This is a genomic window from Flavobacterium sp. CECT 9288, assembly GCF_918731615.1.
GTDB lineage: Bacteria > Bacteroidota > Bacteroidia > Flavobacteriales > Flavobacteriaceae > Flavobacterium.
Genome location: NZ_OU957226.1, coordinates 3258600 through 3373942, shown reverse-complemented (window position 1 = coordinate 3373942; position 115343 = coordinate 3258600). Strand labels below are relative to the sequence as shown.

Genomic DNA, 115343 nt, shown 5'->3' with positions numbered 1-115343 from the left:
TCGATACATAATTTAGTTCTGTTTTCAAGCGAAATGTAATATGTTTGAGCATCCTCTAAACAATCAATATTTAACGTAGCATTTTGTTCGTTATAAAAACCTTGATTATCCGTGATCCACCAATCTTCCATTGCAAATTGTAAAATATGACTTTTGCCTGATTTGTCTAAATAAAATGATCTGAGCAATCCTTTTACAACAAAATGAACGTAAGGAACCGAGTTTCCTTGTTGCAGAATATATTGGTGTTTTTTGTACTTTCCTATTGAAAAATAAGAAAGTACCACTTGAAACTCAGCATCCGTTAATGGTACAATTTTATCGATTTGATTTTTTAAAATTTCTTGCATCTGGATGTTTCTTACTGTTTAGGTAAAAATACACTTAAAATAGTTTATTTAAATAGCAGCAGCGAAACATAGCACAAATATTAGGAAATAAAGTCTGCTATTTTTACTAAACAAGGTTTTGATTTACAAGTAGCAGTTTTTTAATTTTAATTAATAATTTATTCAATCATTACGGTAAAATTTACTTTATGATAATTAAAATTTTTACAATAAATGCAAGCTATAAGCTGTTATTTCAAGAGATACGCTATAGATATCACTTATTTATTTTAAAATTTTTAACGTTGATTTTTTAAATATTCGTCCCATCATCACTTTTAATCTCATTCCTTTTTCTCTAATTTTACATTTTTGAAAAGCAAATATGAAATTAGAACTTAAAGAACTGACTACTAAACAGGAAATGCTAGCTAACATTGATGTGATGCGTTTTTTGTACCCAACATTTACCCTAGAAAAATACGATGCGTATCTCACCGAGATGATTCCGCACAACTACAGGCAAATAGCAGTCTATGAAGATGGTGTTTGTGTGGGAACTTCGGGATTGTGGTCTGGGACAAAATTGTGGTCTGGTAAATATTTAGAAATTGACAATTTTATTGTACATCCAGATCATCGTTCAAAAGGAATAGGTAAAATAATGACTGATTATGTAGATGCAGTAGCCAGAGAAACAGGCTGTAACATGATTGTACTTGATGCATTTACGGGTAATTTTACAGCACATCGGTTTTATTACAATCAAGGATACGCGCCTAAAGGCTTTCATTTTTTAAAAATTATTAACGAAGATGGTTTAAGCTAAAACGCATTGGTATGAAAACAAGCTTTGTAAATATCCTATTTATAATGTTCGTATGTAGTTTTATCTCTTGTGGAACAAATCCAGATTTTCAATCGCACTTTCCTCAACAAATAAGGAAAACATTTGTCCAAAAAAACACTTTTTTTATAGAGTTTGATCAACCATTGTCAGCAAACTTACAACTCATTTCAGTTCATTATAACAAGCAACACGCAGCTTTGCAAAGTGCTTCACAGTTATCGTTCACAGGAATCTTGAAAGCTACTGCAGCACCCACTGATTTTATTTTGGACGTAGATCCAGCCAAAGAATATGGCAATAAAGCACCCGCAATACACCAACCCCAATTTAAGCTAGAACCTAACCAAGCCGTTTTAGAATATAAATTAAATCACAAAACGTATTTTTACAAAATACAAAATGTGGTGATCCAGCAATAGCTTAAATAAGAACCGTTTTAGAAATGCTATACATCAAGCGGGTGGTAGACCAAAACAAAACCCTACCGCAAGCAATTTCAGCAAAGAATTTCTTATTTTTGTCGCTTTAATTTTAATACACATACCATTTTGGGATTATATAAAAGTCTTTTTAAACAAACAGCTATTTACGGTCTAGCCACGGTTATTCCCAGGATGTTTAGTTTTTTTTTAGTACCCTTGTACACAAAATACCTACCTGTAGAAGAGTTTGGTAAAGTGTCTATGATTTTTGCTTGGCTTATTATTTTTAATGTTGTTTTGTCCTATGGTATGGAAACCGCTTTTTTAGGTTTTACAATAAAGAGAATGATAAAAAATCAGTTTTAGAAACTGCCTCAGTATCTATCTTTTGGACCTCCTTATCTTTTTTATTTTTAGCGCTACTGTTTCGCAATAAATTAGCCCTTTGGTCAAATATAGATGTTCAATACATCACCTATACTATTTGGGTTCTTGTACTAGATGCGCTAGTAATCATTCCCTTTTCTAAGTTAAGAGTACAACAAAAACCGTTGCAGTACGCCGTTATAAAAATAGGAAACGTTACAGTGTATCTTTTGCTCAATTTGTTCTTCTTGATTTATTTGCCTTACTTGGCAGAGTCAAATCCAGGTCATTTTTTTAGTACATTATACCAAGAAGAGTATCAAATAGGCTATATTTTTGTGTCAAATATTGTAGCAAGTTTGCTCACATTTGTGGTATTGTCACCTGATTATTTAAAACTAAAATGGCATTTTGATTACCAGCTTTGGAAACGCATGATGCAATACGGAATGCCTATTATGGTAGCCGGACTCGCATTTGCCATCAACGATCAGTTTGACAAAATTTTATTGGGAGAACTATTGCCAGCAAACATTGCCGATGCAGAAGTAGGAGTATATTCCGCTTGTTATAAACTCGGTTTGTTTATGGTCTTGTACCGTACTGCCTACACTTTAGGTATCGAACCTTTCTTTTTTAGCCATTCTGATAGTAAAGATGCACCACAAACCTATGCCACAATAACCAAATATTTTGTCATTTTTGGGTCGTTCATATTACTCTCCGTTATCGTTTTTGCCGATGTTTTAAAACTAATTATGATTCAGGACGAGTCTTATTGGGAAGCCATGAAAGTAGTGCCCTTAATTATTTTGGCTAATTTTTTCTTAGGCATTTACACCAACCTTTCCGTATGGTACAAACTCATTGATAAAACGTATGTAGGCGCTTACATCTCAATCGTAGGAGCCATCATCACACTAGCGCTCAATTGCCTGCTAATCCCAACCATGAGTTATTACGGATCGGCCATAGCCACCATAGCCGCTTATGGTAGCATGATGACCATCTCTTACTATTTCGGAAACAAATATTACCCCATACCGTATGACAGCCGTAAAATTTTTATGTATCTCATAATTTCAATCGGATTTTCAGCGATTTCATTTTACGGATTCCGGGAGAATTATTTCGTAGGAATCCCGTTATTGCTGGTGTTCCTTTATTTTATATACCACAACGAAAAAGAATTATTAACCCAAATACTTAAACGTAAAGCCAAGTAGTATCAAATTTTCTAGGAGCTTATCGCGCCCTTCGTTTCAAGCTTTTTCCTAAAATTGTTTTTTTCTACGGCTCAAAAGGAGCTTCTTGCAGTCGCTCTTTTCACCCTCGAAAAAAATACAATTTTATAAAAAAAGGCTTTCCACTTCGGTCACGGCTAAAAAAGCGTACTTCCTAAAAAAGACAATCTGATCCTGAAAACTAGCTCAAACAAATACATTATGAATATCAACATCATCAACAAATCACAACACGACTTGCCTAGCTATGAAACCATCGCCTCGGCAGGAATGGATTTACGAGCCAATATAACCGACCCAATTACCTTAAAGCCACTAGAACGAACCATCGTAAAAACAGGTCTTTTTATAGAACTACCTATTGGTTACGAAGCACAAGTAAGACCACGTAGCGGACTAGCCGCAAAAAATGGCGTAACCGTACTAAACGCACCCGGAACTGTAGATGCGGATTATCGTGGAGAAATTGGAGTAATTTTAGTAAATTTATCCAATGAAGATTTTACCATTCAAAACGGGGAACGCATAGCGCAATTAGTTATCGCAAAGCACGAACGCGCCGAGTGGACTGTAGTTCAGGAACTGACAGAAACTTCAAGAGGTGAAGGCGGTTTTGGTAGTACGGGAGTAAAATAAAGCCCCCTTACCCCCGAAGGGGGAATTGATAATTACAAATAGAAACAATATAAATTTAAATCCTACTCACCCCTAGTAGTAGTTAGGGGGTTCATATGAAAATAATCGTTCCTATGGCGGGTCGTGGATCACGCCTTCGCCCACATACATTAACCATTCCTAAACCATTAATTCCTGTTGCGGGCAAACCTATCGTACATCGATTAGTTGAAGATATCGCAGGAGTTTTAAATCAAGATATTGACGAAGTAGCTTTTATCATTCATGAAAGTTTTGGTCAAAAAGTGGAAGAAGAACTTTTGGCCATAGCCCAAAAACTAGGTGCCAAAGGAACCATTTATTACCAAAACGAAGCCTTAGGAACTGGTCACGCCATTATGTGTGCTAAAGACTCCTTGAGCGGACCAGCGGTAATTGCTTATGCAGATACTTTAATTCGTGCCGATTTTGACTTAGACAAAGAGGCTGATAGTGTAATTTGGGTAAAACAAGTAGATCAACCAGAAGCTTTTGGTGTGGTAAAATTAAATGCCAACAATGAAATCGTTGAGTTGGTTGAAAAACCATCCACTTTTGTTTCAGACTTAGCGGTTATCGGGATTTACTATTTCAAAGATATCGCAGTACTTAAAAACGAATTGCAGTTGGTACTGGATAATAATATCATACACGGAGGCGAATACCAAATCAACGACGGAATCAAACAAATGATGGCCAAAGGCATGAAATTTGTCCCTGGTAAAGTTGAGGAGTGGATGGATTGCGGTAACAAAAACGTGACTGTAGAAACCAATTCTAGAATGTTAGGATTTTTACATAATGATGGTGAATCCTTAGTTGATGAAAGTGTAAAACTAGAAAACGCAACTATTATACCACCATGTTATATTGGTAAAAACGTTGTGTTAGTTAATGCTACTGTTGGTCCAAATGTTTCTCTTGGTGACGGTTGTCATGTGGTAAATAGTACGGTAAAAAACAGTTTAGTACAAACGCATTCGCATATCAAAAATGCAGTTTTAGACAATGCCATGATTGGGAATCATGCTAGTTTTGACGGGAATTTTACCAGCATCAGTATTGGGGATTACTCCGTTTTAGAGTAAAAAAGTTCAATTCATTGTAGATGGTAAGAATAAAAAATGTCCTTTTTTTCAACATATAAGTCATGTAAGCTTTAGTTTCAATTGTGATAGCCTAATATGACTTATATGTTTCAAAAGAACTCGTAAAACAGTTTTTTTAACCGTTAAGAGATATAATAAAATTAAGCTTTTTGAGAATAAATTTCGGAAATCTTAAATGACCTTATGTGTCTTATATGGTTATAAGAATAATTAGCTAAAGATGTTTACTATTTTTGAAGTATAAATTTTAGAAAACTTAAATGCCTTATATGTTTCACAAGAACTCTTAAAACAGTTTTTTAAACCATTAAGAGATTTTAGAAAATTAAGTTTTTTCATAAATTATAAGCTTTATGAGAATAAATTTTAAATAACTTATATGACCTTATGTGTCTTATATGGTTATAAAAATAATTAGCTAAAGATGTTTACTATTTTTGAAGTATAAATTTTAGAAAACTTAAATGCCTTATATGTTTCACAAGAACTCTTAAAACAGTTTTTTAAACCATTAAGAGATTTTAGAAAATTAAGTTTTTTCATAAATTATAAGCTTTATGAGAATAAATTTTAAATAACTTATATGACCTTATGTGTCTTATATGGTTATAAGAATAATTAGCTAAAGATGTTTACTATTTTTGAAGTATAAATTTTAGAAAACTTAAATGCCTTATATGTTTCACAAGAACTCTTAAAACAGTTTTTTAAACCATTAAGAGATTTTAGAAAATTAAGTTTTTTCATAAATTATAAGCTTTATGAGAATAAATTTTAAATAACTTATATGACCTTATGTGTCTTATATGGTTATAAAAATAATTAGCTAAAGATGTTTACTATTTTTGAAATATAAATTTTAGAAAACTTAAATGCCTTATATGTTTCACAAGAACTCTTAAAACAGTTTTTTAAACCATTAAGAGATTTTAGAAAATTAAGTTTTTTCATAAATTATAAGCTTTATGAGAATAAATTTTAAATAACTTATATGACCTTATGTGTCTTATATGGTTATAAAAATAATTAGCTAAAGATGTTTACTATTTTTGAAGTATAAATTTTAGAAAACTTAAATGCCTTATATGTTTCACAAGAACTCTTAAAACAGTTTTTTAAACCATTAAGAGATTTTAGAAAATTAAGTTTTTTCATAAATTATAAGCTTTATGAGAATAAATTTTAAATAACTTATATGACCTTATGTGTCTTATATGGTTATAAAAATAATTAGCTAAAGATGTTTACTATTTTTGAAGTATAAATTTTAGAAAACTTAAATGCCTTATATGTTTCACAAGAACTCTTAAAACAGTTTTTTAAACCATTAAGAGATTTTAGAAAATTAAGTTTTTTCATAAATTATAAGCTTTATGAGAATAAATTTTAAATAACTTATATGACCTTATGTGTCTTATATGGTTATAAAAATAATTAGCTAAAGATGTTTACTATTTTTGAAGTATAAATTTTAGAAAACTTAAATGCCTTATATGTTTCACAAGAACTCTTAAAACAGTTTTTTAAACCATTAAGAGATTTTAGAAAATTAAGTTTTTTCATTAATTATAAGCTTTATGAGAATAAATTTTAAATAACTTATATGACCTTATGTGTCTTATATGGTTATAAAAATAATTAGCTAAAGATGTTTGCAAACCTTTAGAAAACTTAGATGTTAAAATAAATATACGGCAAGGATATTAGTATTTGTAATTGGTGTTAAACAACAAAGATTCAGTATTAAAAAAAACAGCATGAAAAAGAGCGCTTTTTTATTTTTATTATTGGTTTTGCAATGCAATTCAGCTTTGCTATGCGCACAAACAGAACCCGAAGAAATCAAGCTTGATACAGATCAATTTCAAGAACTTTTTTATGAATCTTTGCTTCAAAAAGGGATTGAGAATTATGACAAAGCTATCGTTGCTTTAGAAAAAGCTGATAAATTTAAACCTAATGATGCAACCGTTTATTTTGAGCTGGGCAAAAATTATTTAGCCTTAAAAGACTATCAAAGTGCCTATACCTCATTTGAAACGGCTACCAAGCTTGATCCTAAAAACAGATGGTATTGGATAGGGATGTATGATGTAAGTTATGAAACTAAAAACTTTACTCAAGGCATAACAATAATTAATAAATTGATAGAATTTGACCCTAAATATAAAGAAGATTTAACGTCACTTTATATGGGTACCAATCAATTTGAAAAAGCATTGGCACTGATTCAAGAACTTAATGAAACAGTAGGAAAAACAGATAGAAGAGAATTGTACAAAAGCCAGATCTTGGCACAAGGAAAATATCAAAATCTAGAAATTAATAATCTAGAAGAACAAATTGTCAAATATCCGCAGCAGGAATCAAATTATATTAGCCTAATCTTTTTGTATACCAAGAACAATGAAGATGCAAAAGCATTTGAAATTGTAAAAAAGTTAGAAAAAGCAATTCCAAATTCAGAGTGGGCTCAAGTCAGTTTGTTTAAAACATACCTTGACGGCAATGATGCTCAAAAAGCCATTAAGGCAATGAATGTGGTTCTAGCAAGTTCTAAAATTGACTCAAAAATCAAGCATAGAATCTTAAATGAATTTTTAATTTTCACACAAGAAAATCCACAGTACGCTCCTGATTTAGAAAAAGCAGTCGCCACGTTTAATAATGATACGAGTGTGGATGTAAACAAAGAAATTGGTAAATTTTTTCAAAACAAAAAGCAGTGGGATAAGGCGGTATTGTATTATGAAAAATCAGCTCAAAGAGGATTGGGTGATGTCCTTGAGACTAATTTACTTTTGTTTCAGTCGTACGTGGAGCAGAAAAATTTTAGTAGCCTTGCACCTAAAGCCGAATCTTTGATAGAAACCTATCCGTCACAAGCACAATTTTATTTTTACGCCGGCTTAGCATACAACCAGTTGAAACAATTCAAGAAAGCAAAGGACTATTTAGAAATGGGCATGGATTATGTAGTAGAAAATAAGGAATTAGAAATTAACTTTAATTTACAACTAGGTGAGGCCTTTAATGGTCTGGGTGATTTTAAGAAAAAGGATTTATTTTTCTCAAAAGCCAATCAATTACTAAAAGAAAAAAAATAATGAAAAAAGGAATATATTTGGTTTTACTGGCGCTTGTAATGGTTTCTTGTAAATCAAAGGCCGTTGCAGTAGCCACAGTAAAGGAGCCGCTTGCTGAGACAAATGTAATGACGGCCAAAAAAATTATTGAAAACCATTACAACAACAAAACCGATTTTTCAACCCTGTACATCAAGTCTAGTGCTAGGTATAGTGACGACAAACAAACTCAAAATGTAACTGCCGAAATTAGAATTAAGAAAGACGAGCAAATTTTAGTAAGCATTCGTTTTTTAGGAATCACTATGGCCAAAGCCTTGATAACTCCTACTACAGTCAGTTATTATGAGAAAATAAACAACAGTTATTTTGAAGGTGATTTTAGCAGCTTAAGCCAATGGTTAGGAACTGATTTAGATTATTCTAAAATTCAAAACCTGTTATTAGGTCAGGCGCTTGATGACTTGAGAAAAGGCAAATACACTGAAACAATTTTGGATCAAAGCTATAGATTAGATGCTGTAACAAATGAAAACACACAAAAATCATTTTTCTTAGACAGCAATCAGTTTTTAATTCAAAAACAAGAAATTACGCAACCTAAAGAAGAGCGTATGATAAAAGTAGCCTATTTAGGAAACAAAGAGTATGACAATATGAAACTGCCTACAGCCTTACTGATCAATACTTTTCAGAAAAAAGGAAGTACAGAAATCAATTTAGAATACAATTCGGTTTCCTTTAATGAGGAACTTTCTTTTCCATATAGTGTACCAAATGGGTACAAAAGAATTTTAATTAAGTAAATTAGCAAAAATATTTTTTATCTCATGCCAAAATATATCCTAAGCCTAATTTGTATTTGTATGTCTTCATTGTTGTGGAGTCAAGAATCACAGCAAGAAAAATTAGAACAACGCAAAGCTCAAATTCAAAAAGAAATAAAAGAAAACGAAAAGTTATTACAAACCGTAAAGAAAAAAGAAAAATCTGCGGTAAATGTAGTAGTGATTCAGAGTACGAAAATTAAGCTCAAGGAGAAACTAATTAATACCACCGAAAAGCAAACTAAATTGCTTAAAAATGACATGTATATTAATCAAGTTCAGATTAATAAGCTTAAAAAAGAACTTAAAATCCTAAAAGAGGATTACGCTAAAATGATTGTCAAATCCTACAAAAGTCGTTCTTCTGAAAGCAGAGCCATGTTTTTACTATCATCTGAAAATTTTCTTCAAGCGTATAAAAGAGCGCAATATATGAAGCAGTATACAGGCTATAGAAAAATGCAAGGGGAAGAAATAAAAACAAAAACCGATAAACTAGCAGACTACAATCAGAAATTAGACATTCAAAAAACGGCCAAACAAAAGTTGATTGCCGAGAATGAAAAGGAACGTTTGTCTCTTGAAAAAGAAAAGCAAGAGCAACTCAAGTTATTGAATTCTATTAAAAAAGACAAAAATAAGATTGCCCAAGAAATAAAAAAACGTCAACAAGAGTACAGAACTATTGACAGGCAAATCAATAGGTTAATTAGAGAAGCCATTGCCGAGGCCAACAGAAAAGCAGCCCTAGAAAAAGCAAAAGCTAATCCTAGTGCTCCAGTATCTAAAGCGGCTGTATCATCATCAAAAATTGAGTTGACCCCAGAGGCCAAATTAATTGCTGATAATTTTAGGTCCAATAGAGGGAGACTTCCTTATCCTGTTGAGAAAGGGTTCATATCACTAGGATATGGAAATCAAACGCATCCTATGTTCAATACCATAACGATTCACAATAGCGGAGTTGAAATTACAACTGATAAAGGAGCAAATGCGAGAGCTGTTTTTGGTGGAGAAGTAACAAGTGTTATTGTAATATCTCCAGTTAATAAAGCTGTTATGATACAACACGGAGATTATTTTACGGTGTACCAAAATTTAAGTTCCGTTTCTGTGAGTAAAGGGGATAAAGTAAGTATCAAGCAAAGCATAGGTAGGGTACGTACTAATGGGGAAACGGGAAAAACCATAATTAAATTCTTAATCCTTCAGAACACAACTTATAATAATCCTGAAGGTTGGCTTTCAGCAAGATAAATTATTTTTTAAATTTTATAGAAAACACTATTGAAATCCTAGGAATTTAATAGTGTTTTTTTGTTACCGTTAATTGCTCGTAACTATTTTTGGTAAGTTTGAATTTTGCATGGTAGGTTTGTGATTTTTGTTTAACTTTGTACAGAAAATATTAAACAAACAAAGGTGTTGAAATTTATTTTGGTACCCCAAATAATAAGACACAACCTTCAATAATAGTAATTTGAAGAGTTGAAAAGTATAAAAAACATGGAAAATAAGAAACCAGATAACGTTGTTTACAATCAAGAAAAAGGATTCAATGCTAATGTATTGCCGTATGCTACAAATGTAGGTGCGCCAGCAATACGTGTGGATGATGTAGTTTCCTGGAAAAGTAGAGGTATTGATAATGTAAACAAAGAGCTCGGTAATAAGTTTAACGAACTCAAATTACAGTATGAAAAGTTAATGCAAGAGTATGAGTGGAATGAATTGGTGTATAGTGCTAAATTTTCCTTTGAACCTGTGATAGGTGAAATTTATCATTTATACAGAGATGCCGAAGGAGTGAATTTCCTGTCCTTAATAGGTCCTAATGAGTGGAACAAAGAGCACATAGGTAGTTTTAAGCTCAATAGCGACAAGAAATGGATTGTGTTGCATGATGCAAGCTCTAGTTTGTTTTAATGCTGTAGGGTTATCGTTTTGGGGTTTTGACTTAGGGTGGAAAATCAAAGTACAAAAGGGGATTTAATACTAAAGTTTAAATGAAAAACTCCTGTTGAATTTTATGCCTCAGCCAGCCTAAAGAATAACATTTTTGGCTGTTATATATTTTTCATTGTTTGGTGTATTCTGTCAATTTGGTTTAAATGTCTAATGACATGATTAATAAAAAACTGAAAAGTGTCACCCAATTTTAGTCTGATTAAACCTGAAATTGAAGTCTGAATTTTAATTTTGTTTAAACTCACATTTCTTGATTGATTTAGTAAGTCCAAAAAATTGATTTGCTGATTTATAAATTCGTCAATTACCGTTTTGTCAAGGTTTGCATTTAATGGATTTTTGTCCTTAAATGTTTTCATTTTATTCAATTTTTCTTTTGGCAACATACTTTTCGAAAAGTAGTTTCCTAAAATTCCACTGCTAAATTCAATATCAGCTTTAGTGGTTGAATTTTCTATTTTACTTTGTATTTGAGGAAGATAAAAGTCTCCATATAAGTTCAAATGTTCTAAACACTCCAAAATGCTCCACGAAATTTCATTTTCTTTCCATGTTAATGTATTCAAATCAGAGGATTTGAGTTCTTCTGCATGGTTTATAATTTGTCTCGTCTGTTCTTGAAGTGTTTGTATTAATTTCTCTGATTGCATAATTTTAAATTTTATGCAAAGTTTTAAAATGTATTAACCATAAATCTTGATTGAAGTCAACATTTTTTTAGTCTTGATAAAGTTTCGGCACTCATTCTTAAATAATTTGCAATATGTCTGTTTGGAATTTCTTGAAAAAGTTGTGGGCTTCTTTTTAAAACTCTTTCATATCGTTCTTTTGGCGAATTTGTCAAAATGTCAATTTCTCGTTCCATTTGTTGAACTACTAAATTTTCTAAAATTTTTGTCCACAGATTTTTATTATTTTCTTTTTCTAAAAATAAGTCAATTTGTTGTTTGGTTACGACTTTTAAAACAGTTTTTTTAATTGCCTGAATATATAAGTCAGAAGGTTTTCCAGTCAAAAAAGAATCTAGCGAAACTATTAAATTTTCTTTGTAACCAAATCTAATAGTTTGTTCCTCATAATCATCTAAAACAAAAACTCTCAGACTTCCGCTTTCGATATAATACAAATTAGTGTCAATGCTCCCTTTTACTTTCAGAAACTCATTTCTGTCGATTGTAATTTCTTTGTCTGAAAGTTTAATTATTTCTTTCATTTTCTGTCTGGGCGTGAGTTTCGATATGCTTGAGGCCTACTAATGGATTATTAAAACATTTCACCCACCAAAAGAAGTGATTGAAATTTTAAATTTTGGTTCCTTTTTTTTGTTTCGACTTTAAAGAAATACAAACTATTAAACCGATTAAAAAAGAGTTTTTAAAATACTCAAACACGGTCTATTTAAAAGTTATTATAAGCCGTTAATTTTAATCAAAACTATTATAATATATAAATTGTCTACATTGCTGTAAAGTCCTTTTAAAAGCCCTCCTACGCCGGGGCGGACTCGAACCAATTCCTAAAACTATTATAAAACAAAAAAGCCACTCAATTTCTTGAATGGCTTTTTAAAAGCTCCCCCTCTTGGGCTCGAACCAAGGACCCTCTGATTAACAGTCAGATGCTCTAACCAACTGAGCTAAGGAGGAAACTGTATATTTTTATTTTTTTAAAGAACGTCTTATTTATTTGCTTTTGAGTAACTCTGTTTGTTTGTCTAAGCGGTTGCAAAGATAGGCTAACATTTGGTTTCTGCAAATAAAATTCAAACTTTTTTTTATTTTTTTTACTTGCCTACAATTGCTTTGTAAATGTCGTTTCCGTTTGCAAATAGTAATAGTGTTATAAGTAAAACAAAACCAACTAATTGTGCGTTCTCTAGGAATTTATCGCTAGGTTTTTTACCTGAAATAATTTCGTATAATAAAAACATCACATGACCACCATCTAGTGCTGGAATAGGCAAAAGGTTCATTACACCAAGCATTATTGATAATAAAGCCGTAATGGTCCAGAACATTTCCCAACTCCAAGTTTTTGGAAAAATATCAAATATAGCTTTGAAACCACCTACTTGTTTGTAAGCTTTAGTTTCTGGATTAAAAATCATTTTTAATTGTTTTCCGTATCCTACTAATTGATCTTTTCCTCTAGTTATACCCACAGGAATTGATTCTAATAGCCCAAATTCTTGTTTGCTTACTTTGTAGTACCCCAGTTTTTCTAAAGAATCCATTCCCAATCTTCCAATACCTATTCCTAGTTTTCCTTCAGAATTGATTTGAATAGGTAATTTAATTTCTTTTTCGTCTCTTAGGATTAAAGCTGTTACGGTTTTGTTTTTATTATTTTCAAAAACTGTTTTGGCTTGATCATAGTACTTGGTAGTTTGCCCATTTACAGAAACAATAATGTCTTTTGGCATTAAAGCAGTATTTTTAGAACCTTCAGAAATAGGTCCTACCACAAATGGCATTCTAATATCAAGTAAACTTTTTTTCTCAACTTTTGATAATTGGTCAACAAAATCATTTGGCATATTGATAGTTTGTTCTGTTGTGTCCCTTTTTATGATGACTTCTTTTGCCATGATTACTTTCATGGTAAGATCATTGTCAAATTTTATAATTTTTTCACCATCAACAGATACAATGTGGTCTCCAGTTTTAAAACCTACTTTTTGCATGGTTTTATTTTCTACAAGTAAACCGTCTTTCAAGTCTTCATTAGCAATATAAGTATCACCGTAAGCAAATGCCATACCTATATATATTATGAAAGCCAAAATGAAATTTACAGTAACACCACCTAGCATAATGATTAATCGTTGCCAAGCTGGTTTAGATCGAAATTCCCATGGTTGAGGTGGCAAAGCCATTTGTTCTTTGTCCATACTCTCATCAATCATTCCAGAAATTTTCACATAGCCACCAAGGGGCAACCAACCGATACCATATTCGGTTTCGCCAATTTTCTTTTTGATAAGGGAATATTTTACATCAAAAAATAAGTAGAATTTTTCGACTCTAGTTTTAAATAATTTTGCAGGTATAAAATGTCCTAACTCGTGAAGTACAATAAGTAAGGATAAGCTCAATAAGAATTGAGAAAGCTTGATAAATAAATCCATTTTTTAATTTTGATTCTTAATATGATGCACAAAAATAGGGTTTTCTGTTTGTATATTTTACAATAATTGTTCCAGAGCAATTTAAAAGTTTGTTAATTATGTTAATTTGAAATAGAACTTTGAATGCTGAATCTTAACTTTACTTTCTTAAATCCCATTATTTAGGATTTATATCACTTTAAAACACGTATAATGTCGTCAAAATTATTTTCTCCTATTACCATAAAAAGCATCACGCTAAAAAATAGAATTGCAATATCACCCATGTGTCAATATTCAGCCCAAGACGGTTTTGCTAATGATTGGCATCTGGTACATTTGGGTAGTCGCGCTATAGGAGGCGCAGGATTAATTATTCAAGAAGCCACATCGGTATCAGCAGAAGGTAGAATCTCACCAGAGGATTTAGGGCTCTGGAATGACGAGCAAATTGTGAAGATGAAAGAAATCAATACTTTTATTGTGAGTCAAAATTCAGTTCCTGGAATACAATTGGCGCATGCCGGACGTAAAGCCAGCTCTGCATCACCTTGGAACGGAGGACGTAAACTTGATGATTCACAAGGAGGTTGGGATACTGTAGCACCAAGCCCAGTTGCCTACCATCATACTGAGAAAGCTCCCCTTGAGCTTCATGAAGCAGGAATACAAAAAGTAATTTCAGATTTTAAATCTGCTACAAAAAGAGCTGTTCAAGCAGGTTTTCAGGTGATGGAAATACATGCTGCTCACGGGTATTTATTGCATCAATTTTTATCTCCGTTATCTAATTTTAGAACTGATATTTATGGAGGTAGTTTTGAAAACCGCATCCGCTTGACGCTTGAAGTTGTTGAAGCGGTACAATCAGAATGGCCTGATTATTTACCGTTTTTTGTAAGAATATCAGCAACTGACTGGGCTGAGGGTGGCTGGAACTTAGAAGAATCGGTTCAACTTTCTAAAATTTTAAAAGGAAAAGGAGTTGATTTAATTGATGTTTCAACCGGAGGTTTGGTGTCGCACCAGCAAATTCCGATAGAACCCAACTATCAAGTTCCTTTTGCCGAAAGCATAAAAAATGAAACTAGAATTCAAACGGGAGCGGTAGGATTAATTACGGAAGCTGCTCAAGCTGAGGAAATCATTGCCTCTGGAAAAGCTGATTTGGTTTTTATAGCACGAGAATCTTTGAGAGATCCTAATTTAGGTTTGAGATTTGCCCAAGAGCTAGATGCCGAAATGGAATGGCCAAAACAATACGCTAGAGCGAAACAGTAAGGTTTTGAAACATATAAGTCATATAAGTTTTCTTTTTTTTTAAACCATTAAGGTATTAAGAAAATTAAGTTTTTGATAGTTCGCTTTTGTCGTATTTATTTGAAGATCTTATATGACTTATATGTTTCAATATTTTTTAAACCATTAAGGAATTAAGAAAAGTTAAGGTAGTTGCTAGTTTTGGTTTTACGAATCTTATATGAACTTATATGACTTATGTGTTTCAATATTTTTTAAACCATTAAGGAATTAAGAAAAGTTAAGGTAGTTGCTAGTTTTGGTTTTACGAATCTTATATGAACTTATATGACTTATGTGTTTCAATATTTTTTAAACCATTAAGGAATTAAGAAAAGTTAAGGTAGTTGCTAGTTTTGGTTTTACGAATCTTATATGAACTTATATGACTTATGTGTTTCAATATTTTTTAAACCATTAAGAAATTAAAAAAAAATTAAGGTTGTTGCTAGAATTACAAATCTTAAAATCTTATATGTTTAAAAAACCGTAGCATAAATTTCAAAAAAAACACTATGCAAAAAATAAAAACAGCTTTATTGTCTTACGGAATGTCAGGCAAAGTATTTCATGCTCCTTTTTTAAATTTTCATCCAGGATTTGATCTTATTGGTTCTTGGGAACGCAGTAAAAAATTACTACACCAAGATTTCCCAGCTTTAAAAAGCTATGCTTCACTAGCGGAGGTTTTACAAGATGATATAGATTTAGTTGTTGTGAATACGCCTGTGGCCACGCATTATCAATATGCAAAACAAGTGCTAGAGGCAGGAAAACATGCTATTGTAGAGAAAGCTTTTACGACAACAGTTGCTCAAGCAAAGGAGCTTATGGCTATTGCCAAAGATAAAAATGTTAAATTGTCTGTTTTTCAAAATAGGCGTTGGGACAGTGATTTTAAAACCGTTCAACAAATTATTTCAGATAAAGTATTGGGTAAAATCGTAGAGGCTGAGATTCATTTTGATCGGTACAATCCGCTTTTGAGTCCAAAGTTACACAAAGAAATAGTTTCTGATGGATCAGGAATTCTCAAGGATTTAGGGCCTCACATTATTGATCAAGCATTGTGTTTGTTTGGTTTGCCAAATTCGGTTTTTGCTGATATCCGCATTACGAGAGAATATTCCTTAGTTGATGATTATATTGATCTGTTGCTTTATTATGCTAATTTTAGAGTGCGTCTAAAAGCTGGATTTTTTGTTCGGGAAGCCAATCCTGCTTATGTTATTCATGGCGAAAAAGGGTCTTTTTTAAAACCGCGCGGTGATGTACAGGAAGACGAACTAAAATTAGAATACAAACCAAATTTAGAAACTTGGGGAACGGAGCCAATTGAAAAACAAGGTTTGTTACATTCCGAAATTAATGGAGAAATTATTCGGGAAATTGTACCTACGCTTCAAGGTAATTACTTTGATTTTTTTGACGGCGTGTACCATTCAATTGTAAATAATAGTCCAGAACCAGTCACCGCACAAGAGGGCGTGCAGGTCATTCAAATTATTGAAGCGGCACTACAAAGCAATGCCCAGAAAAGAGTAATTGATTTGTAGTAAATCTTTTTTAACTTTCATTTCATCAATTAAAACGTTCGTTATATTTTCAATAAGCGATGTTGATGTACTTGAATTTATAAACAATAACGTTGTAATTTTTTTCAAATAGGTTGTTTCAACACAGCCAATCATTGCTTTTTGTAATTTTGGCCTTAAAATTAAAAACAATCATTTTGATAGACTTACAATTTCTTGGAAAAACAAGAACTAAAGCCAAGCTAAAAAAGAGTTACACACAAGCAAAAGTTTCTTATTTAAATCGCATACGCTGGGCAGTATCTGTATTTTACTTCGGGATGGGGTTGTGCTTTGCTACCTGGGCCAGTAGAATTCCAGATATCAAAACGTCGTTGCATCTCAGCGAAGGAGCATTAGGAACCATTTTGTTTGCTTTGCCACTAGGGCAACTTATTGTGATGCCTTTCTCGGGTAAACTAGTCACCCGTTTTGGGAGTCATAAAGTTTTGATAGTTGCATTATTCATGTATGTAGTGAGCATGACAAATTTAGGTTTGGCTACAGCCGCATGGCAATTGTCATTAGGATTATTTGTTTTTGGAATTTTTGGAAACCTGTCTAATATTGCGGTCAACACACAAGGCGTTTATACTGAAGGATTGTTCAAGAGAACCATCATGGCTTCCTTTCATGGCATGTGGAGTTTTGCAGGTTTTACAGGAGCATTAGTAGGTCTAGCCATGTTGTCCTTGCAACTCACGCCCTATATTCATTTTATAATTGTAGCTGCGCTAGTACTTTTAATGATGCTATTTAACTTTAAATATTTGATAAAAGCCAAAGAAAAGATACAAACAGAACAGAAAAAAATATTTTCAAAACCAGATAGTTCCTTGCTATGGCTCGGTGTCATTGGCTTTTGTTGCATGGCCAGTGAAGGTGTGATGTTTGACTGGAGTGGGGTTTATTTCAAAGATGTGATTAAAGCTCCAGGACCGCTTGTTATCTTGGGTTATACTTCATTTATGATCATGATGGCTAGCGGACGCTTTATAGGAGATGCCATTATTTTAAAATTCGGACGCAAGGTAGTATTACAAGTAAGCGGAATTCTCATTTCATCGGGGCTTTTTACAGCTGTATTTTTTCCTTATGTGATACCAGCAACTATAGCGTTTATGTTTGTAGGATTAGGTGTTTCAACTATAATTCCTACTGTTTATAGTGTGGCCGGGAAAACTCCTAATGTTGCACCAAGTGTAGCCTTAACAACCGTTTCTAGCGTAAGTTTCCTTGGTTTTTTAATGGGACCACCTATAATAGGATACATAGCCGAGTTGTCTAGTTTACGTTTTTCATTTGCATTTATAGGTGTTTTTGGACTTTTGATTGCCGTAATGGTTTCAAGAATTAAAGCAATCAAATAATGTCTTAGGAGCAGTCTAATTTTTTTTTAAGCAACAGTATTCCTGCTGTTCGCAGTATCTTTCCTGTCCTAAAAAAAGGACAGGAAAGGATACTTACTCCCATCAGGGCTATACAGAAGAATTTATTTTCATCAGAAAAAATATTATTTTTTTTGATAAAAATGAATATGTTAATATTTTTTTAGTACTTTTAATATTATAATTCTTTCAATCAATATAATAAGTACGTCGCCCAGTTGCTAATACCACACAAACTGTAGCGTTTTTCAAAGTTTATACCACGTTTCCAAAATTCACATTTAATTTTTTTGTTGTTGTCCTACAGAAGGATAATAACTAGTAATGATTTTAATTCAGCTGTTGATCGTGCAATGGCTGAATTATTATTACTGTTTTTTTGACCTTAAATTATTTGATGTTGAATTTATGAGTAAACTGTACTACCTATTGTTTTTTATCTTTTTTTGGAGTGGCATTCAAGCACAAGAAAGCACTGGTTTTTTTGGTAAAATAATCGATTCAAAAACTCAAAATCCCATTCCATTTGTTGTAGTTAGTGTTCAAAACACATCCTTGATGCAAGTCACAGACAAGGAAGGCAAGTTTGTTTTTGAGGGCGTTCCACCTGGGACTATTTTGGTTTTGGTTCGCAGTCAAGGTTATAAAGATGGCTTATATCCGCTGGAGATAACAGCCGGAAAAATGGTAGACTTGGGAAATATTAGCCTTCAAGACGATCAATCTTTAGACTTGCAAAGCAGCATTATCACATTAATGGATAGTGATTTTAATGATGATAACAGTTCCTCAGAAAGTACCTCAGGATTACTGCAATCATCTCGGGACGCTTTTCTACAAGCTGCCGCTTTTAACTGGGGACAAGCTCGATTTAGAGTACGTGGTTTAGATAGTGAACACTCCACGATGATGATCAATGGGGTAACTATGAATAAGATATATGATGGTAGACCACAATGGGGTGAATGGGGCGGATTAAATGATGCTCTTCGCAATCAAGAATTTACCTTAGGAACCGCTCCTTCTGATTATGCTTTTGGAGGAATCCTTGGAACACAAGAAATAAATACTCGAGCCTCTATTTATAGACCCGGAACAAGAATTACATTTTCTGGAACCAATACAAACTACAATTGGCGCTCTATGGCTACGCATGCGTCTGGTATGAGTAAAAAGGGTTGGGCCTATGTGGTTTCTGCAGGGAAACGCTGGGCTCAAGAAGGCTATTTTGAAGGAACAAATTACGATTCGAATTCGTTTTTTGTAAGTCTCGAAAAAAAGTTAGGAAGTCAGCATGCTCTTAACCTTACTGCTTTTTACACACCAAATTCTAGAGCTAAAAATTCGCCAAACACTGATGAAGTAACGCAATTAACCAATCCCAGATACAATTCTTACTGGGGTTTTCAAGAGGGTAAAAAACGAAATGCTCGTATTAAAACTATTGAAGAACCCATTTTTATGCTCAATCATTATTTTAAAATCAATGATAAAACAAACTGGAACACCAGTATTTTTTATCAAATAGGGACTACCGCAAACAGCACCATTGATTTTCAAAACGCCAATAGTCCAGATCCAACAAACTATAGAAAGCTGCCTAGTTTTTATACCTCACTATATGCACCAGATGAAGGTGAGTTCTCAGGTGCATTTACTCCTGATTTTGATAATGCCGAAAAGAGCAAGGCCACTTTTTTAGCTAATCCGCAACTTGACTGGAGATCTTTATACCTAGCCAATCAAACAACTGTTCTAGATGGAAACGGAAATATTACGGGTTATGAACCCACAAGAAGTAAGTATGTTTTATATGAAGATCAAGTACAGGCCGAAACAGGGTCAGTAACAACAAATGTTAGCGCGGCATTATCTGAAAATATTTTTATGAACTCCGGAGCTTCTTTCAAGAAAATGAAATCTAATAATTCCCAGGTTTTAGTTGATCTTTTGGGAGGTTCTTATTTTAATGATATCGATGCTTTTTATGAAGGGAATCAATCACAATCTGATTTAAACAATCCCAACAGACAAGTAGGAGTAGGAGACAAATACGGGTATAATTTTAATTTTTTAGCCACTGTTTTAGATGCTTTTACACAGTTTAAATTCAGTTACAATAAAGTCGATTTTTATTTGGCACAGCAATTTTCAGCAACAAGCTATCAACGAGAAGGTTTGTACAAAAACGGTATTTACGAGACAAATTCTTTTGGCAAAAGTGACGTAGTAGCCTTTGAAAACTTTGGATTTAAAGGGGGTTTAAGTTTCAAAATTTCGGGTAAACAAGTTTTGGTATTAAATGCAGCTCACGCTACAAAGGCGCCTACTTTAAGAAATACGTTTGCCAATGCCAGACTCAATAACGCTATTGTAAATGATATAGAAAGCGAAACCAATAGTAGCGTTGATGCTAGTTATGTATACCGTTCCCCAAAATGGAAAGCTAGAGCAACAGCTTACTTTTCAAAGTTAAGAAATGCTACTCAAATTTCGTTTTTTTATGCCGAAGGAATTTTTGATGACGGTGCAGGTTTTTTAAACACAGATGCCTTTGTAAGTCAAACGCTCACCAAATTAAACAAGAAAAATATAGGTGCAGAGTTGAGTTTAGAATACCAATTGACTCAAACCATAAAAACCACATTTGCTGCTGCAGTGGGCCAGTATACCTTTGATAATAATCCAAAAGTTACACTCACAAATGATGCTGCAGCAACCCCAGAAAATAATGCTCCTGTTTTTGATTTTGGAAAAGCATCTCTTAAAAATTACAAACAAGCAGGAATGCCTCAACGAGCCTATTCATTAGGAATGGAGTATCGAGACCCTAAGTATTGGTGGATAAGTGCTAATGTAAATTATTTAACAAACACTTACATTGATGTAGCTCCTATTTTAAGAACCGAAATTTTTTATAAAAATCCAGCTAATGGGTTTAATTTTCCCGAAGCTACAGAGGAACGCGCAGCACAATTATTAAGACAAGAAAAGTTTGATCCCGTAACCTTACTAAATATTATAGGAGGGAAATCATGGATCATTTATGGTAAAAATGTAGGTGTTTTTGCAAGTATCAATAACGTGCTCAATACAACCTATAAAACAGGAGGATTTGAGCAAGCCCGTAATGCTAATTTTAGAGAAATCAATCAAGATGTTAGTAGCGGTACACCCTCTTTTGGACCCAAATATTTTTATGGCTATGGCCGAACTTATTTTGTAAATCTTTATATCAATTTTTAATTCAAATCACATGAAATGTCAACGCTATCTTTTTATAGTTCTATTGCTGGTTTTATACAGTGGTTGCGTGCCAGATGAATTGCCTGCACCTAAACTTAACTGCAACCAGCCTACTTTAGTCACTAACAAATTAGTGAAGGATATTCATACTAATGCAAATGCTATTGTAACGCAGTACAAGTATGATGATATTATCGAGGCTTATGTAGTCTCTAGTGACGAATCTGGGAATTTTTTTAAATCAATATCTTTTCAAACCTTGGCAACAGCCACAACTCCAGCACTAGGTTTTAGCGTTCCTGTTGATGCTACAAATTTGTATATAGAGTATAGAGTAGGGAATAAAGTGTATATAAAGCTCAAGGATTTGTACACAGATATAGATTTTGGCGGGGTACGTATAGGGAACATATTTGTGAATTCGTACAATCAGGGAGGTGTGGGAAGATTATCTCAAAATGACTATAAGAAAGTTTTACATGCTTCTTGTGAGACGGTAAATGTGGAAAAACTTGTACGCAAAGGAACGATGGAGGCTTTACTTAAAGATGAAAATTTAAACACTTTGATAGAATTTACGGAGGTACAGTTTGTTGAGAATGCCATCGGACGCAGCTATTTTGAGGAGTCGAATAATGTAGGAGGTGCTACAAACTGGGGTTTGAATGATAAAATGGGAAATCAAGTGTATGTAAGAACGAGTAGTTTTGCTAATTTTTCCTCAAAAATAATTCCGGATAAAAGAGGTAAAGTTCGAGGCATACTCACTAAATACGGAAATGATTTTCAGTTATTGCCTCGTTCAGAGAAAGATATTGTATTAACAGCTCCTAGAGCAACTCCTTTTTTCTCTCAAAATTTTGATCAAGTGCCAGAAAATTCCACTTTAAGTTTGCCAGGCTGGGGTAATTTTGTACAAGCCGGTTCTTTATTCTGGAAAGGTGCGCTATATGCAGGTAACGGCTTTGCAGAGTTTAGTATATCAGGAACTAGGGTCAACTCTAATATTGCATGGCTAGTCACGCCTAAAATTGATATGGATCAACATACAAAAGAGGTACTGACTTTTAGAGCAGCACAACATCGATTGGATATTGACTCACCACTAAATTCATTAGAGGTTTATGTCTCTACTGATTTTGATGGGTTGAATGTTGCCACCGCCACTTGGACCCGACTAACTGCAAACTTGCCCAAACAAGCTACGCCGTGGAACCAATTTATAGGTAGCGGCGCCATTGATTTATCAGCGTACAAAGGAAAAATTAATATTGCTTTTAAGTATACAGGGTCAGGGCGTAATTTAGCACTTGACGGAACATTTCAAGTTGATGATGTACAGGTTTTTGGTGAAAAATGATTTCTTTTAAATTTCATTCTTGAATTGCTATATTTGCAACAACAATCAAATTTAAACCTATGAAATCTATAGTACTTGCCCTCATTTCTATTTTATTTGTATCTTGTTTAGGAGACAATGAAATAGCAAAACCTATTGACTACACCGCTCAAAACGAAAAAGAAATAGTAGATTATATTGCTAAAAATAAACTGAATGCCGTAAAAACAGGTACCGGATTGTACTATGTGATTAATGAGCCTGGAACTGGTGATCAGCCAAAAGCAACCTCAAACGTTACGGTAGCCTACAAAGGATATTTTACAAATGGATCTGTGTTTGACGAAAGCAAACCTGAGGGACTTTCTTTTGGTCTAAACCAAGTAATAAGAGGCTGGACAGAAGGAATTCCTTTTTTCAAAAAAGGTGGAAGCGGGATATTATTAATTCCTGCACATTTGGGCTATGGAAGCAGTTCAAACGGTCCTATTCCAGGAGGATCGGTACTGATTTTTGATGTAAAGTTGATCTCGATAAATTAAGAATTTCTTTCCATTGTCTAGTCCTGAAAAAGAGAAACCTGCTACTGTACGTTTCTCTTTTTTTTTACATTTTACATTTTTGTTTCTTAATTCTTCAAAATATAGGGGTTAATATAAATCAAAACACAAAAGAATCATCGGTTTTTGTATTTTAGGGGTCCCAAATTGAAACAAAAACAAATGAAGACCTACCTTATTGCCCTGTTTATGATGGCTATGCCATGCCTAGTGTTCAGTCAAAACAGTACTACTGAGACTAAATTAAAAGCGATACACTCTGTAAAGACAAATTTCAAAAATTTAAAAGACGGTGAAATCATTCATAAAAACTACACTTTTAAAGATGGAAAGTTATTGAACATCAAGACATCTGATGTGATTCAAAGTTTTTTTTATAACCCAAAAGAGCTCTTAGACATGACTGTAAAAGAGCGTGTAGGCAGCAACTGGAAAGAGGTTATAAATTATACGTACAATAATAACGATCAGCTGATTAAGTTTGTCAAAAAGTACGAGGAAAATGGCGAATTAGTGACTAAAACGGTCAGTATTGCTTATGAAGGCTCCCGTGTAAAGGTAATTACTAAAAAAAGTAATTCGCAACAAGCCGTGGTTGACGATATAGAATATGTAGTTGAAAACGGAATTATAATAAGACGTTCCACAAGAGACAGAAACCAACAAATTGTTAAGAAAGTAGAGTACCTTTATTTTAAAGAAAACCCCATACGCCACAAAGATTTATTGGGTGACAAACAAATAAAAAACTTCACCTTTGATGATAAAAATTCAGTAAACGCCTTGCTAGTTCAAAATATTTTTGGAACGCATTTTAAAGTTATTGTACCTATTATTTCATTTCATGAAGAAGAATTTGAGTTTGAATCTATTGGCAATAACAATGTTTTAAATTTTAGTTCCACCGCAGTAGATGCCCTAGGAAAAACAAGGAAGTACAAGTACAACACCTCAAATTTCCCAGTATCGTGTTCTCTTATAGAATCAAACGGAATTGTAAAAACTGAAATTAGCTATAGTTATGAGTAAGTTAGCGGCAAGTTTAAACGGTAGTAACTAAAAAAACAATTCGAAAATGAATTACGAAATACCAAACTCTTACAATTGATTTGCTAAACTAAACTTGACAAAATTCCTTCCTTGGAATTTTGAAACTGAAATAAATCTAAAATCATCGATTAATGAACAGTTTAGAATTGAGTGTGAGCAAAATCGACAAGTAATAACTTTTGGACGCAGACAAGATATTGACACATTTGCGGGCATTGAAATTGTTAATGGTAAATTGACTGAAAAAATTATAGTTTTTCATCCCTCTTTTCAACAAAATGTAAAAGGTTGGAATATAATAGAATCAGAATTTTCAGATTTTTTCGAGTTTATGCAAAAACTTGTTTTACCTGAAATGAAAGAGTGGTTTCAAGATGATGATGTTGATGATTATATTGAAACCAAATAAATTGAAAAATTAAAATGTGTAAAGATTGCTTTGAAGAACAATATTATAGTTTTCCTTCACAAACTGAATTTGAAAAGTTCGAGGAAGTTTTAGACTTAAAATGTAGGTTAGGAAAAATTAAAATATTGGAATCAAAAAATGAAGTTGAAAATGAGCTAATTGATTTCATAATGTGTTATAAATGTGAAACTTGTGAAGAAAAGTTTATTATGTCAATTCCTGATAATGCATGGAGAGGATATTTTTTAACAGAGCTTAATGCAATTGAATATCATCAAAAGATAAAAGAATCAGATAAAAAGAGACAAAAAGTATGTTTATTTATTTTTGTTTTAATAATCGTACTAACTATTTACGGAATTACAAAATAAAACTTGCGGCTAAAAGGCGCTTGGCAAGATTGCAAATTTTGTACTAAATTCACGTTTACATTTCGCAATAATTTTTCTCATTAACAGAAAAAAATTGGTTTCGAAGTTCGTGAACTCCTCAAGCGCTAGAACGACGCAACTGCAAACAACTTGATACACAAAAGGCTGTCCCTCAAGACAGCCTTTTCATATTTAATAATTACTTGATTACTATTTAATCTCTATAATACTTATGGCATATCCACCACCCGGAGCAGCAAGTACATCTAGTTTAGAAGCGTTAGTAACTTTAACTTTTTTAATAGTATAGGCTTGAGGATTGGTTTTATAATGTGCGTTTTTAGCATCAGCATAAACAGTAGCTTCATAGGTTTTTCCTTTATCTAAAAAATCAAATTTTAGTGTTGCCGTTCTAGGAGTTTCGCCATTAACATTACCCACAAACCAGTTGTTTGTTCCTTTGGCTTTACGTGCAACAGTAACGTATTGTCCAGGTTCTGCTTCAAGGTATTTGCTATCAGACCAATCTACAGCCACATCTTTAATAAACTGAAACGCATCTGGAAAACGGTCGTAATTTTCTGGTGTATCAGCCGCCATTTGCAGCGGGCTGTACATAGTCACATACAAAGCTAACTGATTGGCAAGTGTACTATTGACATGAGAATTATTGTCTTTATTCAACTTGCTCAAGTCCATTTCAAATATTCCGGGAGTGTAATCCATTGGTCCGCCAATTAAGCGTGTAAATGGTAAAACCGTTACGTGGTTTGGCTTTGATCCTCCAAAAGATTGGTATTCTGTTCCTCTTGCTGCTTCGTTACCTATTAAGTTAGGGTAGGTTCTCGCAATTCCTGTTGGTCGTACCGCTTCGTGAGCATTCACCATAATTTTATAATCGGCTGCTTTTTCAATGGCGTATTGGTAATGATTGATCATGAATTGGTTGTAATGATTGCCACCGTTTTCAATAATATCCCCAACATAGCCACTTTTTACAGCATCGTATCCGTTATCTTTCATGAATTGGTATGCTTTGTCTAGGTGGCGTTCGTAATTGCGCACTGAACCTGAAGTTTCGTGGTGCATGATCATTTTCACACCTTTTTCTTTAGCATACGCTTGCAAACCTTTTACATCAAAATCAGGATAAGGCGTCACAAAATCAAAAACATAATCTTTTAAATGACCAAACCAGTCTTCCCAACCTTCGTTCCATCCTTCAACTAACACGCCGTCAAAACCATGTTTAGCAGCAAAATCAATGTATTTTTTTACGTTGGCATTGGTGGCGCCATGTTTTCCGTTTGGTTTTACTTTTGAGAAATCAGTAACACCCAATTGAACAGTCGGCAATTCATCGGTGTAAGCCCAAGAACTTTTTCCAGTAATCATTTCCCACCAAACACCCACGTATTTCACAGGCTTAATCCAAGAAGTATCTTCAATTTTGTTGGGCTCGTTGAGGTTCAATGTCATTTTAGAGGCTAGTATTTCTCTTGCATCATCACTAACAATGATGGTTCTCCATGGCGAATGTTGAGGCGCTTGCATATAGCCTTTATCACCTTTTGCATCTGGAGTTAACCACGATTCAAAAATCATATTTTTATCATCAAGGTTCAAGTGCATACAAGAATAATTGATCAACGCCGCCTCATGAAGATTGATGTACAATCCGTCAGTTGTTTTTAGCATTAATGAAGTTTGAACTCCAGTGTTCGAAAATGATTTTTGAGAAACATTTGCAGTTGTAGCTTTTTCTGTCAACCCTCTAATTTCAGAAAGTTTAGAGGTGGTAAAATCATATTCTTGTGTATCATAATCGCCCGGAATCCAGAATGCAGTATGATCGCCAGTCATGGCAAACTGGCTTCTTTCTTCTTTGATTACAAAATAAGTTAGGTTTTTTTGCGAAGGAAATTCATAACGAAAACCCAAACCGTCATTGAACAAACGAAAACGAATAATCATTTTACGTTCTGTTTCTTTTTGGTTTAAAGTAACTGCTAGTTCGTTGTAATTATTTGTTATGGTGGCAACTTCGCCCCAAACAGGCTGCCAATTTTCGTTTACAGTGCTTGTTTTTTGGTCAACAACCGTAAAATCATTCAGTAATGATTTCTTGTCATTTTTCAACTCAAGGCCCAATTTACTGGTTTTAATTACCGCTTTATTTTTATAGGCTAAGGTATAGGTTGGTGTTCCATCGGTTTGTAAGGCAAATTCCATTAGCATTTTTCCGTTTGGAGATTGCAACTGTTGTGCTTGTACCGAGCCTAAAAACCATAGACAAAGAACTGTTGTAAAAAAGAATTGCTTCATTTTTAAAAATGTATTTCAAGTTAATGTTATGTTTAAAAATTTGTCGCAAGCCATAACGCAGCCGCAATCACAATTTTTAAACCCTTAAAAACAAAAGTAATCTCTTTTTTATTATTTCAAGTACAAATTTGCTTAATCTAAACTCGAGTGAAAGTATGTTCTTAGGAATGCCAATTTCTTTTCTAGGAAAGTTACCTTTTGGCTTGACCGCAAAAAAACTATCATTATTCACGGCAAATACATTTTTATAAACCCATAGCTTCATAAGTCGCTTACAAATCCGTAAATTTGTAGCTTATTCAATAACATGTTAGAAAAAGAAGTAATCAATTTCGAAAAAACCGCTTTAGTTGGTATCGTAACTCAAAATCAAAGTGAAGAAAAGTTAAACGAATACCTAGACGAATTAGAGTTTTTAACCTACACCGCTGGTGGAGAGGTAATCAAGCGCTTTTCGCAAAAAATGGAGCGCCCTAATCCCAAAACGTTTGTTGGTACCGGAAAAATAGAAGAAATTCACCTTTTTGTAAAAGAAAATGGGATTTCGACCCTAGTTTTTGACGACGAATTATCGCCGTCGCAACAAAAAAATATATCTAAGATTATCACCGAATGTAAAATTCTAGACCGTACCCACCTTATTCTAGATATTTTTGCACAACGTGCCGAAACATCTTATGCTCGTACCCAAGTGGAACTAGCGCAATGTATTTATATGTTGCCACGTTTGTCAGGATTATGGACGCACTTAGAACGCCAAAAAGGGGGAATTGGAATGCGTGGACCGGGTGAAACCGAGATTGAAACCGACCGTCGTATTGTGCGTGATCGCATCTCGTTACTCAAAGACAAAATCAAAACCATTGATAAACAAATGGGCGTGCAACGCAGCAACCGTGGTGCTATGGTTCGTGTGGCGCTAGTTGGGTATACCAATGTTGGGAAATCTACTTTGATGAATGCCGTGGGTAAAAGTGATGTTTTTGTAGAGAACAAACTCTTTGCAACGCTAGATACTACCGTGCGCAAAGTGGTTATCAAAAACTTACCTTTCCTGCTTTCGGATACCGTAGGATTCATCAGAAAATTGCCTACGCAGTTGGTTGATTCCTTCAAAAGTACACTTGATGAGGTACGCGAGGCCGATTTATTGCTGCACGTAGTAGATATTTCGCACCCAGATTTTGAAGATCATATCGAGTCGGTAAATCAAACCTTGCAAGATATCAAGGCACATGACAAACCCGTAATTATGGTGTTCAATAAAATTGACGCTTACAAACCGCTAGTCATTGACGAGGACGATTTGATGACCGAAAAAACCCCAAGACACTTCACGCTAGAGGAATGGAAAGCCACCTGGATGAGTAGAGTAGGAGAGCAAAATGCACTGTTTATATCGGCCACACACAAAGAAAATTTCGAAGAATTCAGAGAACGCGTGTACGAGTCTGTGCGCCAGATACACATCACCCGTTTTCCATACAACAAGTTTTTGTATCCAGATTACAATGACGCCATCGAGAAAGACGAGGAACAAGAACATGAAACCGAAATAGAATAATCGTTTCACAACCTTATACCACATCCCTTTTGAATTTCAAGAGGGATTTTTTTTGGGCATGCCCCAGCTTTCACTAGCGTTGCAGCTGCGTCAGGCTGTTCGCTATATCTTTTTATATATTTTAGGCTACTAGCTTTTTAAATGCTAGTAGCCTAAAATGTATAAAAAGGATGCCGCTTCCATCCTTCATGCGGGGCTTGGTGGTAATTATTGATGTTTAGGATTTTTAGACTATTTGTAAGAAAAAATTAATATATTTGAGAATCAAAACAACGTAAATGTCATCCAACTTTTAATTCAAAATTTGGAGTTATTTGGTTGAATTTGCAGCAAGTGACGTATTAGTTGTCCATAATACTACAAAAAAATAGAGATTATATGAAGTTAAAAACAAAATATGTATTCTTTTTTATCTTTTTAATTCATTGTTGTACAGGGTTCTGTCAAAAAAATCAATTTATCCCAAAAGATTTTATTGAAACAATACCACCAAAATTTGAGAGTGAGGAATGGTATAAATTAAATAATTCTCACAATGAATTTGGTGTAAAGTTTCGCAACGGAAAAATTGAAATTGAAAAAACTAAAGAAAAGAATAAATGCTCACTTAAAATTAAAGATGGAACACTTGTGGGAATGGATGGTGGAGAATTTGGGGGTCAATTAATTTTTGTACCAGATGATAAAACTAAGAACACAATAAAAATTAATAAAGGAAATGTAAAATATATTTTCAATTATAAGGGCAAAAATTATTTCATTCTTGGATATGCTCATATGGGTACTAGTGAAGGTGCACTATATGAACTTGAAAGAAAAAACAAAGGTTTTACATTTAAACTGCTTTTGGATTTTGGAGATGCTCCTCAAGCATTTACGATATACAAAGACAAATTTCTAGTTGCTACATATGGTAGTTTTTTTACAATCCAGAATTTCAAAAAAGAGCTGGTTTTTGAAAAAATATTTTGGAATGGTTTATATCCTAACTCAATTGCCGTAGTTGATGATAAAAATGTATTCGTTGGAATAAGAAGTGGAATAGTGAAAATTGATTTAAAAGAAAAATCCTTTAAATTTTATAAATATGCGAAGTAAAAAGCATTGTTATAAGAGTTAAATCAGATTTGGTCAATCGGCTTTGAAACTGAGATTATTTACTTCGGCTATCGTTATCGCTCAAGTAATAATCTGAAAATAGGGTTAAGTTTTGTAGTAAAATTGGGATAGAAGTAGAACTTTTGGCGCTATTGAGTAAATAATTCGCAAATAAAATGATAAGATGAAAAGAAGTATTAAGATATTAATTTTAGGCACTCTCATATTCACATTATCGTGTAATGATAGTCGTAAACAAACCTCAAAAAAATATATTCGAGAGTTAAAAAATAATGATATCAAGAATGAGGATTTGTTATATAATACTAAACCTGAAGATATCTTAAAGGATTTTATGACATGGTATAATTACCATTATTATAATATTCATTTAGCACAAGACTTTATCGCTTTAGATACAAATTCTACAGTTTTAAATAAGACCCAATTTTTGGATAAGTTACTTACTGGTAATTTTATAACTATAAAAACAGCTTTAAAAGACGGTATTCCAACTTATAAGTTATTTATGCCTGCTGTTAAATATCCTGAAATTGTTTCCGTAATTATGCAATCAGTTTCATCTGAGATTTCAAATTATAAAATGGAAGGCAAGAGTCTACCCGATTTTAACTTTACTGATTTGAACGGAGTTGGGTATAGCAAGAAATCAACAAAGGGTAAAATTATTATTCTAAAATGTTGGTTTATTCATTGTAAAGCTTGTGTACAAGAATTTCCCGAACTAAATCAATTAGTAGATAAATTTAAGCAAAACAAGAATATCATATTCCTAAGTTTGGCAAGTGATAATAAAAAAGAGTTAATTGATTTTCTTAAAAAAAGCCTTTTAACTATGCCGTTATTCCTAATCTGGATATGAAGTACATGGAGCAGTACTTGGGCGCTCGTCAGTATCCTACACATCTTTTTGTTGATGAAAATGGTACAATTCAAAAAGTTGTAAATTCGGTCGATGATTTAATTGTATTTTTAAGAAAGGTTAATTTAGAAAAGGTATCCAAATAAAACTAAAAAGCATTCAGGTTCAGCCTAAAAAAATGATTTTATATTTTAGATGGTTTGCTTCATGTATCAGTTATTGCTCAGAAGAGAAATCTAAGAGATGCGATTTGCTTTAGTTGCAAGCCAGGACTAACGATTTTTCAATTTGTGAGTATATAATTTTTATAAATGATTACAAAAAAACAGTTAACATTTACTGAGGTAATATTTCGATTTGTTGTATCAGTAAATGTTTTAGAAACTGGTGACTCAATACATTTAAATAAGTAAATCATTATTATAATATTTTGTGAGAGATAAACAAACCCAAAAGAAAAGTGAAAGGAGAAAAATCAAGAACAGAGAAAAGAAAATAGAGCAAATACATTACCCTCTTTTAATTTTCGCTATGATTTTTTGTGTTATAAATTTAGGTTTTTTTGAAAGTAAAACCATTGGAGGTGACTACAGATACGTGATCTATATATTTTTATTACCGATAATTATTGGAATGCTATTTTTTGGAATTTATAGAAAAGAATTCTTAGTCAGAAAATTTATAAGTTTTAAAGAAATACATTTCAAAATTTATGTGATTTGTTTTTATTTTTTACAAGGCGTTTTAATTTCATATTTAAGCTTTGGTCAAGTCACAAGTGTAATTTGGAATTATATAAATGTGAATGAAGCAGAAAGAAATCCAGCTGAGGTAGTAATTTGTAAAGTCACAAGTTTTTACACGAATAGAAATCCTCATATAAGTTTTGATTTTAAAGGTCAAACTGAAACTTTTGATGTTAGTTCTGAAATGAATAAAGAAATCTACAATCGCGATCCAAAAAATTATGAACTTGAAATAACAATACAAAAAGGAATATGGAACTATTTTATAGTTAAACATTGGAAGTTAAAAAGGATTCATTGAAATAGGGATCATTTCAATTTGAAATTTATTAACATATTTTAAAAAATAAACACAACAAAAAATAAGTAGATATAAAGCAAAATGAATTTTTTTGTAGTTCATATCTTCTATATTTGTGTGCTCAATAATAGATGTTAAACCAACTAACATAAAACAAAATTTAAAAATTGCAATATGAAACAAAATTTACTTTTGACTTTGATTTTTATCTTATCAATGAAATCTTTTTCGCAGGATTCAAAACTTAGTTTAGAATTGCATTATCCTCTAACGATGGGTCAAAATTTTATTAGTAAAAACTACAGTGGAATTGTGGATATTGGAGCTAAATATAAATTTTCTGAGTTAAAGAACATTAATATTGGTGCATCTTTAAACGGCGGAATTTTATCAAATAATACTAATGATAATAACGGAGATCAGGATTTTAGAGTTAATTCATATCTTATTCAACCAAGAATTTTTAGTGAATTGAAGATAGAATCAGTACCTAAAATACGCCCATTTATTGGTATTGGTTATACTTTTATGGTTTTTAAAGCAACTGGAACTAATAATGGATTTGATGTTTCAACTTCAAATAACACAGAAAGTGGTATTAATGCAAATTTTGGAGTTGCTTATGACATTACAAGTAAAATATTTTTAGATCTTCAGTTTGATTATGTAAAATTAAATGTCGGCAATGAAGTTCCTAAAACGGCATTCAATACAAATGTAAATCTATTAAAAGTTGGTCTAGGTTTAAGATTGTAAAGGAGCTACTAAACTAGAAGTCGTTACAAGTTTTTCAAAAATATTAATTCAAAATAATTTATAATCAATATCCCTAACTTAAAAACCCGTACCAATATGAAAAACGTACTAAAAGTTGCCATTGCATTACTATTGACTGTTAATGTAAATTGTTTTGCTCAAAAAGTATATTATGTAGTAAATGGAGAAGATATGATGAGCGACACCAACTACAAAGTTTACAAAGACAATAAGGCGAAAAACGGAAAACTTGAAGAAGTCAATTTAAAGACTATTGAAAAAAAGGATTCCATTGTAAACTACATAAGACTTACGGATTTGGCGGTTACGCCTGACGGCTTTGATCCTTGGGGAGATACAAAAAAGTTTATTGGAACAAAATTTCAAATTGAGCAATATGCTGACAATGACCAAAAAAATTTCAAGAAAGATTATCTAGAGGGAAAACCAACTTACATTAATTTTTGGTTCACCAGATGCCCTCCTTGCATTGAAGAACTTCCGCTATTAAATCAATTAAAAGAAAACTTCAAAGATAAGGTCAACTTTATCAGCATTACCTTTGATGACTTGGCAGCTGTTGAGGTGTTTTTAAAAAAGCACAAGTTTGATTATAAACATATTACTAATTCAGGTAAACAGATAGAAAAACTTAAAATTGATGCCTATCCAACAAGCCTAATTTTGGATAAAAATGGAGTTATTAAAGTTGTAACCCCCGAAATAACATCAGCTGAAATGAAGGACATAGAAACTACTCTTACGACTTTATTATAAATTCAAAATTATTGAACATAAAACAAAACCACTTAATCGTTTCAGCATTAAGTGGTTTTATTTTTTTACAGTTTATTGAACGGCTTTTAAAGCATCAATGTTTCCGTGACCAAAATCAGGATTTTTTGTTGGGTAATATCTTGAGGATTGCTTCATTTTTGTGAGTACTTGATCTCGTGTCCAAGTTGGATTTTTGGCCCAAACTAATGCTGCAATTCCTGCAGTAGTAGCAGTAGCTACTGATGAACCTCCCACATAATCAGATTGATTGTCGTAGTAACTTGTTACAGGAACTGTGTTTCCTCCTGCTGCTCTTTGCATGGCAATGGTAAAATCAATTTTATCTCCCGTGTGGCAAACATCACATTTTTGATAAGTTGTCCCTTCTTTAACGCCAGTTACAGCTACTGCTTCGGACATCCAAGCTGGGAAAATAACTCCAACAAAAGTGGTGAATGTTGTAGAAGTTCCTCCAGCGCAAAATATCAATTTGCCTCGGCTGTGAGCGTATTTTACACCATCAGAAATTTTTCCTACCGAAAATATGTATCCCATAGACATAGATATAATTTTTACATTCGGGTTATTACCTAAACCAGTAAAGGCATCTTTAACGCCATTTTGTTCGTGGTAGCCTTCCAGTAATACGTTTTCTGCCGCTCTGTAAGTAATTAAGTTGGCATTATAGGCAACCCCAACAGGCAATCCTTTATCATTTCTAGGTGCAGCCGCAGCCGATGCCATGCTGGTTCCGTGTCCGCATAAATCACTAGGACCATCTGTGGTGCTGCTCCACGGCCAAATAGAATCTACAAATGTTCCAAATTTTTGAATAGTACGACCAGTTGATAAACCGTTGTTAAAACTAGAGCCTAGTAAAGTTTGGTTTGGTGACGTACCAGTATCTATAACACCTATTGTAATTCCTCGTCCGGTGCTTACATTCCAAGCCGATGGAATATTATGCTGGTAAAATGCCCAAGGCACCTTTGCATTAGGAGTGACTGTAGTAAAATCTGCCGTGTTTAAAGTTGAAGCTTCAAATCCACAACCTGAACTCGTACTAGAGCTTGTTTTCCCATTTTGATTTTTAGAGGTTTCGCCTAGAAAGCGGTAATCAGCAGGCTCAACGTATCTAACAAATTTGGTTTGTCTTAAGGCAATAACGGTTTCTTGTTTGGTGATTACAACATCCATAAGATTTAAATAGGCATCCGATGCAACTAAAATATCCTTGATTTCTTTCCCTTCATACTTAGAAATAAGTTGCAGTAATTCCTCTTGCATTTTTTGATTGTTATATGATTTACTTCTATCAAAATCTGTTTCGGAACTTCCAAAACCAATTGTGATTAAGTTTTGTCCTTGCAAAGCAGCACTCCAAATCATTTGACTCGTCATTTCACTCCAATGAAACTGCTTGTTTGAAGATAAAATTTGATTAATGGTAGTGTTAATTTGTGTTGTGGTTAATGGATCTTTTTGCAAAGGATTTACCGCAACGGTTTGGTTTTCGCTTTCATCTCTGCTACAGGAGGTGAACACAATAGCGGTTACGAGTACTAATCTAAAAAGTTTAAATGTCATATTAGTTTATTTTTGGTTAATAGATTGTGAATATAGCATTATTTTGTTATTAATTTTACTAAATAACTCTATTTTAGTTGAATAGCACAACTGTTAGTCTGTTTATCTCTCATTTTGTACGAGGATACATTCTTTTGAAATAAAAATCTAAGTTGTTGTAAGCAGGCAATATAGCTTAATAGCGCGTTTGTAATGATATTTTGGTCACTATGGATAGCAACTTTTAAAAACATAAATGTTTCCATCGAACTGAATTTTAATTTCCAACTTTTTTTGTAGTTAAAATCAGTTATATTTATTGGATTATTTTTGAAGATGACGAGCTGCGTTAAAGGAAGTTTGCAAAAGAAGGATTTTATTTTCAACCCAAATAAACACTCTAAAAGTAATAGAATGAAAGAAATAGAAACTAAAATTAGTACAATAATAAAAAAGCTGAACACTATGAATGCACAAGGAAAAATACAAGTGCAGTACAAGATTTTAGCTGTTTTACTGTGTGTAATGGTAATTTTTCAATTAGGGAAATGTTTTGGAGAACTTATTTTTTATATCAATAATTAATGGCAAAAGCTTAAAAATAACTCACTACCATTTTATATTTGTTAATACTGCCCAAGATTAGTTGCGCAAAAAAAAAAACAGCCTTTTAGAAATATCCAAAAGGCTGTTTTTATATTATAGGGTTCAATTACAACCCGTAGTTTACACCTAAACCAAATAATTGTCCTACTTGTACGCCTCTTATGGCATTGTCATCATAAATGGCTTGTACCGCAATATTTGCTGATAAGTACTTATTGATTTTCATCACCACATTCAATTGGTAATCAAAATCAACATTTTGTGGATCATCAAGATAATTAGAATATAAATTCAAACGGTTTTCAATAGACACATTGGTCATGACATTTACTTTGTAGTAAGCAGAAACACTAGCTCCAAACTCAAAACGAGAATTATCTCCTTGAAGCACACCAAATGACGGTCCAAATTCTGTGAAATGATCGTGTACAAATATGGCTTTTGCTGCAGCAGGTGCAATATTAACGCTTAAATTTTCGTTCTTTTTCCAAAGCATACCTGGACCCATCTGGAAATAAGCTGGAGAAAAGAAATGTGATATTCTAAGTCCACTTTTATTATCTAGACCAGTGTCCATTTGAGTCTTAAAATTAAAGTAAGCCGAGTAGAACCAGTTTCCAGACGCTTTTTTACCCCACAAAGAATTAATTTCTAAACGGTCATCTGTTTTAGCGGTACGTTCGTTACCTTTTATTTTACTTAATCCGTATGCCAATATGAATTTATTATCCCAAACGACATCATTTTTTTTATAATTGAAATCGTAGTTCAAACCAAAATTCCCAGCAATGTTTGAGGTTCCTCCACCTAGCCATTCTTTATTGTATGAAGATTGACTAAACAGTAAAGAAACGTTTCCTTTTCTTGTCCAAGCTTTGGTAGAATCCTTAGGCGTTTCTTGAGCGTTTACAACTGATAACGCAAAAATAAATACAAGTGTAAGTAGTGTTTTTTTCATATTATTAAGTTTATATCCACAAATGTATATAAAAAAATAATACCACTATTATACTTAAATACCTGTAAACAAGTATTGTATGTTATAATTAGATTGTAAAAAATGCTTGGGTGCCTAGAATAAATATGATTAAAATGACCGTTTTCAAGATTTAGTTCTTGTAAATTAATTTACTGTAAATCAATTTATTATATTTTTTAAATGGATTTTTTTATCTCTATACTTGAATTTAAAATAGTGATTTCTATCTCAAAAAGTGTGATAAATTTTAACTAAAAAAAGCACATTTTATTTTTTAGATAAAATACTCATATTTCCGACAAGGAACATAAAAACTATTTTTTAAACCTACAGAAAAGAGGAAATTGTTGTGGTAAAAAGATTTTGAATTGTTAAAATGGATTTTTTTATTGACTTTATACAACGGTAATGCTTATCAGGCTTCGCTATACATATTCGCACAAGAGACTTTAAATAATGGGTCTCTAAAATATAAACTTAAAATGAGTATATCTAATAAGCTAAAGCGGATTAATTATAAGTTATTGATTTAGTTTTTTTAAAATTTAAATGTATTTTTAAATCGTTTTTTCTATTCATCTCGTTGCCAAAGTTTTTTGGCTTTCATAAAAAATATTCTTCACATTAAAGTTAATTAATAAACCTATTGAGGTATTGAATTTATTCATATAGGGTAGTATTGCACCTTGTTAACTTGAAAACCTCATATTGAAATACTAATTTTCTCTACATGCAAAAATTAATATAGGTATTTACTTTATCTATATACTTATTAGGAAATAGAGATAACTACAGGTTGTATTTTATTACATTAAAAAACGCCACAAAATTGATGTTTTGCGGCTTTTTTTTGTTTATTTGTCAAACTTGTCAACCTATTTTAGGACTACTCAAAGTCCCGCCCGTAAACACAAACTTGTACGAAAGTCTACTTTTAATTTGTTTTCACTGTTTCGTTAACACCATACCATTTACAGGCAGCAATTGTTCTGCCAATATTAATCCTGGGCAACTGTCCTCTGTCATAAGAAATTTTTCAGGCATCAAAGTTAAAGACATCTCAGTATTGTTTATTTAATTTTTTAACTTCCATATTAAAAATTTCACAAGATAAATAACACTACTTACAATAATAACAAGTAAAGGAATGTAAAAATAACTTACTAAATAAAAAGTATCTCCTATACAAAAATTGAAATAATACTGATAAAAGTAAAAATATATAAAAGCTATCACGCAAATTACAAGAAATGTAAAAAATTTAATTTTCATGGTCTTTAATTATTACGTTATTAAAATATGCGTTAAACATATTAAAATGACCAAATGTTGAATCTTGAAAACTAACATTTGGAATTATAATGTTACATAATTCTTTAGGAAATTTTTTATACAAAAACTTATTTTCGATTATAGTCTCAATATCCAAAATTAACCCCGTTAATTTCCTAGTTTCTCTCTTCTCTTTCTCCAATTCTTCGATTTGTGATTTTGAAAACCATAATTCAATCATTCCTTTTTGAACATTAATTAAATAATAAGGAATTAAGACACTTAAATATATTGATATTGTATAGAGTTCGCCATTCTCAATTATATTTAAATTAAAAGTAAAACATCTATCTTCCCAATCAAATAAAGATAAATCTTTAAAATTTTTTAATGTTATATCTTTTCCAAAACTATCAATTATACTTGTTCTGAAAATTTGGCTTTTTTCAGAATCAAAGTCAACAATTATCTCCTTTAATCTTTTATATTCCTCTGTCACAAAATATTCCTCTTTTTGAGTATAAGCACATATATTCTGAGGATAGAAAAGATATACTAAATTGGTTAAAATTTTATCGATCATATTATAGTTAATTGCAATTTCCTGCTGTAAATGGGTTCGTCTTATATTCAGTTGCCACAATATTTTCAGTTGCATTAAAATTTACTCTTCCTCCAGGAATATACAACGGATAATTATGTTTTAACCTTTCTTGAAAATATAGCATTAGCGTTAAGTCTGATGTTCTACTACTTCCATATTTATCAATAACATCTTGCATTGACTTTTGCAGAGCTCTCGGAGCTGACGTGAGCGTCCCGCTCGTGAACACAAATTAAATCATAATATACCTCTCAAAAAAACGACTTATTGTCACATACTGCAATCATAGTGCTAATTGGTAATCATCACGAGCGGGACGCTCGCGCCAGCTAGGGTTTTTTCATTTGTAAAACTTGTCAACCTATTTTAGGACTACTCATGGCAATCATCACGAGCGGGACGTTCGCGTCAGCCGGGGGACTACTCAGGTTGTCTTTTACTAAAATAGGTTTAAATAAAAGTGTAAAAATTTTATTCTTTACTCAAAATAATTTGTTCATGCGGGATAATTTGAGCTGCCCTGCCATTTGGACACTCCTCGGATGAAATTATAATTTGTTCAGGTTCAAGAAATAAAGTCATTTTGGTTTTATTACTACCTTTAAGCCAATCTATGAATATCGTACCTGTTTGTCCGCATTTTGCATTTTTACCACCGTAAGTTAATGCATAAGTAGTTTGTTCTAAATAATATCCTTGAATAAGATAGGGGTTGAGATCAGGTAAAGATCTTGTATCTTCCAAAATATATCCATTAGTATTTGTTATTAGATAACGAATAATAAGTATATCCTCTTTAATATTTGAACGAATATCAGTGAATTTTGAAATAGTGAAAGAATATATTTTATCACCATGCACTCCTTTCCAAGTACCAGTAAAAATATCTAATTTATGATTAACATCTTTTATATAAGAACCCGCAGGGAAACTTGTACTTGAAACCATGTAATCAATTACTTTTTCAACAGGAATAATTGTTTGAGCTTTACATTGTAAATTGAATGATATTAATAATAGTATAACTATATTTTTCATGTTTTTTATTTTTTGTGTTTTTATTTGCATGGTATATTACTTAATTTATTGTTATCTAGTGTTATTTTAATAGTAGAGTTATCACTGTTGATTTCATATAAATCTATTCCCTTAATACCAATATTATCCTCTAAAAACTTTAAAAAGCCTAACTTCTTGTCGTTACCATTATCTTTTATACTTTTAAGGTATTTATCATTTAAAACTGAAATATCAAAATCTATTTTTACATCAGTAATGTTACCAGAAAATCTTAGCTGATAAACAGCAGAACTAGAAATCATTGTATTATAAACATCTTCAATTGGCGCATTATTTTTTTTAGTGTTGTTTAAAAACTCTAAAAATTGCACAACATCTTTGGGTGAAAAAATCGGTATTGGTACCAGCATGATTGGAGTTCCATTTTCTCGTAACCTACCACTTGGATAAGGATCTTGATGAGTATGCATACTCCCAATAAAATTGGTACCACTAGGCATGTTTAACTCATTAGAATTTGTTGCGGCTAACAGATCAATAAAAGTACCATCTTTTTTTTGAACAATACCAGCTTCATTCTTATCGGCAGTTTTACCTTTTAAAGCGTCAATTTTTGCTTTAATTGCGACATTGTCAATTTGTGCTTTTATTTGATCACAGGGGGTTTTCTCTTCTTCAACCACAGGTTCAGCCCCGGTATACCCGCCACCGCCACCAGATTTTAACCAATAATAATCCTCAAGATCTGAGACTGATTTATTACGATCTATCATAGGTACAAAATTATAACTTGTTTTTTTGAAGTTATTGATAACTATTACTTCATGCAAACCGAAAGGCTCTTCACCAAATGAATTAGAAGATTTACTTGTTGCATCTTTTTTTATAGGAAGAAGATCAATTACATAGTTGTTGTTTTTTAACTTGTAAGCTCTAATAAAATCACCATTTAGTCTCTTCATAATGATGATGCCTGTAAATGAATTTATAGTAGAGGATTCACTTGCATACTCATTGTAAACAATTGATTCAATGGTGTTGTCTACTTTCCACAATATTACACGTGTTTTCTTATCTTTTATATCAGATTGCGCAGGAATCACTGTTATTAAAGCCTCTTTATGCGACGTTTTTTCATGCGTGATTCTTTCAAAATCAAAAACTAAGGGAACGTTTGTACTTTTTGATTTAGTACCATTCAGTCCATTACTGTTTTGTAAAAACTGAATCGCTTCTTGTTTTGACACCGTTTTAATGGTGGTCTCATTCTGCATTAAGGCTTCTTCTGTACTACACGATTGCATAATACAAAATGTAATGCTCATGAAAAATAAAACGATGCTTCGCCTTATTTCAATTGTTTGTTTGTTTGTTTGTTTGTTTGTTTGTTTGTTTTCAAATTTTTAAAATTTAAAGTTAGTTATAATTACATTACGCTTGTTAAAAATTACAGTAGGGTTATACTAAGTAACGACTTCTATAAAATCTTAACAACATATTTTTTCAAAGCTAAAACATTAGTTTCACTCCATTTTACGGTTTTTATGTTAAAATTTTACGGTTTTTTGAGATTTTAAATCTGGATTTAATCTGTTTTCAATGGTTCCTGGTGTTTGAAAAGATAGAAAAAATAAGTGATTTAGGTTGATTGAAGCATAAAAAAATGCCGCAAGATTGATGTTTTGCGGCGTTTTTTATTTTCTACTTTTTAGATAAAAAATCATTTATGCATTGTTTCATCAGATCGAGAGTTATTTAAATTCCCTCCTCCACCTTTTGTAAGGTTAAATAGAATAATTATTTCTGATTTTTTGTTTAGTATGAATGGCAACGTCAATGATTTGTTGAACTGCACGTAAAATAATTGTTCACCAGAGTTCAATTTAATTCTTTCACTATGAATTTCAGTCTTGCTTTCTGTGGATTGCGTTACTTCTATTTTATCGGGATTTTTAATATACTCGTCTCGAACAGTTTTTAAAAAAAATAAACATAGATCCTTTTGTTTTTGAGTATAGTTAATTCTCTTTTTCAAAATTTGTTCTAAAGGTATCGATTCATCTACAAGTTCAAGAGTAAAATCCCTTACTATATTTTCATCTCTTTGTGAATTATAATAAATCAAAACAATTGACATTACAATTAACAATACAATTAGAAGTGTTTTTTTCATAAATTTTTAATTACAAGTACCTTTATTACTAGTTGCATTAGCTTCTGTTGTTTGTGGTTGATATTTTGTTTGGTTAAATATTATATCCCAGCTGACGCGTGCGTACCACTCGTGAACACAGACTAAATCTTAATATGCCTTTAAAAAAAAGACTTATTGTAACAAACTGTAATCATTGCTTGTTGGTAATCATCACGTGCGGGACGCTCGCGCCAGCCGGGGGCTTGTTGCTCTCTTGAATTCACACTAATTTAAAACATTAGTTGAACCCTTGTGAGTCACAATCCATTTATATTTTACTTTTTTCATTATCACAATAATTGTCTTCGCCGCTCCTATTAGCAATTTATGTACTGTAAAAACAACATATTTGTTGTTTTGATAATAAATAGGTTCGGAAAAACCATATACTTCAATATCACCTCTATTATATTTCTCAACCATAAGTTCGATCCCTTTATCAGTATTCATACTTTCTAAAACAACTTTTTCAAACCTAAAGTTATCTTTTTTCCAAAAGTCATCTTTGCACCAAATCCTTTTACCCTGCAAACATTTATTTTTATATTTGGTCTTCATTATTTCGAAGTCTTTCTTATCGTACAGAGTATCATCTCCTTTACCATTTCCATCAGCATCAATAATCATTATGTCGTTTAAACCAAATATTTTCAAAGTTTCATTTGAATTGATTTTCTCTCTAGCAACAAATATAACTTGAGTTGTATCTTTATAGATTTTTTCAAAATAATCATTGATAGCCCTATTTTTTTCTTTTTGTGACTGTGAAAATAATGACTGTGAGAGAGTAGAAAAAAAGAGTAGCGTAATAATTGTAAATAGATAATATTTTTTCATAACTGTATTATTTAATTACAAGGTTTGCCAATGGCATCTGATGAGTATACTCCTATTGTACCTGCAACTAATCTATTTGTTATTCGCTTCCTTTCTTCACTACCTAGGGCAAAATTTATTGAACTCACATTAATTAATAACATTAGGGTCATCGTAAATTTCTTTTATTCTCCAACTTCCCTCTTTATTTTCCATTAATATGGCTTTTTGCATTGGATGAGTAGAATACTTACCTAAAGTAAATGTTTTAAAAAATAAAAGTGCAAATTCCTTATCTGCCGTGATTATGGGCTTTGAAAAAGTAATACCTTCATCTCCAAAATACCTTAACGAAAGACGGCTTTTAAATTGTCTAATCGCTTTCGTATTTGCTAATTTTAATTTCGACCCCTGAAAATCATTTTTACGCCATCGTTGACTTATCGTATCTTTTTTATATTTTTCTTTTAATTTAATTATTCCTACAGAGTCAATAGGCCAAATAAAAGGAGGATTGGACTCTGGTCGGATTCTTATCATGTCACCCAAGCGAATATTTCTATCTTGATACGCTTTTTCATAACACTCTAATGATAACAATGTTTGTAAAGGTTCCTTCACTACAACTTTAATATAAGGTGATTTAATAAGCTGATTCTTTAAAAAATCATTTACTACTTTTTTTTCTATTTTGGATGTTGAGCAAGATATTAATAGTATGGTGCTAATTAAACTTATTGTAATCTTCATAGTATTTATAATTTTAATTACAAGGACTGCCTTTTGGAGTAGCATCCCCTTTAGGAATATTAAGATCTTCTGAGTAACGAGTATTTTCAATTCGAACTCTGTCTAAACTACCTTTTGGAAATCTATCGTTAAAATATTGTAAATCTACCATAGTTGACATTGCAAGATCTTCATAAAATTGTGTAGATAAACCAGGTTTAAATTCTTGTAAAATTGCCGCCATTTTTGGAACAAAATTGTCAAACATTTGTGCATGCTGTTCATCTATCGTTCCAGTGTAATTTTTTGAAACGAATTTTTCAAATAAACAATCAAAACTATCATATGCACAAACATTTCCATTGTTGTGAAAATCGTCAAACAAAGCGAAGAAATGAGCATGAATTAACTCATGAACAATTACAGCTGCTACAGCTAAATCGGTAGGAGGCTTTTGATAATTAGCCGTTCCTTTCGTGTAAGAATCACTTACAGTTATAAGATAATTATTCTTACTAATCCATTTAGTATCCGCCGTTGCTACAGAACTATTTAATGGTCCTGAAACCATTTTTATATTATATGTCCCATTCTCTGGTATCCCAAATTTTTCAAAAATACTTGCAATGTCATTTTGTGACAATGTTTTTAGTTTATCCAAAACTTCTTTTGTACAAGGATCCAACTCACTATCATCAATTTTATCTTCAAAATCCACCTCTTCTTCAACAGGTTCAGCCCCGGTATACCCGCCACCACCACCAGATTTTAACCAATAATAATCCTCAACATCTGAGACTGATTTATTACGATCTATCATAGGTACAAAATTATAACTTGTTTTTTTGAAGTTATTGATAACTATTACTTCATGCAAACCGATAGGCTCTTCACCAAATGAATTAGAAGATTTACTTGTTGCATCTTTTTTTATAGGAAGAAGATCAATTACATAGTCGTTGTTTTTTAACTTGTAAGCTCTAACAAAATCACCATTTAGTCTCTTAATAATGATGATGCCTGTGAATGAATTTATAGTAGAGGATGCACTTGCATACTCATTGTAAACAATTGATTCAATGGCGTTGTCTACTTTCCACAATATTACACGCGTTTTCTTACCTTTTATATCAGATTGCGCAGGAATCACTGTTATTAAAGCCTCTTTATGCGACGTTTTTTCTTGTGTGATTTTTTCAAAATCATAAACTAAGGGAACGTTTGTACTTTTTGATTTATTACCATTCAGTCCATTACTGTTTTGTAAAAACTGAATCGCTTCTTGTTTTGACACCGTTTTAATGGTGGTCTCATTCTGCATTAAGCTTCTTCTGTACTACACGATTGCATAATACAAAATGTAATGCTCATGAAAAATAAAACGATGCTTCGCCTTATTTCAATTGTTTGTTTGTTTGTTTGTTTTCAAATTTTTAAAATTTAAAGTTAGTTATAATTACATTACGTTTGTTAAAAAATTACAGAAGGGTTATACTAAGTAACGATTCCTAAAAAATCTTAACAACATATTTTTTCAAAGCTAAAACATTAGTTTCACTCCATTTTACGGTTTTTATGTTAAAATTTTACGGTTTTTTGAGGGATGTGAACTCTAGATTAACTACTTTCTTGATGGTTGATGTGTCTGTAAAATGCCGCAAAATTGATGTTTTGCGGCATTAAAAGAATGGGTTATTTTTGATGTTTAGTGAGTATTGTGTTGATCTGTTTACAATCGGATGCAGAGTGTACTTCTAGCAAATCTCTTGTTTTTCCGTTTTTCAACGTTAGAAAATATTTTTTTCTACCAAAGGAAACACGTTCCTCAATTCCTATTATTTGATTTAAAGGAATATTTTCTGTAGCCGTTTTTTTGAAATAATAGAGATACAATCCTATGGCGGTTACCATGCCTAAAACCAACCAAATCAATTTCATAAATCCAAAAGCAACTTGAGCATTGGATAAATTTAAGATTGCATTGACAAAAGTCACGATCAGTAACAATCGTACTATAAGAAAATGGCTCTTCAAACCGTCTTTAATTTCAAGCGAAGCAGTTGCTTCATTGTATTTGAATTTCATGTAAAAATTAACTACTGTTTAAAAACGTTATTCTCTTTTTTAATATCAGCCATTAAACTGCTAGGGTCAATCGTAATACTTTTTATAGCTGATTTTGCTTTAGGAACATTCAACTCGTAAGTTGGGTATGCCCAAGCCCAATCAGAAAGTACGGTTCTTTTAATTGCCGGATACGGATTTTCTTTCTCAAAACTCATCATGCGCAAAGGCACATAAAAACTTTCTGTAGTACCATCAGTGTATTCAACAAGCAAATCAATTGGCATTGGCATTCTACCAATTCGTTCTAAAATTACTTTAGTTTGACCTGCATTCTCGGTTACTTCTTTAATTCCGTAATCAATAGTGTTGGTTGTTTGTGTCCAATCTGTTAAATACCAATCTAAGTTAGCACCTGAAACTCTTTCAGCTGTTCTTTTAATATCATTCGGCGTAGGATGCTTAAATTTGAAATCGCTATAATACTTTTTCAAAGTCTTCATCAAATTGTCTTTCCCAATCAAATAGACTAATTGTGTCAAGAAAAGTTCTCCTTTACTGTACGAACTAATACTGTACACTCTGTTCTCATCAAAACGATCAGCGTGCGTTCCTTGAGGCAATTCTTTACCAGAATTTACCATTGAAAAATATCCTGTGTAGCCACCTGCAAATGGGTTTTGTGCTTTTTTCTCTGCAACTTCGTTCATTCCTAGGTCTTCTAAGAAAGATGTAAATCCTTCGTCCATCCAGCCGTGTTTAGATTCGTTGGAGGCCAATACGTGTTGGAACCAAGAGTGCGCCATTTCGTGAGCTGTTACGCCCAACAATCCTTCAAATTTTCCTTGACCCAAAATCAAAGTACACATGGCATACTCCATTCCGCCATCGCCACCTTGAATTACCGAATATTGTTTGTATGGATAATCGCCCACTGTTTTATTGTAAAACTCCATCAATTTTACAGTCAACGGCTGTAAATTTTTCCAGTTTTCAATGTATTGCGGATTGTTTTTGTATAAAAAATGAATGTCAACACCGTTTGGACCTTTGGCAATATCATGAATATAGTTTTTGTCAGCTGCCCAAGTAAAGTCGTGAACCATTGGTGCTTTAAAATGCCAAGTTAGTGTTTTTGCTTTTTTAGGAATGGAAACCACTGCGCCTTGATCTTGGTAACCGTGACCAATTTCATTTGGATTTTGTAAGTAACCCGTTCCACCTAAAACATAATTTTTATCAATCGTAATTTTTACATCAAAATCGCCCCAAACACCATGAAATTCTCTAGCAATATATGGATCTGCGTGCCAACCTTCAAAATCAAATTCGGCAAGTTTTGGATACCATTGTGCCATTGACAATTCAACACCCTCAGCATTATTGCGTCCTGAACGACGGATTTGCACTGGAACTTGACCGTCAAAATCTAGTGTAAAAGTAGTTTTTGAATTGGGTAGCATTGGCTTAGCCAAAGTAACTTCAAGTATAGTTCCTACTTCTTTAGCAGATGCAGTAACACCATCTTGCTTAAAATTCGTTACGTGTAAAAAACCAATTTCGTTAGGCTTTAAGTTTTTGATACGGCTTTCTTTAATTTCTTTGTCACCTACTTTAACTTTAGATACCATTCTGCCATCAGGATCTTTAATGTTTTGAATGCGTACATCCATTTCGCTACCTGGCTGAAAAGCATTGTTAAACAAGTGGTAATATACTTTTCTAAGTGTATCCTGAGAGTTATTAGTATACACTAACTCTTGTGTGCCTTTGTATGTATACGTTGATACATCCATGGTAACCGCCATTTTATAGTCAACATGTTGTTGCCAATAATTTGAATTTTGTGCCCATAAATTACCAAAGCTAGACACTAAGATGGTGCATAAAAGTAGTTTTTTCATATTTAGTTAAAATAAAAATGGAAGGACAATTTGTCCTTCCATAAAATTAAGTTTTTTATAATTTATTTTGACATTTTCTCTGCCATTAATAAAGCGTTGTATGCATTTACAATTTTACCTGATTTTGATAATGTTGAAAACGAACGTTTGTCAGTTGCTTTTCCTCCAACAATAACTTCGGTAGTAATAGCTACACCAGATTCCATTAAGATTTGTTTTACTTGTTTAGCCGATAATTTTGGATAGTACGAACGAATCAATGCTGCAACTCCTGCAGTGTTTGGCGCAGCCATTGAGGTACCCTGCAAATATTGGTATTCGTTGTTTGGAGTAGTCGCATAGATTTTTACACCTGGTGCAAAAACATCTACATTCAGTTTCCCAATGTTTGAAAAACGTGCCACAACTTTGTCTCCGTATTCAAAATTTAATGCTCCAATAGTAATTACATTATCCGCAAACTCTTTTACTTTATCTTCAGAGTCATTTGGAAAATTCTCAGCAAAATCGATGTCTTTTGCGTCATTTCCTGCTGCATGTACAAACAATACATCTTTTTTCTCAGCATATTTTAAAGCATCATAAACCCATTGTCTGTGTGGTGAAAAGCTTTTTCCAAAACTTCCGTTGATTACTTTAGCACCATTATCAACAGCATAACGAATCCCTAATGCAATGTCTTTATCGTACTCATCTCCGTCTGGAACGGCACGAACGGTTAAAATTTGAACGTTGTTAGCCACTCCATCTCCTCCTAAACTATTGTTTCTAGACTGTGCTACAATTCCTGCTACGTGCGTTCCGTGCAAAATTTCGTTTTTGTCTGGACCCATCACATTATTGTTACCATATTTAGTATCGTTAATGTCGTTAGGATTATCGCCTACAACTTTACGGTAATCTGTTTTAAGATTGTCACCATTAAGAAGTGCCTCTTGAGCGTCTCTTTGTTTTTGAACCGCTACCTTAAGTTCAGCAACTGGTAAGCCATACCCTAACATTTGTATCATTGTTGCTTTACTTTTAAGCAAGTCTTGATCCTGAGTGTCTATTGCCTTTACTTCATCAACAGTATATACCGTTTTACCTAAATGTTTTGTAACTGTGGCATCACTTGATGTTAATGATTCAATCATTTCTGAAGAGCGCTTCTTTACTGTAGCTGCATCAGCAACTTTTTTATCATTTAAAGCCTTAGCTTCTAGGTATGTTTTTTCATCCACCAATGATTTATCCTTGATGATTCTTTCATATTCCAAATTCTCCTTTGTAATGTCTCCCAAGAAATTCCAACCATGAATGTCATCGATGTAACCATTCTTGTCGTCATCTATACCGTTACCTGCTATTTCTTTGGCATTAGTCCAAAGCACTGATTTTAAATCTTCGTGCTCGATATCTACACCCGAATCAACTATACCTACAATAACAGGTACACCTTTTTTATCTTTCAATAATTCAGCGTATGCTCTGTCAACACTCATTCCAGGAATGGTATCTGTTACTATATCCAGGTGACTCCAACGTTTTAAATCATTTTCAGTAAGCGCCGCCTTCTTTTTTACATTTAAAGGTGCACTAATGGTAACTAAATTAGAAGTTGAAGCACTTGAAACTTGCTTTGCTGCTCCACAACCTACCAATGCTAAAAAAGCAAAAGCAGAAATGTAAATGGGTTTAATGGTATTCATTTGTTTGTTTTTGTTAATTTTTGAAATATTGGTCTAAAATAATTGATTTTGTTACACAAATAAAAGGATTAACACTATGTTAAGATTTCGTCACAGCGATATACCTCTCCTAGACGAACTCCTTTTTCAGTTTGTACCACAGTAACTATTTCATTATGTGCATCGTGTTCTAAAAATAAATAATGGTTTTGTTCTACGGCAGCGTGCAAAAATTTAGTTTTTTCTGGCATAGTTAGCAATGGTCTTGTATCATAGCCCATTACATAAGGTATGGGTATGTGTCCGGCTGTGGCCAATAAATCAGCGCAAAAAACGATGTTTCTACCTTTATATTGAATGTGCGGAATCATCTGTTTTTCGGTATGGCCGTCCACAAAAAAGATTCCAAATCCTAATTCTGATTTTTCAAGAAAATCACCTTCGGGTCTTTGTATAAAATGCAATTGACCACTTTCCTGCATGGGCAAAATATTTTCTGACAAGAATGAAGCTTTCTCCCGCGGGTTGGGTTTTGTAGCCCATTCCCAATGATTTTCGTTGGTCCAAAACTTAGCGTTTTTAAAGGCTGGTTCGTATCCCGTTTTGTCTTTATTCCATTGTACACTTCCACCACAGTGGTCAAAATGCAAATGGGTCATAAACACATCCGTAATGTCATCTCTGTGAAAGCCGTATTTTGCCAAGGATTTATCTAAAGAATGTGAACCCCATAAAGAATAGTATCCGAAAAATTTATCAGATTGTTTATTTCCCATTCCAGTGTCTATCAAAATCAAGCGGTTTCCCTCTTCAATTAATAAGCAACGCGCTGCAATATCAATGAGGTTATTGGCATCAGCAGGATTGGTTTTATTCCAAATGGTTTTGGGTACTACGCCAAACATAGCGCCACCATCTAACTTAAAATTACCAGTTTCTATTGGATATAATTTCATAGTGTATCAAAATTGTTGGCTCTAAAATTAAGCATATTTATTGATACCGAACTAAAAGTGTGTAAAAACAAATTGCACCTGAACCAATACACAACTGAGGTGTAATGATTTAAGTGCAATTTGGTGCTGTATTATTTTTTTAATCTTTGAAATAATTGTTGCAGCTTACTATTTGCTTCAACTTGGTGCGGAGTAGATTTAACCAATTGTCTAGTGGTTGAAATGCGTTGTTGGGTAACAGGATGAGAACTCAAAAACTCGGGGACAATGGCATCACCTTCATCTTGTAGTCTTTTAAACAAGTTCAACATTCCGTTTGGATTGACCTTATTTTTAATTACAATAGCAAAACCTTCTCGATCAGCCTCTTGTTCAAACTCACGCGAAAACGACAAGGATTGAAAACTATTAACGTTATCGCCTATGGTAGCCATAATTCCGTTGGCATCACCTAAAATTGCCGAGATAAAAAGATATCCAGACAGGTTGCGGCATAACATTTTCATGGAATGCCTGTGATTAACGTGGGCTGCCTCGTGTCCCAAGAGCGCCACTAACTCATCGTAGTTTTTCATCTTGTTTACAATTCCGGAATAAACCACAATGGTACCATCTGGTAAAGCAAAAGCGTTCACAATATCCTCTTCTACAAAAATGAATTTCAAGTTTTTTTTGTTGTTCAATTGTAGCTCTTTTGCGAAAGCGTTTAAGACTTTGGATTTATCCGAAGCTACATCTGAGAACAGTAAATTATCACTGATAAACGTTCCGCTCATGGTATCATCAAAACTCTCAGGAATAAGGACTACTGATTTTTCGCCAACCCAAGGTATGGCATACAAATAAGTCAGTCCGATTAAGGCAAAAATAACTAATGCCAAAACGAGATGCATCTTGAAACCAGAAGCAAGCAATTTTTCATACCAATTGATATGGTTGTTCTCTTTCCTAAATTTTTGAATGGCCGCTGCAAATGTAGCATCGGTTATTTTAAGGATTGCAACACCATCAGTACATTGTTTTTGCAACTGCAAAGAGTTTCCAGAATTTTCAAAACTAACAGCTGAAATCAACCACCGCTCTTGATGACCCGTTTCGGTTTCAAAAAGAATCATTCCTTTTTGCGTCTCCAACAACAGTGAACAAGGATGAGGAACAGCTGATTTACCATCAAAATAAATTCCTACGGACTGATTACTCATACTTTATACTATAAAATCAATATCTAAAAAGTCGCTAATATCATCACCTGTCGCGTCTTTAAAATTCTCTTCGGTTTGTTGCAAAGTGTTTAAATCGATCGTGCCATCAAGTTCAATATGATCAAATATAAACTTCATAGTTCTCGTAACAACCCAAGCATAACCAAGACCAAGCGTAAAAATAATCATTAACAAATTAATAATTATAAGGCCTATAAAATCGGCTCCCGTAGCTGTTGATGTAAATTCAATTCTTTTGTCGTCTTTATGTAGCGATAAATTATTAACATAGTACTCAAAAATATCTTTTTGCCACCAAAAAGAGTAAATTCCCAAGGTTATAATACTTAAAAAGTAACCTTTAATATTCATTAGTAAATAATCCCCACCATCACCATCGTAATTCATTTCGGCATCACCAAAGCGAATGTTGCTCAAAACATAACTACGCAGGTTCATTTGAAACCAAGAACCATAAATACCAAGCGTTATTACAGTATAAAAAATCCATTTAAAAAAAAGTTTGACAAATTCATTCCTATCGCCTCTGTAACCAAAACGAACACCACGCCAAGATGTTCTTGACATTCTATACTTATAAGAACCGTGAATTGCTAATGGCATAATAGCTATCACTATCAAATAAAACGATATCAATCCTACTGAGGGCAGGTCTAAATAGATGAAAAGACTTAAAATCCCAAACAAGATTGCAAATAATATAATAACTTTTATAAAACCCTTAAACATTTCTTTCCCAGTACCATGAAAAGCAAAAGCATCATCATTTAAAGTTGTTTGCCCAAACATAAATTGGAGCGTTTTGGCTTTCGCCCAAGGATAATAAATTCCTAATGTAACAATTGTTAAAAGCCAATTGACGATTACGATTCCAAAAAAAGCTTTGCCTTCTCCTTTAAAATCTAATTTGTACTCCATCTTTTCAGGTAAAATTTCTTCCATAATAAATTTGTTTTAGTTATTTGTAAGTTATAGGGGACTAAAAGTAATTTAATTTTTTGAAAAACAACCAATAACTATTTTCTATTTGAAGATTAGTTATAAAAATGTTATTGATTATGGAAAAAGTATTTTATATAGTATCTTTGCGGTTAATTTAGACAAAATCAAGATAACACAATTGGCTTAAAATTTAAAGCTCTGATAATAAAGATGCTAGGTGAGTTTTAACAAACAATATGTTATTACAAAACAACATAAACATGATAAAAGTTTCTGATACTGCCAAAAAGAAAATTATCGACTTAATGAAAGACGATGGTTTTGATGCCGCAACAGATTATGTGCGGGTTGGTGTTAAAAGCGGAGGTTGTTCCGGTTTATCTTATGATTTGAAATTCGATAACAACAAAGGCGAAGACGATAAAATATTCATAGACAACGACATTACAATAGCTGTTGAAAAAAAATCATTTCTCTATTTAGCAGGAACCGTTTTAGAATTTTCTGGCGGATTAAACGGGAAAGGATTTGTTTTTAATAATCCAAATGCAACTAGGACATGTGGTTGTGGTGAGAGTTTCTCTCTTTAATTTTAAAGATTGAAAAATTAAAAGATTAATGAAAGCATGACAAAATCATTTGAAGAATTTGATGTTCATAAAAAGGTGTTGTCTTGACTAAATTAGTTTTTCAATTATTAAACAATAAATCTTTAGAAAAGGAATTTGGTTTTAAAGATCAAATTAAAAGAGCTGTAGTTTCAATTACAAATAATATTGCCGAAGGTTCAGAATACAACAATAATAGACAATTTACAAGATATTTAAAAATCTCTAAAGGCAGTTGTGCTGAGGTTAGAAATATGTTGATATTATCAAGAGAATTAGGTTTTTGCAATCATGAAGAAATTCAAATAAGTTATAATTTAACTATTGAAATTTCTCAAAACCTTTCTAATTTTATTAAATATTTAGACACAAATAATAAAGTTTAATATTCAATTTTTGAATTTTTAAATCTTTAAATCTTTAAATCAAAATGAGTAAATATACAGAAGACGACTTAAAAATCGAACTCGAAAATAAAGAATACGAATACGGATTTTACACCGAGCTGGAAGCCGAAACTTTTCCTATTGGTTTAAACGAAGACATCGTTCGTGCCATTTCTCAAAAAAAGGAAGAACCACAATGGATGACCGATTGGCGTCTTGAGGCTTTTCGTGCTTGGGAGCAAATGACAGAGCCAGAATGGGCTAACGTACATTATGTAAAACCTGATTTCCAAGCAATATCCTATTATTCAGCACCAAAAGCAGTAGATCCTAACAAAACATTAGATGATGTAGATCCGGAACTTTTAGAAATGTACAAAAAGTTAGGCATCTCTGTAGATGAGCAAAAAATGATGAATAATGTGGCTATGGATATCGTGGTTGACTCCGTTTCAGTAGCTACTACATTCAAGAAAACATTAGGAGAAAAAGGAATCATTTTCATGAGTATTTCTGAAGCCATCAAAGAACATCCAGAATTAGTACGTAAATATTTAGGAACTGTAGTGCCGCAAAAAGACAACTTTTATGCTGCGTTAAACTCGGCCGTATTCTCTGACGGATCGTTTTGTTACATCCCAAAAGGCGTTCGTTGCCCAATGGAACTTTCTACTTATTTCCGTATCAATCAAGCCGGTACAGGACAATTTGAAAGAACTCTATTAGTAGCTGACGCAGGAAGTTATGTTTCTTACCTTGAAGGATGTACTGCACCAAGTCGTGATGAAAATCAGTTGCACGCTGCAGTTGTAGAGTTAATTGCTCTTGACGATGCCGAAATAAAATATTCAACCGTACAAAACTGGTATCCTGGAAACAAAGAAGGTAAAGGTGGGGTGTATAATTTTGTAACCAAAAGAGGGATTTGCGAGAAAAACGCAAAAATTTCTTGGACACAAGTAGAAACAGGATCAGCAGTAACTTGGAAATACCCATCGGTAGTTTTAAAAGGGGATAATTCAACTGGTGAATTTTATTCGATTGCGGTAACAAATAATTACCAGCAAGCAGATACAGGGACCAAAATGATCCATTTAGGTAAAAACACTAAATCGACTATTATTTCCAAAGGAATTTCGGCTGGTAAATCACAAAACAGTTACCGTGGTTTAGTGCAAATTAGTGCTAATGCGGATAATGCTAGGAATTTTTCGCAATGTGATTCCTTATTAATGGGGAATAATTGTGGAGCACATACGTTCCCGTACATCGAAAGTAAAAATCCATCGGCAAAAATAGAACACGAGGCTACGACAAGTAAAATTGGCGAAGACCAAGTTTTTTATTGCAATCAACGTGGTATTCCAACTGAAAAAGCAATTGCATTAATTGTAAACGGTTTCAGTAAAGATGTATTGAATAAGCTGCCAATGGAATTTGCAGTAGAAGCACAAAAATTATTGGAAATTTCTCTTGAAGGTTCGGTGGGATAAAAATTAGACAACCGATAGAAAACTAAATGAATCTTAATACCTTAATGGTTTAAAATAAAATCTAATGTTAAGCATAAAAAATTTACACGCCTCAATAGGCGACAAAGAAATATTAAAAGGGATTAACCTTGAAGTAAAAGCGGGAGAAATTCACGCGATTATGGGACCAAACGGTGCTGGAAAAAGTACCCTTTCGGCAATTATTGCAGGAAACGAAAATTATGAAGTGACCGAAGGAGAAATCTTTTTGGATAACGAAGATATTTCAGAATTGGCTCCAGAGGAAAGAGCCCATAAAGGTGTATTTCTTTCGTTTCAATATCCTGTTGAAATTCCAGGAGTTTCTGTAACCAACTTCATGAGAACAGCGATCAACGAAACACGTAAAGCAAACGGACAGGAAGAAATGCCTGCCAACGAAATGCTAAAAGTGATTCGTGAAAAATCAGAATTACTAGAAATAGACCGTAAATTTTTGTCACGTTCTTTAAACGAAGGTTTTTCGGGCGGAGAGAAAAAGCGTAACGAAATTTTTCAAATGGCTATGCTAGAACCAAAATTAGCCATCCTTGACGAAACCGATTCTGGACTAGATATTGATGCTTTGAGAATTGTTGCCAATGGTGTTAACAAACTAAAAAGCGATAAAAATGCTATCGTAGTGATCACACACTACCAAAGATTACTTGATTACATCGTTCCTGATTTTGTTCACGTTTTGTACAACGGAAAAATTGTAAAATCCGGCGGAAAAGAATTAGCGCACGAGCTAGAAGAAAAAGGATACGATTGGATTAAACAAGAACAAGAAGCTTAGAATTAAATAGTCTAAAGTCAAAGGTCTTAAAGTCAAAAGAAAAAAGTAATGGCGAAATTTGGCTCTTTCGAGGAAATTAATTCTTGGCAAAAAGCAAGAATCTTCAACAAAAGAATATACCAAATTACTGAAAATTCAAATTTCAAGAAAGACTTTGATTTCATAAGGCAAATAAGACGAGCTTCTCTTTCTATATCATCAAATATAGCCGAAGGATTTGAGAGAAATACAGACAAAGAGTTTATTTACTTTTTATATGTTGCAAAAGCTTCTGCTGGAGAAGTTCGTTCTCAATTATATTTAGCATTTGATTTAGAATATATTACAAAAGAAGAATTTGAAATACTTTTAGAATCAATAACAGAAATATCAAAATTGTTAAGTGGTTTTATTAAATATCTGAGTCCAAAGTCATAAAGAGGTAACCTCAAGGTAACTTTAAATACTTTCAGATTAGAGACTCATAAATAATGTTACGTTGACAATCCAAAGTCTTTTGACTTTCGACTTTCAACTTTAAGACTTAAATAAAAATGGATTTAAAAGAAAAATTAATATCGTCTTTTATGGCTTTTGAGGAGCGCGTTGATGTTCACACTGAACTACACGACTTGCGTACCGCTGCCCTAAAAAACTTTGAAACCAAAGGTTTCCCAACTAAAAAAGAGGAAGCTTGGAAATATACATCGCTTAACGCGATTCTTAAAAATGACTTTACCGTTTTTCCAAAACAGGAAAATACAGTACAATATTCTGATGTAAAAAAATACTTTTTACATGAAGTTGATACCTACAAAGTAGTTTTTATTGATGGCGTTTTTAGTTCGCATTTATCAGCTACAACTCACGAAGGAATTGATGTTTGCTTACTATCTTCTGCTTTGACAAAACCAAAATACAAAACCGTTATTGACGCGTATTTCAATCAAGTTGTCAACAAAGAAGAAACTTTGACTTCATTAAACACGGCTTTCGCGAATGAAGGAGCGTACATCAATATTCCGAAAGGAAAAGTAACAGACAAACCGATCGAAATCATGTATTTATCGACTGGTAATGAAGCGGCAATGCTAGTACAACCGCGCAACTTAATTGTTGTAGGCGAGAATGCACAAGTACAAATCATCGAGCGTCACCAAAGCTTAAACGAAAATGCAGTACTAACCAATTCGGTTACTGAGATTTTTGCACAAAAAAGAGCCTTTGTAGATGTTTATAAAATTCAAAACGATAACGAAGCTGCTAATTTAGTTGATAATACGTATGTATCTCAGCAAGAAGAAAGCAGTGTTGCTGTAAATACCTTCAGTTTTGGAGGAAACATGACGCGTAATAATCTTAATTTTTACCATTTCGGAGAGCATATTGTAAGCTACTTGAACGGTATTACCATCATTGGCGATAAACAGCACGTAGACCACTACACCTTGGTACACCACGCTACTCCAAACTGTGAAAGTCATCAAGATTATAAAGGAATTTTTACTGATAAATCGACTGGTGTATTTAACGGAAAAATCTTTGTAGAAAAAGAAGCTCAAAAAACAAATGCGTTTCAAAAAAGCAATAATATTTTATTGAGCGACAAGGCTACCATCAATGCCAAACCGCAACTAGAAATTTTTGCTGATGATGTTAAATGTTCTCATGGTTGCACCATCGGGCAATTAGACGAAACAGCATTGTTCTATATGCAACAACGCGGAATTCCTGTTAAAGAAGCCAAAGCTTTATTGATGTACGCATTCTCTAATGCAGTAATCGAAAGCATTAAAATACCAGAATTAAAACAACGCATCACCAAAATTATTGCCAACAAACTTGGCGTAAAAATGGGATTTGATTTGTAGTTTTAACCACAAGGTTCGCTATACACAAAGGGCGCAGAGTTTTACAACTTTGCGCCCTTTCTATTTTTACTTTTTGTGATTAAGTGATGAAATTATCCCCTTCATGATTTCATTAAAATTAAATTCTGGAGATTCTTTTAAACCCATTCGCACCACAACTAAGTCAAGCGACGGAATAATCAAAATCATTTGACCTTGATAGCCACTACAAAAATACATATCCCTTGGAACATCTTGAAAGGTGCCACTAGCATTAAGCCAAAAATGAGCACCGTATTTTCCATCTGAGGTATTCGTAGGTGTTGCGGTGTATTTTGCCCAACCTTCATTAAAAATTTGCTCCCCGTTCCAGTTGCCTTGATGTAAATAGAGTAAGCCAAATTTAGCCCAGTCGCGTGTTGTTGCCCAACCGTAGGACGAGCCTACATAATTCCCAGCCATATCAGTTTCGATAACCATCGAGTTCATTCCAATTTTATCTATTAAATCGGTGTACCAAAAATCTAAGTATTCTTGATGTGTTTTGAACTGTTTTCGCAAAATCCCAGAAAGTAAATTCGTAGTTCCAGAGGAGTAATTCCATCGCGTGTTTGGCTTACGCTCCGCTGGTTTCTCGAGTTGCGTTCGGGTCATATCTTCAGCTTGAAAAAGCATTTTGGTAGCATCACAAATAGAAGCATAATCTTCTACCCATTGTAAACCAGAATTCATGTGAAGCAAGTCACTTGTTGTAATTTTTTTACGTTCGTCATTTGCCCATTCTGCAATAGGAGCTGGAGCATCAATGTCAAATTTTCTTTGCTTTTCTAAAACTCCAAACATGGCGCTCGTGATACTTTTGGTCATGGACCAACCTAAAATTCTACTGTTTTTAGAAAATCCCGTATCGTATTTTTCGGCAATGATTTTGTCTTTATAAATTACTAATAAGGAACGCGTTCTTTTTTTCAATTCTCCTTTCACATCAAAAGCACTGGCTACGGCCGAATTCAATTTAGCGTAGTCAACGTTCGCAAAAATAGTGTCTTTGGGTTCGTTATTTCCATACGGAAAAGGTAAATTGTTGTTCAATTTTGTTCTTTTAGGAACCAAATACGGTTTTGAAACATCAAAATCATCGTTGATTAAAGTAACACCCAAACCTTCACGGTAAATGGCTTTTCGTTCTTTTATACCGTATACTGAGGCGATCGCCATTTTTCCTGCTTCATCAATCTGGTTGGTAGCTAAATCCATCATGTCGATATCATTGTCTCCTTTTTCAATCAGCGACTGCGAACGATGGTCTAAAAAATGGCCAGACGCAATACTTTTGGCTGAAAAGCCAGAAATTAAATCGAGTTTTGGATAAGTTGTAAAAGCCACGTATACAATTCCGATAAATAGAACAACTGCAACAATTTTAAATATTTTTTTCATAAACCATTCTTTTGACTGCAATTTATTAAAAACATTTGAATTACGTTGGTTAAAAAAACGACTGTTTCACAAATAATTTGGCTATCAAAGCATAACAAGAAAGTATGAAAAACTTGGGTTTCATAATTTCAAAACGGTTTAATTTCAGTACTTTTGTATCTAGATTTTTTCTACGATAACTATGCTAGACATTCAAAAAATAAGAGCCGATTTTCCGATACTTACTCAAAAAGTAAACGGTAAACCATTAGTCTATTTCGATAACGGAGCTACCACTCAAAAACCACAAGTGGTGATTGATGCGATAGCGAAATATTACCAAGAAATCAATGCTAACATTCATCGAGGCGTACATACCTTGAGCCAATTAGCAACGGATGCCTATGAGGAATCCCGAAAGAAAATTCAAAATCACATCAATGCAAAATTTGCTCACGAAGTACTTTTTACCTCTGGGACCACACACGGTATTAATGCAGTAACCAATGGATTTGCTTCGATTTTAAAACCGGGTGATGAAATTTTAGTTTCGGCATTGGAACACCACAGCAATATTGTGCCTTGGCAAATGTTGTGCGAACGTACAGGGGCTATTTTACGTGTCATTCCGATGAATACGGATGGGGAGTTGATCATGGCCGAATACGACAAATTGTTGTCGGATAAAACTAAGGTGGTAACGGTAAATCATATTTCGAATGCGCTAGGAACGATCAATCCTGTTAAATACATGATTGACAAAGCGCACGAAGTAGGCGCTGCAGTTTTGATTGATGGTGCACAAGCCGTTCCACATTTAAAACCTGATGTACAAGAATTAGATTGCGATTTTTATGTTTTTTCAGGACATAAATTGTGCGGACCAACAGGAACCGGTGTTTTATATGGTAAAGAAGAATGGTTGAATAAATTACCGCCTTATCAAGGTGGTGGCGAAATGATCAAAGAAGTGACTTTCGAGAAAACAACTTATGCAGAGTTACCTCATAAATTTGAAGCAGGAACTCCTAATATTGCTGGAGGAATTGCATTAGGAACTGCGGTTGATTATATGAATGAAGTAGGTTTTGACAACATTCAGCAGCAAGAAAAAGAATTGCTAGAGTATGGTACCCAACAATTATTAACCATTGAAGGTTTGAAAATTTACGGTACTGCCAAAGAAAAAACGTCTGTCATTTCATTTAATATTGAAGGAATTCACCCGTACGATATTGGCACTATAATTGACAAATTAGGAATTGCAGTTCGAACAGGACATCATTGTGCACAACCTATCATGAATTTTTTTGAAATTACTGGTACCATAAGAGCTTCGTTTGCGTTTTACAATACCAAAGAAGAAATTGACAGCTTAGTTGCCGCCGTAAAAAGAGCTCAAAATATGCTTGCTTAACGTTAAATAATAACTATATGAAAACAGTACTTGCTTTAGTCGCTACCGTGATTCTTGGATCTACTTGCAGCAACAAGAAACAATCTGATCTAGAAAACACAGTGATAGAGTACACGGCTAATACGAGAGGTTTTTATCAAAAAATTACCGTTGTCAACCAAGAATTGAGTGTAAGTAAAGACAGAAATGAGACTGAAAAACCTACCACAACTCCCATTTCTGATGCGGATTGGAAGGAACTTGTAACAGATTTTCAAACTATTGAACTTGACAAAGTGGAAACATTAAAAGCACCTTCTGAAAAAAGATTTCACGACGGCGCAGCAATGGCAAATCTGAAAATAGTGCACAAAGAAAAGACCTATCAAAGTAAAACATTTGATCATGGTACTCCTCCAAAAGAAATTGAAAAATTGGTAAAAAAAATCAATGCTTTAGCTGAGGCAAATTAAACAAGAATAAACATGACTATAAAAAATATACAAGAAGAAATAGTAGAGGAATTCTCGATGTTTGATGATTGGATGGATCGTTACGAATACATCATTGAACTGGGGAAAAAGCTACCGCTTATCAAAGAAGAATTTAAAACAGAAGATAACATCATCAAAGGCTGTCAATCAAAAGTTTGGCTACAAGGTGAGCAAGCCGATGATAAAATTGTGTTCACTGCCGATAGTGATGCTATTTTAACCAAAGGAATTATTGCCATTTTGATTCGCGCTTTTAGCAATCAAAAAGCTGCCGACATTCTATCTGCCGATATGGATTTTATTGATGAAATTGGCCTAAAAGAACATTTATCACCCACTCGTGCAAATGGTTTAGTTTCGATGATAAAAAACATCAAAATGTATGCTTTGGCTTTTGATGCAAAGAACTAAATTTCTTTAAACCATATAAGACATATAAGGTCACATAAGTTAAAATAAAATCGGAAATGAATAAAATAAAACTTAGAAGACTCCATTTTACTTAAAAATGTTTTTAGGAATGTAATAAAATAAAAAGTATGACAAAAACTTATCTAAAAGATTTAGTTTACCAAGTTAATGGTGCGGCTATTGAAGTCCATAAATACCTTGGCCCAGGTCTTTTAGAAAGTATTTATCATACTTGTTTGAAAAAGGAATTAACAATAAGAGGTATTGAATTCGAAACAGAACTTAAAATACCAGTATGTTACAAAGGTTTAGCACTTGAAACAGGCTTAAGGTGTGATTTATTGGTTGAAAAAAATTTAGTGGTAGAACTTAAAGCATTAGATAAAGTGCTGCCGATTCATGAAGCCCAAATTTTGACTTACATGAAATTGCTAGAAATCCCAATAGGATTACTACTGAACTTTAATGTAACTCATATTTTTAAAGAAGGTCAAAAAACCTATGTCAATGAAAAATATCGATATCTCAACGATTAAGCGAAGGACGTAAATGACTTTAAGTTACTTATATGGTTGTAAAAAATTATACACACACCAATGCCGATCTAGCCACGTAAAAATATTAAAAGTCAAAACTGTTAAATTGAAAATAAACACAAAACTTAAATGACCTTATGTGACTTATATGGTTTAAAAGATTATAAATATAAATTGTTGAAACATGACACAAGAAATAGACACTAACGAATTAGGAGAAGCAATCGTAAAAAAATTAAAAACTATTTACGATCCAGAGATTCCTGTAGATATTTACGAATTAGGCTTGATTTATGACGTAATGGTAAATACAGATTACGAAGTAAAAGTTCTTATGACTCTTACCTCTCCAAACTGTCCCGTTGCAGAAAGTTTACCAAAAGAGGTTGAAGACAAAATTAAATCTATCGAGCATGTAAAAGATGCCGAAGTTGAAATTACTTTTGATCCACCTTGGAGCAAAGATTTGATGAGTGAAGAAGCCAAATTAGAATTGGGGATGCTATAATAAGTCGTAAAGTTGAAAGTCATAAAGTTTGAAAGTAAAAGACCTTATGACTTTTGACATTTGACTTTAAGACTTCAAACATGGAAGAAATAATCAATAAAGTAGCCAATAGTGTGCTCGAAGTTTTCGATCTTGAGGATTATTATCCAAAAGGGATTCGTACACAAATTGACATCTCACAATGGCTTGCTGAAGGGTTTTTATTAAGAGAGAAAGATTTCAGAGAAAGTCTCAAAATTCACGATTGGTCGCAATACCAAGATCATTACGTAGCAATTAATTGCAGTACTGACGCAATTGTACCGGCTTGGGCATCGATTTTAGTGGCAACGCAGGTAGCACCTTTTGCAAAAAAAACAATCAACGGAACATTAGAAGATCTTGATGCTTCACTTTACGAAGAATTGCTGCCAAAAATTGACTACTCTGTTTATCAAGACAAACCCGTTATCTTGAAAGGATGTTCAAAAAAACCAGTTCCAACTCGTGCTTATGTAGTTGCAGTACAACATTTACAGCAAGTAGCTCGCAGTATTATGTATGGCGAAGCTTGTTCAGCTGTGCCATTGTTTAAGACTGGTAAAAAAGAGTAATTTTTGTTGTTTTTTACATGAGCAAGCGCAACACTTTTTTTGTTTTTATGATAAAAAGGGATTTTATTTTAATGCATCAAAAAGGACCTGTTTTTAAATGCTTAATTTTGATTTACAATTTATCTTTTAGGCACATTTATCAGTTTTCAATTTTAAGAAAAAAATATCATCTGGCTATAAAACGAACATTTTTGTGTTGCTGGATTTGGGTGTATTCTACAATAGAATTGATTACTTAGAAATCTAAAAGTGCCATCAAGAAATCACCTTCTGAATTTAAAATATTCGGTTAAAGGATGTTTCTTGTTTTTTAACATTTCAGAAACGAGTTCCATTCCAATGACTGAGAAAGTGATTCCGTTTCCGCCAAAGCCCAAAACAAAATACGCGCCCGGAAAATTAGGATGTTTGCCAATGTAGGGCAATCCGTCCTTGGTTTCACCAAAAGTACCTGCCCAAACAAAATCTGTTCTAAAATCATAATCAGGTAAAATTTTCTTCAGATAATTAGTCAATTTATCGGACTTGTCATTGAGTAAGGAATCTCTTTTTGCAGCGTCTACAAAATCTTCATCTTCACCGCCAATAAGCAATCGATTATCATCTGTGGTTCGCATATACATGTAAGGTTCTGCTGTATTCCAAAACAGCGTGTCGTTAAGATGTGATTGATCGTCTTCAAAACATTCGCCCACAATAGCATAAGTAGATAGTAATTTTACAAACTTGTCTTTAATGATCTCGGTACTTTCAAAACCGTTGCAGTAAAGTATCTTTTTAGCAGTAATAGTAGTGCCATGTTCTGTTAAAACGGTTACGCCATTTTGTGTGTAGGTAACTTTTTTAATGTCGGTTTTATCAAAAATCTGCAATCCTTTTTTATGATTGTATGCTAGAACATCATGCGCTAATTGGAAAGCATCTATACTGCCACCTTGTTCAGACAAGATGCCGCCATGTGAACGTTTAATTTTAAATTTTTTATCAATTTCTTCCGCCTCTAGCCATTTTACAGGCATTCCAATTTTTTTTCGTGCTTCAAATTCTTTTTTTAACCAGACAACATCTTTCTTTAAAGCGGCAAAATAAAGGGATTCTTTTTTCTTGAAACCACAATCTGATTTTACTTGTTGTACGATTTTCTGCAAATCATCAATTGATTTGTAACACGCCCAATAACTGTTAACGGCAGCTTTTTCACCAATCAAATCAATAAGTTGGTACAAAGGCACGTCAATCTCATATTGCAACATAGATGTTGTAGCCGATGTGCTTCCGTGACCAATTTCTCTGCGATCAATAAGCACGGTTTTGTAACCATCTGCCATGCATTGATGCGCTATAAGACTGCCGGTAATTCCGCCTCCTACAACAAGAACTTCTGTGTCCAAATTTTCTCTTACTGAGGGATAGGAATTGATGATTCCATTTTTTACCAACCAAAAAGGTTCACTTGATTTTAGTTTCATGGCGCTTAGCTTTTTATCAAATATAATGATAATGAGTGCGCTACATTTATTTTTTAAAGTTATTATGTTACATAATTATAAGATGATTTCTGGTATGTTTTTTATGAAAAGATTGTTTTTTGAATGGAAGTATAGGTTTTCTGAATACGAAAAAGTAGAAAATAAAAAATGTCGTAAAACATCAATTTTGCGGTTTTTATATGCTTAATCAGCCTAAATTTCTAGTAATAGAGTCAATATCACTTGTTTTTTCTATATTTTCAAACACCAGCAACCAATGAAAACAGTTTAAATCGAGATTTAAAATCTCAAATAACCGTAAAACTTTAACATAAAAACCGTAAAATGGATTGAAACTAATGTTTTAGATTTGAAAAAATATGTTGTCAAGATTTTATAGGAATCGTTACTTAGTATAACCTTACTGTAATTTTAACAATTGTAAAATAATTATAACTAACTTTAAATTTTAAAAATTTGAAAACAAACAAACAAACAATTGAAATAAGGCGAAGCATCGTTTTATTTTTCATGAGCATTACATTTTGTATTATGCAATCTTGTAGTACTGAAGAAGCCTTAATGCAGAATGAGACCACCATTAAAACGGTGTCAAAACAAGAAGCGATTCAGTTTTTACAAAACAGTAATGGACTGAATGGTAATAAATCAAAAAGTACAAACGTTCCCTTAGTTTATGATTTTGAAAAAATCACACAAGAAAAAACGTCGCATAAAGAGGCTTTAATAACAGTGATTCCTGCGCAATCTGATATAAAAGATAAGAAAACACGTGTAATATTGTGGAAAGTAGACAACACCATTGAATCAATTGTTTACAATGAGTATGCAAGTGAATCCTCTACTATAAATTCATTTACAGGCATCATCATTATGAAGAGACTAAATGGTGATTTTATTAGAGCTTACAAGTTAAAAAACAACAACTATGTAATTGATCTTCTTCCTATAAAAAAAGATGCAACAAGTAAATCTTCTAATTCATTTGGTGAAGAGCCTTTCGGTTTGCATGAAGTAATAGTTATCAATAACTTCAAAAAAACAAGTTATAATTTTGTACCTATGATAGATCGTAATAAATCAGTCTCAGATGTTGAGGATTATTATTGGTTAAAATCTGGTGGCGGTGGCGGGTATACCGGGGCTGAACCTGTTGAAGAAGAGGTGGATTTTGAAGATAAAATTGATGATAGTGAATTGGATCCTTGTACAAAAGAAATTATGGATAAGATAAATCAGGATACCAATAATGATATTGTTAAAATCTTAGAAAAATTTGGAACAAGTGAATACAATGTTAAATTACAAATGGGTCCCACTGCATTGAATAATTATGCTGAGACTAAAGTTATTTCAAAAAATAATTATTCTATTACAGTTTCTAACAATTCATTCTCAGATGCAACAAAATTATATAGGGCTACTGGTTTATTACACGAAATAGTTCATGCTTATATGTTAAGTATTGTAGATGATTACAAAATTTATCCTACTAACGCTCCTTTCAATGGTTTTCCAGAGTTATTTAAATTATATGTCCAAAAAACAGGATCAGGTAATACTTTAGCCGCTCAACATGAAGACATGGCAAATAAATATGTTGATGCAATAGCATCTGCATTAGAAAAATACCATTTAGGAAATACATCAAGGCCCGTCTCACTCGCAGACAAGCAGGTTTTTGCAGACTTGGCATGGAGTGGTTTAGACGGAACTGAAATTTTTAATAAAAAATATCCCATAGGTAGTGAAGAAAGGAAGCGAATAACAAATAGATTAGTTGCAGAGACAATAGGAGTATACTCATCAGATGCCATTGGCAAACCTTGTAATTAAATAATACAGTTATGAAAAATATCTATTTTATTATCAGTTTTATTCTTCTACTAACTATCAGTTGTAGTATAAAAAGTAATAGAAAAAGTGTGGCAATCAAAACAAATGTTGTTATCAGTAACGATACTTTGAATGATAAATACGAAGTTTTGAATGATTTTTTAAGGACCAGAATTGATGATAAATCTAAATATTTTGTGATTTTCAGTGAAAAAATCAATACCAATACTACTTTAAAGTGGCTGCTTCATAATGATATATATACAATTGATTCCATTACTTTAGAAATTAAAAACAAAGATTCGGAATTTTTTAGAGATTCTGAATGGGAAATCGCACGAGAAAAGTACAGTAAAAAATTTACGTCAACCGAAATAAAGAACAAAACTTTTAATCGTGGTTCTTGCTGTTGGTTACCAGAAAATTTTAATTATAAAAATCTAATCTTTGAAGATCTAAACATTGGTTCAACTGCATACATAAAAAAATACCTCATGCAAACCGAAGACTATGAGTATTATAGTTTTTCTGATCCTATTTTTTATATGAATAATAGGTATCTCATGTTTTCATTTACTCACGGTTCTGCAAGAACGATAACTAGTCATTCGTCAAATCTAGTTATTTACAAGAAACAAAATGGGAAATGGATTCAAACTCATATTGGTAATCCTGACTTCGTGAGTTGAGCAAATATAAGATTAAAAAATTCAATCCCCGGCTGACGCGAGCGTCCCGCTCGTGATGATAGCCAATATGCAATGATTACAGTTTGTGACTATAAGTCGATTTTTTGAGGTTTATCACGATTTAGTTTGTGTTCACGAATGGGACGCTTGCGTCAGCTGGGGACTCCTAAGCAACAAACAGCTGTAGGTATACCCTGTAATTAAAATTTAAATTATGAAAAAGATAATATTATATTTAACACTATTTATCACCTATCTTCACTATTCGCAAACTAAAAGTTATCATAAAAACGATGAAAAAGAAAAACTTGAAGCTATCAATAATTATTTTGAAACAATTATAAAAGATAGTAATAGAGAAGTATACATTGCCCAAGAAAAACTCAATTCAAATCTTACATTAGAAATATTCGAACAAAAATTCATCCAATCCATTGATTTAAATGGAAATATAGAAGCTGAAAATCATTTATTTAACGAAAAAGAATGGAAAAAGTTAAAAAAAGAGAATCAAGATTTACCTTTTCAGGGAGATAAAATTTGAGATACTAACAAATATTGGGACAAAAATGATTTTAGATACAGTAAAATCATTTTTGAAAGTATGAACACTAAAAGAGGTTTTGAATCAATAATGGAAAAATATAAAAAATACGATATCTGCATATTTAGCTTTTCTGAACCGATGTACTATCAAAATAAGAAATATTTAGTTTTTACAAATTTAAAATTATGCATATCAGGCGGAAATACTTTTGTTGTTGTTATGAAAAAAATGAAAGGTAAATGGATGAGAACACACGAAGCTTTTAACCCAAATAAGACATATTAGTAGTGTTGAAAGAAATTCCTGATCCTGTGGTTGAAGTCGACCTTTCCCCCGGCTGGCGCAAGCGTCCCGACCGTGATTATTGCCAACAAGCATTAGAATTCCAATTTGTGATATTAAGTTTTTTCTAGAGGTATATTACTATTAAGTTTGTGTTCAGGAGCGGGACGCTCACCCCGCCTTACAGAAGATAACAATACAAAATTTGGTATTCAGGTACCAATTGTAAAAACATATAACTAAATTTTAAGAAGATGAAAAAATATTATTTATACTCAATTATTATTTTACTCTTTTTTTCTACTCTTTCACAGTCATTATTTTCACAGTCACAAAAAGAAAAAAATAGGGCTATCAATGATTATTTTGAAACAATTTATAAAGATACAAGTGAAGTTATATTTGTTGCAAGAGAGAAAATCAATTCAAATGAAACTTTGAAAATATTTGGGTTAAACGATATAATGATTATTGATGCTGCTGGAAATGGTAAAGGAGATGATACTCTGTACGATAAGAAAGACTTCGAAATAATGAAGGCCAAATATAAAAATAAATGTTTGCAGGGTAAAAGGATTTGGTGCAAAGATGACTTTTGGAAAAAAGATAACTTTAGGTTTGAAAAAGTTGTTTTAGAAAGTATGAATACTGATAAAGGGATCGAACTTATGGTTGAGAAATATAATAGAGGTGATATTGAAGTATATGGTTTTTCCGAACCTATTTATTATCAAAACAACAAATATGTTGTTTTTACAGTACATAAATTGCTAATAGGAGCGGCGAAGACAATTATTGTAATAATGAAAAAAGTAAAATATAAATGGATTGTGACTCACAAGGGTTCAACTAATGTTTTAAATTAGTGTAAATTCAAGAGAGCAACAAGCCCCTGGCTGGCGCAAACGTCCCGCTCGTGATGATAGCCCTGAGTATTCCTAAAATAGGTTGACAAGTTTTTCAAATGAAAAAACGCCGCAAAACATCAATTTTGCGGCGTTTTGTTTATGTTCAAAAAATTTACTTCAAATGCTCTAGCATATCCACCGTCATGCTTGCTAAATCAAACTCATGATTCCAGTTCCAGTCTTCGCGAGCACTGCTGTCATCAATACTTGCTGGCCAGCTGTCGGCAATTTTCTGACGGAAATCTGGCTCGTACGTAATGGTAAATTCAGGAATGTGTTTCTTGATTTCGGCAGCAATTTCTGTTGGCGTAAAGCTCATAGCAGCAAGGTTGTATGAGGAACGAATTTTTATTTCTTCTACAGGCGCTTGCATGATTTTAATGGTTGCTGCAATAGCATCGTCCATATACATCATCGGCATTTTAGTTTCTGAGGATAAAAAACACTCGTATTTTTGATCGGCGAGTGCTTTGTGATAAATATCTACAGCATAATCTGTAGTTCCGCCACCAGGAGGCGATGACCAACTGATCAAACCTGGATAACGTATGCTACGTACATCTACACCAAAGATATTGTGGTAATACTCACACCATCTTTCGCCTGCTTGTTTACTGATACCATAAACCGTTGATGGCTCCATAATCGTGTATTGTGGTGTGTTTTCTTTCGGGGTTGTTGGTCCAAAAACTGCAATGCTTGATGGCCAAAATATCTTTTTTATTTTTCCGGCTTTCGCCAAATTCAAAACATGAAATAAAGAGTTCATATTCAAGTCCCATGCAAATGCTGGGTTTTTCTCGGCTGTTGCTGATAAAAGCGCCGCCATTAAATACACATCAGTAATTTGATGTACTTCAACTAAATGCTCAATCTGATTAAAATCTAACGCATTTACCACTTCAAAGGGCCCTGAATTTACGACATCAATATTTAATTTACGGATATCAGAGGCTATAACATTTTCTGTTCCGTAAATTGCGCGTAACTTTTGCGTAAGCTCTGTTCCTATTTGGCCACAAGCGCCTATAATTAATATTTTTGTACTCATGTTTTTTAAGTTTTGTTAAGCAAAGATAACGTTTTCGAAAATATCAAAAAATTATTATAATCTTTATAAAAACATATAAAAATTAGTAATGTGCTATTTCTTACTGCTAATTGTTTGTTTTTTTATTGCTAAAATACAATATATAGGTACTAGATTGTTATTCGATTTCTATAATTCATAATTGTAAATTTACTTTGTAACTTTGTACTTTAACTTATGTAAAAATGAAATACTCTTCCTTTGTGTTCCTCATGCTGGTTTTACTTGTAAGCTCTTGTAAAGATGAGGTTGATAACCGCGTTTTGGAAAACAAAAAAGAAGTTCAAAAACAAGAAGTGATCTTAAAAAACATTCAAAAAAATTGGAATTTTTATGACACTCCTCTTACTGATGCTTCCGAGAAAAGTTTGTCTTCCTGGAATGAATTCCGACTTTTTCTTGATGAATTATCTCAAGAACCAAAAAACACAGCCAACGCCTACCAGCGTAAAGCCAAAGCACTTTCTAAAAAAGCAATTGCGCTACAGGATAAAATTCCTTTTGAATTTGACAAACCTCAAATAAAAAGTAGAATTGCAACCCTAGTTACTAAGGTTCGAATGCTTGACTTATTCATACATCTGGATCAAATTCCAGATAAAAAAGTGGTTCTTTTGATAGCAGAAATAAATCTAGAATTAGTTTCGCTACAAAGACAAATGGATAAAATTGTAGAAAAAAGTAAGATCCCGCTAGAAGAAGGGGAATCTGAGCTTAGACGAATGCTAGATTCTACACGAGCAATTCCAAATACACCAATAATAGACCCAAATATACCCCGAGTTGAGTAAAACTGCCCTATACACGATCTATGATAATACGCCTCAAAACCTGCAAATTGTTGCGTGTTTACAGGATAACAACGCCGTAAAAATGCATTTGTCGGGACTCTTGGGTTCGGCAGTGTCATTGGTAATTCGCTCTATTTTCAAAAAAGCAGAGTTGCCTTTTTTAATTGTTTTAAACAATAAGGAAGAAGCGGCCTACTACTTGAATGATTTGGAACAGATTATTGGTGATCAAGACGTACTTTTTTATCCCGGTTCGTTTCGTCGTCCGTACGAAATTGAGGAAACAGATAACGCTAATGTACTGCTTCGTGCCGAAGTATTGAATCGTATAAATTCTAGAAAAAAACCCGCCGTTATTGTAACGTATCCCGAGGCTTTGTTTGAAAAAGTGGTTACCAGAAAAGAGTTGGATAAAAACACCTTAAAAGTGGCGATCAATGATAAAATTTCGATAGACTTTATCAACGAAGTTTTATTTGAATACGAGTTTAAAAGAGTTGATTTTATTACTGAGCCTGGAGAATTTTCGGTTCGTGGAGGAATCGTGGATGTATTTTCATTTTCAAATGACGATCCGTACCGAATTGAGTTTTTTGGGGACGAAGTAGAGAGTATCAGAACCTTCGATGTAGCAACACAATTGTCTATTGCAACTCAGAAAAAGATCACTATAATTCCAAATGTTGAAAACAAAGTTTTTCAGGAAAATCGAGAAAGTTTTTTAGATTATGTTTCAGAGAAAACGGTCATTTTTATTCAAAATACCGAAGATTTTTTAGCACAACTTGACAAGCAATTTGGGAAAGCTGAGGAAGCTTTTGCAAAATTATCACAGGAAATAAAACGCGCTTCACCAGAACAATTGTTTCTGAATCAAGCCGAATTTATAAAAAGAGCTTTGGATTTCTCGATCGTCGAATGGAGTTCGAAGGCCATCTTTAGAACTACCAAAAAATTTGAATACCACATAAAACCACAGCCTTCATTTAACAAACAATTTGATTTGTTATTGAATAATTTAAACGAAAATCATTTCAACGGCTACAAAAATTATTTGTTTTGTTCGAATGATGCGCAAGCCAAGCGTTTTCATGATATTTTTGAAAGTTTAGACGAAGCCAATTCCGAAAACATTCGCAAGCAATATCACACCATTGTGCTGCCGTTGTATCAAGGTTTTATTGACGAAGAAAACCAAATCACGTGTTACACCGACCACCAAATTTTTGAACGCTATCATAAATTCAGCATCAAAAATGGCTATTCGAAAAAACAAAATATCACTTTAAAAGAACTCACGACACTTTCGGTTGGGGATTATGTTACGCACATTGACCACGGAATTGGACGCTTTGGAGGGTTGCAAAAAATACAAGTCGAAGGCAAAACACAAGAAGCGATCAAGCTCGTTTATGCCGATAATGATATTGTGTATGTGAGTATTCACTCGCTGCACAAAATTTCAAAATACAACGGAAAAGACGGTACGCCTCCCAAAATATACAAACTGGGTTCGAATGCTTGGAAAATTTTAAAACAAAAAACTAAGGCGCGTGTTAAGCATATTGCCTTCAATTTGATTCAGCTTTACGCCAAAAGAAGACTTGAAAAAGGATTTCAATACGCGCCCGACAGTTATTTGCAAAATGAGTTAGAAAGCTCATTCATTTACGAGGATACGCCAGACCAAACTAAATCAACCGCAGAAGTAAAAGCGGATATGGAAAGCGATAGACCGATGGATCGCTTGGTTTGTGGTGACGTAGGTTTTGGTAAAACCGAAGTGGCGATTCGTGCGGCTTTCAAAGCAGTGGACAATAGCAAACAAGTTGCCATTTTGGTTCCCACAACCATTTTGGCTTATCAACATTACCGCACTTTTACGGAACGATTGAAAGATATGCCGGTTTCAATAGGGTATTTAAATCGTTTTAGAACCGCCAAACAAAAAGCCGAAACATTAAAATTATTAGCCGAAGGTAAACTCGATATTGTTATAGGAACGCATCAATTAGTCAACAAAAATGTAGTTTTCAAAGACCTTGGTTTATTGATTGTAGATGAGGAGCAAAAATTTGGTGTAAACGTTAAAGACAAGCTCAAAACCATTGCTGCTAATGTAGATACTTTAACTTTAACGGCAACTCCAATTCCGAGAACCTTACAGTTTTCATTGATGGCAGCGCGAGATTTGTCAGTTATTACAACACCTCCGCCAAATAGATATCCTATTGAAACGAATGTGGTTGGCTTTAGCGAAGAGACTATTCGAGATGCGATTTCGTATGAAATTCAGCGAAACGGACAGGTTTTCTTTATCAATAACCGAATAGAAAATATTAAGGAAGTAGCTGGCATGATTCAGCGTTTGGTTCCCAATGCAAGAGTAGGTATTGGTCACGGCCAAATGGATGGTAAAAAACTCGAAGAGTTGATGTTGGCCTTCATGAACGGTGAATTTGATGTTTTAGTCGCAACAACCATTATAGAAAGCGGATTGGATGTACCGAATGCGAATACGATTTTCATCAATAATGCCAATAATTTCGGACTGTCTGATTTGCATCAAATGCGTGGTCGAGTAGGGCGTAGCAACAAGAAAGCGTTCTGTTATTTTATTTGTCCGCCATATTCAAGTATGACCGAAGATGCTCGTAAACGTATTCAGGCCTTGGAACAATTCAGTGAATTGGGCAGCGGATTTAACATTGCCATGAAAGATTTAGAAATTCGTGGTGCAGGAGATTTATTGGGCGGTGAGCAAAGCGGTTTCATCAACGAAATTGGTTTTGATACTTATCAAAAAATCATGAACGAGGCTATTGATGAGTTAAAAGAAAACGAATTCAAAGATTTGTATCCTGAAGAAAATAATATTGAAACAAAAGAATATGTAAAAGACCTTCAAATAGATACTGATTTTGAACTATTGTTTTCTGATGAGTACATCAATAATGTATCGGAACGATTGAGTTTGTACAATGAATTAGGTGCCATCAAAAACGAAGAGGAATTAATCGTATTTCAAAATAAATTGATTGATCGATTCGGACCTATGCCGCCACGTGCCAAAGCGTTGATGAATAGTATTCGTATTAAATGGATCGCTACACGAATAGGAATTGAGAAATTGGTATTGAAGCAAGGCAAGATGATTGGTTATTTTGTTTCAGATCAACAATCGGATTACTACCAATCCAAGCGATTTATGCAAGTTGTGAATTTTGTGCAAAAAAACAGTTCTATTTGTAGAATGAAAGAAAAGCAAACTCCAGCAGGATTACGTTTGCTATTAACCTTTGATGACGCCAAAACTACTCGCAGGTGTTTGGAATTGATGGAGATGTTGGGTGGGGAGTAAGATATTGTCAAAACTTCCAGCCTTTTGAAGGCTGGAAGCTTTGTTTATTTTAGAATGTTTTTAATTCTTCAAATCCTTTATTACTTTAAATGCCACATCTACTTGTTCTTCACTTACTAAAATAGTGAACTCGTTTGATGTCGAAATTACCTCATTGATAATAATTCCTTCCCAAGCCAAACGTTGAAAGATGAAATAGTAAATACCAGGAACTACAATGTTTTCTTTGGGTAATTTTACAGTAATTGAGGCTAGATCATCAAGTTTTTGAATCAGTTTTTCGCTTGCAAAATGTTTGTCTACAAGATGATTGATGCTGTTGCTTACTACAATATTCGTTTCGTTTACCCCTCTTGATGAAGTATAAAAAATGTCTGGCAATGCATTGATATCCGCAATTAAATCAGCCTGTTTGTTCAAAACCGTTTCTGAGGCTGCAAAAGTATAGTCCGTCAATGCTGATCGAACGGTGATTTCGCCAATATTTTTTATGACTTTGTTAATCTTGTGGTTGAGTCTAAAATCCAGTTCCTCTGTTAATCTCTTCAACGCCATTACTACAGCACCTTGTTTCACTTCTTTACCAAATTCACTCTCCAACTCTGTCATTATATTTCGGGATAATGAAGTTAAATTGATGATGCCTAGTGATAATGCATTCAATAAAAAAGGTTTTGTTTTAATGTAGTTTTCAACAATTGAAGAAACAGTTTTCATGATGGATTTTTTTAGTTGGTCGTTATTTTACGCGTAGTTAGTGTGTAAATAGAGTGCAAAGATAAATAAAAAAACATTTTGTTACAAATATAACATCTAGAAAATGTGTTTAAAAGTGATAAAACGCATCGATAAGGTGCTCAATCACAAAAGATTTATCTTCTTTATGAATGGCTATAATATCAAAACGAACTTCGAGGTCAAGATCATTTTGAGTGACATAAGCATCTACAGCCTTTACTAAGAGTTGGATTTTTTTTGGCTTCACAAAATCCTGAGGTAAACCAAAATCCAAGGAAGATCTTGTTTTTACTTCGACCACAGCAAGAACAGCTGCTTTTTCAGCCAAGATGTCAATTTCTGCTTTTTGAAACGTATAATTGGTTTGCAAAATAGTGTAGCCTTCCTTTTGCAGGAACTCAACAGCCATTTCTTCTCCAAGTTTACCAAGTTCGTTGTGTTCAGCCATTTAAAAATTTTGTTTCAAGTTTTGAGGTTTCAAGTTTTTTAATTTCTGCAACTAAAATTCATCAATAAAAAAACATAATTCAGTGTACTGCATACGTTCCTAAACTACTTCTGGCAAGTCTCCCACTCCTTCGGACGGAGTAGGCTTTTTTTTTATTCAAATGTAAGCGTTCCGCCTTTTTCCTGCACGTCTAGTGTGACCTTACTTCCCAAAATCAATGCTCTATTGTCTTGAATGTGCCCGGCTGGGAAATTATACAATATTGGAATTGAGTATTTTTGTGTAACGTCTTCAATAATTTCGAGTGCATTTTTACCCCACGGAATATCGTTATCTTTCATTTTGGTCATAGATCCTACTACAATTCCTTTGATACTTTCGAGGCAACCGTTGCGCTTTAAGTTCATCATCATGCGGTCGATATGATATAAATATTCATCTAAATCTTCGATAAATAAAATTTTATCAGAACAATCAATTGCAGATGTAGAGCCAAACAGACTGTACAAGATGGATAAATTTCCGCCAACTAATTGACCTGTTGCTTTTCCGAGTTTGTTTTTTGAAAAGGATGTAACCGAATAAGATAATTTCTCACCAAACAAAGCTTTTCGTAATGATTCAACTGCTTGCGGTGTTGCTCGTGGCGCAGTAAGTGGCATGATAGCATGAAGCGATTGGTATCCTAAGGTATTCAAATGACTGTGTAAAACGGTCACATCGCTAAAACCAACGATCCATTTTGGATTTTTTTTAAAATTTGTAAAATCTAATAAGTCGACCATTCTAACCGTGCCATAGCCGCCTTTCACACACCAAATTGCTTTGATGTTAGGGTTGTCTAACTGCGCTTGAAAATCGGCTGCGCGTTGCTCATCTGTACCCGCTAGTTGGTTGTTGTCTAAGCCTATTGTCTTTCCTATTACTACTTCAAGACCCCAACTGTGTAGCAAGTCAATTGCTGGCTTTAAGTTATCATCAATATTTTTTCTGGCTGTTGCTACAAGGGCAATTGTATCTCCTTTTTGTAAATAAGGTGGTGTTATCATAGTGGGTTGGGATTGACAAGGGAATGTTCGAAAAACAAAAATAAACAATAGTACCCAATAAAAAATGGGATTATAAATGTTGTGTGTATTGGTATACTGTTTCATCAAATTAAGCAACACGGTTTATGATTTCAAAGATAGTCATTTAAGAAAGAATACGAAATTCGATACAAATCACTATTTTTATCCTGAATTAATTGATTTTAATTATGTTGTACTTTAAAGTTAGGTTTTACAAAACCCTATTAGCACTCGTTTTTTTGTTGGGTTGGAGTTCAGTTGGGAATGCTCAGTCCAAAAAATACATTATTCATACTGTAGCTTTTTATAATTTCGAAAATTTATTCGACACCATAAACGACCCAGACACTTATGATGAGGAGTGGACGCCTGGAGGAACTCAAAAATGGACGTATGATAAATACCAAAAAAAACTTAGTAATCTAGCTCGTGTACTAGGCGAAATTGGTTCTTCAGAAAATCCAGATTCACCCACATTCATTGGTGGATGCGAGATAGAAAACCGTGCTGTACTAGAAGACCTTGTGAAAGAACCAAAAATCATTGATAAAGAGTATGGAATCATACATTTTGATTCGCCCGATAAAAGAGGAATCGATGTAGCCTTATTGTATCAAAAAAAGAAATTCCAACCTACTAGCTTTAGCAATATCCCTCTATATCTTTATAAAAAAGGAAACTCACAAACCGAAGAGGTTCTCGAAAAAACAGATGATATAACTGATGATAAGCCCCAGGTAAACACTAAAAATTATAGAGTGTATACTAGAGACCAACTTTTAGTAACTGGTTTTCTAGAGGGTGAGGAAATACATATTATTGTAAACCATTGGCCATCGCGTTCTGGAGGTGAAAAAAAATCAAGTCCGTATCGTGAGGCAGCAGGTTTGCTAAACAGGAAAATAATTGATTCGTTACAGCGAATTAATCCAGAAGCAAAAATCATCACCATGGGCGATCTCAATGATGGACCTTATAATAAAAGCGTAAAAATAGGGCTTGGCGCCAAAGCCAAAAAAGCCTCCGTTCCAGAGTTTGGGATTTACAACCCCTTCGAAGAAATGGCTCAGAAAGGTTTAGGTACCATTGCGCACCGAGATGCCTGGGATATTTTTGATCAAATAATGCTTTCCGAAACTTTAATTCGTTCCGATTTCTCCAGTTATCGTTTCTGGAAAGCAGGTATTTACAACAAGTCTTTTTTGATACAAAGCAGTGGGCAATACAAAGGATATCCGTTGCGTCATTCAGTATCCGAAATTGGTTTCAGCGATCACTTTCCCGTTTATATTTATTTAATCAAACAAAAATAAGGCTAAGCTACCTTCGTTTTTTTGTCAAAAATTAGTCGCTTGATTCATTTAAAATCTTAGTACCTTAGTGGCTTAGTAACTTTGAAACTCATACTAAAATGGCAATCGCAAAACCTTTCAACCTCAATGCATGGATTAATGAGAACCGTCATCTTCTTAAACCGCCCGTTGGGAACAAAAATTTATATACAGAGTCTGGTGATTATATCGTTATGGTTGTTGCTGGTCCAAACGCCCGTAAAGACTATCATTACAACGAAACCGAAGAACTATTTTACCAACTTGAAGGTTCTATAAAAGTAATTATTCAAGAAGATGGAGAGCGCAAGGAAATGGAATTACATCCTGGCGACATGTATCTTAATCCAGCCAAAACGCCTCATTCGCCTGTGCGTTCCGAGGGTTCTATTGGGCTGGTTATTGAACGCAAACGTGCGGGTCAAGGTTTTACCGATGGCTTACTGTGGTTTTGCGATAATTGCAACCACAAACTTCATGAAGTTTATTTTGAACTGCACAATATCGAAAAAGATTTCCTGCCGCATTTCAAACATTTCTATAATTCAGAAAGCTTGCGCACTTGCGATTCGTGTGGCACAGTCATGCAGGCCGATCCTAAATTTGTTTCTAAAGACTAGTTTTTTTAGGAGCTTTTTCCCGTTATCCGCTGTATTCCCGATTAAAAAAACTACGGCCGAGAAAGCCTTGTTTTTTAAAATCGGGAGATGCCGCTACTACCGGGGCTAGAACAAAATAAAATACCAAAGTGTATTTTTCAAGCTTAAATCAATATATTTGTAAAAAAATATAACAATATTTAATAAAAAAGTTACAATGATAACAATAGCAGATCAATTCGGAATGAAAGAAGCATTGGCGCAATTGGGCGTACAACCCATAAACGAAGGAACGTCAACAGGAATAAATCATTTTTCAAACGGTGAAATTCTAGAAAGTCATTCACCAGTAGATGGCCAGCTGATAGCTTCGGTAAAAACAACGACCGCTGCCGATTATGAGAAAGTAATGCAAACTGCTACGGAGGCATTCAAGACTTTTAAAACAATGCCAGCGCCACAACGCGGTGAAATTGTACGCCAGTTTGGTGAAAAATTACGTAAAAATAAAGAAGCTTTAGGCAAGTTAGTTTCCTATGAAATGGGGAAATCATTGCAAGAAGGATATGGAGAAGTTCAAGAAATGATTGACATCTGTGATTTTGCGGTAGGATTATCTCGTCAATTACACGGTTTAACCATGCACTCTGAACGTCCTGGACATAGAATGTATGAACAATACCATCCAATGGGAGTTGTGGGAATTATTTCAGCTTTCAATTTTCCAGTAGCAGTTTGGGCTTGGAACACAGCATTAGCTTGGATTTGCGGCGATGTTTGCGTTTGGAAACCATCTGAAAAAACACCACTTTGTGGTATTGCTTGCCAAAATATTATTGCCGAAGTAATTAAAGAAAACAACCTTCCAGAAGGAATTTCTTGTTTGATCAACGGAGATTATAAAGTAGGCGAAATGATGACTAACGACAAACGCGTTCCATTAGTATCCGCAACAGGTTCTACTCGTATGGGTAAAATTGTAGCGCAAGCGGTTGCTGCTCGTCTTGGAAAATCATTGTTAGAATTAGGTGGTAACAATGCCATCATTGTAACTCCTGATGCGGATATAAAAATGACAGTTATTGGTGCTGTATTTGGTGCTGTAGGAACAGCAGGGCAACGTTGTACTTCAACACGTAGATTGATCATTCACGAAAGTATTTATGATACGGTAAAAGATGCCATGGTATCGGCTTACAAGCAATTGCGTATTGGTAATCCATTGGATGAAAACAACCATGTTGGGCCATTAATTGATACTCATGCTGTAGAAATGTATAATAAAGCATTAGAAAAAGTAGTTGCCGAAGGTGGAAAAATTCTTGTAGAAGGTGGAGTACTTTCTGGTGAAGGTTTTGAAAGTGGTTGTTATGTAAAACCAGCTATTGCTGAGGCTGACAACGCTTTTGAAATTGTACAACACGAAACTTTTGCTCCTGTATTGTATTTGCTGAAATATTCTGGAACGGTAGAGAATGCCATTGCAATTCAAAACGGAGTAGCACAAGGATTGTCATCTGCAATTATGACCAACAATTTGCGTGAAGCAGAATTATTCTTATCAGTAACGGGTTCTGATTGTGGTATAGCAAACGTAAACATTGGAACTTCAGGAGCTGAAATTGGAGGTGCTTTTGGTGGTGAAAAAGAAACTGGTGGCGGGCGTGAGTCTGGTTCTGATGCTTGGAAAGTGTATATGCGTCGTCAAACCAATACCATCAATTACACCACAAGTTTACCCTTAGCACAAGGAATCAAATTTGATTTGTAATCGAATAAATAGAAATACTAAAAAAGGCAATTTGAAATTTCAAATTGCCTTTTTTTATTTTCAAAATAGTTTTGTTTTACAAATTGAAAGACGCTCCAACATTAAATGTGAACTGATTGTTTAATTTGTCAAAACCTACCGGATTAGTTTTGTAGCTAGCAATAGGAATTCCAGCTTCGGTAAAAATTCCGAAACCTTCAGTAAAGAAATAACGGAAACCCAAGTGAGCACCAAAATTGCGTAAACCTAAGTCAAGACCAGGATAGATATCCATTTTTGGGTCTAGTTCAAATACGTTTCCTAAATTAGCGCTAAATCTTCCTTTTACGTCAATTCTATCTCCAAATTCTGGTTTGTTTCCCAGCGCATCATTCGACACAGATAATAAATAAGAAGACGCAATCCCGAAAGACATGTTTTCCCCCAAACCAAAATCTGTTGCAACTCTTATTCCTGTACCTCCGTCTTGAATTGTTGCACCAAGGTCAAATTTTACATCTCCAGCTCCTTTAAAAGCTTGCGCTTGTGACAGACCTACTGTTAATAGCAATGCTAGTGTAATAATCTTTTTCATACTTATTTTTTTTTAATGGTGTAAAAGTACTGCAATAATAATTAATTTCTTCCTTTTTCGTCAAAATACAATTGATGTAAAGGCTCGCTTTGCCAGAACTCTTTAGTATCTACATCAAGTATGGTTAGAGCTCCTTTAAAAGCAGCTCCTGTGTCTACGTTCCATACATTTGCTTTTTGTACGGGAGTGGTTTCACCTATACGGGTCACAGGAGTGTGTCCTATGTAAATTTCTTCATATAATGTAAAACGTTTCGGGTAAAATGGGTGGTCTGTTTTCATTCTCTCGTCAAGAGCTAGTGCTGTTTCCCACAAGGTTCTATCCCAGTAAAACTGTCCCGGAAAATATTCAAAATTAACTCCGTTTATATTTGTGAAACCAGCATGAACATACAAGCGTCTTTTATCATCAAGATGGTAATTTTCTAATGATTTTAAAAAAGCAATGTGTTTTTGTTTTGTAGCTACACTTACAAGTTCATAGGCGTTTACGGTTGCTTCGCCGCCATGTTTATACCATAATAGATTGTCTTTACTCTCATCAAGCCATTCTAGTAACAAATCATCGTGATTGCCACGTATACAAACACAATTTTGTTTTGTTTGTAAATCTATAATAAAATCTAGTACTTGAGGGGATTGACTCCATCCATCAACATAATCACCTAAAAAAATAAGTTTATCTTTTGTGGTAACTTTGGCTCTTTCCATTATTTGGTGGAGTGCTCTTAAACCACCATGGATATCGCCAATTACAAGTGTTCTCATGTACGTACTATTTTTTTTAATGTTGCAAAAATACTATATAATTACTCTAGTTGATACTTTTTTTAAAAGCCAAAATACACTTTCTTTTTTACTTTTAAGATTAAAGAATAGCTGAATTTACTTTTTTTCTAAGTTGTTTTTTACAATTTTAAAAATCACTGTTTTTAGTGAGTAATTATTTAGTTTTTTTAGTTTAAATTTACAAAAAATACTAAATTTATTTAAAATGGGCGTAATTGTAGAATTATCATTGCTTGTAGCTAAATTTATTTGCCAATTAGTTAAAGAATTGGTAGCTTTTTTTTAGCGAACTATCTTTTTTTGTAATTTCAACTATTTACTTTTTTAAATAATGGTAAATGGTTATTATTTTATTGACTATTATGAAATTAAAAAGGAATACATCCCATACGTGTTTAATTTTAAAGTCATACGTAATGTCCTTTCTACTGTACATCATATTTCATTTTTCTCAAAACTCTCAAAGCTTCTTTAAACGATAAATACACTTGTTTAAAAGGTTTTAATACTAGTTTAGCATCAATCAGTTTTTGTTTAGCATCTTCAAAACCGTTGAGGTAACAAATCATTAAGGTAGAGGGTAAGTTTTCTAAATCTTTATTTTCTCTAATACTCAATTCAAATCCCTTTTCTAGCTTTTTTAAAATACTAAGGTTCACATTATAAATGTGAAATAGTAATTTTTTATTGAATTCTGGCGGTTGAAATAAAAATTCTCGTTCAATTTTATAGTATCCATTATCTTGAAAATGGATGGTTTGTTTTTCAAGTGGATAATAGCTGGTTTTATCATTTAAACCCAATGGAACATACTCAATAATAGTAAAAGTATCTTCGTTAAAAGTGATTTCAACCACATCTTGTGCCGAATAAAAGAGTTTAATTTGCTCATTAATTAATTCAATATCTACACGAGAAAGATAGGTTTTGTCTCGATATTTTTTAGTAATACCTGCCCAACAAATAACAAATAATTCTTTGAAGACTTTGTATTTTGGTGACATATCCTTGTGTCGAAGGTTCATAAAATCCATAACGCCATCAAGCGTATTTTCAATGCTATTTCTGGAGTTGTTTTCAATACCAATTACGGTTTCGGTGTTTTGATAATTTTTTTCAAAGTCTCCGTCAAGTGGTATGGTATTGCTGCCGCGTCTAATAAAAATAGATGCTATGGGGATGGTATGAATTCCTTTTTTAAAGCACGAAATTTTGTTTTTTGGTTTTATAGTCACCAAGCCAACAACTTTGTCTTTTGGTAAATTTGGAAAAGGAACATTCTCGTATTGAATTTTGGGCGGATTTTCTAGATAGGCGTTTACAAGATTTTGGATACGGCTATCGTCAAAAAAATCATCACCTACAATTGTATTTTCTTGATCTTCAACTCCCACAACTATGTATGAATTATTAGTAGGATTAGAGTTAGAAAGAGCACAAATGTGTTTTAAAAATTTTGCTTTTCCCTCACGAGAGTGTAAGTTCAACTGTCTTTTTTTATCATAAAAACTACTCTCGTCATTGTGAGCGAGTAAGTTTTTAATAAGAAGACGTTTGTTGATCATCGTTATTTTTTATTATTTATTTCTATTTTTATTGTTGGCAAGACAGAGTTATTAGTCATATTTTGATCCTTTTCTGTCAGAACTCTTTAAAAAATTCATGAATTTTGAAATTTGGTCAATTATAATTTGAGATTTTAAAGTTAACTCCAAAAACTTTTCTTCGTTGATATGTTTTCTGTCGAAGGTACGCTGTAATTGTGCTTTTGTTTCACAACATGAACCTCTTGAATAACTCAAAAAAGTAATAAATTCTTTGTTTCCTCCGCGACCAAAACCCTCAGCAATATTATCCATAACTGACCCAGAAGAACCATTGATTTGATCCCTTAATTTATAATCTTGACCAAGAGTTGTGTTTTGAATCAAATGCCAAACATGATTGCTTTGTTCTCTGGCTAATTGATAAATTCCCATTTCCTCAAAAGAATTGTAATTCGCCATATTCGAAGATTTTATAAATAATCAATAGAAATAAATAATAATCAATAGAAATAATAATTAATCTCTTTTTAAAATAGTAGCTGCTGCTTGGGCTGTTGGTAGCACCATCAAGTCGGCAATGTTTACGTGATAGGGTCTAGATACCACAAAATGAATAATATCGGCAATATCCTCGGCATGTAGGGGTTCAAATCCTTTATATACATTTGCGGCTTTTTCTGTATCGCCTTTAAATCGTACTTCGCTAAACTCAGTCTCTACAGCGCCAGGATGTATGCCACCCACTCGTATGCCGTAGGGATTTAAGTCCATTCTCATAGCTTGGTTGAGGGCATCAACAGCGTGTTTTGAGGCACAATATACATTTCCATTTGGATACACTTCTTTCCCAGCTATAGAGCCTATGTTAATGATATGACCTGATTTTCGTTCTATCATTCCAGGAATCACAGCTTTTGAAACATATAAAAGTCCCTTGACATTAATATCGATCATAGCGTCCCAATCGTCTAAATTTCCATTTTGTATTGGGTCAAGACCATGTGCGTTTCCTGCATTATTAATCAAAATATCTATGGTTTCAAAGTTTTCTGGAATTGAGTTAATACTATCAAAAACCGCCTTCTTGTCACGTACATCAAAGTTTAAAGTGTGAACTTCGGTAAGTTTTGAGAGTTCTTGTTTTAAATCATCTAGTCGATCTTCTCGTCTTCCGCAAAGGATAATTTTATAATTGTTTTTTGCTAAAAGCTGTGCGGTTGCTTTTCCTATACCGCTAGTAGCTCCAGTTATTAATGCAGTTTTAGTCATTATTAGGATAATTTTATTTTAAAAAGATTAAAAGATACTAAGGTACTTTATGACCCATGCTTTCGGTCCAGATAGCAAACCAATCTTCATGTTCTAGCTCTAATTCAACTGCTTTTTGTAGTGATTGAATGCGTGCCACATTTACAGTTCCTGCAATAGGAATTACTTGAGCTGGATGTTTTAAAATCCAAGCCAATAAAATAGAATCAGATCCTAAATGGTATTTTGAAACCAGCGTAGCTAGTAATTTTTTTAGTCTTCTCGTTTGTGGGATATCCTCTCTAAAAACGGATCCGAGTGGATTCCATGACATAGGACGAATGCCGTGAATTTGCATATAGTCAAGGCTGCCATCTAGCATGGGCTCATGATGCGTAGCCGAAAACTGAATTTGATTGAATGAAACTTCGGTCTTGGTGCGGATGAGTTCTGTTTGTGAGGTGGTAAAATTTGATAATCCGAAATCATTAATTTTCCCAGCCGTTTTTAATTTTAAAACCGCCTCAGCAATTTCATCTGCTTGCATTAAAGGGCTAGGTCTGTGCAATAAGAGTACATCTAGATAATCTGTTTGCAAGTTTTTCAAGGAATTATCAACTGAGTTTATGATGTATTCTTGTGAATATTGGTAATTTTTAACGGTGTTGTTTCTGTTTTCAGTTACCATTTGAATGCCACATTTAGAGATTAGTTGTATTCTTTCTCTATCTATTTTACTTGCAGCTAATGCTTTACCAAATTCAAATTCGGTGGTGTAATCTCCATAAATATCAGCATGGTCAAAAGTGCTTATTTTATTTTCAAGACATACATTGATCATATTTTCCATTTCTTTGGTATTGAGTTTTTTATCCCAAATTCCCCAATTCATGACCCCTGCTATTATGGGTGATATTTTTGTTTTGCTCATGGTTGATTTTTTTTGTTTAAAGGTACAAAACTTTGAAATCAAAGTATAATATTCAAAGTTCTTAAAAATATAAAAATTGTATCACAATATGTCCTTAAAATTACCTATTTTATTGAAGTTTTAACCATTTTTTAACATCTTACTTCTAAAAAAAAATTCAATTTGCAGCTTCAAAACGAAGGCATTAAATACAAGGTTTTAAAAAAGATATAATGGAAGAAAATACGGGGACTTTAGACATAAGAGCTATCAATGAAAAAATAGAAAGAGAGAGTGCGTTCATAGATCTTTTGACTATGGAAATGAACAAAGTCATTGTGGGTCAAAAACACATGGTTGAGCGATTGTTGATTGGGCTTTTAGGGCAAGGTCATATTTTACTTGAAGGTGTACCTGGACTTGCAAAGACTCTTGCCATAAACACTTTGGCGCAAGCCGTTCAAGGATCTTTTAGCAGAATCCAGTTTACTCCAGATTTGCTTCCTGCGGATGTTGTGGGTACTATGATTTACAACATTAAGGCAAATGAATTTTCTATAAAAAAAGGTCCTATTTTTGCCAATTTTGTTTTGGCAGATGAGATCAACCGTGCTCCAGCCAAAGTACAATCGGCATTACTTGAGGCGATGCAGGAAAAGCAAGTAACCATTGGTGACACTACTTTTAAACTAGACAGACCTTTCTTAGTATTGGCAACACAAAATCCAGTAGAACAAGAAGGGACGTATCAATTGCCTGAGGCTCAAGTGGATCGTTTTATGTTGAAAACGGTTATCGATTACCCTAAGATGGAAGATGAACGCCTTGTAATTCGTCAAAACTTAAAAGGAAGCTATGAAAAAGTAAATGCTGTAGTATCTGTTGAACAAATTTTGCGTGCGCAAGAAGCCGTAAGAGAGGTGTACATGGATGAAAAAATTGAAAAATACATTTTGGATATTGTGTTTGCAACGCGTTATCCTGAAAAATATAAACTAGCTGATTTAAAACCTTTAATCAGTTTTGGAGCTTCTCCTCGTGGAAGTATCAATTTGGCGAATGCCGCAAAATGTTATGCTTTTATCAAGCGCCGTGGGTATGTTATTCCTGAAGATGTTCGTGCAGTTGTGCATGATGTGTTACGCCACCGTATAGGAATTACGTATGAGGCCGAAGCAGAAAACGTTACGTCTGTTGACATCATCAATAAAATTGTAAACGAAGTAGAAGTACCTTAAAAATTAGTTTTCAGTTTTTAGTTACAGTGTACAAGATATGACTTGTACACTGCGACTGAAAACTGCGACTGAAAACTAAAAAAAATGGATACAAAAGATCTCTTAAAAAAAGTTCGAAAAATAGAAATTAAAACCAGAAGATTGAGCGATCACATCTTCTCGGGTGAATATCACACCTCATTTAAAGGACGCGGAATGACCTTTAGTGAGGTGCGACAGTACCAATATGGGGATGACATTCGAGCAATTGACTGGAATGTAACCGCAAGATATAATGAAGCACACGTAAAAGTTTTTGAGGAAGAACGAGAGCTGACCATGATGCTAATGGTAGATATCTCGGGATCAGAAAGTTTTGGTTCTAAAAATCAATTTAAGAAAGATATTGTTACAGAGATTGCGGCAACTATGGCTTTTTCAGCCACTCAAAACAATGATAAGATTGGTTTAATTTTGTTTTCTGACCAAATAGAATTGTATATTCCACCAAAAAAAGGAAGGTCGCATGTATTAAGAATCATTAGAGAATTGATAGAGTTTGAGCCAAAGAGCAAAAAAACAGATTTAGCGCAAGCCTTAAAGTTTTTATCAGGAACTCAAAAAAAGAAAGCAATAGTATTTGTTATTTCTGATTTTATGGCAAACGGTTATGAACAAACACTAAAAATTGCTGCCAAAAAACATGATGTTACTGGAATACGAGTATATGATATTCGGGAAGAAAAAATGCCAGATTTAGGAATGGTTCCTATGCTTGATGCCGAAACAGGTGCTATTGAGTTGATTAACACAGGGTCTAAAACAGTTCGTACTAGTTATGAAAAACACTACCATGATAAGGTAAATTATTTTAAGGAAACGTTTAGTAAATCAGGTTCAGGTGTGGTGAACACAAGAGTTGATGAAAGTTATGTGACTAAGTTGCTGAGTTACTTTAAATCGAGGTAATAAAATCAGATTTTTGATAAAAAATAAATAGAAGTTTCGGGCTTAAATAGGGCATTACAAATTGTTTACCTGCAATCAAAAATCAAAAGAGGTTCAATAATACAACATGAAAAAACATTTATATCTACTACTATTGCTGCTTTCTACGGCTGTTTTTGCACAACAAAAGCAAGTGGTTACAAGTATTGATACAATAAAAAATAAGATTGGTGCCGAGTTTAAGTTGTCCATAAAAACAACGGTAGATTCGTCAAGCCGAGTAATTTTTCCAAAATCGAGAAACTTTGGCGCATTAGAAGTCATTCAGTCTTATCCAGTTGATACCGTTAAAATAGACGGTAGGTATGAATTGACAAAAAGATACGGACTTACCCAGTTTGATTCTGGGAGGTATGTTATTCCTAGGTTTAAAATTTTCATCAACAACCAAGCCTTTCTTACAGATTCACTTTTAGTAGAAGTTGCCAATGTGCAAGTGGATACACTAAAACAAAAAATGTATGACATTAAAGACATTGCTCCAGAAGAGGAGACTATGGGTAACTGGTGGAAATATGTTTTGTCAATTCTATTACTTGCCGGGATTGCTGTTTTAGTTTATTGGTTTCTAAAAAAGCGTCAGGAGAAAAAATTACAAGAAGAAGTTTTTAAAACTCCTATTGAAAAAGCAACAACATTACTAGACACCTTAGAGCGAAAAGAACTTTGGCAAAAAGGAGAAGTCAAGGCTTATTATAGTGAATTAACGGATATTGCCAGAAATTATATCGAAGAAGCGATTGAAATTCCAGCCATGGAAAGCACAACATCTGAGTTGATTCAGGGATTAAGAGCGGCTTCTGTCAAAAGGAAAATGACACTTTCAAAGGAAATTATTGAAAATCTGGAGCGTGTTTTAAAACAAGCCGATTTAGTAAAATTTGCCAAATCAAAACCTCTTGATTTTGAAATAACGGAGGATCGCAACAAAATTCAAAAAGTTATTTTAACGTTAGATAAATCAATTCCAGTTGAGGTTCCGCTTGAAGAAGAATTACTTTTAAACGAAGCTCAAAAACAAAAACAAATTGAATTACAATTACGCAAGCAAAGAAAAAAACGCATTCAAACCGCTATTGCAAGTGTTGTTTTTCTTGTAACAGCTGTGACCGCTTATTTTATTGCAACTAGAGGTTTTGATTTTGTGAAAGACAACATTATGGGTCACCCTACTAAGGAATTATTAGAGGGCGAATGGGTGAAAAGTGAATACGGAAATCCAGGTATTATCATTGAAACTCCAAAGGTTTTAAAACGTGTAGACCTTACCAAAACGCTTCCTAAAAACGGAATGGCATTGATCAAAGAAATGCAATCTTTTGGTTATGGTAGCATTGTAGATCGTTTCTATGTGATGGTTTCTACTTTAAAATATAAGGCCGAAACTCAAATTGACTTGGCCAAATCAATGGACGGTGCTTTACAATCTTTAGAAGCACAAGGAGCACAAAACATGATTGTCAAACAAGAAGAATTTGAAACGCCAGAAGGTGTAAAAGGATTAAAAGCCTACGGAACTTTTTCTCAACTAGACAGCCAAAACAAAACTACAGCACGAATGTATTATGAGGCACTATTGTTTAGTCAAGAAGGCGGTTTGCAACAAATTTTAATTTTTCATGAAGAAGGAGATTCTTATGGAAATGAAATTTCGGAACGGGTTTTAAATACAGTCGAATTAAAACAAGCAAGTAAATAATGGACAAAATCACTTTTTTAAACCCAGAATTTTTTTGGTTGTTTGTATTAATCCCAATTGTTGTTTTTTGGTTTTTCCAAAAAAACAAGCAGCAATCGGCTACCTTGAAAATGAGTTCATTGGAAGGATTCAAAGGTTCAGAATCATTTTTGACCAAGTTAAAACCCATGTTAAACGTGTTGCGAGTACTCTCCTTATGCTCATTAATCGTTGCATTGGCACGACCAAGAACGGTAGACATTAGCAATAAAACGAAAACTACAAAAGGGATTGATATTGTAATGGCAATTGACGTATCAGGAAGTATGCTTGCCAAAGATTTGAAACCTAATAGAATGGAAGCCCTCAAGAGAGTAGCAGCCGATTTTGTTCAAGAAAGACCAAATGACCGAATTGGGCTTGTGGTTTATGCCTCTGAAGCGTATACAAAAACACCAGTAACCAGTGATAAAGCTGTTATTCTTAATGCCATTAACAGCATTAAATATGACAATGTTTTGCAAGACGGAACCGGAATAGGTATGGGACTAGCAACTGCAGTAAACAGATTAAAAGACAGTCAAGCTAAAAGTAAAGTGGTTATTTTATTGACAGATGGTGTAAATAATGCCGGATTTATTGAGCCAGAAACGGCATCTGACATTGCTAAACAATACGGAATAAAAGTGTATACGGTAGGAATTGGCACTAATGGTATGGCAATGTTTCCGTATGCTATTGCGCCTAATGGAAAATTTTTGTTCCAAATGATGAAAGTGGAGATTGATGAGCAATTAATGAAAAATATTGCCAAGAAAACCGATGGAAAATATTTTAGAGCAACCAGTAATAATAAGTTAGCCGAGATTTATGCATCGATCAATAAACTAGAAACTACAGAAATAGAAGAACTTAAGTTTTATGATTATGATGAAAAATTCAGACCGTTTATATGGCTTGCTGGATTTTTAGTATTGCTGGAAGTAGGATTAAGAAATACGGTTTTTAGAAGCTTTGTATAATGACAGTCGCTCTCACAGTTTTCAGTTCAAAACTATAGCGGAATACTGCGACTAAAAGTAAAAAAATGGAATTAGACGAAAAAAAATATTTATACCTCTTATTGATACTGCCTCTAGTAGTGTTGGTTTTTTTATTCAATTTATATTGGAAAAGAAAAAAACAACGCGAATTTGGTGATTTAGAAATGGTAAAAAAACTGAGTCCAGACAGCTCCATGTTTAAACCTGTTCTAAAAATTGTAATTCTTATTTTGGCTTTACTAGGGCTTATTATTGGTCTTGTAAACCCAAAGATTGGAACTAAAATGGAAACGGTAAAACGCGAAGGAATTGATATTGTTTTTGCTGTGGATGTCTCCAAAAGTATGCTGGCCGAAGATGTAGCGCCAAGCCGATTGGACAAAAGCAAGCAAATTGTTTCGCAAATTATCAACCAGCTTGGTAGTGACCGTATAGGAATTGTTGCCTATGCCGGGAGTGCTTTTCCAGTGTTGCCCATCACTACGGATTATAGTGTGGCTAAAATGTTTTTACAAAGCATGAATACAGATATGGTTTCCTCTGTAGGGACATCATTTAATGAGGCTATCAAGTTATCATCTACTTATTTTGATGATAAGAAAACGAGCAAGCTTTTAATTATGATTTCAGATGGAGAAGATCATAATGAGGGTGCAGAAGCTGCAGCAGAAGAAGCCGCTAAACTCGGAATTAAAATTATCACTATAGGAGTAGGTACCGAAAAAGGAGGAACAATTCCACTAAAACGAAACGGTGTTGTTGAAGGTTTTAAAAAAGACAGCAATAATGAAGTTGTAATTACAAAGTTGGTGCCTGAAAGTTTAACATTGATTGCAAAAACCACAAAAGGAGGGTATGTAAACGGAAATAACACAAAAGAAGTTTTAGAGTATGTCAAAAATGCACTAAACAATATTCAAAAAACCGAATTTGAAGCTACAGAAATGGCCGATTTTCAATCGCAATTTCAATGGTTTTTAGGCTTTGCCTTTTTGATGTTATTTGCAGATGTTTTTCTATTGGAAAGAAAAACAAGTTGGGTTAAGAAATTGGATTTATTTAACGAGAATAAATAATTATTTTCAAAAGGTTTTCAAAACCCTTTGGACATAGAGCTACAATAAATGAAAAGATTTAAAATAATTATAGTTGCTTTTTTAATCGGTGCTTTTTGCGGTACAGCCGGATTGCTTGCGCAACAAAAAGACCGAATTTTGCCCAAAGCAAACCAAGAATATGCGGACAATAAATTTGCGGATGCTGAAGCCAATTATCGAATTTCGGATTCAAAATTCCCTAATAAAGCTGCTGCGCCTTTTAATCTTGGAAACAGTATCTACAAACAAAAACAGTCTAGTGAAGCCAAATTTGCTTTTGCGAAAGCCTTAAAAAACTCGAAAACAAGACCCGAAAAACACCGTGCTTTTCATAACCTAGGAAATGTATTTATGAATGAAAAGGATTATACTCAAGCCGTAGAAGCCTATAAAAATGCGTTGCGTAATGATCCAACGGATGAGGAAACACGTTATAATTATGCCTTGGCTAAAAAAATGCTAAAAGACAATCCGCCGAAGGACGACAAGAAAAAAGACGACAAGAAAGATAAGGATAAGGATAAAAAAGACGACAAGAAAGACGGAGAAAAAGATAAAAAAGACGACAAGGGAAAAGATAAAAAGGACGACAAAGGGGATCAGGATAAGCAAAATAAAGATCCGAAACCAAATGAAAAAGGAGAGCCTAAACCTGCGCCAGGAGGAATCTCTAAAGACCGTTTAGAAAATCTTTTAGACGCTGTAAACAAAGAGGAAAAGAAAATTCAAGACAAGGTTAATGTCCAAAAAGTAAAAGGAAAACCAGTTAAAACAGAAAAAGATTGGTAATTCAATTAGAGATTTTGAAAATGAAAAAATACATTGCAGCGATTGTTTTATTAGTGTGCAGCACGCTGAGTGCTCAGGTTCAATTTGAGGCCAGAGTAAGCAAAACCACGTTAGGCCTAAATGAAAGATTGCGTATTGATTTTATGATGAATGTAGACGGCGATAATTTCGTGCAGCCATCTTTTGATGGTTTCAGAATTATTGCCGGACCTAGTCAGCAAGTGAGTCAGTCATGGGTTAATGGACGAAGCTCTTTTGAAAAAGCATATTCTTATTTTTTGGTTCCCAATCAAAAAGGAACTTTTGTAATCAAGTCGGCGGCTATTGAGTACAACGGGCAAATTTACAAAACAGCACCTATAAAGATAACGGTTACTGCAGCTACAGAGCAGCCTAGAGATCCTAACGATCCTCAAATTTCTGGTGATGAAAACTTATATTTGGTTGCTGATGTTTCTAAGACTAATCCATATCTCAATGAGCCAGTTACGGTTGTATATAAATTGTATTTTGCAAACATTGGCATTACAAATCTTGGGGAAACAAGTAAACCCAAATACAATGATTTTTGGAGTCAAAACATTGAAATAAAACAACTAGTTGCCGAAGAAGGCATTTTTAAAGGTCAAAATTTCAGGTATATTGTTCTTAAGAAAGTAGTATTGTATCCTCAAAAATCGGGTAGACTTAAAATTGAGCCACTGTCCTTATCTGTTGATGTGCAATTGCCTACGAACCGTAGAGATATGTTTGGTAGAATGCTACTCACCGAAACTACAAAAAGAGTTTCGGCTGGAGCCAAAACAATAAACGTAAAACCACTACCTGAAGCAGGCAAACCAGATGATTTTACTGGTGCAGTGGGTAATTTTGATTTTAAAGTTACTCCATCAAAAACTAATTTAAAACATGGTGAAAGCCTAGATTTGGTTGTGAGCGTTACCGGAAAAGGGAATTTAAAACTATTTAGTTTGCCAAAGCCCGTAGTTCCAAATGCTCTGGAAATGTATGATGCCGTTCACAGCGAAGATATTAGCACACCGCTATCTGGAATGGCAGGAAAATCAGTTGATAGTTATGCTATAGTTCCGCAATACAAAGGGAATTATCCGGTAAAACCAATGCAGTTTTCATATTTTGATTTAAGTTCTGGAACCTATAAAACCTTACGTTCGCCGGAAATCATGATACATGTACTTGATGGGCCTACGCCTGTAGATTCTACCGCTACAAAGGGTAATAAAAATAAAATTGCGGCTGTAGAAGAATTTAAAAACATTAAGTCAAAGACTAATTTTGTTCCAATAAATAAGAAAGATTTTTTAGGTTCTAATATGTTTACGGGGTTGTTATTACTTCCTTTTTTATTGATCCCGCTGATTGTGTTGTTCAAAAAGAAGAAAGAAGCTATGGATGGTGATGTTGCTGGAAACAGAGTCCGCATGAATAACAAGCTGGCCAAGAAATATTTATCAGAAGCCAAGAAACAAATCAATAATAAAGAACTGTTTTATGTGGCATTAGAAAAAGCGATGCATAATTTCTTGAAAGCCAAACTAAATATTGAAACCTCAGAAATGAGTAAGGATAATATTCAAGAATTATTGTTGTCTCGTAATGCAAATCCAGAAGCGGTAACCGATTTTATTACACTTACTGAAAATTGTGAAATAGCGCGTTATGCACCTTCATCAAGTGTCACGATTCAACAGGATTTTGACAAAGCGGTAGTTATAATTTCGGATTTAGAAAAACAAATTACTTAACCACTAAGAGCACAAAGAAATCACAGAGTACACAAGTTTTTACAAAAGATAATGACGGAGAACGAAATATCAAAAATTGTATTTGAAAGTGCTTTAAAAGTTCACAAAGCTTTAGGTCCCGGACTGCTTGAAAGTACTTATGAAGAATGCTTATTTTATGAACTTAAAAAAAGTAATTTAAAAGTAGAAAAGCAGAAAGCGCTTCCTTTGATTTATGAAGAGGTAAAGTTAGATGTGGGTTATAGGATTGATTTGTTAATTGAAAATAAGTTTATCGTTGAGGTAAAATCTGTTGAAGCTTTGACGGATGTTCACTTAGCTCAACTGTTAACCTATTTGAGATTGTCAGATTGTAGATTAGGATTACTAATTAATTTTAATGTTAAATTGCTAAAAGAAGGCGTAAGAAGAGTTATAAATGGAGCACTTTAAATAGTGATCTTAGCGAAATCTTTGTGACCTTCGTGTTTAAATTGTTATGAAAAACATACTGTACATATTTTTATTTTCAACCCAATTTTTCTTTGCCCAAAGTGGCTTTGAGAACGGCAACGCTTTATATGGAAAAGGAAAGTATACTGAGGCTGCAGCGGCTTATGAAAGTGTTTTAAAAAACAACCAACACTCATCAGAGTTGTATTTTAATTTGGGTAATGCCTACTATAAGCTTAATCAAGTTGCGCCAGCTATTTACAATTATGAGAAAGCCCTTGTACTAAATCCAGAAAACGTTGAGGCGGCAGGTAACTTAAAATTCGCCCAAAAAAGAACCATTGATGAGTTTAAGGTGATTCCTAAAGTAGGCTTTGCAAAACTCATACAAGACTTCACGGGACAGTTTGACTATGACGTTTGGGGAAAGATTGCCTTAGGTTTTTCATTTTTATTTTTCACGTTCTTTTTGGTGTATTATTTTTCTCGAAAACCAATTTTAAAAAGAGTGTTCTTTACGGCTATGAGTATTGCTTTTGTATTGCTTTTGGTAGTACTTTCGGCAGCTTTTTTTGAGAAAAAGTATTATTATTCTGAACGACCGGCGATCGTTTTTGCCGAAAAAACAGATGTGAAAAAAGAACCGAGAGAAGGCGGAAAACCTTTGTTAGCAATACATGAAGGAGCCAAAGTCTACGTTTTTGAAACTATTGGAAAATGGAAAAAAATCCAACTCACAGATGGAACTTTTGGTTGGATTGAAAGTAGTGCGATTAAGGAAGTGAAGTAGATTATTCTTTATTTTTTTTCTTCAAACTGCTATACCACTCTTGTAAGGAAGGATAGAGGTAAGCAGCAGTTTTTTGAACGGGATTATAAAATATGGATTTGTCAAGCGTTTCTTTCTTGACCAATATATGATTGTAATTTATTTTTTCAAAAATTGAAAATACAATTCCTAAGATCAAAACGGTTTTTAATATTCTAAAAAAACCACCACCTATAGAATTGGCCCATCCCAAGAAAGCAAAACTCGCTATCCCAGTGAGGAATTTACCTAAAAATGTTACTGCTACAACAACGATTAAAAACGTAATCATAAATGCTATTACTTGGATGGTATTGGGATTCCAGTTTACAAATCCCGAAATGATTTCTTTTGAAAAAAATGAAAATTTAATAGCTAAATAGATTCCTAATACTAACGAAACTAAGGAAGCTAGTTCAACAAAAAGACCATTTTTTAAACCTTTAAACCCAGCAAAAGCTAGTAATGCACCTAATATAATATCTAGAAAACTCATAAAAATAAAAATATAGTGATTTAAATAAAGAACAAAGATAAAAGAATTGTTGACTATCAATTGCCAATTTTCAAGTTCTTATCTTTGTGCAAATAATTTTATGAGTTGTACATCAATAATTCATAATCCATCATTCAAACTTTAAACAATGTCCAGAGATATACAACTAAAAGAACGCTGGGAACAGCTGGTTCAACTACTTTCTGATCAATTTTCGCAAGGCGAGGATTTAGATCTAGATGCCATTATTTATTTAATTGGCGTGCAAGAATTAGGCAAAGTACACCAAGAATTTAAAAAAGACGAAAAACTCAATTTGATGCATATTGCCATTTGCCGTTTGTTAGAGCCTTATGGTTACTATGAATTCGAGTTTTTTGACAAAGACGGTTGGCCACATTATAAAGTTAAAGAGCAATTACCAGCGTTAAAGGCAGGAGAACAATCGGTTTTGATGAAAGAAGCCATTGTGAATTATTTCTTAGAACGCGAAGTAATAGAATAGTTAATTCATGTAAGATGATTACTTATAAATGTGCTGCAACAAACTTGAAACTTTAAACTTGAAACTTGGAACAAATTTCATAAATTTGCACTCTCAATTACGGAAGGAAAATGATAGACAAGATAAAAGAATATATCGGCGAAGCTCAAGCTTTTTCAACTCAAAATGCAACTGAATTAGAAGCGTTTCGAATTAAATTTTTAGGAAGCAAAGGTCTTTTGAAAGATTTGTTTGCTGAGTTCAAAAATGTACCAAACGATCAAAAAAAGGAGTTTGGACAAATCATGAATTTGCTAAAAACCACTGCCGAAGAAAAAGTAAAATCCATACAAGAAGCTTTAGAAAGTAAAGATGAAAGTAAAGGGTTTTATGGTGATTTGACTCGCTCTGCTGAACCGGTTATCATCGGTTCTCGTCACCCTATTTCATTGGTTAAAAACCAAATCATAGACATCTTTTCTACCATAGGTTTTAACGTTTCTGAAGGTCCAGAAATTGAAGATGATTGGCATAATTTTACTGCATTGAACTTGCCAGAATACCATCCGGCACGTGATATGCAAGATACATTTTTCATTCAAACTAATCCAGATATTTTGTTGCGTACACACACTTCATCTGTGCAAGTGCGCTACATGGAGAACAACAAGCCGCCTATTCGTACTATTTCGCCAGGGCGCGTTTTTCGTAATGAGGCTGTTTCCTCTCGTTCCCACTGTATTTTTCATCAAGTGGAAGGGTTGTACATTGATAAAGACGTTTCATTTGCTGATTTAAAACAAACCTTGTTGTATTTCACCAAAGAGATGTTTGGGAAATCTAAGATCCGTTTGCGTCCTTCTTATTTTCCATTTACAGAACCAAGTGCCGAAATTGATATTTACTGGGGTTTAAAAACCGAAACAGATTATAGAATTACCAAAGGAACTGGCTGGCTAGAAATAGGTGGTTGTGGTATGGTAGATCCTAATGTATTAAAAAACTGCAACATTAATCCTGATGAACATACCGGATTTGCATTCGGAATGGGTATCGAGCGTATTGCAATGTTGTTGTATCAAATAGGCGATATTCGTATGTTTTACGAAAATGACGTTCGTTTCTTAGAGCAATTTAAATCCTCAATTTAGTCAAAAGTTATAAAGTTATAAAGTCGAAAGAAATACTTGTTTTCGAGTTTCTTCGACTTTAAGACTTTACGACCTTAGACATTAAGACTAACTTATGAAAAAAGACATCATCATTCCCGAAGTAGAAAACGTTTTTTTTGCAGCAGTGCAAGAATGGAGCGACGATTTTATGGAGAAAGTGTGGTACGCATATCTAGTAAACGATAGCGATTACTTGATCGAAAGTGTGATGGTTGTTTCCAAAGCTTTTGGTACAATTGATGGTGAAATGAAAAAAACATCGCTTTTGCGTCACGCCTTTATGGAAGTGCCAGCGGTTTCTGTGGTGAAGGTTGAAATGATCGAAAAAAGTGTTTTAGCGCTTAACAATGAATTCATGCTCACGTTTTTCATGGATGGAAAATTATACGATAAAAAATTTATTTTTAAAGCAAACGCTATAAATGAAACAGTGGTAGAAGAAGTACCTATTTTATTTGTTGACGGTGTTATTGTTAGATAGATTATTAGAACGTTTTTCCCTTATTTTTTTCTCCCAAGCAAAATAGCTTATTATAAAAATCCCAGTAAAAACAAAAAATAGTATTCGAAATAAATTTCTTCTGGATAAAAAGGCATCCTCGATAGACATTTCGAACACGTCAAAAGCAGCCGTGATACTAGAGGCCATAAATCCCCAAATTAACCCGTATTTAAGTTTGAATTTCCATCTTTCGCTCATAAAAATGTTTTTTTAGTTTTGTCATTTAACTTTTGATTTCCAGGTGTAATACCCCAAAACAAATATGCCTACTAAAATATAAGCCACAGCTTTTAAATAAAAAGCAGAAGTGGCAACTTGTGCTGCTAGTGGAGTTTCTTTTAAGTCAAACAGAACATTAAAAACAGTCATTACTATTCCCCATATACTACCCATCGTAATTTGATATTTCCATCTTTCACTCATGAGGTTTATTTTAAATTTTGAATACGGTTGCTAGACTAATCAAGTTTGTCGGTTAGTTTTTTAAATACCGCCTTGGCATCTTGACCTTCATATAAAATGCTATGTACAGCATCTATTATTGGTGTTTTGGCACCATAAGCTTGATTGAGTTTGTAAGCGCTTTTGGCTGCATAATACCCTTCAGAAACCATACTCATTTCCATCATGGCTGACTTTACAGTATATCCTTTACCTATCATATTTCCAAACATTCTATTTCTAGAAAAAACAGAGTATCCGGTCACTAATAAATCACCTAAATAAGCGGAGTCGTTGATGTTGCGTTTCATGCGATGTACTTTTTTGATGAATTTTTTCATCTCGCGAATCCCATTACTCATCAATACAGACTGAAAATTATCGCCATACCCCAAACCGTGTGCTATTCCTGCAGCTATAGCATAAATGTTTTTTAGCATAGCAGCATACTCAGTACCTATAATATCATCTGTAATTTTTGTCTTAATGTAGTTTCCAGACAAATTTTTAGCCACCGTTTTGGCTTTATCAGGGTCGCCGCAAGCAATGGTGAGGTAAGATAGGCGCTCCATAGCTACCTCTTCGGCATGGCAAGGGCCTGTTATGACACCAATATTGTAATACGGAATATCATATTTTACATGAAAATGTTCGCCCACTATGAGGCTTGTTTCTGGAACAATTCCTTTTATGGCTGAAAAAATAATTTTATCTTCTAATGAAACGGTAAGTTTTTCTAATTCTGCACCAAGAAAGGCAGATGGAATAGCAAAGATGATATAATCAGCATAGGCTATTGCCTCGTTGATGTCACTGGTAAGTTTTAGTTTTTTAACGTCAAACTCAACCGAACTCAAATAGTTAGGATTGTGTTTATAGGTTTTAAGATGTTCAATTGCAGCTTCATTACGCATGTACCAAGCTATTTCGTCAAGATTTACACAAAGCATCTTAGCTATTGCTGTAGCCCAACTCCCACCACCAATTACTGCAAATTTTTTATTATCGGTCATTGTTTACTGAATTTAATCAAAAGTACTTAAAAAAGGTCTAATGAAACAAATTTAATTATTGTCAGAGGTATTGTGGATACTAAGTTTTTTGAAAATTTATCTTAAAAAAGTAAAATATAATTATATTTTTTTTAGTTATGGTATACTATTTTTAATTTTAAGACGTTATAGTTAATTAGTAAGCAGTATTTTAACAGTTGTTTGAATTGAGTGAGTTAGTTATATTTTAGAATGTTAAAGGCGTTCCCTATTTTAGAGAACGCCTTTTTTTATGCTATAAAAGTATGAGTGAAGTTTAATAACTCATTTCAACAATGGCTTTTACTTTTTCTAAAGTGATGTTTTGTTTTTCTCCTAATCCTAACCAACCTCTTTCTTTAAAGCGGTCTACTATGAAATCAGCAGTTTTATCGTACTCTTTAGTGTAGTCTGACAATTTAGTGTCCATTCCCATGGTATGAAAAAAGGCTACTGTTTTTTTGATCGCTTCGTTTGCAATTTCATCCTCAGAACCCGTTAAATTGAAAATACGTTTTCCGTATTGTGCTAATTTTCCTTTTTTGGTTTCAAACATGACGCGGTACAAATTTGGACCAACTACTGCTAACGTTCTGGCATGATCAATTCCGTACAAAGCCGTAAGCTCGTGACCAATCATGTGCGTAGCCCAATCAGATGGAACTCCTTTTTGAATTAAACCGTTCAATGCCATGGTACAACTCCACATAAAGTTAGAAGCCAAGGCGTAATCTGATGGATTTTCAACTACTTCAGGACCTACTTGAATTAAGGTTTGTAATATACTTTCGGCAATACGATCTTGTAAAAAACCTTCATGCGGATAAGTTAAATATTGTTCCAAAACGTGAGTGTACGCATCTACAACACCATTTTGCAATTGTCTTTTTGGTAACGATTGAATGACTGTTGGATCACAAATAGAAAATTTTGGGAATAATGCGGAACCACCAAAAGCCAATTTCTCTTGGGTAGCTTGAATAGTAACAACTGAACCAGAATTCATCTCGCTTCCTGTTGCTGGCAATGTAAGGACTGTTCCAAAAGGAATTACTTTAGACAGGTCCTTAATCAACAATCTTTTTTGCAGAATTTCCATTGGATTTCCCTCAAAATGAACAGCTGCTGAAATAAATTTCACCCCATCAATTACAGATCCTCCACCAACGGCAAGAATGAAATCAATGTTTTGTTCCTTAATTACGTCAACCGCTTTCATCAAAGTTTCAAAATGCGGATTGGGTTCGATTCCGCCAAATTCAATGATTTCAAAACCTTTTAGATTGTTGATCACTTGCTCGTGAATACCATTTTTGAAAATACTTCCACCACCGTACGCCAAAAGAATTTTAGCTCCTTGAGGCACTAGCGTGGATAGTTTTTCTATTTGTCCTTTTCCAAAAACTAAATTGGTAGGATTGTATAATTCGAAGTTTAACATGATGTTTTAATTTTTAAAGAGTTACTAAGTTACTAAAATACTAAGTTTTTAAAGCTTAGCAACATAGCTTCTCAGTATCTTAGCGACTTTCTCTTATTTTTTTGAATTTAATTGAGCCAGTAATTTTTCGGCTACTAATTTTGACGAAGCTGGATTTTGACCTGTGATTAGCAAACCATCTTCTACAGCGTAAGGCTGCCAATCTCCTATTTTTGAATAAGTAGCACCGTTAGCTTTCAAGGCATCTTCTAATAAAAATGGAACAACATTTGTCAATCCCACTGCTTCTTCCTCGGTATTAGAAAATCCGGTTACATTTTTACCTTTAACTAAGAATTCTCCGTTTACTTTTACGTTTTTCAACACTGCTGGTGAGTGACATACAAAAGCAACAGGTTTGTTATTGGTATAAAAAGATTCAATCAATGCACTAGAGTTCGCATCAGTTGCTAAATCCCATAATGGACCATGACCTCCTGGATAAAAAACAGCATCATAGTCAGCTTGTTTAACATCAGCTAATTTGTGTGTTTTACCTAGTTTAGCTTGTAGTTCAGTATCTTTATCAAATCTTTTAGTGTCTTCAGTTGCCGAAGATGGATCTGAACTTTTTGGGTCAATTGGTGGCTGTCCTCCTAGTGGTGATGCAATATCAATGATCACTCCTTTATCTGCTAACTCATAATAAGGCGCAGCGAATTCTTCAATCCAAAATCCTGTTTTTTCTCCTGTGTTCCCTAGTTCAGAATGACTAGTTAGAACGAATAATACTTTTTTCATCTTAGTTTTTTTTGTTTTTTGTGCTGTTGCTGATAAACAACCCATTGTTAATACTAGTAATGCAAATAATGCGATTTTTTTCATCTTGTAATTTCTTTGTACAAATTTACGGCGATTATGCTATCAGTAAAAATAATTTAAATTATGTTTGTGATAAATATATTTATATCATGGTCAATCTAGAATGGTACCGAACCTTTAAATCAGTGTACAAAAACGGAAATTTTTCTGCGGCTGCCAAAGAGTTGTTTATCAGTCAGCCCGCTGTGAGTCAGCAAATATCCATGCTAGAAGCGCACGTGGGGTACAAGCTTTTCAATAGAAAGTCAAAAGGTGTAGAACCTACAGAATACGCTAAGTTACTCAATAATTTAATCATTGAAGCATTAGACCGATTGGAAAATGTAGAAAATGGTTTTCGAGCCAAAGCATTCAACGCCAATCGGTTAATTTCAATAGGAATTTCTAAACATTTAATGTCTAGCTTGGGTAGTGCTCTGGTGTCAAAGTTTGAGTATATTGACTTTAGTTTTCATGACAATGACACGTTGTTTGAATTGGTGAACGAAAAAAAACTTGATTTTGCGGTAGTTACTCAACAATATGACACTTTTGATACCATTCAGAAAAAAGTAGGTGAGATCAAACAGGTTATTATAGGATCATCAGAAATTGATGTTACGCCATTAAAAGCTAGTATAAAACTAAAAGATTTTGCGGCTATTGAACATTGGCTAAACGATCAAAAATGGTACAGTCACAATGCTCAAATTCCGCATATCAAATTATTTTGGTTGCATGTCTTTAATAAAAAAAGACCGTCGATGGTTCCTAACTATATCATTCCGTCTGAATATGAAATGATTGAAATCATTTCGAGAAATACAGGAATAGGAGTAGTTTGGGATATTAATGCAAAAAAGTTACTAGCCGAAAACAAAATTCAAATGTTGTGGAATAGTAAACAAATGCCTAGCACAGCTGTTTATGTCTTGTCAGGTAAAAATGATAATTTGAGTACTATTTTTGAGAATATTCAAGTAGAGTTGAAAAAGGTTTTTTGATTTTATTTCTTATAAAAATTATTATGATCAATGTACTCCCAAACTTTTGCGGGCAACAGCGGTTGAATGTTTTTGCCTTTTTTAATGTTGTCACGTATGAAAGTTGCTGAAATCTCTACAACCGGAGCATCAATCAAATGTATTTTTGGATGGTTTTTAAACTCCAAGTTTTCCTCTTCGGATGAGATTCGTGGGTACACATAAATATCATGACGCTCAAGGATTACTTCGTAGTTTTTCCATTTGTGTAGCGACTTCAAATTGTCTTCTCCCATGATTAAAGAGAATTCGTAGTTAGGATATTTTTCCTCTAAGTGCACAAGAGTATTTACCGTATAATTAGGTTGCGGTAGCTTAAATTCAATATCCGATGGTTTGATTTTTGGAAAATCCTCAGTAGCTAGAAACACCATTTGCAAACGGTGATAATCATCAAGTAGTGTGCTTTTTTTCTTCAAAGGATTATGTGGCGTAACCACCATCCAAACCTGATCTAAATCAGAGTGCTCTGCCATGTGATTGGCAATGATAAGATGCCCAACATGAATGGGATTAAACGTTCCGAAATAAAGTCCGATTTTCATATTTATTTTGTTTCGCAAAGGTTCGCAAAAGCTTTTAAAAGTTTCGAGAAGGATTTTTAAAAGCTTTGTGTATCTCTTTTTTTCTTTGTGAATCTTTGTGTAATAATTTTAATCCTTTACAAAATCCTTCACCAATTGATACGCTTCCTCAATTGCAATAGGCAAATTCTTCATATATTAGCTTTTCGCAAACATTCACGAAAAATTTTTAATGCTTTGTGAATCTCTTTTTTTTCTTTGCGAATCTTTGTGTAATAATTTTAATCCTTTACAAAATCCTTCACCAATTGATACGCTTCTTCTAGAGCAACTGGCAAATCGTAGTTCTTGATAATCACATCAAATTGTGGAGCAGTTGCAAGTTCTACAGATGCTTTAGCGATACGCATATTGATTTTGTCATCACTTTCAGTGGATCGTTCCTTTAATCGTCTTTTGAGTTCATCCACGCTTGGTGGTTTTACAAAAACAGCAAGAGTTTCTTCGGGAAATTTATGCTTGATGCGCAATCCGCCGGCTACATCAATATCAAAAATTACATTTTTACCGAGTGCCCAGATACGTTCTACTTCGCTTTTTAAAGTTCCGTAAAAATTGTCTCTGTAGACTTCTTCCCATTCTACGAAATCCTCGTTTTTAATGTGCGTTTTAAAATCTTTTAATGACATAAAATAGTAATCCTTGCCACTTACTTCTTCACCACGAGCTTCTCGTGTAGCAGCTGATATCGAAAACTCTAAATTCAAGTCTTCTTGCTTTAATAAATGCCTAACTATAGTAGTTTTTCCTGATCCTGACGGTGCCGAGAATACGATTAATTTTCCTTTTTTCATTTGTTTTGCACTATTTTATAAGTCTTATGGATTCAATATCAATCGTGATGATTTTACTAATTTCTTTATCATCACTTGAATCTGTGATTTTATATTGGAGTATTTTTTTATTGTTTTGTTGTAAATTTTCTGAATAAATAAATCCTCTACAATTTTCTATTTCTATTTCTTCAAATTGAATTAACTCCTTTTTATTATTAATGACTAAAATTATGTAACCGAAATCGGTTGCTCCGCCGCAGTTTCCTTGAATGTTTGGATTTCCTGCTTGTTCGTATTTTAATAATAACCGTGTTTCTAAAGTAGATAATTTCTTTGAAATAATTTCTAAGTTCTTGTAACCTATGTGATAATTTGAAAGATTAATTACTGAATTATCTATTTTTAAAAACTTAAAATCTTCAAAAACATAGATATCTTGTAATTCATTATTAATAGTTACTTTTAGATTTTTAGTATTATTTGACCAGGTATTATTCTCAGTTGGATTATTTGAAATGAAAAATTTTTCATTATATTTTTTTAAATTTTCAATTTCTTCTAATTTATCCCAAACAATGCCTGAAAAATCAAAATCCAATATTTTCTTTTCGAAAACTTTATCAGTAGTGTTAAACAATGTCATTCCTTTCATTGGATTATAAATGCCAACTAAAGGAATCATTTTCTTAACTTTATTGTAATAGTACCAGCCTTTAACTGAATAAACATATAAATGATCTTCTGAAAAATTTTCTACTTTTAAATAAATTGTAATGTCATACTTATCATCAATTGAACCGTAAAAAATTCTATCATTAGTCCTGAAACTTTCAATTGAAATGTTTTTTTGTTGTGAAAAACAAGTTGATGTTATTAGAAAAAACAGTAAAATAACTCTCTTCATTTCAAAAAATTTAAGCTACAAAACATTCAACACCTGTTCTTTAATTTTCTCCAATTCGTCTTTCATTTGAACGACTAATTTTTGCATTTGTGCGTGATTTGATTTGGACCCCATCGTGTTGATTTCACGTCCCATTTCTTGAGTGATAAAACCTAATTTTCTACCGTTAGCTTCGGTTCCGTTGATAGTTTCTAGGAAGTAATCGAGGTGATTCGTCAAACGTACTTTTTCTTCGGTGATGTCTAGTTTCTCTAAGTAGTAAATCAATTCTTGTTCAAATCGATTTTCATCAACATTCACTTTCAATTCAGCAATAGCAGTTTGCAAACGATCTTTTATGGCTTGCACACGCTCTGGATCAAGCGCCAAAGTTTCTGTCATGTATTGACGAATGTTGCCAATACGCAATTGAAATTCTTTTTCAAGTGACATACCTTCATCTCTTCTAAAATTCAAGATGTTTTGCAACGCCTCTTCAATAACGGTTTGAATTTGAATCCAATCGTTTTCGTCAATTTCTTCGCGTTCTATTTTCATGGCGTCTGGCATTCTAATAGCCATTTTCATCAACTCTGTTTCGTATCCTTCGTTACAAATTTCTTTAAGTTGATCCATATATGCTTTCACAATCGGTACGTTGACTTTGGTAGAAGTTTGTTCGGCAGTACTTTCTATAAAAACAGAAAAATCTACTTTTCCGCGTTCGAGTTTCAGCGCAATTTGGTTGCGCAAACTCAGTTCCATTTCGCGGTACAGCGAAGGCATGCGTACATTTAAATCCAAACCTTTACTGTTCAAGGATTTTACTTCGACTGTTATTTTTTTGGTTGGTAGTTGCAAAGTCGCTTTACCAAAACCGGTCATTGATTGTATCATATCATTTTATAAAAAGAGCTCAAAGATAAGGAAAAACTTTTTCAGTCTCAGTCTCAGTTTTTAGTGTTTGGTCTGCAGTTTTCAGCAATCAAATTCGTAACCAAATCTCATTATTGTAGACTACTTTTCACAACTGCCAACTGCAACTGCTCACTGTAAACTAGTTCTTTTTCATCGTCACCAAATAAACGCCAATAAAAATCAAAACTGCCGAACCAATTTTTACCAAACTCAACTCATCCTTACCCAAACTGATGGCAAAAATGGTTGCAAATAAAGGTTGTAAATAAATAAAAACGGCCACGGTTGTTGGTTTTAATTCTTTCATCGAAAGCAAATTCAATAAATAGGTGAAGAAAGTCGAAAAAATCACCACAAATCCTATTTTCCATCCAATAGCTGCGGGTACTATAGCCCAATCAACGGCTTGAAATTGGCTCCAGCCAAAAGGCAAAACCATTAAAAAACCAAACAAATAAATCCATTTTACAAACGTAAAAGCATTGTATTTATCCATCAATTTTTTGACTACAATAAGATAGAACCCATACGAAATGGCATTGACCAAAACGAGGAAATTCCCCAATCCAGCATTGGTAGCATTACCAATAGATTTGCCGTATAAAATTAAAAAAGCAGTTCCTATAAGTCCTAGGATGATTCCAAAAACTTTTCTCTTTTGCATGCGTTCCTTCATGATAATGGCCGAAAGTGTCAATACAATCATTGGGGTTGATACCATAATTACCGCTGCACTTATGGGCGAAGTCAAGCTTAATCCTTTAAAAAAAGTAAGCATATTAAAGGCCACACCAAAAAAAGCTGCCGCTATAATTCGAGGGAAATCACCAATCTCAATTTTCTCCTTAGGCATAAAAAGCCAAATTAGCCAAAACAAAAGTACCGAGCCACCTACACGCAGCAAAATAAACCCATACGCATCTATATAGAAAGGCATAACATCCTTAGCAATGGTAAAGGTTACACCGTAAATAATAGAGACCAGTGTAGCGCCAATGAGCGCAAGATTTCTTTTAGACATGGGCAAGAGCAAGATTTACTTGATGCATGTTTTGTTGGCTGTTGCCAATGTAGATTTTGTCTTTGATAATAAATACTGGACGACTCAAAAACGTATAATGTTCTAGAATGTATTTTTTGTAATCGTCTTCGGTTAAGGATTTGTTTTTCAAATCCATTGATTTGTAAAGCTGTGCTTTTTTACTAAAAAGTACTTCGTAACTGCCTGCAAGTTCTCGCATTTGTTCTAATTCTTCCAGCGTAATGGGGTCTTGTTTGATATCGTGAAATTTAAAATCATGTTCTTTAGGTAATGATTTTATAATTTTTCTGCACGTGTCGCAGGAGGCGAGATAGTATATTTTGTCCATGGGTAGCATAATTTCTTTGTGCAAAGAAAATTCATTTGACACTGAAAATGATTATTTTTATAGAAAAAATAAAAAAATGCATCAAACATTTGATATTGCCAAAGCAAGTAGAAAAGTGTTGTCACAATTTCTGGAAAACTATACTTTGGAACAACTTAATAAAATAGCTCCGGGATTTAACAACAATTTAATTTGGAATATTGCCCATATTGTGGTTACACAACAAAGGTTAGTTTATAAATTTTCGGGAGTGCCTATGATTATTTCTGACGAATTATTTGAAAAATATAAAGGTGGAACCAAGCCACTTCAAGATGTTACACAAGCTGAGGTTGAGGAAATCAAGTTATTGCTTTTTGAAACTATTAATCAAACCGAAGTAGATTTTAATAATAAATTCTTTAAAGAATACCAGGAATATACTACTTCAATAGGTCTGACTATTAAAAACATTGAAGATGCATTATCTTTTAATAACTATCATGAGGCGCTACACATGGGCATCATTATGAGTATTAGAAAGTTTGTATAAGTCAAAAAATGATTATTTTTATAGAAAAAATAAAAATCATGAAGCAATTATTTGATGTAGCTACCACCAGTAGAAAAATGATTTCGAAATTCTTAGACGGCTATTCGCTGGATCAATTGAATGCCATACCGCAGGGATGCAGCAATAATTTAATTTGGAACATTGGGCACATTGTTGTCTCCCAGCAAATGCTAGTGTACAAACTTTCGGGTTTACCTATGTTAGTTTCAGAGGAATTGGTGGAGAAGTATAAAAAAGGAACCCGCCCAGAAGTTGATGTTACACAAGCCGAAGTAGACGAAATTAAGGCCTTATTGTTTGCAACTATAGCGCAAACTCAACTGGATTATGAGCAGAAAAAGTTTGTTACTTACATGGAGTACACCACCTCTACAGGTAATCATGTCCTGCAAAATGCCGAAGATGCCATGGCTTTCAGTAATTTCCATGAAGGCTTACACATAGGTAATATGCTCATAATTCGAAAGTTTATTTAGGAGCCATATCCCGCCATTCGTTTCATATCTGGCCCAAAACCCTTTTTTTCTAAGGCATAAAAGGAGCTTCCTGCGGTCGCTCTTTTCTACCAAGAAAAAATAGGGTTTTGGGCCAGAGGATTTTCACTGCTGTCGGGGCTAGGAGGACTTTTCTTTTGAGATGTAACGTTATAAAAAAGATAATATTTGAACTAAATATGATGTCGATTACCTTTTAATGAATATTTATCTTGATTTATTCAGTGTATTTTATTTCACTATATTTTCTAAAATACAATTTAGTTCCGATGGTAAGTACAGTTATACTAGCTAACCAAATGAAGTACCCTAATTCTACGGATAAAATTTTACCAGAAGTGCCGCTTTCTGAAGCTAGAACTGAATTCCAAGAATAAAATGATATAGCTAAAATCAAAGCTGTAAAATTAAATTTTGAGGCTAGATTTTTGTCCATAATTAAACAAAAAATAGATATTAAGCATAAAGGATTAGCCAACCAGATTAACCATTCTAAAGTGCCACCTCCCAAAATTGCAAGGCTCCCTGTTACAAAGCACGATAAAGAAGACATCATTTTTACACCTTGGTATTCATACGAAAATGCATCGAAAGTGAGGGAGGTTAAAAATATTGACAAACTCAATATGATTAATAGTACCTTGAAAATGTTTTTATTTATATTTTTCTTCACTTTTTATTGACTTATAATTTGAAATACAAAGTTTTAAATGATTTTTTAAAAATTTGTAAAGCCTTGAATTTTATAGCGCAACAATTATCTTAGACTTAAAACAACTATTTAATCTTTAAAAAATAATTTATATCAGCGTACCCCAGCAATAATTCTTTTGGGCCATCGGCATAGGATGCTGCTTCGTAGGAGTTGTAATAAAGTAGTAATCCTTTCTCTGTGTAAAAAATATTTTGAGGAAGCGCAAATTTATCCTCTTCAAACATCAGTCCTGTAGCGTTTATGGATGCTGTACTTGGGATTTTGTATTTGGCTCTGAATTTCTTTTCGGCGAAAGCCATAAAAGCAGCTTTATCCTTAAAAATAGCTTCGTTTGTAATAGTCTTACCTGTTGATGGATCAAACAATAAAGAACGCAAACCTTGGTAGCCATGAGCACCTCCCGTATAGGTGTAATGATTGATTTCTAGATTCAAAATCCCTTCTGATTGGTACCCTACTTTTCCCGTTACAGTAGCCTCCCAGCCAATAGTTTCACTAGGAAAATCTTTGTGTAATTTCTCGTAGGAGTCAATAAATGCAGTGGTTAAATCTTTATAATTTGTTGCGGCATATGGCTTTTCACCAAAGTAAACAATCTCTTTCAATACCGAAAACACTTTTTTGTTAATACTATCGGCTTCCACAGAATTGTCCTGTGCAACTGGAATTTTGATACTGATTTTAGGGCAGTTTTCTTGGCATGCAATCTTCGATTTTTTTTCGAAAGAAACAGAAGTAAAGTGAAGTTCCTTTGTACAACTAGTTAAAAAAAGGAATAGTACTCCAAAAACGAAATAAGGTTTCATTTGTAATTTGTTAATTATATACAAAGGTATCAACTTGTAGCTTGGTTAAAATAAATTAAAGGGTAAATTTGTGAAACATTTAGGTAATAAAATCAAACGATATGAAATTCAATACAAAGGTAATCCACGGTGGGCAACACCATGATCCAAGTACAGGAGCAGTTATGCCGCCAGTATATCAAACATCAACATTTGTACAAACCAGCCCAGGGCAGCCATTAAATCCAGATTATGAATACAGTAGGGCTGCAAATCCTACCAGAAGCGCTCTTGAAAATGCTTTGGCTAGTATAGAGAACGGAACTCGTGGATTGGCTTTTTCATCAGGATTAGCGGCTACTGATTGTGTGTTGCGATCTTTCAAAGCAGGAGACGAAATCATTGCTATGGATGATTTATATGGAGGAACGTACCGAATGTTTACACGTATTTATAAAGATTCAGGAATAAAATTCCATTTTGTGGACATGAATGACTTGGAAAAATTCAAGTCGTTAATTAATGAAAACACAAAGATGGTTTGGGTAGAAACGCCTACAAACCCTTTGATGAAACTAGCCGATATTCAAGAAATTGCAAAAATCACCAACGAAAACAACATTCTTTTTGCAGTTGATAACACCTTTGCAACGCCGTATTTGCAAAAACCACTAGACCTAGGAGCTGATATTGTAATGCATTCTGCTACCAAATATTTAGGTGGACACTCTGATGTTATTGCGGGAGCTTTGATTGTAAAAGATGAAGCGCTAGGAGCACAATTGCATTTTCAACAATTTGCTACCGGAGCTACACTTGGACCCATGGATAGTTTTTTAGTACTTAGAGGAATAAAAACGTTACACTTGCGCGTACAAAGACATTGTGAAAATGGAGCTAAGGTGGTGGAGTTTTTAAACAATCATCCAAAAGTAAAAACAGTATATTATCCGGGATTACCGAGTCATCCCTATCATGAAATTGCCAAAAAACAAATGAGTGGTTTTGGCGGAATGGTATCTTTTACATTTGTATCGGGTAAAAAAGAGGATGCAATTGACTTTCTAGAAAAAGTTAAGGTATTTACTTTGGCCGAATCTCTTGGTGGCGTAGAGTCTTTAGCCAATCATCCAGCGTTGATGACACACGCATCTATCCCTGAAGATAAACGTAAGGAAATTGGAATTACGGATGATTTGGTTCGTTTAAGCGTAGGTATCGAGGATGCGGATGATTTAATCGAAGATTTGAAACAAGCATTGGCCTAATAAAACAAACCCCAAAACAGAAAAAAATGTTTTGGGGTTTATTTTTATAAGCATATTGGTTTTGCTAATTAATCTAAATAATGAATGTATCCTACATTAAACCAAACCAGCCAATCATTAGCTTTATTTTCTTTATAAATTTTTGGGTTAGGATTAAGCCCGTCAACCCAGTTGGAGAAATAATATTGAAATCGTAAATCAACCATCAAATCACCAGAATCGGTTAATTTATATCGAGTTCCAACGCTTGATACAACAGACCAAACGGTACCTTGTTCTGATGAAAAACCGTAAGGACGTCCTTCAGAAGGAGTGAGGTATTTAGGGAATGTAGTTGCAGCATTTCCTAGCGGTCCAAGTGAAGATTCAGCTTTGGCGTTGTAGGCACTAAACTGGCCACCTAAACTGATAAAAGGAGCAAAACCTCCCGTAACAGCTGTAAAATCTCTTATGTTCCAAGGGTAAAATTCAAGTTGCATTCCAACGTTTGCCACCGCAGTACTTCCAGTCATGGCTCGTAATTGTTGTGCTCCAAGTGAATTTTTACTCGGGTCAACATATTCTCCAAAATGCTTTAAATTTGTTTTGTTATAAGACAACTCAGTCCTAAGCTTGAAATGCTGGTTAAAATAAGTTCTTGAAGTATAATTATAATTCTTGTCATAGGTAAAGTTCAGGTAATGAACTAACCCAATACCAATACCGGTGTTACCAGCATTTGTTGAAAAATCATATCGCTCACCATAATCAGACTGGAAAGCAACAGGGCCTACAATTATCCCAACTTCGTGCGAAAAACCGTCGAATTGAGCATTTGAATTGTTAGAAAATCCAAATATCAGTGCTAAAAGTGGTATTATGTGTCTGGCCATTAGGAGCTAGTGTTTTCAAATCTTCACAAATATATAAAAACATCGAGTATTAAGAAACAGAAAAACGAATTAAAAATAAGCAGACAAAATCTTATTTACTTACGAAAGTGTTAAACATTAGCTTCAAAACAACATATCTTGAACATAATTGTTTGTTAATGCATAATAAAAAGATAATTCTATTGATAAATTTTAAAAACTGAGTCCGAATATTTTTATAAGATGTATATTTGTATATTATAACGAAATCGTTTTCTTAATTAATTACTTATATACTATGTTACTAAAAATAAATGATTTTATGGCTCAAGTTGAGGCCAAGAATCCAAATGAACCTGAATTTATTCAAGCTGTTAGGGAATTTGCAGAAACTGTAATTCCATTTATTGCAGAGCAAAAAAAATACGATGGAAAAAATTTACTGCTTAGAATAACTGAGCCAGAGCGTTCTATTATTTTTAGAGTTCCTTGGGTTGATGATAAAGGAGAGATTCAAGTAAACAGAGGTTTTAGAATTCAAATGAACTCTGCCATTGGTCCATACAAAGGAGGAATTCGTTTTCACCATACTGTAAATTTATCAGTACTTAAGTTTTTAGCATTCGAACAAGTTTTTAAAAACAGTTTGACTACATTACCTATGGGTGGTGGAAAAGGAGGTTCTGACTTTGATCCACAAGGAAAATCAGATGCTGAAGTAATGCGTTTTTGCCAATCGTTTATGACAGAATTGTGCAGACACATAGGGCCGCAATTAGACGTTCCAGCTGGTGATATTGGTGTAGGTGCTAGAGAAATAGGATATTTATTTGGTCAATATAAAAGAATCAGAAATGAGTTTACTGGTGTTTTAACTGGTAAAGGATTAGCATACGGTGGATCTTTAATTAGACCAGAAGCTACTGGTTACGGTGTGGTATATTTTGCGGAGCAAATGTTAAACACTATCGGACAAAACATCAAAGGAAAAAGAGTTTCTATTTCTGGATTTGGAAATGTAGCTTGGGGTGTTGCCTTAAAAGTAAATGATCTAGGTGGAAAAGTAGTTACTATTTCTGGTCCTGATGGATATATTTATGATGAAGAAGGAATTTCAGGAGATAAAATTGACTTCATGCTTGAAATGAGAGCAAGAGGTGATAACAGAGCCGAAGCGTATTTAGAAAAATATCCAAATGCTGAATTCCACAAAGGAAAAAGCGTATGGGAAGTGAAAGTGGATGTTGCAATTCCATGTGCTACTCAAAATGAGTTGAACGAAGAAGATGCAAAAAAATTAATTGCAAACGGAGTAATGTGTGTAACAGAAGCTGCAAACATGCCATGTACACTTGAAGCTATAAAAGAATTCTTGAAAGCTAAAGTACTTTTTGCTCCTGGAAAAGCTGCAAATGCTGGAGGAGTAGCTGCTTCAGGACTTGAAATGACACAAAACTCTATCCGTTTAAACTGGACTAGTGAAGAAGTTGATTCAAGACTTAAAGAAATTATGGTTGGAATTCACAATCAGTGTAAGCAATATGGTACAGATGAGGAAGGATATGTAAACTACGTAAAAGGAGCAAACATAGCTGGATTTGTTAAAGTTGCCGATGCAATGCTGGCACAAGGCGTGGTATAATACACGGCCTAAATTATAATAAACCTTCTATCGTGTATGCGGTAGAAGGTTTTTTTATGTAACAAATAGCCTTAACTTTCGTTTGTTTATATTTGTAAATCAATAGTGCTACAAAGGATGAAAAAGTTTTTTTCGCTTATTTTACTTTTTACAGGGATGTTTTTGGGTTTTGCCCAAAGTGACTTATCCTGGCAAGGTTATTTTTCGTATTCTGAAATTAAAGATATTTCTCAGTCTGCAAATGCGGTATTTGCAGCTTCAGAAAACGCTTTGTTCTCTAAAAATTCACTCACAAATATAATAAAAACAACTACTACGGTTGATGGCCTCTCAGGAGAAACCATTTCAACGTTATATCATAGCACAGCGCTCAACAAGACTGTTGTAGGTTATGAAAACGGACTTATCATAGTGATTAATGAGCAGGATGGGAGTATATTGAGAATAGTAGACATTATCAATAAAAAACTGTCTCCTACTATAAAAAAAATCAATCATTTCTTAGAACATCAAGGAATACTTTACGTCTCTTGTGATTTTGGGATTGTACAGTTTAACTTATCAACGATGCAATTTGGAGATACGTATTTCATTGGCGACGGCGGAACAGAAATGAAGGTACACCAAATGGCACTTTTTAATGGATATTTTTATGCTGCTACTTCCAGTGGGATAAGAAGAGCCTTAGTCTCAAACCCAAATTTAATAGATTATAATCAGTGGGAAACACTAACATCAGCCTCTTGGATAGGAGTTACAACGCTTAATCAAGAATTGTATGCTGTCAATGCTACAGGAGCAATCCAAAAGTATAATGCAGTTACAAATACTTTTGTGCTATTTTCACAATTGCCAAATCCAGCAATAGATATGAGAGTTGGAGCAGGTATTATGGTTGTGAGTACTCCAAGCACACTATATTTTTATAACAGTCAAATGATTTTGCTTCGGGAACTAAACGCCAATCAGATTCCTGAGGCCAACATCACCTTTACGTGCGCTACCGTGATTGGTGATACGGTATATATTGGCACACAAGATAACGGATTATTTACAACCGCTCTTAATGGATCATCCATATTTGAAAACAGTACACCCTCGGGACCATTACGAAATAATATTTTCGCTTTAGATCTCACGCCATCTGTGCTATGGGCCGTGTACGGGGAATTTGCAGGGGATTACAATCCATTTCCGTTGGATAGCTATGGCATAAGCAAATATAATAAAGAAGGCTGGCTTAATATTCCTTATGAATCGGTATTAGGAGCGCAAACTATAGGGAAAGTAATTGTGAATCCAATAAACGAAAATCAAGTGTATGCGAGTTCTTTTTTTTCAGGGCTTCTCAAAATTGAGAATGATGTTCCAACCATTTTATTCAATCAAACCAACAGCGGATTAGAGTCGCTAACTTTTGGAGGACCTAATAATATTGATATACGTATCAATGCAACCGCATTTGACAAGTCAGGGAATTTATGGGTGACCAATAGTAGAATTAAAAACGGGCTTAAAGTTTTGCGTACCAATGGGCAATGGCAAAGCTATGCCATGGATAAAATTCTAGATGTGCCCGAAGAGAATAATTACGGCGCCATTGTAATAGATAAAAACGGTACAAAATGGCTGGCTACAAGTGAGGATGGTGTGGTAGGATTCAATGAAAACGGAACCACTTTTAAAAAAATGACAGTGGGTGCCGATACGGGTAATTTACCCATTTCAAACGTAAGAACTGTAGCTATAGATACTAGAAACCAACTCTGGATAGGAACATCAAAAGGGTTGAGGGTTTTGAATAGCGTGAATAATTTCCTCTCAGATACGCCCTTGAAAACAAATCCTGTTATTATCATTGATGACAATCTGCCTCAAGAATTGTTATTTGAGCAATTTATCACATCCATTGTTGTAGATGGCGCTAATAATAAGTGGATAGGAACCGCTGATGCGGGACTTTTTCTTGTATCACCAAACGGTCAGGAAACTAGATACCACTTTACAACAAGCAATTCTCCGCTGCCCAGCAATACTATTAATGACATTGATATTAATGGGATAACTGGCGAAGTATTTATTGCTACTAGTAAAGGCATGATATCATTCAAGGGAGTTGCTACCAAGGCAAATGAAGATTTAAGTAAGGTTTATGTGTATCCTAATCCTGTTCGGCCAGATTTTCAAGGAACTGTAAAAATTGCAGGATTATTAGACAAAGCAAATGTTAAAATTACCGATGTAGGCGGAAACTTAGTATATGAAACTACCTCCGAAGGCGGAACAATAGAATGGGATACAACCGCTTTTGGGAAATATAAAGTCGCATCTGGAGTTTATATGATTTTTATTTCGGCACAAGATGGTGTTGAAACTACCATTAAGAAAGTAATGATAATTAGATAATTTAGAGAGATGAATTTTTCAATCTTTATATTTTTCAATCTTTAAATTAAAATTGTGCAAGTCAAAACCAAAGCTATTGTTCTTTCATCATTAAAATTTCAGGAGAAAAG

Annotated in this window: 111 protein-coding genes, 1 tRNA gene and 1 pseudogene (2 of these 113 cut by a window edge); 65 read left to right on the top strand and 48 right to left on the bottom strand. The window is 33.7% G+C overall.

Annotation, left to right across the window (positions count from 1 at the left end):
• On the bottom strand, window positions 1-350 hold the 5' portion of the coding sequence (locus LQ189_RS14940; RefSeq protein ID WP_230158281.1) for a Crp/Fnr family transcriptional regulator. Its footprint begins 214 nt before the window's first position; the window shows 350 of its 564 coding nt (coding positions 1-350); the start codon lies at window positions 348-350; its stop codon lies off the left edge, out of view.
• A gap of 364 nt (window positions 351-714) precedes the next feature.
• On the opposite strand from LQ189_RS14940, the gene LQ189_RS14935 reads away from it, so the two are divergent.
• The 9 genes and pseudogenes from LQ189_RS14935 to LQ189_RS14895 all read left to right on the top strand — a co-directional run bounded on the left by LQ189_RS14935 (window position 715) and on the right by LQ189_RS14895 (window position 10813).
• Window positions 715-1158: a GNAT family N-acetyltransferase gene (locus LQ189_RS14935; RefSeq protein ID WP_230158280.1), complete on the top strand. Its 444-nt coding sequence runs from the start codon at window positions 715-717 to the stop codon at window positions 1156-1158.
• Window positions 1159-1169: 11 nt separating this feature from the next.
• Complete coding sequence (locus tag LQ189_RS14930; RefSeq protein ID WP_230158279.1) at window positions 1170-1598, top strand: hypothetical protein; 429 nt, start codon at window positions 1170-1172, stop codon at window positions 1596-1598.
• Window positions 1599-1727: 129 nt separating this feature from the next.
• Window positions 1728-3193, top strand: a pseudogene (locus LQ189_RS14925) (lipopolysaccharide biosynthesis protein).
• Between the two features lie 219 nt (window positions 3194-3412).
• On the top strand, window positions 3413-3847 hold the full coding sequence (gene dut / locus LQ189_RS14920; protein WP_230158278.1) for a dUTP diphosphatase: 435 nt from the start codon (window positions 3413-3415) through the stop codon (window positions 3845-3847).
• Between the two features lie 95 nt (window positions 3848-3942).
• Window positions 3943-4953 carry a sugar phosphate nucleotidyltransferase gene (locus tag LQ189_RS14915; RefSeq protein WP_230158277.1) on the top strand — a complete coding sequence of 337 codons (1011 nt, stop codon included), beginning with the start codon at window positions 3943-3945 and terminating at the stop codon, window positions 4951-4953.
• A 1778-nt stretch (window positions 4954-6731) separates the two neighbouring features.
• Window positions 6732-8081, top strand: a complete 1350-nt coding sequence (locus tag LQ189_RS14910) for a lipopolysaccharide assembly protein LapB (protein WP_230158276.1) — start codon at window positions 6732-6734, stop codon at window positions 8079-8081.
• On the top strand, window positions 8081-8866 hold the full coding sequence (locus tag LQ189_RS14905) for a DUF4292 domain-containing protein (protein WP_230158275.1): 786 nt from the start codon (window positions 8081-8083) through the stop codon (window positions 8864-8866). Before LQ189_RS14910 ends, LQ189_RS14905 begins: the two co-directional genes overlap by 1 nt.
• 60 nt (window positions 8867-8926) lie before the next feature.
• On the top strand, window positions 8927-10144 hold the full coding sequence (locus LQ189_RS14900) for a murein hydrolase activator EnvC (RefSeq protein WP_230158273.1): 1218 nt from the start codon (window positions 8927-8929) through the stop codon (window positions 10142-10144).
• Window positions 10145-10393: 249 nt separating this feature from the next.
• Entirely contained in the window at window positions 10394-10813 is a 420-nt protein-coding gene (locus tag LQ189_RS14895; RefSeq protein WP_158728946.1) for a DUF2452 domain-containing protein, read from the top strand.
• A 140-nt stretch (window positions 10814-10953) separates the two neighbouring features.
• Here LQ189_RS14895 and LQ189_RS14890 read toward each other — a convergent pair whose 3' ends face one another.
• The 4 genes from LQ189_RS14890 to rseP form a co-directional block, all read right to left on the bottom strand.
• On the bottom strand, window positions 10954-11505 hold the full coding sequence (locus LQ189_RS14890) for a DinB family protein (protein ID WP_230158271.1): 552 nt from the start codon (window positions 11503-11505) through the stop codon (window positions 10954-10956).
• A 56-nt stretch (window positions 11506-11561) separates the two neighbouring features.
• The gene (locus tag LQ189_RS14885; protein WP_230158269.1) at window positions 11562-12068 is read right to left on the bottom strand and encodes a Crp/Fnr family transcriptional regulator; all 507 of its coding nucleotides are present in this window, start codon (window positions 12066-12068) and stop codon (window positions 11562-11564) included.
• 359 nt (window positions 12069-12427) lie between these two features.
• Window positions 12428-12501 (bottom strand) — tRNA-Asn (locus LQ189_RS14880).
• 137 nt (window positions 12502-12638) lie between these two features.
• Window positions 12639-13982: an RIP metalloprotease RseP gene (gene rseP, locus LQ189_RS14875; protein WP_230158268.1), complete on the bottom strand. Its 1344-nt coding sequence runs from the start codon at window positions 13980-13982 to the stop codon at window positions 12639-12641.
• A 192-nt stretch (window positions 13983-14174) separates the two neighbouring features.
• Between rseP and LQ189_RS14870 the strand changes: the two genes are divergently transcribed.
• The 9 genes from LQ189_RS14870 to LQ189_RS14830 all read left to right on the top strand — a co-directional run bounded on the left by LQ189_RS14870 (window position 14175) and on the right by LQ189_RS14830 (window position 25197).
• Window positions 14175-15242 (top strand): NADH:flavin oxidoreductase/NADH oxidase, encoded by a 1068-nt coding sequence (locus LQ189_RS14870; protein WP_230158266.1) that lies wholly within the window; start codon window positions 14175-14177, stop codon window positions 15240-15242.
• Between the two features lie 533 nt (window positions 15243-15775).
• Window positions 15776-16816, top strand: coding sequence for a Gfo/Idh/MocA family oxidoreductase (locus LQ189_RS14865; protein WP_230158264.1), 1041 nt, complete (start codon window positions 15776-15778; stop codon window positions 16814-16816).
• A gap of 176 nt (window positions 16817-16992) precedes the next feature.
• Window positions 16993-18204, top strand: a complete 1212-nt coding sequence (locus LQ189_RS14860) for an MFS transporter (RefSeq protein WP_230158263.1) — start codon at window positions 16993-16995, stop codon at window positions 18202-18204.
• A gap of 426 nt (window positions 18205-18630) precedes the next feature.
• Window positions 18631-21468, top strand: coding sequence for a TonB-dependent receptor (locus LQ189_RS14855; protein ID WP_230158262.1), 2838 nt, complete (start codon window positions 18631-18633; stop codon window positions 21466-21468).
• 10 nt (window positions 21469-21478) lie between these two features.
• The gene (locus LQ189_RS14850) at window positions 21479-22828 is read left to right on the top strand and encodes a DUF5689 domain-containing protein (protein ID WP_230158261.1); all 1350 of its coding nucleotides are present in this window, start codon (window positions 21479-21481) and stop codon (window positions 22826-22828) included.
• Between the two features lie 59 nt (window positions 22829-22887).
• Entirely contained in the window at window positions 22888-23349 is a 462-nt protein-coding gene (locus tag LQ189_RS14845) for an FKBP-type peptidyl-prolyl cis-trans isomerase (protein WP_230158260.1), read from the top strand.
• Window positions 23350-23529: 180 nt separating this feature from the next.
• Window positions 23530-24396 carry a hypothetical protein gene (locus LQ189_RS14840; RefSeq protein ID WP_230158259.1) on the top strand — a complete coding sequence of 289 codons (867 nt, stop codon included), beginning with the start codon at window positions 23530-23532 and terminating at the stop codon, window positions 24394-24396.
• A 94-nt stretch (window positions 24397-24490) separates the two neighbouring features.
• Window positions 24491-24826, top strand: coding sequence for a hypothetical protein (locus LQ189_RS14835; protein ID WP_230158258.1), 336 nt, complete (start codon window positions 24491-24493; stop codon window positions 24824-24826).
• Between the two features lie 14 nt (window positions 24827-24840).
• Window positions 24841-25197 (top strand): hypothetical protein, encoded by a 357-nt coding sequence (locus LQ189_RS14830; RefSeq protein ID WP_230158256.1) that lies wholly within the window; start codon window positions 24841-24843, stop codon window positions 25195-25197.
• A 210-nt stretch (window positions 25198-25407) separates the two neighbouring features.
• Here the strand turns inward: LQ189_RS14830 and LQ189_RS14825 are convergent, their stop codons facing one another.
• Window positions 25408-27522, bottom strand: a complete 2115-nt coding sequence (locus tag LQ189_RS14825; protein WP_230158254.1) for a glycoside hydrolase family 97 protein — start codon at window positions 27520-27522, stop codon at window positions 25408-25410.
• A 307-nt stretch (window positions 27523-27829) separates the two neighbouring features.
• Here LQ189_RS14825 and hflX point away from each other — a divergent pair, with 307 nt between their 5' ends.
• The 6 genes from hflX to LQ189_RS14795 all read left to right on the top strand — a co-directional run bounded on the left by hflX (window position 27830) and on the right by LQ189_RS14795 (window position 33647).
• Complete coding sequence (hflX, locus tag LQ189_RS14820) at window positions 27830-29086, top strand: GTPase HflX (RefSeq protein ID WP_230158243.1); 1257 nt, start codon at window positions 27830-27832, stop codon at window positions 29084-29086.
• Between the two features lie 378 nt (window positions 29087-29464).
• A complete protein-coding gene (locus tag LQ189_RS14815; protein ID WP_230158235.1) occupies window positions 29465-30184 on the top strand; it encodes a hypothetical protein in 720 nt (239 codons plus the stop codon).
• Between the two features lie 184 nt (window positions 30185-30368).
• Window positions 30369-31067: a redoxin domain-containing protein gene (locus tag LQ189_RS14810; RefSeq protein ID WP_230158233.1), complete on the top strand. Its 699-nt coding sequence runs from the start codon at window positions 30369-30371 to the stop codon at window positions 31065-31067.
• A 432-nt stretch (window positions 31068-31499) separates the two neighbouring features.
• Window positions 31500-32114 carry a hypothetical protein gene (locus tag LQ189_RS14805; RefSeq protein ID WP_230158232.1) on the top strand — a complete coding sequence of 205 codons (615 nt, stop codon included), beginning with the start codon at window positions 31500-31502 and terminating at the stop codon, window positions 32112-32114.
• A 174-nt stretch (window positions 32115-32288) separates the two neighbouring features.
• A complete protein-coding gene (locus LQ189_RS14800; RefSeq protein ID WP_230158230.1) occupies window positions 32289-32870 on the top strand; it encodes an OmpW family outer membrane protein in 582 nt (193 codons plus the stop codon).
• A 96-nt stretch (window positions 32871-32966) separates the two neighbouring features.
• A complete protein-coding gene (locus LQ189_RS14795; protein WP_230158228.1) occupies window positions 32967-33647 on the top strand; it encodes a TlpA disulfide reductase family protein in 681 nt (226 codons plus the stop codon).
• Window positions 33648-33719: 72 nt separating this feature from the next.
• Here LQ189_RS14795 and LQ189_RS14790 read toward each other — a convergent pair whose 3' ends face one another.
• A complete protein-coding gene (locus tag LQ189_RS14790; protein ID WP_230158226.1) occupies window positions 33720-35234 on the bottom strand; it encodes a S8 family serine peptidase in 1515 nt (504 codons plus the stop codon).
• 393 nt (window positions 35235-35627) lie between these two features.
• Here LQ189_RS14790 and LQ189_RS14785 point away from each other — a divergent pair, with 393 nt between their 5' ends.
• Complete coding sequence (locus tag LQ189_RS14785) at window positions 35628-35798, top strand: hypothetical protein (RefSeq protein WP_230158224.1); 171 nt, start codon at window positions 35628-35630, stop codon at window positions 35796-35798.
• 127 nt (window positions 35799-35925) lie between these two features.
• Here the strand turns inward: LQ189_RS14785 and LQ189_RS14780 are convergent, their stop codons facing one another.
• The 15 genes from LQ189_RS14780 to LQ189_RS14710 all read right to left on the bottom strand — a co-directional run bounded on the left by LQ189_RS14780 (window position 35926) and on the right by LQ189_RS14710 (window position 52192).
• Complete coding sequence (locus tag LQ189_RS14780) at window positions 35926-36777, bottom strand: DUF3078 domain-containing protein (protein ID WP_230158222.1); 852 nt, start codon at window positions 36775-36777, stop codon at window positions 35926-35928.
• 1282 nt (window positions 36778-38059) lie between these two features.
• Window positions 38060-38653, bottom strand: a complete 594-nt coding sequence (locus tag LQ189_RS14775; protein ID WP_230158220.1) for a hypothetical protein — start codon at window positions 38651-38653, stop codon at window positions 38060-38062.
• A gap of 7 nt (window positions 38654-38660) precedes the next feature.
• Window positions 38661-38852 (bottom strand): hypothetical protein, encoded by a 192-nt coding sequence (locus tag LQ189_RS14770; RefSeq protein WP_230158215.1) that lies wholly within the window; start codon window positions 38850-38852, stop codon window positions 38661-38663.
• Window positions 38853-39145: 293 nt separating this feature from the next.
• Window positions 39146-39712: a DUF6705 family protein gene (locus LQ189_RS14765; protein ID WP_230158213.1), complete on the bottom strand. Its 567-nt coding sequence runs from the start codon at window positions 39710-39712 to the stop codon at window positions 39146-39148.
• Between the two features lie 20 nt (window positions 39713-39732).
• Window positions 39733-40941 carry a hypothetical protein gene (locus tag LQ189_RS14760; RefSeq protein WP_230158212.1) on the bottom strand — a complete coding sequence of 403 codons (1209 nt, stop codon included), beginning with the start codon at window positions 40939-40941 and terminating at the stop codon, window positions 39733-39735.
• 473 nt (window positions 40942-41414) lie between these two features.
• Window positions 41415-41867, bottom strand: a complete 453-nt coding sequence (locus LQ189_RS14755) for a hypothetical protein (RefSeq protein ID WP_230158211.1) — start codon at window positions 41865-41867, stop codon at window positions 41415-41417.
• 246 nt (window positions 41868-42113) lie between these two features.
• Entirely contained in the window at window positions 42114-42725 is a 612-nt protein-coding gene (locus LQ189_RS14750) for a hypothetical protein (RefSeq protein ID WP_230158209.1), read from the bottom strand.
• A 129-nt stretch (window positions 42726-42854) separates the two neighbouring features.
• Entirely contained in the window at window positions 42855-43454 is a 600-nt protein-coding gene (locus LQ189_RS14745) for a hypothetical protein (RefSeq protein WP_230158207.1), read from the bottom strand.
• 13 nt (window positions 43455-43467) lie between these two features.
• Window positions 43468-44754 (bottom strand): hypothetical protein, encoded by a 1287-nt coding sequence (locus tag LQ189_RS14740; protein ID WP_230158205.1) that lies wholly within the window; start codon window positions 44752-44754, stop codon window positions 43468-43470.
• Between the two features lie 371 nt (window positions 44755-45125).
• Complete coding sequence (locus LQ189_RS14735) at window positions 45126-45518, bottom strand: hypothetical protein (protein ID WP_230158203.1); 393 nt, start codon at window positions 45516-45518, stop codon at window positions 45126-45128.
• An 11-nt stretch (window positions 45519-45529) separates the two neighbouring features.
• The gene (locus tag LQ189_RS14730) at window positions 45530-47401 is read right to left on the bottom strand and encodes a M1 family metallopeptidase (RefSeq protein ID WP_230158201.1); all 1872 of its coding nucleotides are present in this window, start codon (window positions 47399-47401) and stop codon (window positions 45530-45532) included.
• A 62-nt stretch (window positions 47402-47463) separates the two neighbouring features.
• A complete protein-coding gene (locus tag LQ189_RS14725; protein ID WP_230158194.1) occupies window positions 47464-49092 on the bottom strand; it encodes a S8 family peptidase in 1629 nt (542 codons plus the stop codon).
• A 74-nt stretch (window positions 49093-49166) separates the two neighbouring features.
• Window positions 49167-50027 (bottom strand): MBL fold metallo-hydrolase, encoded by an 861-nt coding sequence (locus LQ189_RS14720; RefSeq protein ID WP_230158193.1) that lies wholly within the window; start codon window positions 50025-50027, stop codon window positions 49167-49169.
• Window positions 50028-50158: 131 nt separating this feature from the next.
• Window positions 50159-51229 (bottom strand): M48 family metallopeptidase, encoded by a 1071-nt coding sequence (locus tag LQ189_RS14715; RefSeq protein WP_230158192.1) that lies wholly within the window; start codon window positions 51227-51229, stop codon window positions 50159-50161.
• Between the two features lie 3 nt (window positions 51230-51232).
• Window positions 51233-52192: a YjgN family protein gene (locus LQ189_RS14710; protein ID WP_230158191.1), complete on the bottom strand. Its 960-nt coding sequence runs from the start codon at window positions 52190-52192 to the stop codon at window positions 51233-51235.
• A gap of 260 nt (window positions 52193-52452) precedes the next feature.
• Between LQ189_RS14710 and LQ189_RS14705 the strand changes: the two genes are divergently transcribed.
• The 6 genes from LQ189_RS14705 to sufD all read left to right on the top strand — a co-directional run bounded on the left by LQ189_RS14705 (window position 52453) and on the right by sufD (window position 57346).
• Window positions 52453-52782, top strand: a complete 330-nt coding sequence (locus tag LQ189_RS14705; RefSeq protein ID WP_144890116.1) for an iron-sulfur cluster assembly accessory protein — start codon at window positions 52453-52455, stop codon at window positions 52780-52782.
• 83 nt (window positions 52783-52865) lie between these two features.
• Window positions 52866-53186: a four helix bundle protein gene (locus tag LQ189_RS14700; protein ID WP_230158190.1), complete on the top strand. Its 321-nt coding sequence runs from the start codon at window positions 52866-52868 to the stop codon at window positions 53184-53186.
• A gap of 44 nt (window positions 53187-53230) precedes the next feature.
• Window positions 53231-54679, top strand: coding sequence for a Fe-S cluster assembly protein SufB (gene sufB, locus LQ189_RS14695; protein ID WP_158730390.1), 1449 nt, complete (start codon window positions 53231-53233; stop codon window positions 54677-54679).
• 64 nt (window positions 54680-54743) lie between these two features.
• Window positions 54744-55496, top strand: a complete 753-nt coding sequence (sufC, locus tag LQ189_RS14690) for a Fe-S cluster assembly ATPase SufC (RefSeq protein ID WP_210788193.1) — start codon at window positions 54744-54746, stop codon at window positions 55494-55496.
• 48 nt (window positions 55497-55544) lie between these two features.
• The gene (locus LQ189_RS14685) at window positions 55545-55913 is read left to right on the top strand and encodes a four helix bundle protein (protein WP_158730392.1); all 369 of its coding nucleotides are present in this window, start codon (window positions 55545-55547) and stop codon (window positions 55911-55913) included.
• A 116-nt stretch (window positions 55914-56029) separates the two neighbouring features.
• Window positions 56030-57346 (top strand): Fe-S cluster assembly protein SufD, encoded by a 1317-nt coding sequence (gene sufD / locus LQ189_RS14680; protein ID WP_230158189.1) that lies wholly within the window; start codon window positions 56030-56032, stop codon window positions 57344-57346.
• 66 nt (window positions 57347-57412) lie between these two features.
• Here the strand turns inward: sufD and LQ189_RS14675 are convergent, their stop codons facing one another.
• A complete protein-coding gene (locus tag LQ189_RS14675) occupies window positions 57413-58765 on the bottom strand; it encodes a serine hydrolase (RefSeq protein WP_230158187.1) in 1353 nt (450 codons plus the stop codon).
• A gap of 181 nt (window positions 58766-58946) precedes the next feature.
• Between LQ189_RS14675 and LQ189_RS14670 the strand changes: the two genes are divergently transcribed.
• The 6 genes from LQ189_RS14670 to LQ189_RS14645 all read left to right on the top strand — a co-directional run bounded on the left by LQ189_RS14670 (window position 58947) and on the right by LQ189_RS14645 (window position 62682).
• A complete protein-coding gene (locus tag LQ189_RS14670; protein ID WP_230158185.1) occupies window positions 58947-60161 on the top strand; it encodes an aminotransferase class V-fold PLP-dependent enzyme in 1215 nt (404 codons plus the stop codon).
• A 17-nt stretch (window positions 60162-60178) separates the two neighbouring features.
• Window positions 60179-60613 (top strand): hypothetical protein, encoded by a 435-nt coding sequence (locus LQ189_RS14665; protein ID WP_230158183.1) that lies wholly within the window; start codon window positions 60179-60181, stop codon window positions 60611-60613.
• A gap of 12 nt (window positions 60614-60625) precedes the next feature.
• Entirely contained in the window at window positions 60626-61045 is a 420-nt protein-coding gene (locus LQ189_RS14660) for a SufE family protein (protein ID WP_086455165.1), read from the top strand.
• Window positions 61046-61173: 128 nt separating this feature from the next.
• Entirely contained in the window at window positions 61174-61581 is a 408-nt protein-coding gene (locus LQ189_RS14655) for a GxxExxY protein (protein ID WP_230158181.1), read from the top strand.
• A 184-nt stretch (window positions 61582-61765) separates the two neighbouring features.
• The gene (locus tag LQ189_RS14650) at window positions 61766-62089 is read left to right on the top strand and encodes an SUF system Fe-S cluster assembly protein (protein WP_086455167.1); all 324 of its coding nucleotides are present in this window, start codon (window positions 61766-61768) and stop codon (window positions 62087-62089) included.
• Between the two features lie 80 nt (window positions 62090-62169).
• Entirely contained in the window at window positions 62170-62682 is a 513-nt protein-coding gene (locus LQ189_RS14645; protein ID WP_230158179.1) for a DUF2480 family protein, read from the top strand.
• Window positions 62683-62945: 263 nt separating this feature from the next.
• On the opposite strand, the gene LQ189_RS14640 is transcribed toward LQ189_RS14645, so the two are convergent.
• Window positions 62946-64151: an FAD-binding oxidoreductase gene (locus LQ189_RS14640; protein WP_230158176.1), complete on the bottom strand. Its 1206-nt coding sequence runs from the start codon at window positions 64149-64151 to the stop codon at window positions 62946-62948.
• A gap of 477 nt (window positions 64152-64628) precedes the next feature.
• On the opposite strand from LQ189_RS14640, the gene LQ189_RS14635 reads away from it, so the two are divergent.
• From LQ189_RS14635 to LQ189_RS14620, 4 genes are all read left to right on the top strand, one after another.
• Entirely contained in the window at window positions 64629-66008 is a 1380-nt protein-coding gene (locus LQ189_RS14635) for a hypothetical protein (protein WP_230158174.1), read from the top strand.
• An 11-nt stretch (window positions 66009-66019) separates the two neighbouring features.
• Window positions 66020-66697 carry a hypothetical protein gene (locus LQ189_RS14630; protein WP_230158172.1) on the top strand — a complete coding sequence of 226 codons (678 nt, stop codon included), beginning with the start codon at window positions 66020-66022 and terminating at the stop codon, window positions 66695-66697.
• Between the two features lie 214 nt (window positions 66698-66911).
• On the top strand, window positions 66912-67241 hold the full coding sequence (locus tag LQ189_RS14625) for a hypothetical protein (RefSeq protein ID WP_230158170.1): 330 nt from the start codon (window positions 66912-66914) through the stop codon (window positions 67239-67241).
• A 539-nt stretch (window positions 67242-67780) separates the two neighbouring features.
• The gene (locus LQ189_RS14620) at window positions 67781-68392 is read left to right on the top strand and encodes a hypothetical protein (RefSeq protein WP_230158167.1); all 612 of its coding nucleotides are present in this window, start codon (window positions 67781-67783) and stop codon (window positions 68390-68392) included.
• Between the two features lie 154 nt (window positions 68393-68546).
• Here LQ189_RS14620 and LQ189_RS14615 read toward each other — a convergent pair whose 3' ends face one another.
• On the bottom strand, window positions 68547-69485 hold the full coding sequence (locus LQ189_RS14615) for an L-threonine 3-dehydrogenase (RefSeq protein WP_230158165.1): 939 nt from the start codon (window positions 69483-69485) through the stop codon (window positions 68547-68549).
• 224 nt (window positions 69486-69709) lie between these two features.
• On the opposite strand from LQ189_RS14615, the gene LQ189_RS14610 reads away from it, so the two are divergent.
• The gene (locus tag LQ189_RS14610) at window positions 69710-70315 is read left to right on the top strand and encodes a hypothetical protein (protein WP_230158164.1); all 606 of its coding nucleotides are present in this window, start codon (window positions 69710-69712) and stop codon (window positions 70313-70315) included.
• Window positions 70308-73676 carry a transcription-repair coupling factor gene (mfd, locus tag LQ189_RS14605; protein WP_230158162.1) on the top strand — a complete coding sequence of 1123 codons (3369 nt, stop codon included), beginning with the start codon at window positions 70308-70310 and terminating at the stop codon, window positions 73674-73676. Before LQ189_RS14610 ends, mfd begins: the two co-directional genes overlap by 8 nt.
• Before the next feature lie 60 nt (window positions 73677-73736).
• Here mfd and LQ189_RS14600 read toward each other — a convergent pair whose 3' ends face one another.
• From LQ189_RS14600 to LQ189_RS14590, 3 genes are all read right to left on the bottom strand, one after another.
• Window positions 73737-74393 (bottom strand): aspartate kinase, encoded by a 657-nt coding sequence (locus tag LQ189_RS14600; RefSeq protein ID WP_158730369.1) that lies wholly within the window; start codon window positions 74391-74393, stop codon window positions 73737-73739.
• Window positions 74394-74502: 109 nt separating this feature from the next.
• Window positions 74503-74862 (bottom strand): YraN family protein, encoded by a 360-nt coding sequence (locus tag LQ189_RS14595; RefSeq protein ID WP_230158160.1) that lies wholly within the window; start codon window positions 74860-74862, stop codon window positions 74503-74505.
• Between the two features lie 152 nt (window positions 74863-75014).
• On the bottom strand, window positions 75015-75911 hold the full coding sequence (locus LQ189_RS14590) for an LD-carboxypeptidase (protein WP_230158158.1): 897 nt from the start codon (window positions 75909-75911) through the stop codon (window positions 75015-75017).
• A 209-nt stretch (window positions 75912-76120) separates the two neighbouring features.
• Between LQ189_RS14590 and LQ189_RS14585 the strand changes: the two genes are divergently transcribed.
• From LQ189_RS14585 to LQ189_RS14575, 3 genes are all read left to right on the top strand, one after another.
• Window positions 76121-77245: an endonuclease/exonuclease/phosphatase family protein gene (locus LQ189_RS14585; RefSeq protein ID WP_230158156.1), complete on the top strand. Its 1125-nt coding sequence runs from the start codon at window positions 76121-76123 to the stop codon at window positions 77243-77245.
• Window positions 77246-77343: 98 nt separating this feature from the next.
• Window positions 77344-77883, top strand: a complete 540-nt coding sequence (locus LQ189_RS14580) for a 3-hydroxyanthranilate 3,4-dioxygenase (RefSeq protein ID WP_230158154.1) — start codon at window positions 77344-77346, stop codon at window positions 77881-77883.
• A 196-nt stretch (window positions 77884-78079) separates the two neighbouring features.
• Complete coding sequence (locus LQ189_RS14575) at window positions 78080-79633, top strand: aldehyde dehydrogenase family protein (protein WP_230158152.1); 1554 nt, start codon at window positions 78080-78082, stop codon at window positions 79631-79633.
• A gap of 76 nt (window positions 79634-79709) precedes the next feature.
• Here the strand turns inward: LQ189_RS14575 and LQ189_RS14570 are convergent, their stop codons facing one another.
• The 6 genes from LQ189_RS14570 to LQ189_RS14545 all read right to left on the bottom strand — a co-directional run bounded on the left by LQ189_RS14570 (window position 79710) and on the right by LQ189_RS14545 (window position 84721).
• Entirely contained in the window at window positions 79710-80207 is a 498-nt protein-coding gene (locus tag LQ189_RS14570) for a DUF6646 family protein (protein ID WP_230158150.1), read from the bottom strand.
• A gap of 41 nt (window positions 80208-80248) precedes the next feature.
• Complete coding sequence (locus LQ189_RS14565; RefSeq protein WP_086454405.1) at window positions 80249-80974, bottom strand: metallophosphoesterase family protein; 726 nt, start codon at window positions 80972-80974, stop codon at window positions 80249-80251.
• A gap of 446 nt (window positions 80975-81420) precedes the next feature.
• Window positions 81421-82560: an ATP-binding protein gene (locus LQ189_RS14560; RefSeq protein WP_230158142.1), complete on the bottom strand. Its 1140-nt coding sequence runs from the start codon at window positions 82558-82560 to the stop codon at window positions 81421-81423.
• Between the two features lie 51 nt (window positions 82561-82611).
• Entirely contained in the window at window positions 82612-83001 is a 390-nt protein-coding gene (locus tag LQ189_RS14555) for a four helix bundle protein (RefSeq protein ID WP_230158140.1), read from the bottom strand.
• A gap of 57 nt (window positions 83002-83058) precedes the next feature.
• Window positions 83059-83811 carry an SDR family NAD(P)-dependent oxidoreductase gene (locus tag LQ189_RS14550; RefSeq protein WP_230158139.1) on the bottom strand — a complete coding sequence of 251 codons (753 nt, stop codon included), beginning with the start codon at window positions 83809-83811 and terminating at the stop codon, window positions 83059-83061.
• 37 nt (window positions 83812-83848) lie between these two features.
• Window positions 83849-84721 (bottom strand): aldo/keto reductase family oxidoreductase, encoded by an 873-nt coding sequence (locus tag LQ189_RS14545; RefSeq protein ID WP_158730355.1) that lies wholly within the window; start codon window positions 84719-84721, stop codon window positions 83849-83851.
• Window positions 84722-84933: 212 nt separating this feature from the next.
• Between LQ189_RS14545 and LQ189_RS14540 the strand changes: the two genes are divergently transcribed.
• The 9 genes from LQ189_RS14540 (at window position 84934) to LQ189_RS14500 (ending at window position 94520) form a co-directional block, all read left to right on the top strand.
• Window positions 84934-85938: a MoxR family ATPase gene (locus tag LQ189_RS14540; protein WP_086453249.1), complete on the top strand. Its 1005-nt coding sequence runs from the start codon at window positions 84934-84936 to the stop codon at window positions 85936-85938.
• Window positions 85939-86022: 84 nt separating this feature from the next.
• Window positions 86023-86886, top strand: a complete 864-nt coding sequence (locus LQ189_RS14535) for a DUF58 domain-containing protein (protein ID WP_230158137.1) — start codon at window positions 86023-86025, stop codon at window positions 86884-86886.
• Between the two features lie 106 nt (window positions 86887-86992).
• On the top strand, window positions 86993-88624 hold the full coding sequence (locus LQ189_RS14530) for a hypothetical protein (RefSeq protein ID WP_230158135.1): 1632 nt from the start codon (window positions 86993-86995) through the stop codon (window positions 88622-88624).
• A complete protein-coding gene (locus LQ189_RS14525; protein WP_230158134.1) occupies window positions 88624-89625 on the top strand; it encodes a VWA domain-containing protein in 1002 nt (333 codons plus the stop codon). Before LQ189_RS14530 ends, LQ189_RS14525 begins: the two co-directional genes overlap by 1 nt.
• Before the next feature lie 65 nt (window positions 89626-89690).
• Window positions 89691-90722 (top strand): VWA domain-containing protein, encoded by a 1032-nt coding sequence (locus tag LQ189_RS14520; protein WP_230158132.1) that lies wholly within the window; start codon window positions 89691-89693, stop codon window positions 90720-90722.
• A 48-nt stretch (window positions 90723-90770) separates the two neighbouring features.
• Complete coding sequence (locus tag LQ189_RS14515) at window positions 90771-91532, top strand: tetratricopeptide repeat protein (RefSeq protein WP_230158130.1); 762 nt, start codon at window positions 90771-90773, stop codon at window positions 91530-91532.
• A 20-nt stretch (window positions 91533-91552) separates the two neighbouring features.
• A complete protein-coding gene (locus LQ189_RS14510) occupies window positions 91553-93298 on the top strand; it encodes a BatD family protein (RefSeq protein ID WP_230158128.1) in 1746 nt (581 codons plus the stop codon).
• 51 nt (window positions 93299-93349) lie between these two features.
• On the top strand, window positions 93350-93730 hold the full coding sequence (locus LQ189_RS14505; protein ID WP_230158126.1) for a GxxExxY protein: 381 nt from the start codon (window positions 93350-93352) through the stop codon (window positions 93728-93730).
• Window positions 93731-93776: 46 nt separating this feature from the next.
• Entirely contained in the window at window positions 93777-94520 is a 744-nt protein-coding gene (locus LQ189_RS14500; protein WP_230158124.1) for a tetratricopeptide repeat protein, read from the top strand.
• A 1-nt stretch (window position 94521) separates the two neighbouring features.
• On the opposite strand, the gene LQ189_RS14495 is transcribed toward LQ189_RS14500, so the two are convergent.
• Window positions 94522-95034 carry a CvpA family protein gene (locus LQ189_RS14495; protein ID WP_230158122.1) on the bottom strand — a complete coding sequence of 171 codons (513 nt, stop codon included), beginning with the start codon at window positions 95032-95034 and terminating at the stop codon, window positions 94522-94524.
• A 148-nt stretch (window positions 95035-95182) separates the two neighbouring features.
• Here LQ189_RS14495 and LQ189_RS14490 point away from each other — a divergent pair, with 148 nt between their 5' ends.
• From LQ189_RS14490 to LQ189_RS14480, 3 genes are all read left to right on the top strand, one after another.
• Window positions 95183-95539, top strand: a complete 357-nt coding sequence (locus LQ189_RS14490) for a hypothetical protein (protein ID WP_230158120.1) — start codon at window positions 95183-95185, stop codon at window positions 95537-95539.
• Between the two features lie 110 nt (window positions 95540-95649).
• Complete coding sequence (gene pheS / locus LQ189_RS14485) at window positions 95650-96669, top strand: phenylalanine--tRNA ligase subunit alpha (RefSeq protein WP_230158118.1); 1020 nt, start codon at window positions 95650-95652, stop codon at window positions 96667-96669.
• A gap of 94 nt (window positions 96670-96763) precedes the next feature.
• On the top strand, window positions 96764-97171 hold the full coding sequence (locus LQ189_RS14480) for a hypothetical protein (RefSeq protein ID WP_230158116.1): 408 nt from the start codon (window positions 96764-96766) through the stop codon (window positions 97169-97171).
• A 240-nt stretch (window positions 97172-97411) separates the two neighbouring features.
• On the opposite strand, the gene LQ189_RS14475 is transcribed toward LQ189_RS14480, so the two are convergent.
• The 4 genes from LQ189_RS14475 to LQ189_RS14460 all read right to left on the bottom strand — a co-directional run bounded on the left by LQ189_RS14475 (window position 97412) and on the right by LQ189_RS14460 (window position 100969).
• The gene (locus tag LQ189_RS14475) at window positions 97412-97615 is read right to left on the bottom strand and encodes a hypothetical protein (protein WP_230158114.1); all 204 of its coding nucleotides are present in this window, start codon (window positions 97613-97615) and stop codon (window positions 97412-97414) included.
• 35 nt (window positions 97616-97650) lie between these two features.
• Window positions 97651-98646, bottom strand: a complete 996-nt coding sequence (locus LQ189_RS14470; protein WP_144890235.1) for an NAD(P)H-dependent glycerol-3-phosphate dehydrogenase — start codon at window positions 98644-98646, stop codon at window positions 97651-97653.
• 295 nt (window positions 98647-98941) lie between these two features.
• Complete coding sequence (locus LQ189_RS14465) at window positions 98942-100105, bottom strand: iron-containing alcohol dehydrogenase (protein WP_230158106.1); 1164 nt, start codon at window positions 100103-100105, stop codon at window positions 98942-98944.
• 93 nt (window positions 100106-100198) lie between these two features.
• Window positions 100199-100969: a type 1 glutamine amidotransferase domain-containing protein gene (locus LQ189_RS14460; protein ID WP_230158104.1), complete on the bottom strand. Its 771-nt coding sequence runs from the start codon at window positions 100967-100969 to the stop codon at window positions 100199-100201.
• 86 nt (window positions 100970-101055) lie between these two features.
• Here LQ189_RS14460 and LQ189_RS14455 point away from each other — a divergent pair, with 86 nt between their 5' ends.
• Window positions 101056-101949, top strand: a complete 894-nt coding sequence (locus tag LQ189_RS14455) for a LysR family transcriptional regulator (protein ID WP_230158101.1) — start codon at window positions 101056-101058, stop codon at window positions 101947-101949.
• A 2-nt stretch (window positions 101950-101951) separates the two neighbouring features.
• Here LQ189_RS14455 and nadD read toward each other — a convergent pair whose 3' ends face one another.
• The 6 genes from nadD to LQ189_RS14425 form a co-directional block, all read right to left on the bottom strand.
• Window positions 101952-102533 carry a nicotinate (nicotinamide) nucleotide adenylyltransferase gene (nadD, locus tag LQ189_RS14450; RefSeq protein ID WP_230158099.1) on the bottom strand — a complete coding sequence of 194 codons (582 nt, stop codon included), beginning with the start codon at window positions 102531-102533 and terminating at the stop codon, window positions 101952-101954.
• A 260-nt stretch (window positions 102534-102793) separates the two neighbouring features.
• Window positions 102794-103366, bottom strand: coding sequence for a guanylate kinase (gene gmk, locus LQ189_RS14445; RefSeq protein ID WP_230158097.1), 573 nt, complete (start codon window positions 103364-103366; stop codon window positions 102794-102796).
• Window positions 103367-103376: 10 nt separating this feature from the next.
• Window positions 103377-104252: a hypothetical protein gene (locus tag LQ189_RS14440; RefSeq protein WP_230158095.1), complete on the bottom strand. Its 876-nt coding sequence runs from the start codon at window positions 104250-104252 to the stop codon at window positions 103377-103379.
• Between the two features lie 15 nt (window positions 104253-104267).
• Complete coding sequence (locus LQ189_RS14435) at window positions 104268-105128, bottom strand: YicC/YloC family endoribonuclease (RefSeq protein ID WP_230158092.1); 861 nt, start codon at window positions 105126-105128, stop codon at window positions 104268-104270.
• A gap of 160 nt (window positions 105129-105288) precedes the next feature.
• Entirely contained in the window at window positions 105289-106170 is an 882-nt protein-coding gene (locus LQ189_RS14430) for a DMT family transporter (protein ID WP_230158090.1), read from the bottom strand.
• The gene (locus LQ189_RS14425) at window positions 106163-106519 is read right to left on the bottom strand and encodes an arsenate reductase family protein (protein WP_230158088.1); all 357 of its coding nucleotides are present in this window, start codon (window positions 106517-106519) and stop codon (window positions 106163-106165) included. The genes LQ189_RS14430 and LQ189_RS14425 overlap by 8 nt, the downstream gene beginning before the upstream one ends.
• 76 nt (window positions 106520-106595) lie before the next feature.
• On the opposite strand from LQ189_RS14425, the gene LQ189_RS14420 reads away from it, so the two are divergent.
• Both LQ189_RS14420 and LQ189_RS14415 read left to right on the top strand, forming a co-directional pair.
• Window positions 106596-107051: a DinB family protein gene (locus LQ189_RS14420; RefSeq protein ID WP_230158086.1), complete on the top strand. Its 456-nt coding sequence runs from the start codon at window positions 106596-106598 to the stop codon at window positions 107049-107051.
• A gap of 38 nt (window positions 107052-107089) precedes the next feature.
• A complete protein-coding gene (locus tag LQ189_RS14415) occupies window positions 107090-107548 on the top strand; it encodes a DinB family protein (protein ID WP_230158084.1) in 459 nt (152 codons plus the stop codon).
• Between the two features lie 235 nt (window positions 107549-107783).
• Here the strand turns inward: LQ189_RS14415 and LQ189_RS14410 are convergent, their stop codons facing one another.
• Together LQ189_RS14410 and LQ189_RS14405 are read right to left on the bottom strand one after the other, a co-directional pair.
• Entirely contained in the window at window positions 107784-108239 is a 456-nt protein-coding gene (locus LQ189_RS14410) for a hypothetical protein (protein WP_230158082.1), read from the bottom strand.
• A gap of 104 nt (window positions 108240-108343) precedes the next feature.
• Entirely contained in the window at window positions 108344-109087 is a 744-nt protein-coding gene (locus LQ189_RS14405) for a DUF3298 and DUF4163 domain-containing protein (protein ID WP_230158080.1), read from the bottom strand.
• Window positions 109088-109188: 101 nt separating this feature from the next.
• On the opposite strand from LQ189_RS14405, the gene LQ189_RS14400 reads away from it, so the two are divergent.
• Window positions 109189-110334, top strand: coding sequence for a cystathionine gamma-synthase (locus LQ189_RS14400; RefSeq protein ID WP_230158078.1), 1146 nt, complete (start codon window positions 109189-109191; stop codon window positions 110332-110334).
• 68 nt (window positions 110335-110402) lie between these two features.
• Here the strand turns inward: LQ189_RS14400 and LQ189_RS14395 are convergent, their stop codons facing one another.
• Window positions 110403-111206, bottom strand: a complete 804-nt coding sequence (locus LQ189_RS14395; RefSeq protein WP_221918049.1) for a glutamate dehydrogenase — start codon at window positions 111204-111206, stop codon at window positions 110403-110405.
• A 277-nt stretch (window positions 111207-111483) separates the two neighbouring features.
• On the opposite strand from LQ189_RS14395, the gene gdhA reads away from it, so the two are divergent.
• The 3 genes from gdhA to recO form a co-directional block, all read left to right on the top strand.
• Complete coding sequence (gdhA, locus tag LQ189_RS14390; protein ID WP_158730330.1) at window positions 111484-112827, top strand: NADP-specific glutamate dehydrogenase; 1344 nt, start codon at window positions 111484-111486, stop codon at window positions 112825-112827.
• Between the two features lie 117 nt (window positions 112828-112944).
• A complete protein-coding gene (locus tag LQ189_RS14385; protein ID WP_230158076.1) occupies window positions 112945-115233 on the top strand; it encodes a T9SS type A sorting domain-containing protein in 2289 nt (762 codons plus the stop codon).
• 54 nt (window positions 115234-115287) lie between these two features.
• On the top strand, window positions 115288-115343 hold the start of the coding sequence (gene recO, locus LQ189_RS14380) for a DNA repair protein RecO (RefSeq protein ID WP_230158075.1). 658 nt of this gene lie beyond the right edge of the window; only the first 56 of its 714 coding nucleotides appear in the window; it begins with the start codon at window positions 115288-115290; the stop codon falls past the right edge of the window.

What these genes read in the sequence shown, in the direction of transcription:
- LQ189_RS14530 (WP_230158135.1), top strand. Translation starts at nt 86,993, where the DNA reads ATGAAAAAACATTTATATCTACTACTATTGCTGCTTTCTACGGCTGTT.
- LQ189_RS14520 (WP_230158132.1), top strand. Translation starts at nt 89,691, where the DNA reads ATGGAATTAGACGAAAAAAAATATTTATACCTCTTATTGATACTGCCT.
- LQ189_RS14620 (WP_230158167.1), top strand. Translation starts at nt 67,781, where the DNA reads ATGAAAAAATATTATTTATACTCAATTATTATTTTACTCTTTTTTTCT.
- LQ189_RS14910 (WP_230158276.1), top strand. Translation starts at nt 6,732, where the DNA reads ATGAAAAAGAGCGCTTTTTTATTTTTATTATTGGTTTTGCAATGCAAT.
- rseP (WP_230158268.1), bottom strand. Translation starts at nt 13,982, where the DNA reads ATGGATTTATTTATCAAGCTTTCTCAATTCTTATTGAGCTTATCCTTA.
- LQ189_RS14560 (WP_230158142.1), bottom strand. Translation starts at nt 82,560, where the DNA reads ATGATCAACAAACGTCTTCTTATTAAAAACTTACTCGCTCACAATGAC.
- LQ189_RS14425 (WP_230158088.1), bottom strand. Translation starts at nt 106,519, where the DNA reads ATGGACAAAATATACTATCTCGCCTCCTGCGACACGTGCAGAAAAATT.
- LQ189_RS14575 (WP_230158152.1), top strand. Translation starts at nt 78,080, where the DNA reads ATGATAACAATAGCAGATCAATTCGGAATGAAAGAAGCATTGGCGCAA.
- LQ189_RS14420 (WP_230158086.1), top strand. Translation starts at nt 106,596, where the DNA reads ATGCATCAAACATTTGATATTGCCAAAGCAAGTAGAAAAGTGTTGTCA.
- LQ189_RS14600 (WP_158730369.1), bottom strand. Translation starts at nt 74,393, where the DNA reads ATGAAAACTGTTTCTTCAATTGTTGAAAACTACATTAAAACAAAACCT.
- LQ189_RS14935 (WP_230158280.1), top strand. Translation starts at nt 715, where the DNA reads ATGAAATTAGAACTTAAAGAACTGACTACTAAACAGGAAATGCTAGCT.
- LQ189_RS14640 (WP_230158176.1), bottom strand. Translation starts at nt 64,151, where the DNA reads ATGAAACTAAAATCAAGTGAACCTTTTTGGTTGGTAAAAAATGGAATC.
- LQ189_RS14630 (WP_230158172.1), top strand. Translation starts at nt 66,020, where the DNA reads ATGAAAAATATCTATTTTATTATCAGTTTTATTCTTCTACTAACTATC.
- LQ189_RS14440 (WP_230158095.1), bottom strand. Translation starts at nt 104,252, where the DNA reads ATGAAGAGAGTTATTTTACTGTTTTTTCTAATAACATCAACTTGTTTT.
- gdhA (WP_158730330.1), top strand. Translation starts at nt 111,484, where the DNA reads ATGTTACTAAAAATAAATGATTTTATGGCTCAAGTTGAGGCCAAGAAT.
- LQ189_RS14590 (WP_230158158.1), bottom strand. Translation starts at nt 75,911, where the DNA reads ATGATAACACCACCTTATTTACAAAAAGGAGATACAATTGCCCTTGTA.
- LQ189_RS14750 (WP_230158209.1), bottom strand. Translation starts at nt 42,725, where the DNA reads ATGAAAAAATATTATCTATTTACAATTATTACGCTACTCTTTTTTTCT.
- LQ189_RS14515 (WP_230158130.1), top strand. Translation starts at nt 90,771, where the DNA reads ATGAAAAGATTTAAAATAATTATAGTTGCTTTTTTAATCGGTGCTTTT.
- pheS (WP_230158118.1), top strand. Translation starts at nt 95,650, where the DNA reads ATGATAGACAAGATAAAAGAATATATCGGCGAAGCTCAAGCTTTTTCA.
- LQ189_RS14570 (WP_230158150.1), bottom strand. Translation starts at nt 80,207, where the DNA reads ATGAAAAAGATTATTACACTAGCATTGCTATTAACAGTAGGTCTGTCA.
- LQ189_RS14845 (WP_230158260.1), top strand. Translation starts at nt 22,888, where the DNA reads ATGAAATCTATAGTACTTGCCCTCATTTCTATTTTATTTGTATCTTGT.
- LQ189_RS14715 (WP_230158192.1), bottom strand. Translation starts at nt 51,229, where the DNA reads ATGAGTAATCAGTCCGTAGGAATTTATTTTGATGGTAAATCAGCTGTT.
- hflX (WP_230158243.1), top strand. Translation starts at nt 27,830, where the DNA reads ATGTTAGAAAAAGAAGTAATCAATTTCGAAAAAACCGCTTTAGTTGGT.
- LQ189_RS14730 (WP_230158201.1), bottom strand. Translation starts at nt 47,401, where the DNA reads ATGAAAAAACTACTTTTATGCACCATCTTAGTGTCTAGCTTTGGTAAT.
- LQ189_RS14525 (WP_230158134.1), top strand. Translation starts at nt 88,624, where the DNA reads ATGGACAAAATCACTTTTTTAAACCCAGAATTTTTTTGGTTGTTTGTA.
- LQ189_RS14480 (WP_230158116.1), top strand. Translation starts at nt 96,764, where the DNA reads ATGAAAAAAGACATCATCATTCCCGAAGTAGAAAACGTTTTTTTTGCA.
- LQ189_RS14535 (WP_230158137.1), top strand. Translation starts at nt 86,023, where the DNA reads ATGGATACAAAAGATCTCTTAAAAAAAGTTCGAAAAATAGAAATTAAA.
- LQ189_RS14795 (WP_230158228.1), top strand. Translation starts at nt 32,967, where the DNA reads ATGAAAAACGTACTAAAAGTTGCCATTGCATTACTATTGACTGTTAAT.
- sufB (WP_158730390.1), top strand. Translation starts at nt 53,231, where the DNA reads ATGAGTAAATATACAGAAGACGACTTAAAAATCGAACTCGAAAATAAA.
- LQ189_RS14385 (WP_230158076.1), top strand. Translation starts at nt 112,945, where the DNA reads ATGAAAAAGTTTTTTTCGCTTATTTTACTTTTTACAGGGATGTTTTTG.
- LQ189_RS14850 (WP_230158261.1), top strand. Translation starts at nt 21,479, where the DNA reads ATGAAATGTCAACGCTATCTTTTTATAGTTCTATTGCTGGTTTTATAC.
- LQ189_RS14890 (WP_230158271.1), bottom strand. Translation starts at nt 11,505, where the DNA reads ATGCAATCAGAGAAATTAATACAAACACTTCAAGAACAGACGAGACAA.
- LQ189_RS14800 (WP_230158230.1), top strand. Translation starts at nt 32,289, where the DNA reads ATGAAACAAAATTTACTTTTGACTTTGATTTTTATCTTATCAATGAAA.
- LQ189_RS14475 (WP_230158114.1), bottom strand. Translation starts at nt 97,615, where the DNA reads ATGAGTGAAAGATGGAAATATCAAATTACGATGGGTAGTATATGGGGA.
- LQ189_RS14720 (WP_230158193.1), bottom strand. Translation starts at nt 50,027, where the DNA reads ATGAAATTATATCCAATAGAAACTGGTAATTTTAAGTTAGATGGTGGC.
- LQ189_RS14400 (WP_230158078.1), top strand. Translation starts at nt 109,189, where the DNA reads ATGAAATTCAATACAAAGGTAATCCACGGTGGGCAACACCATGATCCA.
- LQ189_RS14905 (WP_230158275.1), top strand. Translation starts at nt 8,081, where the DNA reads ATGAAAAAAGGAATATATTTGGTTTTACTGGCGCTTGTAATGGTTTCT.
- LQ189_RS14930 (WP_230158279.1), top strand. Translation starts at nt 1,170, where the DNA reads ATGAAAACAAGCTTTGTAAATATCCTATTTATAATGTTCGTATGTAGT.
- LQ189_RS14415 (WP_230158084.1), top strand. Translation starts at nt 107,090, where the DNA reads ATGAAGCAATTATTTGATGTAGCTACCACCAGTAGAAAAATGATTTCG.
- LQ189_RS14830 (WP_230158256.1), top strand. Translation starts at nt 24,841, where the DNA reads ATGTGTAAAGATTGCTTTGAAGAACAATATTATAGTTTTCCTTCACAA.
- LQ189_RS14815 (WP_230158235.1), top strand. Translation starts at nt 29,465, where the DNA reads ATGAAGTTAAAAACAAAATATGTATTCTTTTTTATCTTTTTAATTCAT.
- LQ189_RS14885 (WP_230158269.1), bottom strand. Translation starts at nt 12,068, where the DNA reads ATGAAAGAAATAATTAAACTTTCAGACAAAGAAATTACAATCGACAGA.
- LQ189_RS14870 (WP_230158266.1), top strand. Translation starts at nt 14,175, where the DNA reads ATGTCGTCAAAATTATTTTCTCCTATTACCATAAAAAGCATCACGCTA.
- LQ189_RS14900 (WP_230158273.1), top strand. Translation starts at nt 8,927, where the DNA reads ATGTCTTCATTGTTGTGGAGTCAAGAATCACAGCAAGAAAAATTAGAA.
- LQ189_RS14705 (WP_144890116.1), top strand. Translation starts at nt 52,453, where the DNA reads ATGATAAAAGTTTCTGATACTGCCAAAAAGAAAATTATCGACTTAATG.
- LQ189_RS14655 (WP_230158181.1), top strand. Translation starts at nt 61,174, where the DNA reads ATGACAAAAACTTATCTAAAAGATTTAGTTTACCAAGTTAATGGTGCG.
- LQ189_RS14770 (WP_230158215.1), bottom strand. Translation starts at nt 38,852, where the DNA reads ATGCAAGATGTTATTGATAAATATGGAAGTAGTAGAACATCAGACTTA.
- LQ189_RS14725 (WP_230158194.1), bottom strand. Translation starts at nt 49,092, where the DNA reads ATGAATACCATTAAACCCATTTACATTTCTGCTTTTGCTTTTTTAGCA.
- LQ189_RS14470 (WP_144890235.1), bottom strand. Translation starts at nt 98,646, where the DNA reads ATGACCGATAATAAAAAATTTGCAGTAATTGGTGGTGGGAGTTGGGCT.
- LQ189_RS14490 (WP_230158120.1), top strand. Translation starts at nt 95,183, where the DNA reads ATGTCCAGAGATATACAACTAAAAGAACGCTGGGAACAGCTGGTTCAA.
- LQ189_RS14625 (WP_230158170.1), top strand. Translation starts at nt 66,912, where the DNA reads ATGAAAAAGATAATATTATATTTAACACTATTTATCACCTATCTTCAC.
- LQ189_RS14670 (WP_230158185.1), top strand. Translation starts at nt 58,947, where the DNA reads ATGCTAGACATTCAAAAAATAAGAGCCGATTTTCCGATACTTACTCAA.
- LQ189_RS14825 (WP_230158254.1), bottom strand. Translation starts at nt 27,522, where the DNA reads ATGAAGCAATTCTTTTTTACAACAGTTCTTTGTCTATGGTTTTTAGGC.
- LQ189_RS14610 (WP_230158164.1), top strand. Translation starts at nt 69,710, where the DNA reads ATGAAATACTCTTCCTTTGTGTTCCTCATGCTGGTTTTACTTGTAAGC.
- dut (WP_230158278.1), top strand. Translation starts at nt 3,413, where the DNA reads ATGAATATCAACATCATCAACAAATCACAACACGACTTGCCTAGCTAT.
- LQ189_RS14585 (WP_230158156.1), top strand. Translation starts at nt 76,121, where the DNA reads ATGTTGTACTTTAAAGTTAGGTTTTACAAAACCCTATTAGCACTCGTT.
- LQ189_RS14550 (WP_230158139.1), bottom strand. Translation starts at nt 83,811, where the DNA reads ATGACTAAAACTGCATTAATAACTGGAGCTACTAGCGGTATAGGAAAA.
- LQ189_RS14545 (WP_158730355.1), bottom strand. Translation starts at nt 84,721, where the DNA reads ATGAGCAAAACAAAAATATCACCCATAATAGCAGGGGTCATGAATTGG.
- LQ189_RS14865 (WP_230158264.1), top strand. Translation starts at nt 15,776, where the DNA reads ATGCAAAAAATAAAAACAGCTTTATTGTCTTACGGAATGTCAGGCAAA.
- LQ189_RS14740 (WP_230158205.1), bottom strand. Translation starts at nt 44,754, where the DNA reads ATGCAGAATGAGACCACCATTAAAACGGTGTCAAAACAAGAAGCGATT.
- LQ189_RS14840 (WP_230158259.1), top strand. Translation starts at nt 23,530, where the DNA reads ATGAAGACCTACCTTATTGCCCTGTTTATGATGGCTATGCCATGCCTA.
- LQ189_RS14810 (WP_230158233.1), top strand. Translation starts at nt 30,369, where the DNA reads ATGAAAAGAAGTATTAAGATATTAATTTTAGGCACTCTCATATTCACA.
- sufD (WP_230158189.1), top strand. Translation starts at nt 56,030, where the DNA reads ATGGATTTAAAAGAAAAATTAATATCGTCTTTTATGGCTTTTGAGGAG.
- LQ189_RS14615 (WP_230158165.1), bottom strand. Translation starts at nt 69,485, where the DNA reads ATGAGTACAAAAATATTAATTATAGGCGCTTGTGGCCAAATAGGAACA.
- LQ189_RS14650 (WP_086455167.1), top strand. Translation starts at nt 61,766, where the DNA reads ATGACACAAGAAATAGACACTAACGAATTAGGAGAAGCAATCGTAAAA.
- LQ189_RS14660 (WP_086455165.1), top strand. Translation starts at nt 60,626, where the DNA reads ATGACTATAAAAAATATACAAGAAGAAATAGTAGAGGAATTCTCGATG.
- LQ189_RS14505 (WP_230158126.1), top strand. Translation starts at nt 93,350, where the DNA reads ATGACGGAGAACGAAATATCAAAAATTGTATTTGAAAGTGCTTTAAAA.
- LQ189_RS14855 (WP_230158262.1), top strand. Translation starts at nt 18,631, where the DNA reads ATGAGTAAACTGTACTACCTATTGTTTTTTATCTTTTTTTGGAGTGGC.
- LQ189_RS14645 (WP_230158179.1), top strand. Translation starts at nt 62,170, where the DNA reads ATGGAAGAAATAATCAATAAAGTAGCCAATAGTGTGCTCGAAGTTTTC.
- LQ189_RS14785 (WP_230158224.1), top strand. Translation starts at nt 35,628, where the DNA reads ATGAAAGAAATAGAAACTAAAATTAGTACAATAATAAAAAAGCTGAAC.
- LQ189_RS14745 (WP_230158207.1), bottom strand. Translation starts at nt 43,454, where the DNA reads ATGAAGATTACAATAAGTTTAATTAGCACCATACTATTAATATCTTGC.
- LQ189_RS14775 (WP_230158220.1), bottom strand. Translation starts at nt 38,653, where the DNA reads ATGATCGATAAAATTTTAACCAATTTAGTATATCTTTTCTATCCTCAG.
- LQ189_RS14465 (WP_230158106.1), bottom strand. Translation starts at nt 100,105, where the DNA reads ATGTTAAACTTCGAATTATACAATCCTACCAATTTAGTTTTTGGAAAA.
- nadD (WP_230158099.1), bottom strand. Translation starts at nt 102,533, where the DNA reads ATGAAAATCGGACTTTATTTCGGAACGTTTAATCCCATTCATGTTGGG.
- LQ189_RS14430 (WP_230158090.1), bottom strand. Translation starts at nt 106,170, where the DNA reads ATGTCTAAAAGAAATCTTGCGCTCATTGGCGCTACACTGGTCTCTATT.
- LQ189_RS14915 (WP_230158277.1), top strand. Translation starts at nt 3,943, where the DNA reads ATGAAAATAATCGTTCCTATGGCGGGTCGTGGATCACGCCTTCGCCCA.
- LQ189_RS14405 (WP_230158080.1), bottom strand. Translation starts at nt 109,087, where the DNA reads ATGAAACCTTATTTCGTTTTTGGAGTACTATTCCTTTTTTTAACTAGT.
- LQ189_RS14495 (WP_230158122.1), bottom strand. Translation starts at nt 95,034, where the DNA reads ATGAGTTTTCTAGATATTATATTAGGTGCATTACTAGCTTTTGCTGGG.
- sufC (WP_210788193.1), top strand. Translation starts at nt 54,744, where the DNA reads ATGTTAAGCATAAAAAATTTACACGCCTCAATAGGCGACAAAGAAATA.
- LQ189_RS14395 (WP_221918049.1), bottom strand. Translation starts at nt 111,206, where the DNA reads ATGGCCAGACACATAATACCACTTTTAGCACTGATATTTGGATTTTCT.
- LQ189_RS14595 (WP_230158160.1), bottom strand. Translation starts at nt 74,862, where the DNA reads ATGGCTGAACACAACGAACTTGGTAAACTTGGAGAAGAAATGGCTGTT.
- LQ189_RS14580 (WP_230158154.1), top strand. Translation starts at nt 77,344, where the DNA reads ATGGCAATCGCAAAACCTTTCAACCTCAATGCATGGATTAATGAGAAC.
- LQ189_RS14455 (WP_230158101.1), top strand. Translation starts at nt 101,056, where the DNA reads ATGGTCAATCTAGAATGGTACCGAACCTTTAAATCAGTGTACAAAAAC.
- LQ189_RS14665 (WP_230158183.1), top strand. Translation starts at nt 60,179, where the DNA reads ATGAAAACAGTACTTGCTTTAGTCGCTACCGTGATTCTTGGATCTACT.
- LQ189_RS14790 (WP_230158226.1), bottom strand. Translation starts at nt 35,234, where the DNA reads ATGACATTTAAACTTTTTAGATTAGTACTCGTAACCGCTATTGTGTTC.
- LQ189_RS14765 (WP_230158213.1), bottom strand. Translation starts at nt 39,712, where the DNA reads ATGAAAAATATAGTTATACTATTATTAATATCATTCAATTTACAATGT.
- LQ189_RS14540 (WP_086453249.1), top strand. Translation starts at nt 84,934, where the DNA reads ATGGAAGAAAATACGGGGACTTTAGACATAAGAGCTATCAATGAAAAA.
- LQ189_RS14460 (WP_230158104.1), bottom strand. Translation starts at nt 100,969, where the DNA reads ATGAAAAAAATCGCATTATTTGCATTACTAGTATTAACAATGGGTTGT.
- LQ189_RS14555 (WP_230158140.1), bottom strand. Translation starts at nt 83,001, where the DNA reads ATGGCGAATTACAATTCTTTTGAGGAAATGGGAATTTATCAATTAGCC.
- LQ189_RS14780 (WP_230158222.1), bottom strand. Translation starts at nt 36,777, where the DNA reads ATGAAAAAAACACTACTTACACTTGTATTTATTTTTGCGTTATCAGTT.
- LQ189_RS14735 (WP_230158203.1), bottom strand. Translation starts at nt 45,518, where the DNA reads ATGAAATTCAAATACAATGAAGCAACTGCTTCGCTTGAAATTAAAGAC.
- LQ189_RS14565 (WP_086454405.1), bottom strand. Translation starts at nt 80,974, where the DNA reads ATGAGAACACTTGTAATTGGCGATATCCATGGTGGTTTAAGAGCACTC.
- LQ189_RS14710 (WP_230158191.1), bottom strand. Translation starts at nt 52,192, where the DNA reads ATGGAAGAAATTTTACCTGAAAAGATGGAGTACAAATTAGATTTTAAA.
- LQ189_RS14755 (WP_230158211.1), bottom strand. Translation starts at nt 41,867, where the DNA reads ATGAAAAAAACACTTCTAATTGTATTGTTAATTGTAATGTCAATTGTT.
- LQ189_RS14685 (WP_158730392.1), top strand. Translation starts at nt 55,545, where the DNA reads ATGGCGAAATTTGGCTCTTTCGAGGAAATTAATTCTTGGCAAAAAGCA.
- LQ189_RS14675 (WP_230158187.1), bottom strand. Translation starts at nt 58,765, where the DNA reads ATGAAAAAAATATTTAAAATTGTTGCAGTTGTTCTATTTATCGGAATT.
- LQ189_RS14510 (WP_230158128.1), top strand. Translation starts at nt 91,553, where the DNA reads ATGAAAAAATACATTGCAGCGATTGTTTTATTAGTGTGCAGCACGCTG.
- LQ189_RS14435 (WP_230158092.1), bottom strand. Translation starts at nt 105,128, where the DNA reads ATGATACAATCAATGACCGGTTTTGGTAAAGCGACTTTGCAACTACCA.
- gmk (WP_230158097.1), bottom strand. Translation starts at nt 103,366, where the DNA reads ATGAAAAAAGGAAAATTAATCGTATTCTCGGCACCGTCAGGATCAGGA.
- LQ189_RS14895 (WP_158728946.1), top strand. Translation starts at nt 10,394, where the DNA reads ATGGAAAATAAGAAACCAGATAACGTTGTTTACAATCAAGAAAAAGGA.
- LQ189_RS14500 (WP_230158124.1), top strand. Translation starts at nt 93,777, where the DNA reads ATGAAAAACATACTGTACATATTTTTATTTTCAACCCAATTTTTCTTT.